A 112,630-nucleotide genomic window follows, 5' to 3' on the forward strand; every position below is an offset into this window, starting at 1 on the left:
CGCCTGACCCAAGGGGTGCCTCTCACCTGTCCGCCTGACCCAAGGGGTGCCTCTCACCTGTCCGCCTGACCCAAGGGGTGCCTCTCACCTGTCCGCCTGACCCAAGGGGTGCCTCTCACCTGTCCGCTTGATCCAAGGGGCATCATGCCTCTCACTTGGGCGGCTCCAAGGTCCCCGCGCCGGTCCGCTGGGCGGTCCCTCCCCGGGTTCGGTATCTCTGCCCCCAGGTGGATCCCTCCAGGCGCCGGGTCGGCGGGATGGTGTGCGGCAAGAGTCGGCGCCCTGTACGGCGAGCAGCCACGACCGTGGCAAACGCCCAACGAAGCGCCGTAACGGCGAGCAACCGTCACCGACTCGCCGGCAGCGCCGCCCACAGGCCCTCAACCCGCAACGGCGGCCGGCGGTCGCGGCGGCCCGCCGTACAGGAGCCAAGCCCCAAAGAGGCCGCACACGAGCCGAACCCCAAAGAGGACGTACAAGAGCCAAACCCCAAACAGGCCGCACACGATCCAAAGCTCGCAGCGGCCGCACAAAGAGCTGAATCCCAGGGAGGCGGGCGTAAGAGCTTCTAGCGGGCGAACTCGGTCGCGCGGGACTCGCGGACGACCGTGATCCGGATCTGGCCCGGGTAGGTGAGCTCCTCCTCGACCTGCTTGGCCACGTCGCGCGCGATCACCTGCGCCTGGATGTCGTCGACCGCGTCCGGCTTGACCATGACCCGGATCTCCCGCCCGGCCTGCATGGCGAAGACCTTCTCGACGCCGTCGTAAGACTGCGCGATCTCCTCCAGCCGCTCCAGCCGCTTCACGTACGCCTCGAGCGACTCCCGCCGCGCCCCCGGACGGCTGCCGCTGATCGCGTCGGCGGCCTGGGTGAGGACGGCTTCGACGGTACGGACCTCGACCTCGTTGTGGTGCGCCTCGATGGCGTGCACCACGTCCTCCTCCTCGCCGTAGCGCCGGGCGATCTCCGCCCCGATCAGCGCGTGGCTGCCCTCGACCTCGTGCGTGAGCGCCTTGCCGATGTCGTGCAACAGCGCGCAGCGCTTCATGAGCTGCTGGCTCATCTTGAGCTCGGCGGCCATGATCCCGGCGATGTGCGCCGACTCGATGAGGTGCTTGAGGACGTTCTGCCCGTACGAGGTGCGATAGCGCAGCTGGCCCAGCAACAGCGTGAGTTCGGGGTGCATGTCCGTGATGCCCAGCTCGACCAGCGCATCCTCGCCCGCGCGGGCGCACAGGTCGGCGACTTCGGCGCGGCTGCGGTCGTGGGCCTCCTCGATGCGCTGCGGGTGGATGCGCCCGTCGAGGACGAGCTTCTCCAGCGTCAGCCGCGCCGTCTCCCGGCGTACCGGGTCGAAACACGACAGCAGCACCGCTTCCGGGGTGTCGTCGATGATGAGGTTCACACCGGTCGTCGACTCGAACGCCCGGATATTTCGCCCCTCGCGGCCGATGATGCGGCCCTTCATCTCATCGCCGGGCAGATGCAGCACGCTGACGACCGACTCCGCCGTCTGCTCCGCCGCGACTCGCTGTACGGCGAGCGTCACGATCTTCGTGGCGCGCTTCTCGCCCTCCTTGCGCGCGTCCCCCTCGATCTCCCTGACGATCAGCGCGGCCTCGCGCTTGGCCTGGTTCTCGATCTCCTTGACCAGCTCGGTCTTGGCCTGATCGCCGGTGAGCCCGGCGACGCGTTCCAGGATGCGGCGGCGCTCCCCCTCGACCTGCAGCAGCTCCACTCGACGGTCGGCCAGCTCGACCTCGGTCTCGGCCAGCTTGCGGTCGCGCTCGGTCTGCCTACGGGCCTCCTCGTCCAGGCGCTGCTCGCGTTCGGCCAGGCGGCCCTCGCGGCGTTCGAGGTCGGCGCGGAGCTCCTTGAGCTCGGACTTCAGTATCCGGCTCTCTTCCTCCACCTCGCGGCGCATCTGCGCGGCGCTTTCGGCGAGGCCCTCCGACCTGCGCAGGATCTCCTCGGCGTCGGACTCGGCCTTGTCTCGGATCTGCCCCGCCTCCTGGCGGGCCTGCTCCAGCTCATGGTGGACGGCGGCTACCTGTTCGGGCGTGGGCTTGGCCGCGCGTGGAGCGTTACCGGAGGTGCGGCGTACGACGAGGACAAGCGTGGCGATCATCCCGATCGCGAGCAGGAGCACAGCCACCGACAGCACCACGACTAGCGGCCCCATGTGCGCCCCGCCCTCCTCGTATCGTCACGACTCGCGGCCTCGAAACGGGAGGGGTCACATGCGCGGCACGGAATGCGGCTGGACCGATTTCTGCCCAAGGCCGACCGGGCGTCGACTGCTGTAGCCGACACCTCGCCCGCCTCGGTCAATCGAGCTCGTACGTCCGTCGTTCACCGGTATGGCAATCCGCGCTGCGCGGAGTAACTCCTCACTGCCGTCGAGGTTATGCGTCGAACAAGTCACGAGCAAGCAAACGCGTCATCAAGCGTGTCTTACTAGCTGCCCCTTCGCGATTCGGGCAGATATCGCCCGAATCGCACCACTCCCCCGGCGCCCCAAGATCGCCCCCTTCGGCATCCCCGGCAAGGAGAACATCCACTTCGTCGACATACTCGACGATCCCCCTCATGCGCCCCGTACGCCGCGGTTGCGGTGGGCGGAGACTACGCCGCGGTTCCGGTGGGTGAGGACTACGCCGCGGTTCCGGTGGGTGAGGACTGCGCAAGCAACGCGGCCGCAACGGCGGTCGGCCACTCGGCTTTGACCGCGCCCTCTACAACGCGCCCTCTACAAGCGGCGCAACGTGGTCGAACGCTGCTTCAACCGACTCAAGCAGCTCCGCGGCCTGGCCACCGGCTACGACCAGACCGCAACCTCCTACACCGTCACCATCGCATCACTACTGCTCTGGCGATGATCATTTGAGGACACGCCCTACGCCGTGGTTCGGCTGAGTGGGGGCTAGAAGGGGTCTTCTTCGATTTCGATGCCTTCTTGTTCGAGGGCTTCGCGGACTACGCGGTAGGAGAGGCCGGGTGGGTAGCCCTTGCGGGCCAGCATGCCGGCCAGGCGGCGGGTGCGGGCCTGGGGGTCGAGGCCTCGGGTGGCGGAGAGCTTGCGGTCGACCAGGCGGCGGGCGGTTTCGAGCTCCTGGTCAGGGTCCAGGCGTTCGACGGCTTCGTTGACGGTTTCCGAGTCGACGCCGCGGTGGCGGAGCTCGGCGGCCAGGGCGCGCTTGGCCAGGCCGCGGCCGTGGTGGCGCGAGTCGACCCACGCCTCGGCGAACGCTTCGTCGTTGATCAGCCCCAGCTCGGAGAACCGGTCGAGCACCGTCTCGGCGGCCTCATCGGGGATGTCCCGCTTGCGCAGCGCCTCGGCCAGCTGTGCCCTCGTCTTCGGCGCCATGGTCAGCAACCGCAGCACCACCGCCCGCGCCACCGACTCCGGATCCGCCGGCGCCCCGGACGCGGCCACCGAACCCTCATCAGGCCCTTCAGGCAGCCACCCCCCACGCCCACCAGACCGACGCCCACGACGCCGTCCACCACGGGATCGTCCGCCAGCCCCCGTAACGCCACCAGACTCCGACCCACGCCCCGACGCAGCGGCACCGCCAGCCCCCGAGGCATCGTCACGTCCGCCCCACCCGCTAGCCCCCGAAGCGGCACCATCTCCTCCGCCCCACCGGCCAGCCCCCGAAGCGGCACCGTCTTCTCTGCTCCGTCGGCCGGCGGGAGAGGGGGCGTCGTTCTGTTCGTTCTGCAGGATCGCGGTTGCGGGGTTGGCCCAGCCGATGGACTCTCGGTCGGCGGAGTCCGTAGTGGCATGTGTCCAGCCACCGGGATCCGAGGTCGCGGGATCCGAGGTTCCGGGATCAGAGGTTCCGGGATCAGAGGTTCCGGGATCAGAGGTTCCGGGATCAGAGGTCGCGGAATCCAAGGTCGCGAGATCCGCGTTGGCGGGGTCCGGGCTGTTGGTGTGGTTGGGCGAGTCGGAGCGGGGCTTGCGGCGGCGGCGAGAGGGGCGGCGGGAGGGCTCGTCGGGGTCGGCCATCGGGGGCTGCCACCAGGCGGCTGGCGCTGGATCGTCGGGCGCGTTCTTGGTCGCCTCGCCTATCTCGCGAACGCCGAACGTGGGCGTGGCAGGCCCGGATGTACCTGTTGCGAACAGGCCGTTCCAGGGGTCGTCGTGGGTATCCGCTCCGGACGAGTCATCCGCGGGAATGGCATAACCCGGCCCCCACGCCTCACGCCCTGAACCCGAGCCCGCGGAACCCGCCCCTGGGGCTCCGCTCCCCCAGGCGCCAGAACCCGAATCCACGGCCCCACTAATCCAAGTGCCAGAACCCGATTCCTCGACGCCACGTCCCCAGGTGCCAGAGCCGGCTTCCTCGGCCGTATGACCCCAGTCGCGTGAACCGGAGCCGTCGCCACCCTCGGCACCGTGACTCGTCGCGTCACCACGCCAAGAACCCATGGAGCCCGGCGCGTCCTCATTCCACGACCCCTTGGAACCTGAACCGCCAGACCATCGACCCGGCGCACCCATATCCCACGGACCCGCGGAACCCGAGCCACCAGACCACCGACCCGGCGCACCCCCGTCCCCCAGACCCACGGAGCCGGGCGCGCCCGCATCCCGCGGAGCCGCGGTACGTGAGTCCGGCGGGTCCGTGGGGGGCGGGGTCGGGTTGGCGGGTTGTGGACCCGTGGTGTCCTGGGGCGTCCCGGACCCGCGGTGGGGGCGGGGTGGAAGGGAGGCTGGCCAGGCGCCCCGGTCGGGGGGTGGGTCCGCGTCGCGCATGGGGATCAGACGTCGCCAGGCTTGGGCGTGGCGGCGGCCTTGGCGGCTCGGCCTGTGGCGGCCGGGGCGGCGGCGGGCGCGGGAGCCTCGGCGGGCGCAGGAGCCTCGGCGGGCGCGTCGAGGCGGGGGCCGACGCCGAGCTTGTCCTTGATCTTCTTCTCGATCTCGTTGGCCATGTCGGGGTGGTTCTTCAGGAAGTTGCGCGCGTTCTCCTTGCCCTGGCCGAGCTGGTCGCCCTCGTAGGTGTACCAGGCGCCGGACTTGCGGACGAACCCATGCTCCACACCCATGTCGATGAGGCCACCCTCACGCGAGACGCCCACGCCGTACAGGATGTCGAAGTCGGCCACGCGGAAGGGCGGGGCCATCTTGTTCTTGACGACCTTGACGCGGGTGCGGTTGCCGACCGCCTCCGTGCCGTCCTTCAGCGTCTCGATGCGGCGGATGTCGAGGCGGACCGAGGCGTAGAACTTCAGCGCCTTACCACCGGTCGTGGTCTCCGGCGAGCCGAACATGACGCCGATCTTCTCGCGCAGCTGGTTGATGAAGATGGCGGTGGTGTTGGTGTTGTTCAGAGCACCCGCCACCTTGCGCAGGGCCTGGGACATCAGGCGGGCCTGGAGGCCGACGTGGCTGTCGCCCATCTCGCCCTCGATCTCGGCCTTGGGCACCAGAGCGGCCACCGAGTCGATGACGATGATGTCGACCGCGCCCGACCTGATCAGCATGTCGGCGATCTCCAGCGCCTGCTCACCGGTGTCGGGCTGGGAGACCAGGAGGGCGTCGGTGTCGACGCCGAGCTTCTTGGCGTATTCGGGGTCGAGGGCGTGTTCAGCGTCGATGAAGGCCGCGATGCCGCCGGCGCGCTGGGCGTTGGCCACGGCGTGCAGGGCGACCGTGGTCTTACCCGACGACTCGGGGCCGTAGACCTCGACGATCCTGCCGCGCGGCAGGCCGCCGATGCCGAGCGCCACGTCCAGGGCGATCGACCCGGTGGGGATCACCTCGATGGGAGCTCGGGCGTCATCGCCGAGGCGCATGACGGAGCCCTTGCCGAACTGCCGCTCGATCTGAGCGAGGGCAGTCTCAAGGGCCTTCTCGCGGTCGTTGATAGCCATGGGAACTCCCCTGGAGGGTGTCGTGGTCGGTCCAGTCGAGTGAAAGCTACGGGCTCCCACCGACATTTTCCGGAGAAGCCAAGTTTCATCGTAGCCGAACGACTGTTCGATCACATCTCTAACACGCCGTTACACCGCCTGCTGTACGGCAGGCCGCCGCCACCGCCGCCCGCCGTCGTGAGCTGGGGACCTGCGACCGAGCGCCACCGGCGAGTCGATGACGCTCGCCCGCCGTTACGGCGCTTCGCCGGGCGTGTGCCGCGGTCGCGGTGGCTCGCCGTACAAGACGCGCGGTGACATTAGAGTCATGCGCCGATTTGGGGCCCTCACATACGTGGGCAATACGACAGGCGTGTTGTCGCAGGCCAGCAGGTGGGGAAACCCTGAGGTGTGGCGAGCTCGTACACGAGTGAACGGCGCATCCATCTCGAGGCCCTGGCCGGACTCCTGCCCGATCACGGGCTGGTGAGCCGGCTGGTCGGTAACGACGATCCGGTGCTGTGGGTCTGGCACCCGCGCACGGGCAGACAGACGATCATCTTCGCCACGCCGACGCACGACGGCTGGCTCTACCTGTGGTCGGCGGGCGGTCAGGGCGCCGCCGACGACCTGGAGCGCACGGTGCTCACGCTGAAGGAGGCGCTAGCGCAGCCGGGATGAGACGTTCTCGACCTGGCAGACAGCGCGCCACACGGTCTTGGCGCTCTCGCCCTCGGCCAGCGCCTGCTGCACGGTGCGCCCGCCCAGCGGGGCCACGACGTAGTCCGCGGCCCACGACTCGGCGTAGCTGTCGCCGAAGTGGGCGCGCATCCGTCTCCAGAACTCGGTGAGGCGCATCTTCCAAGTATGGGGTGGGTAGGACAGTGCCATGCCAAAGACCCCCAAGGCTTCACCCCCGAAGACCGCCAAGATCAAGGCCAATCGCGCCAGGCGCCGCCGCCTGCAGTCTCTCCAGCGGCTGGCCGTACAGAAGGAGAGAGCCGACCGCTCCGAACGGCACGCGGGCATCAGGCAGGATCCGCGCGCGGGCACGCCGCGCACGCGCAGGGCGTCGCGGCGTTAGTCACATCACGCGCGAGCCGTACATCTCACCCAGATGGTCGGCGAGCAGCTCCAATCTGGCGCCGTCGGGGTCCCTGAAGTAGATGGAGGCGCCGCTCTCGATCTGGTGCGGCACGCCGGCCATCTCCAGCTTGCCCCGCAGCCGCTCCCAGGTGACGGGGTCGACGGAGATCGCGATGTGGTGCAGCCCGCCGAGGACCTCCTGGTAGGGCCCCAAGTCGAGTCCGGGGAAGTCGAAGAAGGCAAGGAGGTTTCCGTTGCCCACGTCGAAGAAGAAGTGGTTCGAACCCTTGAAGTCGCGGTTCTCGATGATCTCCGTGAGCGGGAACTCCAGCAGATCCTGGTAGAACCGGATCGTTCGCTCCACGTCCGAAGAAAGCAGCGCGAAGTGGTGCAGTCCCCGCGCACTGCTCGGAGGCCGGCGCACTAAGAGGTGGCGCGCCCTGATCTCCTCGCGCTTGGCCTCTATGGCTGCGTAATCAATGGTCACGGTCGCTCTATGTCCCCTCGAGGGCCCCCTCAACCACTCGCCGTGGGGACGCTTTCGTTTTCTGTCGGTACGGCGAGGCACTATGTGAACGTGAGCGAGCTTGTCGAGCGAACCAATCAAACACAGCACTTCGGCGATGTCGCGCGGGCGGAGCCCGCGTGACATCGCTGGACCACTTCAGCCCGCTGACCAGGCAATGGTTCGAGGGCGCCTTCGCCGCGCCCACGTCGGCCCAGGAGGGGGCGTGGGACTCGATCGCGCGGGGTGACAACACTCTGGTCGTCGCGCCCACCGGGTCCGGCAAGACTCTGGCAGCCTTCCTCTGGTCGCTGGACCGGCTTTCGCTGGAGGCTGACAGGAAGGGCACGAAGGTGCTCTACGTGTCGCCGCTGAAGGCGCTGGCCGTCGACGTGGAGCGCAACCTGCGGGCGCCGCTGGCCGGGATGAAGCAGACCGCGCGGCGGCTCGGGCTGCCGGTGCCCGAGATCTCGGTGTCCATCCGCTCGGGCGACACGCCCGCCGAGGACCGCAGGCGGTTCGCCGCCAAGCCGTCCGACATCCTCATCACCACCCCGGAGTCGCTGTTCCTGCTGCTCACCAGCCAGGCACGGGAGGCGCTGAGCGGCGTCGAGACCGTGATCGTGGACGAGGTGCACGCGGTGGCCGCCACCAAGCGCGGCGCCCACCTGGCGCTGAGCCTGGAGCGGCTGGACGCGCTGCTGGACAAGCCGGCGCAGCGGATCGGGCTCTCGGCGACCGTGCGGCCCGTGAGCGAGGTCGCCGCCTTCCTGGGCGGGGCGCGCCCGGCGTCCGTGGTGCAGCCCCCGTCGGACAAGCGGATCGAGGTCGAGGTCGTCGTCCCCGTCGAGGACATGGCCGAGATGGAGACCAGGCCCAATGAGGAGGAGCCGGTCAGCAGGTCGATCTGGCCGCACGTCGAGGAGCACCTGTTCGACCTGATCGGCGCGCACAGCTCGACGATCGTGTTCGCCAACTCCCGCCGCCTGGCCGAACGGCTGTGCTCACGGCTGAACGAGCTGGCCTACGAGCGCGAGTCTGGCCTCGACCTGTCGGCGTGGGACGTGCCCGCCGAGATGATGGCGCAGGCGGGCTCGAGCAAGGGCGCGGTGCCGGAGATCGTGCGGGCCCACCACGGCTCGGTGTCGAAGGAGGAGCGCGCCCAGATCGAGGAGGCGCTCAAGTCCGGCCGGCTGCCCGCCGTGGTCGCCACTTCCAGCCTGGAGCTGGGCATCGACATGGGCTCCGTCGACCTCGTGGCGTGCGTGGAGGCACCGCCGAGCGTGGCCAGCGGGCTGCAGCGCATCGGCAGGGCGGGCCACCAGGTGGGCGCGGTGTCCAAGGGCGTGATCTTCCCGAAGTACCGCGGCGACCTGGTGCAGACGGCCGTGGTGGCCGAGCGGATGAAGAGCGGCCAGATCGAGGAGCTGCGCTACCCGCGCAACCCGCTCGACGTGCTGGCCCAGCAGATCGTGGCGATGACCGCGATGGACGAGTGGACGGTCGACGAGCTGGAGAGCGTGGTCAAGCGGGCCGCGCCGTACACCACGCTGCCCAGGAGCGCGCTCGAGGCCACGCTCGACATGCTGGCCGGGCGCTATCCCAGCGAGGAGTTCGCCGAGCTGCGCCCGCGCATCGTGTGGGACAGGGTGAAGGGCACGCTCCAGGGCCGTCCTGGTGCGCAGCGGCTGGCGGTGACCAACGGCGGCACGATCCCCGACCGCGGGCTGTTCGGCGTGTTCCTCGTCGGCGAGAAGGCGTCCAGGGTGGGCGAGCTGGACGAGGAGATGGTCTACGAGTCGCGCGTCGGCGACGTGTTCGTGCTGGGCGCGACCTCGTGGCGGATAGAGGACATCACGCCCGACCGGGTGCTGGTCTCCCCCGCGCCGGGTCTGCCGGGCAAGCTGCCGTTCTGGCACGGCGACGCGCCCGGCAGGCCGGCCGAGCTGGGGCGGGCGATCGGCCAGTTCCTGCGTTCGCCCGAGGAGAAGCGGCTGCGGGAGGCGGGTCTGGACGCCTTCGCCTCGGAAAACCTGCTCGCCTACCTGAAGGAGCAGCGCGAGGCCACCGGCTACGTGCCCGACGACCGCACGCTGCTGGTCGAGCGCTTCCACGACGAGCTGGGCGACTGGCGGGTGGTCATCCACTCGCCGTACGGCGCGCGGGTGCACGCGCCGTGGGCGCTGGCGATCAACCGGCGCCTGCGCGAGCGGTACGGCATCGACGTGCAGGCCGTGCACTCCGACGACGGGATCGTGCTGCGCATCCCCGACACGCTGGCCGAGCCGCCCTCCGACGTGGCCGCCTTCGACGCCGAGGAGATCGAGCAGATCGTCACCGAGGAGCTGGGCGGGTCCGCGATGTTCGCCTCCCGCTTCCGTGAGTGTGCCGGGCGGGCTCTGCTGCTGCCCCGCCGTACTCCCGGCAAGCGCAGCCCGCTGTGGCAGCAGCGGCAGCGAGCCGCGCACCTGCTGGGGGTGGCCTCGCAGTACGCCTCGTTCCCGATCGTGCTCGAGACGATGCGCGAGTGCCTGCAGGACGTCTTCGACGTGCCCGGGCTCGTGCAGCTGATGCGCGACATCGCCGCGCGCAAGGTGCGCGTGGTGGAGGTGGAGACCTCGCAGGCCTCGCCGTTCGCCGCCTCGCTGCTGTTCCACTACGTGGGCGCGTTCATGTACGAGGGCGACGCGCCGCTGGCCGAGCGGCGGGCCCAGGCGCTGGCGCTGGACACCTCGCTGCTGGCCGAGCTGCTCGGCCAGGCCGACCTGCGCGAGCTGCTCGACCCCGACGTGATCGTGGAGGCCGAACGCGAGCTGGCGCGGCTCGACCGGCCGCTGCGCGACGCCGAAGACCTGGCCGACCTGCTGCGCACCCACGGGCCGCTGGTGGCCGACGACGTCAGCGTGCGGGGCGGCGACCCCGCCTGGCTCACCGACCTGGAGAACGCGCGGCGGGCGCTGCGGGTCCGCATCGCGGGCGAGGAGCGGTGGGCGGCCATCGAGGACGCCGCGCGGCTGCGCGACGCGCTGGGCGCGCCGCTGCCCGTCGGGGTGCCGCACGCGTTCCTCGAGCCCGTCGCCGATCCGCTCGCCGACCTGGTCGCGCGCCATGCCCGCACGCGCGGCCCCTTCCACGCCGGTACGGCTGCCGCCAGGTTCGGGCTCGGCGTGGCCGTGGTCACCGACACGCTGCGGCGCTTGGCCGCCACCGGGCGGGTGGTCAACGGCGAGTTCAGGCCCGGCGGGCGGGGCGAGGAGTGGTGCGACGCCGGGGTGCTGCGGATGCTGCGGCGGCGGTCGCTGGCCAGGCTCCGCAAGGAGGTCGAGCCGGTCGCGCCCGAGGCGCTGGCCCGGTTCCTGCCGGTCTGGCATGGGATCACCGGCTCGCGCGCTCCGGTCGCCATGGACTCTCTGGTCGGGGCGATCGAGCAGCTGCAGGGGGCGGCGGTGCCCGCCTCGGCGCTGGAGACGCTGGTGCTGCCGTCACGGGTGCCGGGCTACTCGCCCGCGCTGCTCGACGAGCTGACCTCGTCCGGCGAGGTGCTGTGGGCGGGCCAGGGTTCGCTGCCCGGGGGCGACGGCTGGGTGTCGCTGTATTTCGCCGACACGGCGCCGCTGCTGCTGCCCGCGCCCGCCGACATCACGCTCACTCCCCTGCACTCGCAGATCCTGGACCTGCTGGGCGGCGGGGGTGCGATGTTCTTCCGCGGGCTGTCGGACCGGCTCGGCTCGCTCGACGACCAGGCGCTCGCCTCGGCGCTGTGGGACCTGGTGTGGGCCGGGCGCGTCTCCGGCGACACGCTGGCGCCGCTGCGTGCCACGCTCGGGTCCGGACGGCCCGCCCATCGGCCGTCTACCTCGCGGCGGCGGCGTGCCGTACTGCCGAGCAGGAGCGGGCCGCCCACGGTCGGGGGGCGATGGTGGCTGTTGCCGCTGCCCGCCGAGGACGCCACGCTGCGGGCGCAGGCCCAGGCGGACGTCCTGCTCGAACGGCACGGCGTGGTGACCCGCGGCGCCGTCACCTCCGAGCGGCTGCCCGGCGGTTTCACGCCGATCTACCAGGTCCTGCGGGCCTACGAGGAGAGCGGCCGCTGCCGTCGCGGCTACTTCGTCGAGGGTCTGGGCGGCGCCCAGTTCGCCCTTCCGGGGGCCGTCGACCGCATGCGCGCGCTCGCCGCGACCACCCCGGCTTCCGACCCGACCGTCAATCCCAGCGACGGAGCCCGGCCCGTTGGCGCCCTCGCAGGCGAGCGGCGGGCGGTCGTGCTCGCGGCCGCCGACCCGGCCAACCCCTACGGGGCGGCGCTCCCGTGGCCCACGCATCCTGGGGAGGTCGGCCACAAGCCGGGGCGCAAGGCGGGATCGCTCGTCGTCATCGTCGACGGCCACCTCGTGCTGTACGTGGAGCGTGGCGGCAAGACCCTGCTGTCCTTCGCCGACGACGACCGCCTCCGCCCGGCGGTCGACGCCCTCGCCCTCGCGGTCCGCGACGGGGCCCTCGGCAAACTCACCGTCGAACGCGCCGACGGCACCGCGATCAACGACTCCCCACTCGCGGCGGCCCTCGAAGCCGCCGGCTTCCACCCCACCCCCCGAGGCCTCCGCCTCCGCGCCTAGCCCCGCCCTCCCCCACCACCGATCCCCACCGTCGGCCCTTCCGCCGAACGCTGCGCCATCCTCGCCGCACACGTTGCGCCGATCACCACCCGCACCACTTCTCACCGCACCGGCGCTCGGGAGTGCGCCGCTCACGTCGTCACGCGAGCCGTCCCTGCCCCCTGCCCGTAGGCCGCCACGCGAAGGCGGGCGGGGGCGGCGAGGCTGGTGGGTGGATGCTGGGGCAGGCGGGGGTGGTGAAGAGGGAGAAGGTCGTGACCGGCCTGTGCTGGGCGTTCGGCGCGATCCCGCTGGTGCCGCAGGGCGTCATCCCCGCCGTGTTCAAGCTCACCGGGGAGTCGGCCCGCTCCTGGTTCCTGGCGCTCTACCTGCCGCAATGGCTGCAGTGGCCGACGATCGTGTGCATGATCCTGCTCGGCCTGGCCATGTACGGCACCACCCTGTGGATCCCGATGCGCCACCGCGTTGTATACGATTAGCCGCTGATGACTGAGATGACGATTGGCGGGACGCACCGCACCCTGCGCGACGAGGTGACCGCGGAGCTGCGTCGGCGCATCATGTCGGGCGAGCTCAAGCAGGGCGAGCGGCTGGTCGAGGACCGGCTGGCCGCCCAGCTCGGCGTGTCCCGCAACCCGGTGCGCGAGTCCATCCGGATCCTGTCCGCGGAGGGCTTCGTCGAGGTCATCCCGCGGATCGGCGCGGCCGTGGCGCGGCTGTCGAGCGCCGAGGCCGAGGAGCTGTTCGACGTCCGGATGGCGATCGAGGGGCTGGCCGCGCGGCTGGCCGCCCGCAAGGCGACCCCGGCGTCCGCGGCCAGGTTGCGCCGGGTCCTCGAAGACGCCAAGCAGGCCGTCGAGAGCGGCAGCCTGGATGCCGTGGCGGACCTGAACACCGCCTTCCACCGGGCCGTGGGCGAGGTGGCGGGCAACTCCTATCTCAATCTGATGATGACGCCGATGCTGCAGCGGGCGCAGTGGGTCTTCAGCCAGACCGCGGCCATCCGCGGCCCGCACTCGTGGACCGAGCACGTGAGCCTGTGCGAGGCCATCGCCGCGGGCGACGAGGACGAGGCGCAGGCCCGCGCGATCGCCCACGTCGCCGCCGCCCGCCGCTCGTACCTGGCCGCCGTCAAGAACGACTCCGCCTAGTCAACGATCCCGACACCCCCGCGTATTTCAGAAATCAACCTCTTGTATACAGTCTCCTAAACCTGCTGGACCCCCTCGGAGGCAACCTCATGAGACCCAGGCTGATCGCGACGTTCGCCGCCCTCCCCCCAGCTCTGGCGACCCGCTCGACCGGGACCCAGGGCGCGTCGGGGCGAACCCGATGAAAGGAACCACCTTGTTCACCACGAGGCCAGAGCTCACCGGCGACTTCGGCATGGTGGCCAGCACGCACTGGCTGGCCTCCGCCACCGGTATGGGCGTGCTCGAGCGAGGCGGGAACGCCTTCGACGCGGCCGTGGCCGCCGGGTTCGTCCTGCAGGTGGCCGAGCCGCACCTGAACGGCCCCGGCGGTGAGGTGCCGATCCTGCTGTGGGACGAGGCCGAACAGCGCGTGTCCGTCGTGTGCGGGCAGGGCGTGGCCCCCGCCGGCGCCACGATCGACCACTACACCGGGCTCGGCCTGGACATCGTGCCGGGCACGGGGTTGCTGGCGGCCACGGTGCCGGGGGCGTTCGGCGGCTGGCTGCTGATGCTGGAGCGCTGGGGCACCTGGTCGCTGGCGGACGTGCTCGAGCCGGCCATCCACTACGCCGAGCACGGCATCCCGGTGCTTGAGCGGATCTCTGCCACGATCGGCAAGGTCGAGCAGCTGTTCCGTGAGGACTGGCCGACCTCGGCGGCCACCTGGCTGCCCGGAGGGCGCGTGCCCGCGCCGGGGTCCAGGCTGGCCAACCCGGTGCTGGCCGCCACCTATCGGCGGCTCGTCGAGGAGTCGCGGGGCGGCACCAGGGAGGCGGGGATCGAGGCGGCCCGCCGCGCCTGGTACAGCGGGTTCGTGGCGGAGGCGATCGCCGATTTCAGCGCGAAGACGGCCTGGCGCGACAGCTCGGGTGAGGTGCGCGGTGGCGTGCTCACCGGCGACGACCTGGCCGGATGGGCCGCCTCGGTCGAGGATCCCGTCACGTTCGACTACAAGGGCCACACGGTGTGCAAGACCGGCCCGTGGGGTCAGGGTCCCGTGTTCCTGCAGCAACTGGCGCTGCTCGACGGCCTCGACCTGGACGCGATGGGATTCCTTTCCGCCGACTACGTCCACACGGTCATCGAGAGCGCCAAGCTGGCCTTCGCCGACCGCGAGGCCTGGTACGGCGATGCCGACGTGCCCATGGCCGACCTGCTCAGCCCCGAGTACGCCGTGGCGCGGCGGGCGCTGATCGGCGGCGCCGCGAGCATGGAGCTCCGCCCGGGCGCCCCCGGCGGACGCACCCCCTGTATGCCGAAATTTCCGGATATAGCGGTGCAGGAGCGGCCCGCCGGCATCGGCGAGCCGACCGTCGGGCGCGACGGGTACACCCGGGGCGACACCTGCCACGTCGACGTCGTGGACCGGCACGGCAACATGGTCTCCGCCACGCCGAGCGGCGGCTGGCTGCAGAGCTCCCCGATCATCCCCGAGCTGGGCTTCTGCCTCGGCACCCGGGCACAGATGTTCTGGCTGCAGGAGGGGCTGCCCGCCTCCCTGCGTCCCGGGGCACGCCCGCGTACCACGCTGTCGCCCTCGTTCGCGCTGCGCGACGGCCGGCCGTACCTGGCGTTCGGCACGCCCGGCGGCGACCAGCAGGACCAGTGGAGCGTGAACTTCTTCCTGTCGGTGGTACACGGCGGGCTCAACCTGCAGGAGGCGATCGACGCCCCGATGTTCCACAGCGAGCACTTCCCCAGCTCGTTCTACCCGCGCGCGGCGCTGCCCGGCGTCATGCACGTCGAGCAGCGGCTGGACCCGGCGGTCGTGGCCGAGCTGCGGCGGCGCGGGCACGTGGTCGAGGTGGACGGCCCCTGGTCGATCGGCCGGCTCAGCGCGGTGGCCAGGGACGGCGGCTTCCTCAAGGCGGCGGCCAACCCGCGTGGCGCCCAGGGTTACGCGGTCGGACGATGATCAGGGATCTCCTCTTCCTGGCGGGGGCGGGCCTGCTGGCCGGGGCGATCAACGCGATCGCCGGCGGCGGGACGCTGGTGTCCTTCCCCGCGCTGCTCGCGCTCGGCTATCCCAGCATCCCCGCCTCGGTGACGAACGCGGTGTCGCTGTGGCCCGGCTACCTGGGCGGCATGATCGGCTACCGTGCCGAGCTGCGCGGCCAGCGGCGCAGGGCGACCGTGCTGTCGCTGACCACGGCGATCGGCGCGGTGGCGGGCAGCGCGTTGCTGTTGCTGACGCCGGGTCGGCTGTTCGACTCGCTGGTGCCCTGGCTGGTGGCCTTCGCCAGCCTGGCGCTGCTCGCGCAGCCGTGGCTGCGCAAGCGCTTCGGCGGAGAGCCGGAGGGCGAGCCGAGCAGGCTCATCTACCTGGGCGTGTTCCTGGGCGGCTGCTACGGCGCCTACTTCAACGGCGGCATGGGTGTGCTGTTGCTGGCCGTCCTCGGGCTGTTCCTGCACGACAACCTGCACAGGGTCAACGCCATCAGGGCGGCGCTGTCGCTGGTCATCAGCACGGTGTCGGTGGTGGCGTTCTCGCTGTTCGGTCCGGTGCGCTGGGAGGCGGTGGCGGTGATCGCCCCGGCCAGCCTGGTGGGCGGCCTCCTGGGCACGCGCCTGGCCAGGATGATGTCGCCGAGCGTGCTGCGCGGGGTGGTCGTGGTCTTCGGCCTGGGCGTGGCCGCGGTTCTGGCCCTGCGCTAGGCGACCGTGGCCTCGATGAGGTCGTCGACCACGTGGTGCAGGTTCTGGTCGCGGGCGTGGACGCGGCGTTGGCGGGTGGCTCCCGAGCCGCGGGCCAGCAGCCGGTCCAGGCCTTCCACGACGAAGTCGAGGTCGCCCGCCTCGTCCACGGCCTGCCGTACGTGGTCGAGCAGGCGGCGGGCCAGGAAAGGGGCGGGGACGAGCGTGCCGGCGCGGACGTCGAGGCTGTCGCCGTGCAAGCCGTCGCGGGCCGCGCGCCAGTAGGCGGCGCGCAGCACCTCCGACGGCACCGGCAGGCCGCGGTCGCCGCGGGCCACGTCCGCCAGGGCCGTCACCACCAGGGCGCGGATCAGCCCGATGATCGTGAGGCTGTCGCTGACGTCCAGCGGCACGTCCGCCACCCGCACCTCGACCGTGGGCAGCTTGGGCGAGGGCCGGGCGTCCCAGAAGACCGTCTTGGGATCCATCAGCGCCCCCGACTCCGCCAGCGCGCGCAGGGCCAGCTCGTAGTCGGCGAAGCTCGGGAAGTACGGCGGGGCCCCCGAGACCGGCCACCGCCCCCAGCTGATCACCCGCCAGGAGGCGTAGCCGGTGTCGCGGCCGACGAAGAACGGCGAGTTGGCGGCCAGCGCGATCAGGGTCGGCAACCAGGGGCGCAGGTGGTTGCCGACGTAGACCGCCGTCTCCTCGTCGGGCACGTCCACGTGCACGTGCAGGGCGCAGATGCTGATCTCGTCCTGCAACGCGCGGTAGAGCACCCGGCCCTGCTCGTAGCGCGCGTCGTCGCTGAGCGGCGCGGGCACCACGTTGCCCAGTACCGGGATGCCGCTGGCCACCACGGCCAGACCGCACGAGCGGGCCGCCGCGGCCACCTCCTTGCGCGCGGCGCGCAGCCGTACGCCCAGCTCGCCGAGGTCGGCGGAGGGCGGCGTACGCGCCTCGACCTGGAAGCGGGTGATCTCGTGGGCCACGTCCAGGACGTCGGTGGCCGCGGCCAGGACCTCGGCCGCTCGGGGAGTCACGTACCGGGTGCGGGGATCTACGACGAGGTACTCCTCTTCGATCCCGATCAGCGGAGCCATGAGCACACCTCGCAGGGGGAGCCTCAGTACGCTTTGTGCCCATTTCTCCGGGAGCTCACCCGAGGTCAAATGGAGATATGCACTGGCACGCCTACCTGTGGACGGGGAGCGGCGAGGAGCGCGGATACGAGGCGGAGCGGCGCACGGACTCCCCCGACTTCGCCGGCTCTCTGCTGCCTCCCATGCGCACAGGTGACTGGCTGGCCAAGCCGCGTTCCCGGATCGCAGCCTCCTTCACCGAGGTGGACCAGGCGCTGGAGTGGCTGACCGCCCAGCACGGGATCCACTTCCGCGATGATCCCGTCGGGCTCGAGGTGCGCCTGGAGGCCGCTACCCAGGCGCTCCCGCACGGGGTGGACGTGCAGTGGGGCGAGTGGCTGCCGGGCGGCCGCTTCGCCACCGTCGGCGTGATCTGCTGCCCCAACCGGCACGTCCGCCATCCGTGCCCGCGTCAGCCCTGAGGAAGTCATGTACGGCGCGCATCTCGCGCTCCGCCCAGGGACCCCGCGACTGCGCCAGACTCATCGCCTCCGGGTCAGAATGTCGCCGGGCCGTAGACGGCGGCCTGCGTGCCGGTCATCAGGGCCCAGTAGCGGTCGCCGTAGGACCAGTGCCACCACTCGGTGGGGTAGTTGACCAGGCCGGACGGTTCGAGCGCGGCGGCCAGCAGGTCCCGGTGGCGGCGCGCCTCGGGCGAGATGTTCGCCGCGCCCGTGTAGCAGGCGCCGTCGCTCTGCTCGGGGTTGTCGTTGACCTGGGTGCCCATGTCGTACTCGACGCCGTCGGGATCGCACAGCGTCAGGTCCACGGCGGCTCCCGCGGTGTGCGGGGCCACGTCCACCGGCGACACGTACCGGCTTGCCAGGACATACGCCTCTTCAGGCGACATTTCGGGGTTTGCGGCGACCAGCTCATCCCGATATTCCGTGAAATATCGGTGCTGGGTGGGGATCGGGCGGAATCCTTCGACGATCAGCAGGTGGTACCCGGAGGGCAGCAGGCTCTCGGCCTTCTCCAGGCGCACCAGCAGCCCGGCCCGCAGGTGGGCGTAGGACCCGTCGGCATCGGCCAGCCGCGAGTCGATCCGCAGCCGCCCGCGGACGTCGGCCAGCGCCTCACCGCTCTCCTGCACGGGGATGGCCGCCACCCGGGGATCGGAGATGAGCACGATGTCGCACATGACCAGAAATTCTCACACAGCGTCGGGATGCATCTGCTCACCGGCCCTCGGACGGAAGGGGTTGTGGCCCCCCGCCCCCTCACCTGGGATGACCACCGGGTCTTCGATCTGCAAAGACGCCCGTCAGTCACACGGTGTCGGAGAACACCTGCTCGCGCGCCTCCTCCAGGGCCGCCACCAGCGCGCCGCGCAGCACCGGGTTGCCCGCGACGCCGGTGGTCACCACGCGCGGCTGGCTCGGGCACAGCCGCGCCACGGCCTCCTCGACCTTGGCCGCGAGCCTGGCGCCGCCCGCGCGGCCCACGTCACCGCTCAGCACGATGAGGCCGGGATCCAGCACCACCGCCACGGCGGCGGCGCCCACGGCCAGCCGGCCCGCGACCTCGTCCAGGTAGCCGTCGCCGCCGTTGCGCACCTGGTCGGGCACGGTCATGCCCGGCACGCCGTACTGGAGTGCGAGCCCGCCGAGCGCTTCCTGGCCGACCAGGCGCTGGAAGGAGCCCGACTGCGGGTGCTGGACGTCGGTGGGCAGCGGCTCGCCGGGCACGGGCAGCCAGCCGATCTCGCCCGCGCCGCCGGTGATGCCGCGGTGCAGCTTGCCGCCGAGCATCACGCCGAGGCCCTGGCCGACCCCGGCCCAGATGACGGCGAAGTCGTCGTGGCCGGCGGCCGCGCCGTACCGGTGTTCCGCCAGCGCGACGAGGTTGACGTCGTTCTCGATCGTGACGGAGGCGCCGAGCGTGGCGCGCAGGCTGGCCAGCACGCCCACGTGCCAGCTGGGCAGGTCGTAGGAGAAGCGCACGTCCCCGGTGCCCGGGTCGACCACGCCGCGGGTGCCGATGACGAAGGAGCGCAACTGGGAGATGCCGATCCGGGCGGAGTCGCAGGCCCGCTGCACGGCCGAGTGCACGGCCTTGACCGGGTCCTTGCCGTCGGCCGGGTTGACCGTCACCTCGACGACGATTTTACCTGTGATGTCCGCCACACCGACGGTCAGACTGTCGGGCAGGACCTCCAGCCCCGCCACGTAGGCGGATGACGGAACCACGGTGTAGAGGGCCGCGTGCGGCCCCCGCCCGCCCGCGCGCTCCCCCGCGACCTCGACCAGCCCCCGCTCTTCCAGGCGGGCCAGCAGCTGACCTGCGGTTACCTTGGAGAGCCCGGTGAGTTCCCCCAGCTCGGCGCGGGTCAACGGCCCCTGCGTGAGGAGGAGTTCGAGTGCCGCGCGATCGTTCAGCCTCCGAAGCAGCCGCGGCGTTCCCGGGCTCCCGCTCATGGGCGCTCCCTCCTCGTCACGATCGGCTAACGACTGGTTTCTTTTAAGAAAGTTTCTTGTTAGTTTAGCACCAGTCAATCAGCCAGGTGCGGACGGAAGCCGTCACCGGATGAGCGCAACCCCCGACGCGTTTTAGCCGGGAAGGGAGAACCCTAGTGAGGATCGCGAAGATCACGGCCACTAGCGTCACCACGGCGGCCCTTGCACTGGGCCTGGCCGCCTGCGGTGGCAGCAACGAGCCCGCGAAGAACTCGGCCGCCCCCTCGGCCGGCACCGCCGCCAGTGGCCCCAAGTACGCAGGAAAGACACTCACCGTGTGGCGCCTGGGCGTGCCCAACGACGTACAGAACAAGTACATGGGCGATCTGGACACCAAGTTCAAGGAGACCACCGGCGCCGACGTCAAGGTCGAGTGGGTGCCGTGGCCCGACGCCCAGAAGAAGTGGACCGCGGCGCTGGCGGCCGGTGAGGGCCCCGACGTCACCGAGTTCGGCAACGACCAGGTGGCGGCCTGGGCGCAGCAGGACGCCCTGACCGACATCACCGACCTGACGAAGTCCAACCCCGACTTCCAGTCGATCCCGCAGAACCTGTGGGGCTACGAGACCGTCAACGGCAAGATCTACGCCGCGCCGTGGGGCGGCGGCACTCGCGCCGTCCTCTACCGCAAGGACTGGTTCGACAAGCTCGGCCTCCAGCCGCCCAAGAACTGGGACGATCTGGTCGCCGCGGCCAAGAAGATCGTCGACAAGGAGGGCAAGGACGTCGACGGCTTCGCCTGGAACGGCGGCTCCGACGCCAACATGTCGCTCTCGCCGTTCGTCTGGTCGGCCGGCGGCGACTTCGCCGTCAGCGAGGGCGGCAAGTGGGTCGGCAAGCTGAACGAGCCCGGCTTCAAGGAGGGCTTCCAGTTCTACACCGACCTGGTCGCCAAGGACGGCGTCTCCGGCAAGTCCCGCCTGACGCTGAACTCCATCGACATCGCCCAGCGCTTCGCCGCCGGCAAGGTCGGCATGTACGTCACCGGCGGCTGGGACATCCAGACCATCAAGGAACAGAGCAAGGGCAAGATCGACGAGAACAAGATGGCGTTCTTCGCCATCCCCGCCAAGGACGGCAGCGGCGCGGCCCCGGCCTTCCAGGGCGGCAACGACATCGCGATCTGGAAGGACGCCAAGAACCCCGAGCTCGCGGCCGAGTACCTCAAGCTGGCCGCCGGCAAGGAGTTCGGCTCCCGCTACGCCAAGGACAGCGGGCTGCTGCCGCTGTACCCGGACGCCCTGCAGGAGCTGGCCTCCGACCCGGTCCAGAAGCCGTTCACCGAGGCGTTCGCGGTGGCCAAGGGCTTCCCCGCGAGCCCCAACTGGGCCGAGGCCAACGACACCAAGGCGGTGCTGCAGAACGCGGCCCGCAAGGTGATCAAGGGTGAGTCCAGCGTCGACGACGCACTGAAGGCAGCCAACACCGAGCTCGAAGCCATTCTCAACAAGAGCCAGTGACAATGGCGCACACGTCAACCATCTCCCGGGGCGGTGGCGACACCACCGCCCCGGGGCGGCGACGCCGGTCTCCAGAGCGCCGGCGATCCAGCGGGATGCCCCCATGGGTGCTCCCCTACGCCCTGCTCCTGCCCGGCCTGCTGGTCATCGCGGCGCTCCTGCTCTACCCGCTGTACCAGATGGTCGACATGTCCTTCCACAAGGTCGGGCTGCGGCAGATCCGGCCGAGGAATCCGCTGCCCGCGGACTTCGTCGGCACCCACAACTACACCGAGGTCTTCAAGTCCGACCTGTTCGCGATGTCGCTGCGCAACACGCTGGTGTTCGCGCTGGCCGCGGTGGCCCTGACCCTGGTCGTGGGGACGCTGGTCGGGCTCCTGCTGCACAAGCTGGGCAGGAAGATGTCGATGCTGGTCATGGTCGGCAGCATGGCCGCCTGGGCGGTCCCGCCGGCCTCGGCGGCGGTGGTGTGGAAGTGGCTGTTCGACGCCGACTCCGGCGTGGTCAACTGGCTGTTCAGGCTGGACGGCAAGGCCTGGTTCAACGATCCTCTCGACATCTACGTCGTGCTGATCATCACGGTGGTGTGGGCGTCGTTCCCGTTCATCGCGGTGTCGGTCCTGGCGGGGCTCAAGAGCATCCCGAGCGAGCTGTACGAGGCGGCCAAGGTGGACGGGTCCACCGGGTTCCACACCTTCAGGAAGATCACCTTCCCGATGCTGCGGCCGGTCTTCTCGGTCCTGGTCGTCCTGTCGATCATCTGGGACGTCAAGGTCTTCACCCAGCTGTTCATTCAGGCGGGCGGCACGAACATGCCGCGCGAGGCCTACAACTTCTCGATGTGGAGCTACATCGAGGCCTTCAGCCCGCCGCCTGACATGGGCTTCGGCGCCGCCATCGCGGTCGTGCTGACCGTGATCCTGCTGCTGATCACGTTCGTCTACGTCCGCCAGATCGTGAAGACGGAGGACGTCAGGTGAAGGCACGAAGGATCGCCCTCAACGCCGCGGGGATCGCGGTCTTCCTGTTCGCGGTCTTCCCCGTGTACTGGATGGTCTCGGTCGCGTTCAAGCCGAACGACCAGATCTACACCACCGACTTCATCCCGTTCCCCTCGCCGCCGTCGCTCGAGCACATCGACCGGCTGTTCACCAAGGGCATCAACGGGCACTCGATCTGGAACTACCTGCTCAACAGCGCCATCGTCTCGCTGTCGACGATCGTGGTCGGCTCGCTGTTCGCGCTGCTGGCCGCCACCGCGGTGGCGCGCTTCCGGTTCCGCTTCCGCACATCGTTCCTGATCCTGCTGCTCATCGTGCAGATGGTGCCGTGCGAGGCGCTGGTGATCCCGCTGTTCCTCAACGTGCGGCGGATGGGTCTGTACGACAACCTGCTCGGCCTGATCATCATCAACATCGGCTTCACGCTGCCGTTCTCGGTGTGGATGCTGCGCACGTTCGTCGCCGCGGTGCCCAAGGAGCTGGAGGAGGCCTCCTGGATCGACGGCGCCAGCCGCTTCACCACGTTCTGGAAGGTGCTCTTCCCGCTGGTCGCGCCCGGGCTGGTGGCCACCAGCATCTTCTCCTTCATCACCGCGTGGAACGAGTTCGTCTTCGCGCTGACGCTGATCGAGGACTCGGCCAAGTTCACCATGCCCCGCGCGCTGCAGTTCTTCGTGGGGCAACGCTCGACGGACTGGGGCGGCATCATGGCGGCCTCGACCCTGATGACGGTCCCCGTCCTGATCTTCTTCCTGCTCGTCCAGCGCCGCATGGTCTCCGGCCTCGTCGCCGGCGCGGTCAAGGGCTGACAACCACTGATCCTCGTACGGCACGCGGCCGCGTTGGCCGCCTGCCGTACAAGGTCCTGCCTATCCAACGATGAGGAGCCATGAGTCAGAGTGATCGGGGGCTGCGCCGACTCGCGGCCGGCACGCTGCTCGTCGCCTTCCAGGGCACCACGGCGCCCGACTGGGTGCTGCGCGAGCTGGAGCTGGGGCTGGGCGGCGTGACGCTCTTCGGCTTCAACGTGGAGCGCCCCGACCAGGTCGGGCGCCTGACCGGGTCGCTGCGCGCGGCCGGCGAGCCGGTGATCTCGCTCGACGAGGAGGGCGGCGACGTCACGCGGCTGGCCTACCACGTGGGCAGCCCGTATCCGGGCAACGCGGCGCTCGGCGCGGTCGACGACGTGGAGCTGACCCGCCGTGTCTACCGCTCGATCGGCGCCGAGCTCGCCGGTTGCGGGATCAACCTCGACATGGCGCCCGACGCGGACGTCAACACCGAGGCCGACAACCCGGTGATCGGCACCCGGTCGTTCGGCGCGGACGCCGAACTGGTGGCCAGGCACACCGTCGCCGCGGTCCAGGGCCTGCAGTCGGTCAACGTGGCGGCCTGCGTCAAACACTTCCCCGGCCACGGCGCCACCCGCGTCGACTCCCACCTCGCGGTGCCGGTCGTGGACGTGACGCCGGAGGTGCTGCGCGCCAGGGAGCTGGTCCCGTTCACGGCCGCGGTCGAGGCGGGCACCAGGTCGATCATGACGGCGCACGTGGCGGTACCCGCGGTGACCGGGGACGTGCCCGCGACGCTGTCCGCGGCCGCGCTCACCGGGCTGCTGAGGGGCGAGCTCGGCTACGACGGCGTGGTGATCACCGACGCGCTGGACATGCACGCGATCACCGCGAGCGTGGGGCTGGCCGGCGGCGCCGTCCAGTCGCTGGCCGCCGGATCCGACCTGCTGTGCCTGGGGCCGCTGCCGACGCACGAGGACGTGCGGCAGATCATCGCCGCGATCGTGGCCGCGGTGTCGGACGGACGGCTGCCGCTCGCGCGGCTGGAGGAGGCGGCCGCGCGGCTGGCCTCGCTGCGCGCCTGGTTCGGCTCCGGCGGCCAGGTGGCCGCCGACGCGGAGGTCGTCGGGCTGGATGCCGCGCGGCGTGCCGTACGGCTGACGGGGGCGGCCAAGCCACTGGTGGACCCGCTGGTGGTGGAGGTCGACACGCCGCCGACGATCGCCGTCGGCGACGTGCCGTGGGGCGTGGCGCCGTGGCTGCCCGAGGCGGAGATCGTCCGGGTGAAGCCGGCCGACGCCGACGTCTCCGGGCTGCTGGCCACGGCCCTGGGCCGGTCGCTGGTCGTGGTGGTCAAGGACGCGCACCGCTACGAGGAGAGCAGGCGACTGGTGTCCGCGCTGGTCGAGGCCAGGCCGGACGCGGTCGTCATCGAGATGGGGCTGCCCGTGTGGCGGCCCTCCAGCGCCGCCTACATCGCCACCTACGGGGCGGCGCGGGCCAACACGCAGGCCGCGGTGGAACTGCTGACCGCCTAGATCAGCTCCTCGCGGGCCTGCCCCAGGGCGGCGAGCACGGCGCCGCGCAGCACCGGGTTGCCGGTGACGGTGCTGGTGTCGACCTGCGGGCGGACCGGGCAGATGCGCGCCACGGCCTCCTCGACCCGCTCATTGAGCGCGGCGCCGCCCGCGTGGCCCACCTCTCCGGCCAGCACCACCAGGCCGGGGTCGAGGATCACGCAGACCGCGGCCACGCCCAGGGCCAGCCGGTGGGCGATGTCGTCGAGCAGCGGCTCGCCCGCCTCGCCGGCCTCGATCGCGACCCTGACGCACTCGCCGGCGCTCTCGGCGGCGAAGCCGTACCCCCGCGCGAGCTCCGCCACCGCCTCGGCGCTGACCAGCGACTGCAGGCCGCCCGCCAGCGACGGCAGCCGCCCCGGCTCGGTGCGGATGTCCTCAGGCAGCGGCACGCCCGGCACGGGCAGGTAGCCGATCTCGCCCGCGCTGCCCGAACGGCCCCTGTGCAGCTTGCCGCCGAGCACCACGGCCAGGCCCAGGCCGCGGCCGGCCCACAGCAGCACGAAGTCGTCCAGCCCCTTGGCCGCGCCGTCGGCGCGCTCGGCGATCGCGGCCAGGTTCACGTCGTTCTCGATCGTGACCTCGCGCTTGAGGTCGCCTGCCAGCGCCTCGTGGATGCCCTCGTGCCAGCCGGGCAGGTCGAAGGAGAAGCGCACGTCGCCGCTGCGCGGGTCGACCACGCCTGGGGTGCCGATGACCACGCCGCGCAGCTTGCCCAGGCTCACCTTGGCGCTGCGGCACGCCTTCACGATCGCGTCGTGGACGACGGGCACCGGGTCGTCGTGGCCGTCGGGATCCACGGTCACCTCGGCGACCGTACGCCCGTGGATGTCGGCGACCGCCGTGGAGATCAGGTCGGGACCCACCTCGAGCCCGGCCACGTAGGCGCTCGAGGCGATCACCGAGTACAGCGCCGCGTTCGGGCCGCGCCCGCCCGCCTGCGCGCCGACGACCTCGACCAGGCCGCGCTCCTCCAGCCTGGCCAGCGTCTGCGAAGCGGTCACCTTGGACAGTCCGGTCAGATCGCCGATCTGCCCCCGCGTCATCGGACCGGTTGCCAGCAACAGCTCCAGGGCGGCCCGATCGTTGATCTCCCTGAGCAGTCTGGGCACACCAGGCCGTCGCTCCACGCTGTATCCCACCGTTATATCGTCAAGGTTGTTGGCAGTTTAGCGCTTGCGCCCTGAGCTCTGGGGACGTGAGGATGCCTCATGACCATCCCCCGGTGGCCGGCGCTGTGCCTCGCGCTCGGAGTGGCTCTGTTCTTCGACGTCTTACGCGTGTTCCTGCCGTCGCTGATCACACTGTTCGGGCGTGCCGGGGAGACGCCGCCGGAGCTCATGGGCCTGTACGCCGCCGCCTGGTTCGTCCTGCCGTTCCTGGGACTGCGGCTGCGCCCTCGCTGGGCCCTAGTCGGCGGCGCCGTGGCCCTTGTCGCGTGCCTGCTCGTCCTGCAGGCGAGCCAACTGCAGCTCTACGCCTCCTCCGTCGGTGTCAGCGCAGGCCTGCTGTTCCTGACCGGCTGCGCACGCGTCATCCCGGCCGCCGCGGTGCCGGTGGGCCTGATGGGCGGACTGTCGTTCTCGATCCTGGTCCACCTGTTCCTGGACGGCGTGGACCTGGTCTGGCGCCCCGGTGTCCTGCCCTGGCTCGCGGTCGTGGCCCTCTGCGCGGGTTTCCTCTTCCTGGTACGGCAGGCCCTGACGGAACCCGGCGATCCCGCCCCGTCTCGTACGTGGTTCCTCTTCGGTCCCGCGCTCCTCCTGGTGGGCATGGCGGCGACGTCGTGGTCGACGGCCCACGCGGGTCCTACAACGGACCTGGCGGCTGTGGCCCTCCCCGGCCTGCTGGTCCTCGCGCTGGTCGCGGCCACCGTGCGCGCCATGCAACCGCCCGAGATGCCCCCTTTCTCGCTGGTCTTCGGCGTCCTTCTGATCTTTCTCATTCCCCTGGCCCTCTCGTCGGGCGGCCCCATGGCCGCCGTGGCGATCACCTGGATGAGCGACCTCATCCAGACGCGTGGGGCCGCCCGGCGCCCGGGACTGGCCGTGCTCGGTGGCGGGCTGGTGTTCGTGGTCGGGGTGTTCGGCTACTACGCCTCCTACGACCTGGATCTCGGCTTCCCGAACGTGGCGTTCCCCGTGGCCGCGGTACTCCTGATGGTGGGCGTCGGAGTGGTGCCCGGGCTGATGCCCAAGCGCTTCCTGGTCGTGAAGGGCAGGTTTCTGTGGAAGCCCGCCCTCGCCGCCCTGCTGCTCGTCCCGCTGGTGATCGCCGTGACGTGGCGGTCCGAGATCCCCGTGCGGCCCAAGCAGGGCGACACGTTCACGCTCATCACCTACAACATCCGCATGGGGTTCGGCCTCGACGGCCGGTTGTCGCTCGATCGGATCGCCGCCTGGGCCGCCGCGCAGCACCCGGACGTGGTCCTGCTCAGCGAGGTGGACAGGGGCTGGCTGCTCAACGGCGGACATGACGACCTGGCCAGGATCGCCCGGGGCCTCGGCATGCGGTACTACTTCGCACCGGCCGCCGACGCCGTGTGGGGTGACGCGCTGCTGACCAACCTGCCGGTCAAGACATGGTCTTCCACGGAACTGGGCAAGCACGACTACCCGACCGGCGCTCAGGCGCAGCAGGCCGTCGTCGAGGTGGGCGGCAAGGAGGTCGGCATCGTCAACACCCACCTGCAGGCCCCCGTCGGCCAGGCCCCCGAGGTGGCCGAGCTGGTCAAGGAACTGGCGGCCGAGCGGCCGGTCGTGCTGGCCGGTGACCTGAACACCCGCCCCACCGATCCGCAGATGCGGGTCCTGCTCGGCGCCGGTCTGTCCGACCCGCTCCTCGCGCTGGGAAACCCCAACACGTCTCCGGCGGACGCCCCGGTCGAGCGGATCGATCACGTGCTGATCAGCAAGGGCCTCGAGGCCGTCGCCGCCCAGGCACCGCGGCTCACGTACTCGGACCATCTGCCCGTCATCGCGACCCTGCGCCTGACGCCTGCCCAGCGCTGAACCCCTACCCCCCGGCAACGGACTCGTCCGCGAAAGTGCTCGCCCAGCGCTATGCCCCCGATCGTGCGCCGACATAGCCCAAATCCATAGCGCTGAGCGAGCGTGCAATTGCAGATCGTAGTCGCGGGGTGGAGATTCTTTCTACCGAAGCGAAAGATTCCCTACCTGGTAGCCCAACTCTTGCTGGTCGCCGCCGCTCCCACATGTCCTCCGCCGGCGTTTCGCCTGCGCGCGACAATCTCCCCGGCATTCGTTGCACAGACACAGGTCGCGAAGACACAGCCCATTTCGACCAGGCAGCCGATGCCCTTTCCACATTCACCAGGAGGGATAATCGACAACATGCGCCTATCCGCTCGTGTCGACTACGCCCTCCGTGCCGCCGCCGAACTCGCCGCAGCCGGTGCCGGCCCGACAACCGTGGGCGAGCTCGCCAAGGAGCAGGACATGCCGCCCAAGTACCTGGAGAACATCCTGCTCCAGATGCGCCGCGCCGGTCTCGTGCGAGGCCAGCGTGGCCCCGAGGGCGGCTACGTGCTGGCCAGGCCCGCGGGCGAGATCTCGCTCGCCGACGTGATCCGCGCGGTCGACGGCCCGCTGGCCAACGTCCGGGGCGAACGTCCCGAGCACGTCGGATACCGGGGGCCGGCCGAGTCCCTGCAACAGGTGTGGATCGCCCTGCGCGCCACCGAGCGCGCCATCCTCGAGGAGGTCACGCTGGACCAGGTGGCCGCCGGCACCCTGCCCGAGCGCGTCCGCCAGCTCGCCGCCGACCCCGCCGCCTGGGACTGACGCTCAGCTTCCGAGGGTCTCGAGCACCTCGGGCGGGAGGGCGACCGCCTCGCGCCCTTGCGCCGTGCGAACCGTCCGCGCCGCCAGCAGCGCGTCGATCACCGCCTCCTCCACCGCGTCCAGGACCGCGGTGAAGACCCTGTCGAGCTCCACCTGGTCAAGCGTCCTCGGCGCGTCGGAATGCGCGGAGGAGAACGCCAGCCCGTAGTCGCCGCTGCCGTGGCTGTAGGAGGCTCCGACCCTGCCGAGCCCGAAGACCCCCCTGGCCGCGATCCGCGACAGCTGCAGCGCGGGGCAGGCCACGTCGAGCGCGATCACGACGACGCAGGAACCCCGGTCGGTTTCTGGGCCCGCCCGCAGGAACCCGAGGCTCTCCGGCGTGATCGTGCGACCGAGCAGGCGCAGGTCTCCGCCCATGTTCGCCTGCACCAGCACGCCGACCGTGGCCTCCCGGTCGCGCAGCCTCGTCCGCCGCGAAGCCGTACCGATGCCCGCCTTGAACCCCAGCGCGCACGCGCCGGTGCCCCCGCCGGCGTTGCCCAGCTCAGGCGCCTGCGACGAGGCGCCGTCGAGGGCGGCGTGGACGTGCTCGGCGGTGACAGGGCGCGCGTCGCCCGTCGTCAGCCACAGGTCGTTCACCTCGCCGACCACCGGGTTGACCGTGACGACGGGCCCGCTCCTGCGGTCGAGGATCCAGCTCAGCAGGGCGTCGGCCGCGCGGAACGTCGACAGCGTCGAGGTCAGCAGGATGGGCGTCTCCAGCTCGCCGAGCTCCACGAGCTGCGTGGTGCCCACGAACTTGCCGTAGCCGTTGCCGACGTGGAAACCGGCGGGCAGGGCACGCACCCCCGCCAGGGCCTGCGGCACGATCGCCGTGACGCCCGAGTAGATGCTCCGCCGCTCGTCCACGATCGTGCTCTGCCCCACCAGAACCCCCGCCACGTCGGTGATGGCGTTGAGCGGCCCGGGCTCCAGGCGGCCGATCGAATGCCCGAAGTCCCGCAGGCGTCGTCCTCGCATGCCGTCCATTCTGCACAGTTGAAATTAGAGAATTTCTCTAGAAAGATTCTCCACCATGACGTCGACAGTGGTCGTAACAGGGGGCAATCGCGGCATCGGCTACGCGATCTGCGAGCAACTGGCCGCCGCCGGCCACCGGGTCCTCCTGGCCGCGCGCAGCCCGCACCAGGCGGCCGAGTCCCTCCAGGGCGACGTGGAGCCCGTCACGGCCGACCTGTCCACGATCGCCTCCGTCCGGCGCCTGGCCGGGGAACTGCGCGACAGGACCGGCCGCATCGACGTGCTCATCCACAACGCCGGGCTGTGGCCGAGCCGCCGCACGCTGACCGAGGACGGCCTGGAGGAGTCCTTCGCCGTCAACCACCTGGCCCCGTTCCTGCTCAACCACCTGCTCGAGGACCACCTGTCCCGGGTGGTCCAGGTCACCGCGGGGCTCTACGTCAAGGGCAGGGCCGAGCCCGGCAGGACCTCCGTGGGGGCCGGCTTCCACCAGATCAGAACCTACGCCGACACCAAGCTGTGCAACCTGCTGACCGTCCCGCTGTTCGCCGAGCGCTGGCGCGAGCGCGGCATCACCGTCGACGCCGTGCACCCGGGTGTGATCCGCACCGGGCTCGGCGACCGGCGCGGCCCCGTCGGCTGGCTGCTCAAGCTGGCCAAGCGCGGCTGGGCCACCCCAGAGCAGGGCGCGGAACCCGTCGTACGGCTGGCCGCCGACCCGGGCACGGGCCGGTACTTCAACCTGACCGAGGAGATCCCCCTCCAGCCGCCCGCCACGGACCGCGAGCTGGCCCAGCGCATCTGGGAGGAGGCGGAGGCGCTAACGTCGGCCGGGTGACCAGGCACAAGCGCAGCGAGGAGACGATCGGCCGGCTGTTCGGCACCGCCCTGGAGGTGTACCCGGCCGACTTCACGCTGCGCGCCGTTACCACGCGCAGCGGCGTCAGCGTGGGCAGCCTCTACCACCACTTCGGCAGCCTGGAGGGCCTGGCCGCGGCGCTGTACAGCCGCTGCATGGCCGACCTGCTCGACGCGCTGCTGTCGGCCGTGGAGTCCGCCTCGAGCGCCCATGACGGTGTACGGCAGGCCGTGCTGGCCTACCTCGGCTTCACCGCCGACCACCCGGACGAGGCCAGGTTCGTGCACGCCGCGCCGTACGCGATCGACCTGGGACCCTACGCCGAGCAGATCGCGGCGGACAAGGCGCCGCGGCTGGCGCGGCTGGTGGCCTGGCTGCGCCCGCACGTGGCGGCGGGGACGGTCGCGGACCTGCCGATGGCGCAGGTCGAGATGCTGCTGATCGGCCCGGTCGCGGAAGTGACCAGGCGCTGGCTGGCGGGTGCCGCCGAGATCGACCTGGCCGAGGCGGCCCGCGTCCTGCCCGACAGGATCTGGCGGTCACTGAGCGTGCGGTGACCCCAGCCGGGCCACCGCACGCGGACCGTGGCTATAGTGCCCTGAGCTGGGTGTGCCAGACGTAGTAGTCGCGACCGTTGAAGCTGTGGCGGACGGGCGTCCAGTTCCAGGTCGGATTGTTGCCCCAGCAGTAGCCGTAGAACACCGTGCCCTTCCTGGCCCAGTGGTAGCGGGACTTGACGCTCTTCTTTGTGAAGACCAGCATCCGTTGAGGATGCGTCCAGTCTTCCTAGACTGGCCGCATGCCCGAGGGAGACGCCGTCTACCGCACGGCCGCCAGACTCCGCGACGCCCTGGACGGGCGGGTGCTCACGCGGTCGGACTTCCGCGTGCCCCGCTACGCCACCGCGGACCTCAGCGGCCGGACCGTGCTGACCACGCTGTCACGCGGCAAGCACCTGCTCACGCGCGTTGAGGGCGACCTCACCGTGCACACCCACCTGCGCATGGACGGCTCCTGGCGCATCGTGCCGCCAGGTCGGCGCCCGCCACCGGGCGACCAGGTGCGGCTGATCCTGGCCAACGCCGAATGGCAGGCCATGGGCGTCAAGCTCGGCATGGTGGACCTGGTGAAGACCGCCGAGGAGGACCGCGTGGTCGGCCATCTCGGGCCTGACCTGCTGGGCGCGGACTGGGATCCGGAGGAGGCGGTCAGGCGCCTGCGCGCCGATCCGGCGCGGACGATCGGCGACGCGCTGCTCGACCAGCGCAACCTCGCCGGGATCGGGACGATCTACCGGGCGGAGACCCTGTTTCTGCGCGGGGTCTGGCCGTGGCGGGAGGTGGGTGAGATCGAGGATCTGGACGGCCTGGTCTCGCTCGCGCAGCGGCTGCTGAGCGCGAACATCGAGCGAAGGAGCTCGGGAGGAGAGAGCGAGGGGACCAATGCCAACGAGTCCCGAAGCGGTCGCGACCATAAGCACGCTCACGCGGCCACAGTGACCACGGGTGATCGCCGTCCGGGGAACCAGACGTGGGTTTACGGCAGGGCGGGCCGACCCTGTCGCCGATGCGGCACTCGCATCAGCCGAGGGGAGATGGGGGCACAGCCACAGGAGCGGTTGATCCTGTGGTGTGATGGCTGCCAGCCTCGCTAGGCGGCCACCATCGCCTTGACCTCGGGGAAGTCGGGGATCGCCGAACCCGGGACGGTCTCGGCGAGGGGCAGGCGCTCGTGCTCCGGTACGTCGGACAGCACGGGGGTCGCCTGAAGCTCTGCCAGCGCGAACTGGTCGGAAACCTCACGCAGCACTTGGGACAGCGGAACCCCGAGCGCGCCGCAGATGGACGCGAGCAGCTCGGAAGACGCCTCCTTCTGGCCACGCTCGACCTCGGACAGGTAGCCAAGGGACACCCGCGCCAGCGTGGAAACCTCGCGCAGCGTGCGTCCCTGTCGCACTCGCAACCGCCTCAGCACGTCACCGAGCAGCTGACGCAGCAAGATCATCTGTCGCTCCCTCCCCGGCGTGGATGATTTCACCACGCCCCGCGCGATCGGGTCGTGCCGGTCATTCTTCTTCTTGGCCTCGTACATACTCCTCGCCGTCATCATCGGACGTCTCCGCCCATGGCCCGCCGCGCGTGGCTCGTTGCGTGACTCATTAGGCCCGCCTGCCGGGCGCTCGGTGCTTGCAGATGGCTCACGGACCTCACTCACAGCTCCACCGTACCCGTATCCACCGACACCGCGTCAGACCGTGGTTCGCATGTTCGCTCGGGACGTAACACGGTAATCACCCGGAATGTTCCCCTATGTTCGCCTTCAGCACACCTGCGAGGAGATCGACTGCCTCGTCCACCGTGCCTACCCGGATCTGCTCGCGCGACCCCTGGAGTGCCAGCTCCCTCCCCCAGACGCGCTCCCCGGGTCCGCTCACGGCCACGAACACCGTGCCCACGGCCCTGCCGTCCTGCGGGTCGGGACCCGCCACACCCGTCACGGCCAGCCCATAGCTCGCCCCGCACAGGCGCGCCACTCCCCTGGCCATCGCCGCCGCCACATCCGGGTGCACGGCCCCCTCCTTGCGCAGCAGCTCCTCGGGTACGGCCAGCAGCTCGTGCTTCAGATCCGTGGCGTAAGAGATCACCCCACCGCGGAACGCCTTCGACGACCCGGACACGGCGGTGATCGCCGCCCCGATCAACCCGCCGGTCAGCGACTCGGCCACCGCCACGGTCGCGCCCTCCCGCACCAGCAGCTCCAACACCTCAGCCGCCGCACTCACCCGCTGCTCCTCACCCACCCTCCCACCCAACCACGCCCCACCACCCCCCGCCCCCACTTTCCCGCCCACGAACCACCCACGCGCAAACCCCCGCCGCCGTTGCCCACCGCCGGGTCACCCCCGCCCCCGGGCACCCTCCCGACAGCAGGGCCCCCCAGGACCCGCATCCCGGGCGCCGGGGCGGTGAGGAGGTGTGCGGCGGAGGGCGGCGCCCTGTGCGGCGGCTGAGTCGTGACCGCGGGAAGTGTTCTACGAAGCGCCGTAGCGGCGAGCAAGTGTCCCCGACTCGCCGGCAGCGCCGCGCACAGGCCCCGAGCCCACGGCGGTGGGAGGCGGTGGCGGTGGCCCGCCGTACAAAGCCGAGCCGAACAAGAGCCCAGCCGAACAAGAGCCGAGCGGTACAAAGGCCCGGCCGCGCGGCGGAGGGGGCTGCTACTCGCCGCGGACCTGGCGAGCCACGCGGCGGAGCTGGATGGCTCGGATGACGTAGTCGGCTCCCGTGGCCACCGTCACCACCAGGGCGGCCCCCATGACCACCCACTTGAGGACGTCAGGCACCCCGGGCAGGAGGTACAGCACGATCGCGGCGATCTGCAGCACCGTCTTGACCTTGCCCCCGTAGGAGGCCGGGATGACCGCCCGCCGCAGCAGCATGAGGCGCAGCAGCGTGATGCCGACCTCCCGCCCCAGGATGACGATCGTCACCCACCACGGCAGCTCGTTCAGGATCGACAGGCACACCAGCGCCGCGCCGGTGAGCGCCTTGTCGGCGATCGGATCCGCGATCTTGCCGAAGTCGGTGATGAGGCCGTACCGCCTGGCCAGCTCGCCGTCGAGGTGGTCGGTGATGGAGGCCACCGCGAACACCCCGAGGGCGGCCAGGCGCCACCCGGTGCCCGGTATGAGCATGCACACGACGAAGAAGGGGACGAGCGCCAACCGGGCTACCGTGAGGCCGTTGGCGATGTTCCACGGGCTCACCACGCGGCGCTCGTCCTTGGTCATGGGTCGGCCTTGATTCGTGCGATGAGATCGACGCCCTCGGCGTCGACCACCACGGCGCGGACGATCTGGCCGGGCACCAGTCCGATGCCCTGCACGGTGACCGAGCCGTCGACCTCGGGTCCCTGGTGGGCGGCGCGGCCCTCATAGCCGCCGTCGCCCAGGTCCTCGTCGATGAGCACGTCGACCTCGGTGCCGATGCGCTCCTCCGCGCGCTGGGCGGTGAGCTCCTCGGCCAGCTCGGTCAGCACGCGGACGCGCTCGTCGATGACGTCCTGGTCGAGCTTGCCCGACAGGGTGGCGGCCTCGGTGCCGTCCTCGTCGGAGTAGCCGAACACGCCGATCACGTCGAGCCTGGCCCGCTCCAGAAACCCGACCAGGGCCTCGAACTCCTCCTCGGTCTCGCCGGGGAAGCCCACGATGAAGTTGGAGCGCACGCCCGCCTCGGGGGCGAGCGCCCTGACCTGGTCGAGCAGGCCGAGGAAGCGCTCGGGGTCGCCGAAGCGGCGCATCCTGCGCAGCACCGAGCCGCTGGCGTGCTGGAAGGACAGGTCGTAGTACGGTGCGACGCCCTCGGTGGCCCCGATGGTCTCGAGCAGCCCGGGACGCAGCTCGGCCGGCTGCAGGTAGCTGACGCGGACCCGGTCGATGCCCTCGATGCCCGCCAGGCGCGGCAGCAGCGTCTCCAGGGCCCGCAGGTCGCCCAGGTCCTTGCCGTAAGAGGTGGAGTTCTCGCTGACCAGGACGAGCTCGCGAACGCCGCGGTGGGCCAGCCAGTCGGCCTCGGCCATCAGCTCTTCGGGGTCACGCGAGACGTACGACCCGCGGAAGGCCGGGATCGCGCAGAACGTGCAGCGGCGGTCGCAGCCTGAGGCCAGCTTGAGCGAGGCCACCGGGCTCTCGTCCAGCCGCTTGCGCAGCACCCGGGGCCCGCTCGCGGGGGCGACGCCGTCGGGCAGATCCCCGCCGTGCCCGGGGATGTTCCGGCTTCCGGCACGTTCCACAGGCGAGATGGGCAGCAGGGCGCGGCGGTCGCGCGGCGTGTGCGGCTTGAGCGCTCGCCCGGCGAGCACGTCGTCCAGGCGCGCGCCGATGTCGCCGTAGTCGTCGAAGGAGATGACCGCGCTGGCCTCGGGCAGTGCCTCGGCCAGCTCGTTGCCGTAGCGCTCGGCCATGCAACCCGCGGCCACCACCTTGGCGCCGGTGTCGGCGGCGGCCAGCAGGGTGTCGATCGAGTCCTTCTTGGCCGAGTCGATGAAGCCGCACGTGTTGACGACGACGACGTCGGGACTGTCGTCGCCGAGGTCCCAACCGGCAGCGTCGAGCCGCGCGGCGAGCTCCTCGGAGTCGACCTCGTTGCGCGCGCAGCCCAGGGTGATCAGAGATACGGTTCGGCGGGATGACATGGTGACACTACGGTATCGGGAGTTGGCCACCGCTGATGCACGGCCTACCGCGGTCGCGGTGTGGAAGGCCCGAAAGTACGCTGAACCGTCTCGCCCCGGTTGCCGGGATGCCCCAAATTCTTGCCGTTGACCTGCAGCGATACCGCTCCGGCATCACCAATGATCATATTGACCGCGGAGTTGGACTTCCACGTGGAAGTCTTGCCTGCCTCGATCGTGCCGGAGAACAGCCGCCGCCCGGTGGCGTCGCGCACGTTCAGGTAGGAGGACCGCTTGGCCTTCACCTTGACCACGACCAGGTTCTTCGGCTTCTTCTTGCCCTTGGCGTCCGCGGGATGGCGGTGCGGCGGATCCGTGAACGGCGCGTTCGGGGGAACCTTGGATCCCCCCTGGACCGCGGCCATGTGCGCCTCCTCGGAGCCGCCCATGGCCCGCATGACGCCGAAGACCACCACGATCGCCAGCGCCACCCCCAGCGCGAGCGTCCAGTTGGGCCCGCGCCGCTCGCGCAGCTTGACCCGCTTGTCCGCCTGGAAGACGGCCGCCGCCCTGATCGGCTGCGGCGCGCCGCCGTGCTGCTCGTCATACAGGTTCACCATGGCCGCCGGATCCAGGCCGACGGCCTGGGAGACGGCCTTGAGGTGCCCCCTGGCGTAGAAGTCACCCCCGCACAGCGAGAAGTCGTCCCGCTCCATGGCGTAGATGAGCGCCTCGCGGATCCGCGTGATCGCGCTCAACTGCCCGACTGTCAGCCCGTTTGCTCTCCTGGCCGTGGCCAGCATGGTTCCGATGCTCTGCTCTTGCACAGCAAACGCCTCCCCGCCCCCCGGACGTTGCGTAGTGGTTCATATTCAATCAGTAATCGTCGGGCGAGGGCGCATTGGGGTCATTCGCCGCGCAGGTCGGCTAGCAAACCCGGCAAATCATCGGGCTTGACGAGCACCTCGCGGGCCTTGGAGCCCTCACTCGGGCCCACCACGTTCCTGGACTCGAGCAGGTCCATCAGCCGCCCCGCCTTGGCGAAGCCGACGCGGAGCTTGCGCTGCAGCATCGAGGTGGAGCCGAACTGGGTCGTCACGATCAGCTCGGCGGCCTGGATGAGCAGGTCGAGGTCGTCGCCGATGTCCTCGTCGATCTCGCGCTTGACCGGCGCGGCGGCCACGTCCTCGCGGTATTCAGCCTGCATCTGCCCCTTGCAGTGCGTGACGATGTCGGCGATCTCTTTCTCCGACACGAACGCGTTCTGGATGCGGATGGGCTTGCTCGCGCCCATCGGCAGGAACAGCGCGTCGCCCTGGCCGACCAGCTTGTCGGCGCCGGGCTGGTCGAGGATGACCCGGGAGTCGGTCAGCGACGACACCGCGAACGCCAGCCTGGAGGGCACGTTGGCCTTGATCAGACCGGTCACGACGTCGACCGAGGGTCGCTGGGTGGCGATCACCAGGTGGATGCCGGCCGCGCGGGCCAGCTGGGTGATGCGGACGATGGAGTCCTCCACGTCGCGCGGCGCGACCATCATCAGGTCGGCCAGCTCGTCCACGATCACCAGCAGGTAGGGGTAGGGCTTGTAGACGCGCTCGCTGCCGGGCGGCGGCTGCAGCTTGCCCGCCCGCACGGCCTTGTTGAACTCGTCGACGTGCCGGAAGCCTGAGGCGGCCAGGTCGTCGTAGCGGCGGTCCATCTCCCCCACGACCCATTCGAGGGCCTCCGCGGCCTTCTTCGGGCTGGTGATGATCGGGGTGATCAGGTGGGGGATGCCCTCGTAGACGCTGAGCTCGACCCGTTTGGGGTCGACGAGCACCATGCGCACCTCGTCCGGCGTCGACCGCATCAGGATCGAGGTGATCAGGCCGTTGACGCAGACCGACTTACCGGCGCCGGTGGCGCCCGCGATCAGCAGGTGCGGCATCTTGGCGAGGTTGGCCACGATCGTGCGGCCCTCGACGTCCTTGCCCAGCCCGACGATCATCGGGTGGTGGTCGGCCTGCGCCACCTGGGAGCGGAGCACGTCGCCGAGCGAGACCAGGTCCTTGTCGGCGTTGGGGATCTCCACCCCGATCGCGGACTTGCCCGGGATGGGCGACAGGATCCGCACGTCGGCGGACTTGACGGCGTAGGCGATGTTCTTGGTGAGCGCGGTGACCTTCTCGACCTTGACCGCAGGCCCGAGCTCGATCTCGTAGCGCGTCACCGTCGGGCCGCGGGTGAACCCGATCACCTGGGCGTCGATGGTGAACTGCTCGAGCACGCTGGTCAGCGCATTGACCACCACGGTGTTGGCCTTGGTCTGCGGCTTGGGCGCGCTGCCCTGCTTGAGGTTCAGCAGGTCCGGCAGGACGTACGGCCCGGCCTGCGAGGACAGCACGAGCTGCTCGACCTTGCGCGGAGCCGGGGTCGGCTCAGGCGGCTCGGTCTTGCGGGGCGCGGGGACAGGAGTCTCGTCTTCCTCGTCGGTCAGCCCCGGCACGATCTCCGGCGAGTGCTTCTTGGAGTCCTCGGCGAGCACGGGTGTGTCGTACGGCTTGATCGAGTCGCCCGACTCGGGCTTGTCGCTCTTCCGCACCCGCTTCTTGGCCGGCTGCCCGGACTCCGCGGGCGCGTGCCTTTCGAACAGCAGGTGCTTGAGCTCCCCGAGCCGCTCGGGGATCCGGTGCACAGGGGTCGCCGTGATCACCAGGATCCCGAATCCCGACAGGATCAGCAGCAGCGGGATCGTGATGAACGCCGGCAGGATGCTCATCGGCGGCGCGGACACGATGAACCCGACCAGGCCGCCCGCCTGGGCGATCTTGTCCATCCCGTCGGCCTGGGTACCCGCCGGGTACGGCGTGCCGTTGGCCACGTGGATCACGCCGAGCACGCCGATCAGCAGCGCGCTCCACCCGATCACCATGCGCCCGGTGTCGGCGTTCTGGTCGGGATGGCGCATGTAGCGCCAGGACAGCAGCCCGAGCAGGATCGGCACCGCCCAGGCCAGCGAGCCGAACACGGCGTGCACGGACGTGTTGACCACGTGCGAGACCGAGCCCTGCGCGTCGCGCCAGGTCATCGCGGCCAGCACGATGGCGCCCGCCAGCCACGCCAGCCCCACCCCGTCGCGCCGGTGCGCGGGGTCCAGCTCGCGCGCGTTCTTGCCCAGTGCCCTGGCCGCGCTGCCCAGGCCGTTGGCGAACAGCATCCAGAGCCCGACGATCAGCTTGCCGATCACCGTGAAGACCCAGCTGATCGGGTCCTGGTGGGTCATCGGCGGCTTGCGGGCCGGTGCGCGTCGCGACGCCGTGGACCCCCGCTTGGCGGAGGTCGAGCGTGACGAGGCCGACCGCTTCGCCGGACCCTTCGATGCGCTTTTCGGCGTACGGGTGGCCATGATGCCAAAGGTACGTCGGAGACCCCGTCCGGATCACCGTGCCACGCCGGTTGCCCGAAATGTCCGTCCTGTTGTACGGCCTGGCCACCCGTACGGCAGGCCGCCCCGAACCCGCGCCCCCGGGAACCGCGGCGGCCCGCCGTACAGGCGGGTCTTACAGCACGACCGAGTCGAAGGCGGCCTGCATGGCCGCCACCCGGTCGGCGAGCTCCTTGACCGCCTCGGTGAGCCCCTTGTCGCCGGGGCAGTCCTGCACCAGGGCGGCCAGCTTCTCCTCGACGGCCCGCAGCCGCTCGGAGAAGCCGGAAAGGATCCGGGGGTTGCCTGGCTGCTCGGTGTCACCGCGCACGAGCTCGCACAGCAGGGCCGTCTGCTCCTGCAGCTCCACGTTCTTGCGGAACAGGTCGATGAAGACGGCGACCTTGGAGCGCAGCACCCACGGGTCGAAGGGCTTGGTGATGTAGTCGACGGCGCCCACGGCGTAGCCGCGGAAGGCGGCGCCCGCGCCGATGTCGGTGCCGGTCAGGAAGATGATCGGCACGTCACGCGTCTGGTCGAGGCGCTTGACGTGGGCGGCCGTCTCGAAGCCGTCCATGCCCGGCATCAGCACGTCGAGCAGCACGACCGCGAAGTCGTTGCGCAGCATCAGCTTCATCGCCTCCTGGCCGGACCTGGCCTTGAACAGTTGCTGCTGCAGAGGGCGCAGGACCGCCTCGAGGGCGACCAGGCTGTCCTCGCTGTCGTCGACCAGCAGGATCTTGACCGTGCGGTTCGTAGCGGCGCGGTTCATCGCGGCCCCTCCCGCTCGCCGGCGAGCCATCCCCGCATCACCTCCAGCAGGTGATCGAGGTCGACCGGTTTGGGCACGTAGTCGGAGGCGCCGCAGGAGATCGTCTTCTCCCTGTCGCCCGGCATCGCCTTGGCCGTCAGCGCGATGATCGGCAGGTCGGCGAACCTGGGCATCTGACGGACCGCGGCGAGGGTCTCGTAGCCATCCATCTCGGGCATCATCACGTCCATCAGCACCAGCGAGATCTTGTCATCGCGCTCCAGCGCCTCGATGCCCTCCCTGCCGTTCTCGGCGTAGACCACCTCCATGCCCAGGCGGCCGAGGACGTGGGTGAGCGCGTAGACGTTGCGGATGTCGTCGTCCACGATGAGCACCCGCCTGCCGGTGAGCGTCTCGCCGACCGGGCCCTCGCTCAGCTCGCCGATGCGGGCCGCGGAGTGCCAGTCGTCGCCGCCGTCGACCGACGGCCACTCGGCCTGCGGCTGGGCGGCGGTACGGACCTCCACGGGTTTGCGCAGCGGCTCGACCGGGTGCCATTCGGGCTCGCCCTCGGACGTGTCGGGCTCGGTGACGGCGCCCGAGGCCACGCATCTGGCCGGCACGTACAGGGTGAACGTGCTGCCGGCGGCGGGCTGGCTGCTGGCGTGGATCTCGCCGCCAAGCAGCCTGGCGATCTCGCTGCTGATCGATAGGCCCAGCCCGGTGCCGCCGTACTTGCGGCTGGTCGTGCCGTCGGCCTGCTGGAAGGCGCCGAAGATGACGGGCAGCTTGTCGGCGGCGATGCCGATTCCGGTGTCGCTGACGGCGAAGGCGATCACGTCCGCGGCGTCCCTGAGCAGCGGGCTGTCGAGCTCGCCGGCCACCGAGACCTCCAGCCTGACCTCGCCCGCGGCGGTGAACTTGACCGCGTTGGACAGCAGGTTGCGCAGGATCTGCTGCAGGCGGCGCTCATCGTTGTACAGCTCGCGCGGCACACCCGGGCCCACGTTGATCTCGAAGGTGAGACCGCGGTCGATCGTGAGCGGCCTGAAGGTGGCATCGACGTAGTCGAGCAGCTTGTTCAGCGGCAGGTTCTCCGGGCGGACGTCCATCCTGCCCGCCTCGATCTTGGACAGGTCGAGGATGTCGTTGATGAGCTGCAGCAGGTCGCTGCCCGCGTTGTGGATCGTGGTGGCGAACTCGACCTCCTGCTCGGAGAGGTTGTCGCCGGGGTTGTCGGCCAGCAGCCTGGCCAGGATGAGCAGGCTGTTGAGCGGGGTGCGCAGCTCGTGCGACATGTTGGCCAGGAACTCGGACTTGTAGCGCGAGGAAGTGGCCAGCAGGTGCGCCTTCTCCTCCAGCGCCGCGTTGGACCTGCGCAGCTCGGCCTGCTGGCGCTGCAGCTCGTCGGAGCGGCCCTGCAGCTGCTGTGCCAGGCGCTGCGACTCCGACAGCAGCGACTCGGTGCGGGCGTTGGCGATGATCGTGTTGATCGCCACGCCGATCGTGACCACGAACTGGTCGAAGAAGGCCAGGTGGACCTCGCTGAAACGGCTGAAGGAGGCCAGCTCGACCACGCCGAGCACGTTGTCCTCGAACACGATCGGCAGTACCACCACGCTGGCGGGAGCCGCCTCGCCCAGCGCGGTGTGCACCTTGATGTAGTCGGGCGGCACGTCGTCGAGCAGGATGCGCTTCTTCTCCAGCGCGGCCTGCCTGATCAGGCCGGGACCCGGGGTTCCGGGATCCTGCAGGACGTCACGGTCGTGGGCCGCGCCGTACCCGGCGATGAAGGCCAACTCGCCGCCGCGCGAGTCGAGGTCGGCCAGGAAGAAAGCGCCGTACTGGGCGCTGACCAGCGGGGTGAGCTCGCGCAGGATGAGGTCCGCGACCTCGACCAGGTCGCGGTGGCCCTGCATCAGGCCGGCGATGCGGGCCAGGTTGGACTCCAGCCAGTCCTTGGCCCTGGTCGTCTCGCGCAGGTTGGCCACCATGAGGTTGACGTTGTTCTTCAGCTCGGCCACCTCGCCCTTGGCCTCGACGCTGATGGAGCGGCTCAGGTCGCCCTGGGCGACGGCGCTGGCCACCTCGGCGATGGCGCGCACCTGGGTGGTGAGGTTGCCGGCGAGCTCGTTGACGTTCTTGGTCAGCCGCTCCCAGGTGCCGTAGACGCCCTCGACCTCGGCCTGGCCGCCCAGCCTGCCCTCCGAGCCGACCTCGCGGGCCACCCGGGTGACCTCGGAGGAGAAGGACGACAGTGTGTCGACCATCGTGTTGATCGTGGTCTTGAGTTCGAGGATCTCGCCGCGGGCGTCCACGTCGATCTTCTTGGACAGGTCGCCGTTGGCCACGGCGGTGGCGACCTGCGCGATGTTGCGGACCTGGCTGGTGAGGTTGGAGGCCATGAAGTTGACGTTGTCGGTGAGCTCCTTCCAGACGCCCGACACGCCCCGGACCTGCGCCTGGCCGCCGAGACTGCCCTCGGTGCCCACCTCGCGGGCCACCCGGGTGACCTCGTCGGCGAAGGCCGACAGCTGGTCGACGGTGGTGTTGATGGTGTCCTTGAGCTGCAGGATCTCGCCGCGGGCGTCGACCCTGATCATCTTGGACAGGTCGCCGTTGGCGATGGCCGTGGTGACCACGGCGATGCTGCGGACCTGCGAGGTCAGGTTGGAGGCCATGAAGTTGACGCTCTCAGTGAGGTCCTTCCACACCCCGCTCACGCCGCGGACCTGCGCCTGGCCGCCCAGTCGGCCTTCCGTGCCGACCTCGCGCACCACCCGGGTGACCTCGTCGGCGAAGGCCGAGAGCTGGTCCACCATCGTGTTGATGGTGTCCTTCAACTGCAGGATCTCACCCCGCGCGTCCACCGTGATCTTCTTCGACAGGTCACCGTCGGCCACGGCGGTCGCCACCTGGGCGATGTCGCGCACCTGGCTGGTGAGGTTGTCGGCCATGAAGTTCACGTTGTCGGTGAGGTCCTTCCAGGTGCCCGACACCCCGCGGACCTCGGCCCGGCCGCCCAGCTGCCCCTCGGTGCCGACCTCACGCGCCACTCTGGTCACCTGGGCGGCGAAGGCCGACAGCTGGTCGACCATCGTGTTGATGGTGTTGGTGAGCTCGAGGATCTCGCCCTTCACCTCAACGGTGATCTTGCGTGACAGGTCGCCCTGCGCCACGGCCGTGGCCACCTGCGCGATCGAGCGCACCTGCGTGGTCAGGTTGTCGGCCATGAAGTTCACGTTGTCGGTGAGGTCCTTCCACACCCCGCTGACGCCACGGACCTGGGCCTGACCGCCCAGGCGGCCCTCGCTGCCGACCTCGCGCGCCACCCGGGTCACCTCGGCGGCGAACGCGGACAGCTGGTCCACCATCGTGTTGACGGTGTCCTTGAGCTGGAGGATCTCGCCCTTCACGTCTACGGTGATTTTTCGCGACAAATCGCCTTGAGCCACTGCGGTGGCGACCTGCGCGATGTCGCGTACCTGGGTCGTGAGGTTCGAGGCCATGAAGTTGACGTTGTCGGTGAGGTCCTTCCAGACGCCCGACACGCCCCGGACCTGCGCCTGGCCGCCCAGGCGGCCTTCCGTGCCGACCTCGCGGGCCACCCTGGTCACCTCGTCGGCGAAGGCCGACAGCTGGTCCACCATCGTGTTGATGGTGTCCTTCAACTGAAGGATCTCGCCCCGGGCATCGACCGTGATCTTCTTGGACAGGTCGCCGTTGGCCACCGCCGTGGTGATCTGCGCGATCGAGCGCACCTGGCTGGTGAGGTTGTCGGCCATGAAGTTGACGTTGTCGGTGAGGTCCTTCCAGGTGCCCGACACCCCGCGCACATCCGCCCGGCCGCCGAGCTGGCCTTCGGTGCCGACCTCGCGGGCCACCCTGGTCACCTCGCTGGCGAAGGCCGACAGCTGGTCCACCATCGTGTTGATGGTGTCCTTCAGCTGCAGGATCTCGCCCCGCGCATCAACGGTGATTTTTCGCGACAAATCGCCTTGTGCTACGGCGGTGGTGACCTGCGCGATGGCACGTACCTGAGTGGTCAGGTTGGAGGCCATGAAGTTGACGTTGTCGGTGAGGTCCTTCCAGGTGCCGGAGACGCCCTTCACCTCGGCCCGGCCGCCGAGCTGCCCCTCGGTGCCCACCTCGCGGGCCACCCTGGTCACCTCATCGGCGAAGGCCGACAGCTGGTCCACCATCGTGTTGATGGTGTCCTTCAGCTGCAGGATCTCACCCCGCGCGTCCACCGTGATCTTCTTCGACAGGTCGCCGTTGGCCACCGCCGTGGTCACCTGGGCGATCGAGCGCACCTGGGTGGTCAGGTTCGAGGCCATGAAGTTGACGTTGTCGGTGAGGTCCTTCCAGACCCCGCTCATCCCCCGCACCTGCGCCTGGCCGCCCAGCCTGCCCTCGGTGCCCACCTCGCGGGCCACCCTGGTCACCTCATCGGCGAAGGCCGACAGCTGGTCCACCATCGTGTTCACGGTCAGCTTCAGCTCGAGCAACTCGCCGGTGGCCTCGACCGTCACCTGGCGGGTCAGGTCTCCCCTGGCCACCGCCGTGGTCACCACCGCGATGTCGCGCACCTGCGCGGTCAGCCGTCCCGCCATGGCGTTGACCGCCTCGGTCACGTCGCGCCAGCTGCCCGACATGCCCTGGACCTTGGCCCGGCCGCCGAGCCGCCCCTCGGTGCCGACCTCGCGCGCCACCCGCGTGACCTCGCCGGAGAACAGCGCGAGCTGGTCGACCATGCGGTTGACCGCCTTGCCCATCAGCCGCAGCCCGCCGCGCAGCGGCCGGTTGTCCTCCTGCAGGTCGACCCGCTGCGACAGGTCGCCGTCGGCCACCGCGTTGAGCACCCTGGTCGCCTTGGCCGCCGGGATCACCAGCGCGTCGATGAGGCTGTTGACCGCCGTCACGTTCACCGCCCACGTGCCGGAGCCGGGGCTGGTCGTGATCCGCTCGTCGAGGTGCCCCTGCCGGGCGACCTCGGCGCGCACCCTGGTCAGCTCGCCCGCCAGGTGGTCGTTGCGGTCGACGACCTGGTTGAAGGCCATCGCCAGCTGGGCCAGGAACGGGTCGCCTGGCAGCTCGAGCCGGGTGCGGAAGTTGCCGTCGCGCAGGCCCTTCAGGGCCACGAGCAGCGGTCGGAGATCGGCTTCCTGGAGCGTTCCAGGAGCGAGTGGGGGTACCAACTGCGCGACCATGGGCGGCCTTCTTCACAACTGGCGGTATAACGGGTCCTCAGTCTGCCACTCTGAGAGTGACGAAGCTGCCACATCGAGTGATGTTCTAGGACGACTTAGTGGATACCATCCAGGCCTCGAAAGCCGCCTTCGAGGGCACCCCCCAGGCGCCGGCGGCCGCGCGCGAATTCGTGCGCGACACGCTCGGCCACTGGCGCCTGAACCACGTGGCCGAGGACGCGGTGCTGCTGACCAGCGAGCTCGTCACCAACGCGGTGGTGCACGCGGGCACGGGGATCGAGGTGACCTGCCGGCTGGACGTGGGCGCGACGCCGCCGAAGCTGGAGATCGAGGTGGACGACCGTCACCCCACGCGCACGATCCTGGCGGCCGAGTGGGCCCCTGTCGACACGCTGCCGACCTCCGGCAGGGGGCTGGCGCTCGCGGCCATGCTGGCCGACGCATGGGGGGTGACCTACACCAGGTCGGCCAAGCGGGTGTGGGTGCGGATCGAGCTGGCCGACGGCAACGGCGAGCTGTCGGCGCCCACGGTGTCGGCCCCGGCCGCCGTGGTCGCTCCCGTCGGAACGCTGCACGTGGCCACCGTCGTCTCCGACGACCACGGTCAGGTCGTGTCCTGGAACCAGGAGGCCGCCGCGCTGCTCGGCTGGCGGGCGGACGAGGCCGCGGGCATGTCGCTGGCGGAACTGGTGGCCTGGCGGGCGCACGGCCCCTACGCGCTGTCGCTGGCCGACACCCTGCGCCTGCGCCGGTGGCGGGGCGAGTCGCGGATGCGGCACGTCGGCGGCCACCTGATCCCTGTTTACATCTCCCACCTGCGCCACGACGGCCACGCGATCTGGCTGGTGGTCTCGGCCGACCACCGTTACGTGCTGACGCCGCCGCCCGCGCCGCTACGGCGGGAGGCGGGCCGCCGGATCAAGGACCTGCTGGCCAGCCACCGGCCGCTGCCCGAGCTGTTCGAGACGATCGCGCAGATCATCCACGGCTCCAGCGGCGCCGACGCGGCCTACGTGCTGACGCGCGCCGAAGAGGGTCCCGGCTTCGGCGTGACGGCCGGCGCGGGCCGCACGGCGGGGCTGGTGGGCGTGCTGGCGGCCGGGGTGTTCGACGCGGCGCGCAAGGCGCCCGCACTGGTGGACGACCTGCTGGCCGGCGACGTGGAGCTGGCCGAGCAGCTGGGCGCCCGCTCGCTGGCGTGCGCGCCGCTGCGGGTCTCCGACGAGGTCGTGGGCTACCTGGTGATCACCGCCACCACGCCTGGCCGCTTCGACGAGCAGCTGACCGCCAACCTGCAGCACGTGGCCGACCAGGTGGCCGACGGGGTGCGCAGGGAGGGGCTGGCCGAGCAGGAGCGCGCCCACCGGGGCAGGCTGGCGTTCCTGGCCGAGGCGGGCGAGCTGCTCGCGGGGGTGCATGACCCCGACCTGATCGCGGCGCTGACCGCCCAGCTCGTGGTGCCGAAGCTGGCCGCGTGGGCCGCCGTCTACCTGACCGATCTGACGGGGCTGACCAGGCTCGCGCACGTCTGGCACGCCGAGGAGCGGTGCATCGCCGATCTGCGCAGGCAGCTGCCCTCGCTGCCGAACCAGCCCACCACCCTGCCCTCCTTGGCGCTGCTGGCCGAGAACGTGCTGTCGTTCCCGCTGCTCACCGAGGGCAGGTCGTACGGCGCGCTGGTGATCGGGCGCCGCGAGCCGATCCTGCCGCTCGAGCTGAGCACGCTGCTGACCGACCTGTGCCGGCTGGTCGCGCTCAACCTGCACACCGCGATGCTGTACGACCGGCAGGTCACCACGTCCCGGGTGCTGGCGCGCAGCCTGCTGCCGATGCGGGCGGCGGCCATGCCGGGGCTGGAGTCGGCGGTGGTCTACCTGCCGGCCGAGGAGGGCGCCGACGTGGGCGGCGACTTCTACGACCTGTTCACCGTGGCCGACCACTGGTGCTTCGCGCTGGGCGACGTGTGCGGCAGCGGGCCGGAGGCGGCGGCGGTGACCGGGTTGGCCCGGCATGCCGTACGGCTGCTGGCCAAGGAGAACTACGCGGTGGACGACATCCTGGACCGGCTGAACAGGACGATCCTCGACGAGGGGGAGGATCTGCGCTTCCTCAGCCTGCTGTGCGGTGAGATGAGGCCGCTGCCGCAGGGCGGCGCGCGGTGCACGGTCGCCTCGGCCGGGCATCCGCCGCCGCTGGTGCTGCGCAAGGGCGGCCTGGTCGAGGTCGTGGCCACGCCGCAGCTGCTGCTGGGCATCGAGAGCGAGACGCGGTTCTTCGCCGAGACGTTCGAGCTGGCGCCGGAGGAGGTGCTGCTGTGCGTGACCGACGGCGTGACCGAGCGGCGCAACGGCAACCGGCTGCTGGACGACGACGACGGGCTGGCGCTCGTCCTGGCCGGCTGCGGCGGGCTGAGCGCGCACGCCGTCGCCGAGCGGGTACGGCAGGCCGTCGACTCCTTCGCCGCCGAGCCATCGCGCGACGACGTGGCGCTGCTGGTGCTGAAAGCTATGCCGTGAAGCGGTAGGTGGTCGAGGAGGTGCGGCGCTCGCCCGGCCGCAGGACCGTGGTGGGGAAGGCCGGCTGGTTGGGCGAGTCGGGGAAGTGCTGCGTCTCCAGGCACAGCCCGGCGTGCGGCCCGTACGGCGTGGCCGGCCTGTCGAGCATGCCACCGGCGTAGACCTGCACGCCCGGCTCCGTGGTCGTCATCAGCATCGCCAGCCCGGGCACGCGCACCTCGACGGGCCCGTCGAGCACGAAGCAGTGGTCGTAGCCACCGTCCATCCGAGCGCCGATCGGGTGCGGGGTGGTGAAGTCGAAGTCGGTGCCCTTGACGGGCGCCAGCTCGCCGGTGGGGATCTTGTGCTCGTCGACGGGCAGGTAGCGCGCCGCGTCCATGCGCAGCACGTGGCCCAGCACGTCGCCGCTCCCTGCCAGGTTGAAGTAGGTGTGGTTGGTGAGGTTGACCACGGTCGGGGCGTCGGTCTCTGCGGTGTAGTCCAGGCGCAGCCCGTCGCCGTCGAGGGTGTAGGTGACCGAGGCGGTCAGCGTGCCGGGGTAGCCCTGGTCGCCGTCGGGGCTGACCAGCGTGAGCGTGACCGACCTGGAGGTGCGGTCGGCGATGGTCCACACCTTCTTGTCGAAGCCCTCGATACCGCCGTGCAGGCTGTTGGGCCCGTTGTTGACCGGCAGGCGGTGTTCGACGCCGTCCAGGGTGAAGCGGGCGCCGGCGATGCGGTTGCCGTAGCGGCCGACGACGGCGCCGAAGTAGCGGCTGCGCGTCAGGTAGTCCTGCAGCGTGCCGAGGCCGAGCACCACGTTGACGCCCGCCACCTCCAAGCGCTGCAGGATGGCGCCGTAGCTGAGCACGGCGGCGCGCAGCTCGCCCGCCCGCAGCTCAACGCGCTCGACGGACTGTCCCGAAGGAAGGATGCCGAAAGTCATCGAGGTGCCTCTCCCGTCGATTCGCGCACGATCAGGGTGGTGTCCAGAGTCACCAGCGCGCCTTCGCCGCCCGACTGCAGCAGCAGGTCGACGGCCATGCGGCCGGCCGCGGCCGTGGGCATGGCCACGGTGGTCAACTTGGGGCGGTTCAGCCGCCCCGGCAGGATGTCGTCAACACCTATCACACTCACGTCCGCGGGCACGCTGATCCCGGCCGCGGCGAGTCCCTCGATCAGGCCCAGCGCGACGAGGTCGTTGTAGGCGAGCACCCCGGTCACCCCGGAGTCGGCCACCGCCGCCGCCACGGCCAGCCCGCCCTCCTCCGTCGGCTGGTTGGGCCCGAGGTACACCAGGTCGAGGCCGGGCACGCCGGCGGCAACCGTTCGCATCTCGGTGCTGGTCCACGACCCGCTGGGCCCGGAGACGACGGCCACCCGCCGATGGCCGAGCCCCTTGAGGTGCTCCAGTGCGAGCCTCGCGCCGCGGGGCACGTCCATGAGCACCGCGGGAAGCCCCTTGATCCGCCGGTTGACCAGGACGAACGGCACGTCGAGCGCCAGCCGTTCGATCGCCCTGTTGGACAGGCGGGGACTGCACAGCAGCACCCCGTCCACCTGCTTGGCGAGGGTCTTGACCAGCTCCTCCTCGACCTGCGGGTCCTCGTCGGTGTCGGCGACGAAGACGTGGTAGTCGCGGGTCCTCGCCTGTGCCTGCGCCGCCTTGATCAGCGGCGGGAAGAAGGGGTTGGCGATGTCCGCCACGATGAGACCGAGGTTGTGGGTGCGGCCGGTGGTCAGCGCCCTGGCCGCGCGGTTGGGGCGGTAGCCGAGTTCCTCGGCGACGGCGAGCACGCGGTTGCGGGTCTCGGGGTTGACCAGATGGGGTGCGGAGAACGCCCGGGAGACCGTGGAGACGTGGACGCCCGAGGCCCTGGCCACGTCCCGAATCGTCACCGCCACAAGGCTCAGCCTAGTGCAATCGGTTGTATTCCTGTCATTGACGGCCAATCGTCAGGGCCTTGATACTTCCTGCAACCGGTTGTAAGGAGCACGCATGCGGATCCTGGTGACGGGCAGCGTCGGGCGGCTCGGCCGCAGCGTCGTGGCCGAGCTCGAACGCGAGGGCAACGAGGTCGTCGGCGTCGACCTCACGGCGGGCACGTTGCCGGCCGACCTCACCGACCTGGGCGAGGCGTACGGCGTGCTGACGCGTTTCCGTCCCGAGGCCGTCGTCCACCTGGCAGCGATCGCGACGCCCTTCAGCAGGACCGATGCGCAGACCTTCCGCGTCAACACCCAGCTCGCCTACAACGTGTGCGAGGCGGCGGTGAACACCGGCGTGGAGCGGATCGTGGTCGCCAGCAGTCCCACGGTGATCGGCTACGGCGCGCCGGCCGGCTGGTCTCCCCGCTGCCTGCCGATCGACGAGGAGCATCCGACGGCCCCGTGGAATGCCTACAGCGCCTCGAAGCTGGTCGCCGAGGAGGTCATGCGCACCTTCGCCCGCAGGGGCACGTCCCACCTGGCCGCGATCAGGCCGTGCTACGTGGTGACGCCGGAGGAATGGCAGGGCGCGCCCACCCAGCAGGGACACACGATCACCGAGCGGCTCGACCGGCCCGAGCTCGCCGGGGTGTCGCTGTTCAACTACGTGGACGCCCGCGACGCGGCGGAGATGATCGGGCTCCTGGTCGCCAAGCTGCCGGAGCTGCCCAACGGTGAGGTGTTCTTCGTCGGAGCGGCCGACGCGCTGGCTCGCGAGCCGCTGGCGGACCTGCTCCCCGCGGTGGTCCCGGCGACCGCGGGCCTGGCGGCCGGGTTGACGGGCACCTCGCCCGCCTTCTCGACCGCCAAGGCCGAGCGCCTGCTGGGCTGGACGGCCAAGCGCGGCTGGCGTACCGAGCTGGAGGGCTGATGAGCACGATCACCGGGCTGAAGGTGACCCCGCGTAGGGCCGGGCTTCCCCGCCCGTGGGGCCCTGACGTGACGGCCAACCACGTGATCAGCACCGAGGTCACGCTGGATGACGGCCGCGTGGGCACCGGTTTCTCCTGGACGCCGCAGATCGGCGCCGCGGCCGTCGAGGCGCTGCTCGCCCACGACATTCGCCAGGCGCTGATCGGGCAGCCCGATCATCCGGCGGTGGTGTGGGACCGTCTGTGGCGCCACCTGCGCGAGGCGGGACCCGGAGGGATCACCACGATCGCGCTGGCAGGGGTGGACCTGGCGCTGTGGGACCTGAGGTGCGGCGAGCACGGGCTGGCCGACGCGCTCGGGCGGCGGCGTGAGTCGGTCCCGGCGTACGGCAGCGGCGTGAACCTGCACTACCCGCTGGACGACCTGGTGGCGCAGGCCGAGAGGTGGAAGGCGGCGGGCCATCCGGCGGTCAAGATGAAGGTCGGCAAGGACGACCTGCGCGAGGACGTCGAGCGCGTGGCGGCCGTGCGCGAGGTGATCGGACCGGAGACGCTGCTGATGATCGACGCCAACCAGCGCTGGGACCTGCACAGGGCCCGCCGGGCCGTGGACGCGCTGGCGGCCTACGACCTGCACTGGCTGGAAGAGCCGCTTCCGGCCGACGACCTCGGCGCGCACGTCGAGCTGCGCCGCTCGGTCGACGTCCCGATCGCGGTGGGCGAGAACGTCTACACGGTGTACGGCTTCCGCGACCTGCTGACCGCGGGCGCGTGTGACGTCGTCCAGCCCAACGTGGTGCGCGTGGGCGGGATCACGCCGTTCCTGCGGATCGCCGAGCTGGCCAGGACGTTCGACGTACCGGTTCATCCGCACCTCCTGCCGGACGTCTCCGGGCAGATCGCCTTGGCGTTGCCACTGCCGTGCATGGTGGAGGACGTCGAGGACGCCTCGCTGGCCGCGCTCGGGCTGCTGAAGCGGCCCTACCCCGTGACGGTCGAGGCCGGGCGGGTGCGGGTCGGCGAGCATCGGGGGTTGGGGCTGGCGTGGGCGTGAAGGTGGTGCCTACCAGGCCTCGCCTACCGGCCTGAGGGTGAACATGCCGCCCGCTCTGTCGTGCTCGGGGTCGGACAGGTCCGGCTCGCCCTGCTCGGCCAGGACTCGGGCGGCGCCGGTCTCGGAGTCGTCCCGCGAGACGTAGCCGATGGCCCGCGCCTCCTGCAGCGACCACCAGCGGCGCGTGTTGTCCGACACGCCCCACACCACGTGGTACCCGGGCGCCGTCAGCGCGGCCTCGATCAGCCCTGCCAGGTCGCCGGGCGAGATCCAGGTGGCCAGCCCGCGGGTGTCCGCCGAGCCGTCGTTGCAGGTGCCGAGCCGGATCACGGTCACGTTCATGCCATACCGGTCGTGGTAGAGGCTGCCCATCGCCTCCATCACGACCTTGCTGACGCCGTAAAAGGTGTCGGGCCGGGGGAAGGCGTAGTCGGGCAGGTCCTCGCCGGAGGCGGGCCTGGTGTGGAATCCGGCTGCGTGGTGGCTGCCCATCAGCACCAGGTGCTCGACGCCCTCCTCGCGGGCGGCCTCCATGAGCACGTGCAGGCCGTCGATGTTGGCCCGCACGATGTCGGCCCAGGGATGCTCGCGGCTCTGCCCGCCGAGGTGGATCACGGCGTCCACACCCTTCACGGCCTCGGCCATGGCGGCCTCGTCGCACAGGTCGGCGGTGACCCACTCCTCGTCCGGGCCGGGATCCAGGGGGCGCAGGTCGGAGAGTCGGAGTACGCGGCCGTCGCGGGCCAGGCGGGGGCGGAGGAGCGTGCCGAGCTTTCCGGCGGCGCCGGTCATCAGGATGCGCATGGGTTCCGTTGTACAAGACTCTGTTCCAAATTCACATCCTTGAATATTGACCGTGACCTACGCCACTCGTTACGTTCACATGAATTAGTTCCACGTCCGCGATAGTTGTCCACGTATGTGAACGGGAGGCGGTCTGATGTCACGCCAACTGCTCGGGGTCGCAGTCGCCACGGCCCTGGCCGTCACGCTGACAGGCTGCGGTTCCGGGGGATCAAGCTCAGACGACGCACTTCAGATCTGGATCAGGCAGGCACCTGACTCCGACTCGGCCAAGACGGCCAAGAAGCTGGCCGACGCCTTCACCAAGGCCAGCGGCGTGAAGACGAAGGTCGTCGCGCTGTTCGACGACTTCGAGACCAAGCTGCAGCAGCAGGCGGCGCAGAAGAAGCTCCCCGACATCGTCATCAACGACACCGCCCAGCTCGGCAACATGCACACCCAGGGCTGGCTGCGCGAGGTCGACATGAACGCGATGGCGGGCCACGACAAGCTTTCCGAGACGGCGTTGAAGGCGGCGCAGGGCAGCGACGGCAAGTACTACGGCCTGCCGTTCTCCGCCCAGTCGTTCGCGCTGATCATCCGCAAGGACTGGCGCGAGAAGGTCGGCATGCAACCGCCCAAGAGCTGGGACGACCTGGCCAAACTGGCCAAGGCCTTCACCGAGAAGGACCCCGACGGCAACGGCCAGGCCGACACCTACGGTTTCGTCGCTCCCGCGGGCACCAAGCGCGGCTACGCGTCCTGGTACGCCTCCTCGCTGATCTACGCCAACGGCGGCGACTTCATCAAGGCGGCGGGCGGCGGCAAGTTCACCTCCACGGTGACCGACCCCAAGACCGTGGAGGCCGTGCAGTTCCTGCAGGACCAGTTCTGCAAGGCCAAGACCGTCAACCCGGGCGCGGTCAGCAACGACACCACCGTCACCCACGAGGTGTTCGAGAAGGGCCAGGGCGGCATCTACCTGGTCGGCCCGTACGTGCTCGCCCGCTTCGTCAAGAGCGTCGGCACCGACAAGCTCGAGGTCGACCCGGTGCCCAACGGCCCGTCCGGCGGCCCCGGCACCCTCGGCGAGGGCGAGAACGTCTACCTGATGGCCGGCTCGAAGAACGAGGACGGGCAGAAGAAGTTCGCCGAGTACGCCGTCTCCGCCGACGGCCAGAAGATCGGCATGAACAAGGACGCCAACGGCGCCATCGTCCGCCTGCCCGTCAACACCGCGGTCGACCTGGCGGGCGAGCGCTCCGACCCGCGCTGGAAGGTCTTCCAGGACTCCTACGCGCACGCGGTCTACGCCCCGCCGGTGCCGAACTGGGCGCCGATCAGGCAGGACTCGGCCGACGCGTTCAACGCCGTGTGGGCCGACTGCTCGGCCGACGTCAAGACCAAGATGGGCGAGCTCAACACCAAGCTCACCCAGGAACTGCAGTCGCAGAAAGCTTCCTGAGCGGAGCGAGGGAAGAAATGAAACACAGCATGATCATCATGAGGCCGAAGGCCTCATGATCCCGACCGCTACGCGCGCGCCGAGCCGGGCAGCGTCCCCTCACCGTCGCGCCAAGAAGGCGCGGCGGCGGGGGACGCTGATCGCCTGGCTCTTCCTCGCGCCCGCCCTGCTGCTGTTCCTGTACTTCAAGTTCATCCCCATGATCGAGGGTCTGCGGATGAGCTTCTTCGAGGTCAGGCCGTTCCTCGGCGACCGCTTCGTGGGCCTGGGCAACTACCGGACGATCGTCAGCGACGACGAGTTCGTCGGCGCGATCTGGCACAGCGTGCTGCTGGCCGTGGGCACCACGGTCGGGTCGCTGCTGCTCGGGTTCGTGCTTGCGCTGCTCATCGAGGGCACTGCCCGGTATCTGTGGTTCGTCAGGACCGCGGTGTTCCTGCCGGTGGTGACCACGATGGCGGCCGTGGCCGAGGTGTGGCGCATCATGTACCACCCGGCGCCGACCGGCACGATCAACCATCTCCTCGGCTGGATCGGGCTGGGGCCCGAGCCGTTCCTGGCCAGCGAGCACTCCTCGCTGCTTTCGATTCTGGGTCTGTCGATCTGGCGCGGCGCGCCGTACGACATGATGATCCTGCTGGCGGGGCTGGTCGGCATCGACCGCACGCTGTACGAGGCGGCCGCCGTGGACGGCGCGACCACCTGGGAGCGGCTGCGGCACATCACGCTGCCGGCGCTGCGGCCGGTGTTCTGGATTCTGGCCACGCTCGCCGCGATCCGCGGGCTGCGCGTCTTCGTCGAGGTCTACGCGCTCACCAACGGCGGGCCGAACGGCTCCACCGAGGTGCTGATGACGCTGATGTACAAGCTCGGCTTCCAGAAGGGCGAGCTGGGCGTGGGCGCGGGGGTGGGCATCGTGCTCTTCCTGGCCACGCTGGTGCTCACGGTCGTCGTCCAGGTCATCCGCAGGAGGCAACCGGCATGATGCGTTTCGACAGTGCGCTCGGGCTCTCCTCGCGGCGCGGGCCGCTCGCCACGTCGCTGAAGGTCCTGCTCTACACGGCGATGGTGCTCGTCTTTACAGGACCGCTGGTCGGGCTGCTGGCCAGCGCGTTCAACCGGACGCTCGACCCGACCAAGTTCACGCTCTGGCCCGACCAGCCCACCCTGGAGAACTTCGTCCAGGCCGGCAACATGAACGTCTACCACTACCTGTTCAACTCCTTCGTGGTGGTGGGGTTCGGCCTGCTGCTGCAGATGCTGGTCAGCGTCTTCGCGGCGTACGCGCTGGCGCGCAAGAAGTTCCGCGGCATGGGCGTCGTGATGCTGATCATGCTGGCCACGATGATGATGCCCGAGGAGATCATCGCGATCCCGCTGTCCCTCGTGCTCTCGGACATGCCGGTCCTGCATGTCGACCTCATCGGCACCTACGCGGGCATGATCCTGCCGCTGGGCGCCTGGGGCTTCTCGATCCTGGTGATGACCGAGTTCATGAAGGAGGTGCCGATCGAGCTGGAGGAGGCCGCGCGCATCGACGGAGCGGGCGAGCTGCGCATCTTCGCCACGATCATCCTGCCGCTGTGCAGGCCGGCGCTCGGCGTGATCGGGGTCTTCGGCTTCACCATGATCTGGGACCAGTACATGCTGCCGCTCATCGTGGCACCCGAGCCCGACATGTTCACGCTGCCCATCGCGCTGCGCTCGCTGCGCTCCAACGAGGAGGTCGGAATCGGCGTGCTGCTCGCGGCCTCGCTGCTGGCGCTGCTGCCGTCGATCATCGCGTTCCTGGCTTTCCAGCGGCAGTTCATGCGCGGTCTCACCAGCGGCGCGATCAAGGGTTAGGTGTCCATGTATCTGGATGGCATCCACTATTCTGGAATCCATGGAGCCCTTGATGGTCAAGTCCGCCGAGCGGACCGTCCGCATCCTGGAGGCTCTGGCGGCCTCCCCGGACAAGCTCACGCTCTCCGAGCTGCAGCAGCGCACGGAGTTCCCGCGGAGCAGCCTGCACGCGCTCATGCGCACGCTGGTGGAGCTGAACTGGGTGGAGACGGACGGTTCGGCCTTCGGGATCGGACCGCACGCGCTGCTGACCGGCACGGCCTACCTGGACAAGGACCCCGCGTTGCCGCTGGCGCAGGAGACGCTGGAGGACCTGCGGGCCGAGACCGGTCACACCGCGCACTTCGCCCGCCGCGACGAGGCCCACGTGCTGTACCTGGCGACCAGGGAGTCGCGCGAGGCGCACCACGTCATCCCCAGGGTGGGCCGCCGGCTGCCCGCGCACGTCACGGCGCTCGGCCAGGTGCTGCTCGCCCAGCTCACCGACGACGAGGTCAAGGCGCTGCTGCCCGACCCGCTGCCGGGGCTGACCGAGCACAGCCTCACCGACCTGGCCAAGCTCAGCGGCGCGCTGGACCAGGTGCGCACCAGAGGCTGGGCCTACGAGCGCGAGCAGGGCACCGTCGGTGTGGCCTGCGTGGCCGTGGCGGTCGACTACCGGATCCCGGCCACCGACGCGATCAGCTGCTCGATGCCGGCGGGGCTGCCACCCGCCGAGGTCGAAAAGATCACCGACGCGGTGATCAGGCATACCCGCAAGCTGGCTGCCACCCTGCGCAGGGAGGGCATCCGCTAGAAAGGATCATTGTTGATGCGGCTAGATGGTGTTCTCTTCTTCCCCGTGACTCCCTTCGACAAGGCGGGCGCCGTAGCGGAAGCGGCATTGGCCGAGCACGTCGCCCAGGGGGTCGCGGCCGGGGCGGGAGGAGTGTTCACCGCCTGCGGCACCGGCGAGTTCAACGCTCTCGACCTCGATGACTACACCCGGGTCGTGGCCGGCTCGGTGGCGGCCACGGGCGGGCGCGTCCCCGTCTTGGCCGGGGCGGGCGGGCCGGCGCCGGCCGCCAGGGCCTTCGCCGCCGCCGCTGCCGCGCAGGGCGCCGACGGGCTCCTGCTCATGCCGCCCTATCTGGTCAGCTCCCCCGCCGAGGGCCTGGTGCGCTACGTGCGCGAGGTCGTGTCGGCCACCGAGCTACCTGTCATCGTCTACCACCGCGGCAACGCCCGCTTCACCCCCGCCGCGGCGGCGGAGGTGGCGGCGATCCCGCAGGTGATCGGCCTGAAGGACGGGCTGGGCGACTTCGACCTGCTCCAGCGGATCATCCTGACGGTACGGCGAGCGGTGGATCGCGACTTCACCTTCTTCAACGGCTTGCCGACCGCCGAGTTCACCGTGCCGGCCTACCGGGGGCTGGGGGTCAACCTGTACTCCAGCGCGGTCTTCGCCTTCGCCCCCGAGATCGCCCTGGCCTTCTACAAGGGTGTCACGGCCGGCGACGACGACCTGGTGCAGCGCCTGCTGACCGACTTCTACCTACCGCTGGTGACGCTGCGCGACCAGGTGCCCGGGTACGCGGTCGCGCTGATCAAGGCGGGCGTACGGCTGCGCGGCCTGGACGTGGGCGGCGTGCGCGCTCCGCTGATCGACCCGACACCGGAGCACGTCGCGCGGCTGGAACGCATCATGCACACCGGCCTGGAGATCGCCGGAGCCTGAGGCGTGCCGGGGGCGGGTCGGCCGCCCCCGGCGCTCTGTCAGTGAACGCCGTCGACCCGCCGCGGGATGCCCAGCGGGTTGTCCTCCTTGAGCTCGTCGGGCAGCAGCTCCTCGGGCCAGTCCTGGTAGGCGGTGGGCGCCAGCCAGCGGTCGATCGCGGTGGCGCCGACCGAGGTGTGGGCGGCGTTCGTGGTGGCGGGCCACGGGCCGCCGTGGTGCATGGACCAGGCCACGGCCACCCCGGTGGGCCAGCCGTTCCAGATCACCCGTCCCGCTCTGCGCTGCAGCACGTCCACCAGGTGCTCGGCCTCGGCGGGGTCGGCGGCGTGCACGGTGGCCGTCAGCGAGCCCTCCAGCCGTTCAAGGACGGCGGGCAGGTCGGAGGCGTCCTTGTAGGTCACGACGATCGCGGCCGGGCCGAAGCACTCCTCGGCGATCCCCGGCAGCTTCGCCGCGAACGTGTCCAGATCGGCGGTGAAGACCTTCGGCGTGACCGCCAGCGCGCCCTCGCCCGGCCGGCCCTCGGCCAGCAGGCTCAGCTCGCCGAGCCGCCCTACGCCGCCCAGGTACCCGTCGCGGATCCGCTCGGCCAGCATGGGCCCGCCCGCGCTGCCCTCGACGGCGTCCACGATGGCCTTGCGCAGCTCGTCGTCATCGGGCGCGAACACCAGCCCGGGGTTGGTGCAGAACTGCCCGACGCCCATCGTCAGCGACGCCGCGAACCCGCTCGCGACCTGTGCCGTGGCCGCCGACGGCAGCACCACCACCGGGTTCACGCTGCCGAGTTCGCCGAAGAACGGGATCGGTGTCTCCCGCTCGTCGATGAGCGCCTGGATCGCCTTGCCGCCTGCCACCGAGCCGGTGAAGCCCGCGGCCACCACGGACGGGTGCCGCACCAGGTCCGCGCCCGCCTGCAGGCCGTGCACCAGCCCCAGCAGATCGGGGTACGGCAGCGCCGCCCGCACCACCCTGGCCACCGCCTCCGAGGTGTTCGGATGCCCGGGATGCGCCTTGACCACCACCGGGCACCCGGCCGCCAGCGCCGAGGCCGTGTCGCCGCCCGCCACCGAGAACGCGAAGGGGAAGTTGCTGGCCGCGAACACCGCCACCACGCCCGGCAGCGGGTGCTTGACCCGGCGCACGTCCGGCCGGGGCGGCGTGGCGGCGGGATCGGCATGGTCGACGATCGCGTCGAGGTATCCGCCGTCCCTGATCACCTGGGCGAAGAGCCGGAACTGCCCGGCGGTCCTGGCCACCTCGCCGCGCAGCCGTACCTCGCCGAGCGCGGTCTCCTGGTCGGCGAGCCGCCACAGCTCGTCCACGTGCGCGGCCAGCGCGTCCGCGACGGCCTCCAGGGCCTCCGCCCGCTCCTCGGCCGGGGTCGCCCGCCAGGCCGCGCCCGCGGCGGCCGCCGCGGAGACCACCATGTCGACCCGGGTGCTGTCAGCCTCGGCCAGGCCGTCGCCGACCGGCTGTCCTGTCCTCGGGTCGTGTCCGTAGATCATCGCTTGGCCTCCCAGTGCAATATCACACTTCACAATCTACCGCTTGACACCCCCACAGGGCGATTCTTACAGTTGCCGCAATCGTTCACAAACCTGGCACTTGTTCACATACATGGACGGTCATGATCATTCGCGAAGTCCGCGTCACCCCTGTAGCCTTCCGCGATCCGCCCCTGCTCAATGCCGCGGGAGTCCACGAACCATGGGCGTTGCGCACTGTCGTCGAGGTCGTCACCGACGAGGGGCTGAACGGGCTCGGGGAGACCTACGGCGACCTGGGCCATCTGACCAAGGTCCGCGAGTGCGCGGGCGCGCTGGTCGGGCTGGACGTGCACGCCACGCACGAGATGTACGCCAGGATCAGCGCGATCGTCGGCGGCGTGGTGAGCGACCTGCACGGCCTGACCGGGGCGGCCACCAAGGAGAAGAGCATCGACCGGGTCTTCTCGCCGTTCGAGGTGGCCTGCCTGGACATCCGCGGCAAGGCCGCGAGAGTCCCGGTGTCGGACCTGCTGGGCGGGCGGGTGCGTGAGGCCGTGCCGTACAGCGCCTATCTGTTCTACAAGTGGGCAGGACATCCGGAACACGAACCGGACCGGTTCGGCGAGGCTCTCGATCCCGCCGGGCTGGTGGCGCAGGCGGCGATGCTGATCAAGGAGCACGGATTCGGCTCGATCAAGCTCAAGGGCGGGGTGTTCCCGCCCGAGCAGGAGATCGAGGCGATACTCGCGCTGCACGAGGCCTTCCCCGGCGTGCCGCTGCGGCTGGACCCGAACGCCGCGTGGAGTGTGGAGACCTCCATCCGGGTCGGCCGGGCGCTCGACGGGGTGCTGCAGTACCTGGAGGACCCCACGCCGGAGATCTCCGGAATGGCGGCCGTCGCCGGGCAGGTCCCGATGAAGCTGGCCACGAACATGTGCGTGGTGACCCAGGAGCATCTGCCCCCCGCCATCGAGCAGCAGGCCATCGGGGTGCTGCTGCTCGACCACCACTACTGGGGCGGGCTGGTTCGCTCGGCCCAGGTGGCGGCGCTGTGCGACACGTTCGGGCTGGAGCTGTCCATGCACTCCAACTCCCACCTCGGCATCAGCCTGGCCGCGATGACCCACCTGGCCGCCTCCACCCCGAACCTCACCTACGCCTGCGACACGCACACCCCCTGGCAGGACGGCCAGGACGTGGTCGCGCCTGGCGTGCTGCGCTTCGCCGACGGTGCCGTGCCGGTGCCCACCGGTCCCGGGCTCGGCGTGGAGCTCGACAGGGACGCGCTGGCCGCGATGCACGAGCAGTACCTGACCTGCGGCATCACCGCCAGGGACGACACCACCTACATGCGGCGCTTCGAGCCCGCCTTCTCGGCTGGGAGGCCGCGCTGGTGAACGTGGCCTACGTCTATCCATGGGACGTCGCCGGCGACCCGGCCGCCCCCGACAGGATCGCCTCGCTCGGCGTCGAGGCGGTCGCCCTGGCCGCCTCCTACCACTCCACCAGGGCCGCCACGCCGTACCACCCCGACCATCGGGTGCTGGACGTGCCGTATCCGGCCTTCTACCTGCCGGTCAGGCCCGCCGCCTGGGGGCGGCTGGTGCCCGCCTCGCCGACCTGGACCCCCGAGGACGCCTTCCTGCGCGCCCGCGACGAGTTGCGCGCGGCCGGGCTCCAGGTACACGCCTGGACCGTGCTCACCCACAACTCTCACGTCGGCGCGGCCCATCCGGACCTGGTCGTGCGCAACGCCTTCGGCGACGCCTATCCCTACGCGCTCTGCCCCGCCCACGACGACGTGCAGGAGTACTGCGAGCGGCTGGTGCGCGAGATCCTCACCGCGGGCGAGCCGGACGGGCTGATCCTGGAGGCGTGCGGTCCGATGGGCTTCGCGCACCAGAGCGTGCACGAGAAGACGGCCGGCGCCGACTGGGGTCCCGTCCACGGCGACCTGCTGTCCCTGTGCTTCTGTACGGCGTGCGCCCCCCGCTACCCAGCGGGGGTGCGCGACATGGTCGTGGATGCGATCGACCGCCCCGCCGCCTCGGCACCGCCGGCCTCGATCGAGGAGGCCCTCGGTGATACGGCGGAGGCCGTGCGCGAGGTGCGCGTGGCGCTGTCGGCCTCCCTGCGTACCCGTCTGCTGGCCGCGGCCCGCGAGATCGCGCCCGACCTGCCCGTCTCCCTGCACGCCAACCCCGACCCCTGGGCGGCGGGCGCGTTCGCGGCGCTCCCTGAGGGCGACCCCGGGCTCGACGTCCTGGTGGGCAACTGCTGGGGCGATCCGGCCTCGGACGCCGCCCGACTGTCCCGGCTGGGCGAACTCGCCTCGCCGGGGCAGCGCGTGGGCGCCTATGTCCTGGGCCTGCCGCCCCGCCCAGCCGACGCCTCGCTGCTGGCCGAGCAGCTGCGCGCCTACGCCAAGGCGGGCGCGGCGGAGTTCCACCTCTACCACGCGGGGCTGGCCTCCCCCGCCCGCCTGGGCGCCATGCGGGAAGCGCTACGACACCTGGGCTAGCCACGGCTCGTGGGCACCCCCGAAGGGCCCTGTGCGCTCGCCCACGGCGGCCATCAGCCACGCCGCCGCCTGCTCCGCCTGCCCGACCAGCTCGGGCGGGTATCCGAGCAGCACCTGGTGCTCGGCGAACTCGTCCTCGTCGTCCAGGATCAGCCGCCCGTCGCGCATCCTGATCACGTCCAGGTCGAGATCCAGCATGGTCACCTCCTCGCCGCGCCACTCGGGCACGGTGGTGATGTCGCAGTAGACCTCCACCTTGTGCGGCGCGGCGTTGAACGAGGCCGTCCACCACGCCTCCCGCGGGAAGAGCATCACCGAGGCCACCTGGAAGACGACCGGTTCCTCCTCGCCCCTGCGCATCGTGGTGCCCTCCCTGAGCCCCACCCAGACGCCGTGTTTGTCCTCCCCCAGCCGGATGGCATCGTGATGCCAGTGCAGCTTGCCACCATATTTACGGAAAACGACCTGCATGCGGATCACGCTATCGCGCGGCGGTGACCAACCCGCTCTCGTAGGCGGCGATCACCAGCTGGGCGCGGTCACGGGCCTCCAGCTTGGTCAGCAGCCGCCCGATGTGGGTCTTGACCGTGGCCATGCTCAGGTACAGGTGGCCGGCCAGCTCGGCGTTGGACAGCCCGCGCGCGATCAGCGTCAGCACCTCGCGCTCCCGCTCCGTGAGCGTCTCCAGCCCCGTGACCTGCGGGGAGGCGGGCCGCCTCGCGAACTCCTCGATCAGGCGGCGCGTCACCACCGGCGCGAGCAGCGCCTCACCCGCGGCCACCACCCGGATCCCGGCCAGCAGGTCGCCGGGCGGCGTGTCCTTCAGCAGGAAACCGCTCGCCCCCGCGCGCAGCGCCGCGTACACATAGGCGTCCAGGTCGAACATCGTCACGATCAGCACCCGTGCCAGGTCGCCGATGTGCCGGGTGGCCTCGATGCCGTCCATCTCCGGCATCCGCACGTCCATCAGCACCACGTCGGGACGCTCCGCCCGGGCCAGCTCGACCGCCTCCGCGCCGGTGGACGCCTCGCCCACCACGGTCAGGTCGGGCTCGGACTCGACCAGCACCCGGAAGCTGCCGCGCAGCAGCGCCTGGTCGTCGGCTATCAACACTCGGATCACGAAATTTCCTGGTACGGCAGGCGGGCGAACACCCGGAATCCCCTTCCCGGCAGGGGCCCGGCCTCGAAGGCCCCGCCGTACATCATGACCCGTTCGCGCATGCCGATCAGACCGTGGCCCGACCCGGCGGCCGGCAGCGTGCGGTGGCCCGGGCCGTCGTCGGTCGCCTCGATGCGGACCTCGCGCCCGTCGGCGCGCACGGACACGCGGCAGCGCGCGGGCGCGGCGTGCTTGACCACGTTCGTCAGCGCCTCCTGGACGATCCGGTACACCGACAGCCCCACCCCCTCGGGCACCGCGCCACCGCCCAGGTCGAGGACCAGGTCAACGTCCACGCCCGCCAGCCGGGCCTGCTCGGCCAGCGCGGTGAGCCCGTCGAGCCCCGGTGCGGGGCGCAGGCCGGGGCCGTCACCGGAGCGCAGCACGCCGAGGAGCTGCCTCATCTCGGTCAGCGCGCCCCGGCTGGCCGTCTCGATCACCCGCAGCGCCTCGTACGCCTCCTCGGGACGGGTGTGCAGCACGTGGTTGGCCACGCCCGCCTTGACCGCGATGACGCCGACGCTGTGCGCGACGACGTCGTGCAGCTCGCGGGCGATGCGCAGCCGCTCCTCGGTGACGGCCCGCTCGGCCAGCCGTTCCGCCTCCCGGGCGGCGTAGCCGCGGCGCTCGCGCACCGCCCGGCCGACCGTCCACGCCGCGCCCAGGGCGGCGACGCCGGTGATCAGGTAGCCGACGCTCCGTGTCCAGCCGGTGGGCGAGCCGGCCAGCACCAGCAGCATGGCCGCCAGGACGGTGGCCAGCGCCGCGGCCACGGTCGGCACCCGGCCGCCGCGCCGCTCGACCAGCGCGACCAGGTAGAGGGCGTAGGCGGGAGACAGGTAGGCCGCCTCGACCACGCCGAGCACGGTCCCCACCACCGCCACCGCGAGCACGAGGGCGAAGACCGGCACCGGCCACAGCCGCCGCAGCGCGAGCGGGATCCCCAGCGCGAGCGGGATCGACAGCCTGGCCCACCCGGGGCCTCCCGAGGCCGACGCCATGAACCCGAGCGCGAACACCCAGGCCGCCAGGCAGTCCAGGGCGACCAGCTGGCCCCGGGTCAGCCGCCTGGCGAAGAGGTCCACGTCACGACGGTATCGGCAGTTCCGGATGAGGCGCGTCATACCCGGGTCTGACGGAACCGGGTCCGATGCGCGGGCGGCCCGCCGTACCGGATGGTGTGGGGTGTGATCGAACTCAGACGACTGACGAAACGCTACGGCCGCACGCCGGCCGTGGACGAGCTGTCCCTACGGGTGGAGCCCGGGCACGTGACCGGGTTCCTCGGGCCGAACGGCGCGGGCAAGTCGACCACCATGCGGCTGATCCTCGGGCTCGACCATCCGGCCTCCGGCGAGGCGCTGGTCAACGGGCGCCGCTACGCCACGCTGCCGCGGCCGATGCGGGAGGTGGGCGCGCTGCTTGACGCGGGCGCGGTGCACGGCGGGCGCAGCGCGTACAACCACCTGCTCTGGATGGCGCGCACGAACGGCATCGGCGAGCGGCGGGTGGTCGAGGTGCTGGAGGAGGTGGGGCTGGCGGGCGTGGCGCGCAAGCGGGTGGGCGGGTTCTCGCTCGGCATGAAGCAGCGCCTGGGCATCGCCTCGGCGCTGCTGGGCGATCCCGGGATCCTGATGTTCGACGAGCCGGTGAACGGGCTCGACCCCGACGGGGTGCGGTGGATCAGGGAGCTGATGCGCGCGCTGGCCGCCGAGGGGCGCACCATCCTGCTGTCGAGCCACCTGATGAGCGAGATGGCGCTCACGGCCGAGCGCATCGTCATCATCGGGCGCGGCAAGCTGATCGCCGAGTCGAGCGTGGCGGAGCTGACGTCGCGGTACCCCTCGCTGGAAGAGGCGTACATGTCGCTGACGGCTGGAAGCGTGGTGTACCGGTGAAGGGCGCGATCTCCGCGGAGTGGCTGAAACTGCGCTCGGTGCGCTCGTCCCTGGTGACCGTGGCCCTCGCGCTCTGCGGGCTGCTGATCGGCGTCGGGCTAGCGCTGATGGCCGTCGCCATGTACGACAGCGCGCCCGCCGCCGCGCGCCCCACCGCCAGGATCGCCGACCTGGAGGACGTGGTGGTCATCGTGCCACAGCTGTGCCTGGGGATCCTGGGCGTGCTGTCGTACACCTCCGAGCACGCCACCGGGCTGATCAGGACGACGCTCGCGGTCGTGCCGCGCCGCTGGCCGGTGGTGATGGCCAAGGCGCTCGTCGTGGGCGCGGTGGCGCTGGTCATCGGGCCGGTCGTGGTCTTCGGGACGTTCTTCCTGACCCACTGGCTGCTCGGCGGGCGCTACCCGGTCCCGGCGTTCCACGACCAGTGGCCGACGCTGGTCACCACGTCCCTGTCGGTCCCGGTCTTCGCGCTGCTCGGCCTGGGGCTCGGCGTGCTGCTGCGGCACACCGCGGCCTGTATCGCCGCGCTCGTCGGGCTGGTCTACGTGGTGCCCATGATCTGCGGGAACCTGCCCGCGCCGTGGCGCGGGCGGCTCGGCTCCCTGATGATCGGCGCGCTTCCCCGCGAGATCACCGGCGCGGACCTGACGCACTCGGTCTACGGCTCGCTGCTCTCGCCGCTCGCCGCCGCTCTCGTGCTCGCCGCCTACGCGGTCGTGCCGCTGCTCGCGGGTATGTGGGTGCTGCGCTCGGCGGACGCCTAAGGGGGTACGGCACGGCCGGCCGTACCCCTCGTCAGACCTCCACTATCACCGGGATGATCATCGGGCGGCGGCGGTAGGTGTCGCTCACCCAGCGGCCCACCGTGCGGCGGACCACGCGGCGGATCTCCTGGATGTCGACCACGCCGTCGGCGGCCTTCTCCTCCAGGGCCCGCTCGATCTGCGGGATGAACTCCTCGAACTGCGCCGGGTCGATGCCCGAGCCGCGCGCGTGGATCTCCGGGCCCGCGGTGAGCTTGCCGGTGTTGGAGTCGACCACCACGACCACCGAGATGAAGCCCTCGTCGCCGAGGATGCGGCGGTCCTTGAGCGAGGTGTCGGTGATCTCGCCCACCGAGCTGCCGTCGACGTAGACGTAGCCGGCGTGCACCGCGCCCACGATCTTGGCCAGGCCGTCGACCAGGTCCACCACGACGCCGTCCTCGGCGATCACGATGTGGTCGCGCGGCACGCCCGTCAGCTCGGCGAGCTTGGCGTGCGCCCGCAGGTGCCGCCACTCGCCGTGGACGGGCATGAAGTTGGACGGGCGGGTCAGGTTGAGCACGTACAGCAGCTCGCCGGCGGCCGCATGGCCGGAGACGTGCACCTTGGCGTTGCCCTTGTGCACCACCCTGGCGCCCCACCGGGTCAGGCCGTTGATCACCTTGTTGACGGCGGACTCGTTGCCCGGGACGAGCGACGAGGCCAGCAGCACGGTGTCGCCCTGCGCGATGCGGATCGGGTGGTCGCGGTTGGCCATCCGCGACAGCGCCGCCATCGGCTCTCCCTGGGACCCGGTGCAGATGAGCACCAGATCCTCCGCCGGTATCTCCTCGATGTCGCGCGAGTCGACGATCAGCCCCGGCGGGACCTTGAGGTAGCCCAGGTCACGGGCCACACCCATGTTGCGGATCATGGACCGGCCGACGAGCGCGACCTTGCGGCCGTGCTTGAAGGCGCCGTCCATCACCTGTTGGATGCGGTGCACGTGCGAGGCGAAGCTGGCCACGATCACGCGCTGCTCGGAGGTGCGGATCACCTCGTCGATGACCGGGCCGATCTCCCGCTCGCTGGTGACGAACCCGGGCACCTCGGCATTGGTCGAGTCGGACATCAGCAGATCGACGCCCTCGCTGCCGAGCCTGGCGAAACCGCCCAGGTCGGTCAGGCGGCCGTCGCTCGGCAGCTGGTCCATGCGGAAGTCACCGGTGTGCAGCACGATCCCGGCGGGCGTGCGGATCGCCACGGCCAGCGCGTCGGGGATCGAGTGGTTGACCGCGAGGAACTCGCAGTCGAACGGCCCGAACGCATGCCGCTCGCCCTCCACGACCTCCAGCTTCGTCGGCTGGATGCGGTGTTCGGTGAGCTTGGCCTCGATCAGGGCGAGTGTCAGTCTGGAACCGACGAGCGGGATGTTGCGCCGCTCTCGCAGCAGGTAGGGGACGGCTCCGATGTGGTCCTCGTGTGCGTGGGTGAGCACCACGGCCTCGATGTCGTCGAGGCGGTCTCTGATGTACTCGAAGTCGGGCAGGATCAGGTCCACACCCGGCTGCTCGGGCTCGGGGAACAGCACCCCACAGTCGACGATCAGCAGGCGGCCCTCGTACTCGAAGACGGCCATGTTCCTGCCGATCTCGCCGAGCCCGCCCAGTGCGACGATGCGCAGTCCCCCGTCCGGCAACGGCGGTGGCGGCGCCAGGTCAGGATGCGGGTGGCTCATTCGGGGCCCTCGCTATTGCATCTTGTTCTCAAAACTCCCAGTTCCTCCCCGTTCTCAGTTGTCTGTCAGTTTCACCCCGCCGGCTACCAGGCACGTACGCAGCTCGGCGATCTGCTTGTCGTCGGCGTCCACGAGCGGTGGACGGGTCACGCCCCCAGGCTGGCCCACCATGCCGAGCGCGGCCTTCACCATGATCGCGCCGCCGGCCTTCATCATGATCCCGTCGACCACGGGGATCAACTGGCGGTGTACGGCCAGCGCCTCCCCGACGCGACCCTCGCGGTAGAGGTCGATCATCCGGTGCAGCTCGGCCCCCACGACGTGGCCGACGACGCTGACGAAGCCGGCGGCGCCGTGGGCCAGCCAGGCCAGGTTCAGCGCGTCATCTCCAGAGTAGAAGACCAGGTCGGTTGCGTTCATCACCTGGGAGCCCGCGAACAGGTCGCCCTTGGCGTCCTTCACGGCCACGATCCGCTCGTGCTGAGCGAGCCTGATCAGGGTTTCGGTCTTGATGGGCACGCCGCTTCTGCCCGGGATGTCATAGAGCATCACCGGCAGGTCGGTGGCGTCGGCTGCCTGCACAAAGTGACGATATATGCCCTCTTGGGGTGGCTTGTTGTAGTACGGCGTGACAAGCAGGAGCCCGTGGGCCCCCGCGCGCTGTGCCGCTTTCGCCAGCTTCACCGTGTGATGGGTGTCGTTGGTGCCCGCACCGGCGACGACCCTCGCCCGGTCCCCCACCGTCTCGAGCACCTGCTCCAGGAGGCGCTGCTTCTCCTCGTCGGAGGTGGTGGGCGACTCGCCCGTGGTGCCGCTGACGACGAGGCCGTCGTTGCGCTGCTCGTCGACGAGGTACGCCGCCAGGCGCCGCGCGGCCGCGTAGTCGACGGCGCCGTCGCGGGTGAACGGCGTGACCATCGCGGTCAGCATGCGGCCGAAGGGGGCTTCGGTGCTTACAGCCATAGAGCGAACGGTACCCGGATTCGCAAATCCGGTGGACGCCGCCACCCCGCCTGGGCATTGGAAGAGGTCGCCGATATGTGCTCGGGGGTACACACATCGACGACCTCTATCGGAGAATCGGTCACGCTTACATCCGCGTTACAGGGTTTCTCGATAATTTTCCACGGTCGCAAAGTTGGGGCTCCAACAGTCACCGATGACGGTCGGTTACCTGCCGAATACGGCAACATGGGGCAACGCCTCACACGAACCCCCAGGGATGGACTAGTGGCCACCTCAGATCCGGTCTACCTGCGCGTCGTCGAAGACATTCGGCGGCAGATCAACGACGGCACCCTTCCACCCGGCGCGCCCATCCCCTCACGGGCGCAGCTGACCCGTAAGTACCAGGTCGGCGAGACCGCCGCCCGCCACGCGCTGCGCGTGCTCGCGGGCGAGGGCCTCATCATCGGCCGCGTCGGCTCGGGCCATTACGTGCGGGAACGCCCCGACCTCGCGCCCCTGCACCGCTGGCGCTTCCTCGACCACCCGGCGCCCTTCGCCGCCGACCTGCAGTCGCAGGGACGGCGCGTGACATGGGACTGGCACAGCGAACCCGCCGAAGCCGGGCCCGAGATCGCCCGCCGCCTGCGCCTCGACGAGACCACGCGGATCACCCGGACCCGCTACGTCTTTCGCGGCGACGGCAAACCGCTCCAGCTCGCCATCTCCTACGAGCCACTGGAATTCGCCGCCCACTCGGAGGAGGAACGGCGCAGTCTCGTGGCTCGGATGTACTCGCACGGCATCAAGATCACCGAGATCGTGGAGAGCGTGCACACCCGGGTGCCGCGACCCTCGGAGATCGACGCCCTCGACCTGGCGGCCGGCGTGCACGTGCTGCACATCGAACGCACCCACTGGGCGGGCGACCGGCCCGTGGAGACCAGCGACATCGTCCTGCCGGGCGACCGCTTCCAGGCCACGTACAGCATGCCCGTCTGACCCCACCCGGGGGTCGGCCCCGCCCCGCCGACCCCCTCTCGCCTCCCCCACCCGCACGCCTCGACCCCCCCGCCGCAGCCTCCCGCCCCGCTGCCCCCGGCTTCCACGCGCACCTGCAACGTTCCTCGCGCGACCTTCTGCGCCCGCGATTCCACGCGATCCCGCCACCTTCTTCGCCCTCGTGGCTCCGTCGCGCATGTCGCCCTCTCCTCCGGCGCCGCCCCTCCACTCGATCCACCCGAGCCCACTACCTTCCGCGCCCGCTCTGCACACGACTCCACGCGAGCCCGTCACTTTCCTCGCCCTCGCGGCTCCGCACCCATGTCGCCCTCCCTCCGGCGCCCTCCGCCCCGCCACCCACGGCCCCGCCCTCACTCTCCCGGCCCGGCGGCGCGGTGCCCTGCGAGGGCGCCTCCTCCTCGCGCTCCCCCGGTGCCTGCGTCTCGCCCTTCGTGGCGGGCCAGGGTGCTGGTGGCTGGGCCGTATCGCCGGAGCGTGGGGGCTCGCCGTACACCGGTGATTGTCGGGGGTCGTTGATACAACCGTGGGGTGCGAGTCAAGGATCTGCCCGCCCGGGAGCGGCCCCGTGAGCGGCTGATGTCGACCGGCGCCGCCGCGCTGGCCGACCGCGAGTTGCTGGCGCTGCTGCTCGGCTCGGGCCACCGCGGCTCGAGCGCGATGGACCTGGCCGCCGAGCTCATCGACCACTGCGGCGACCTGCAGGAGCTGGCCCGCTCCGACCCGCACCGGCTGCTCACCGTCCCCGGCATCGGCCTCGCCAAGGCTGCCCGGGTGGCTGCCGCCTTCCATCTGGTACGGCGCGCAGAGGCGGGCCCCGAGCGCACCCGCATCACCAGCACGTCGGACCTGGCGGACGTCACGTCCCCGCTGCTACGCGGCCACTCCCGCGAACGCCTCGCCGTGGCCGTCTGCGACACCCGGGGCGCGGTGCTGCGCCGCACGGTCCTCACCGAGGGCGGCGCCGACCACACGGCGTTCCCGATCCGCGACATCATCACCGCGGTGCTCGCGGCGGGCGGCGCCTCCTTCGGCGTTGCACACAACCACCCGGGCGGTTCCCTCACTCCCAGTGACTGCGACCTGGCGGCCACCACCCGCCTGGCCCAAGCCGCCGAAACCGTGGGCCTCCGCTTCCTCGACCACCTCGTCATCACCGACACCGCCTGGCGCCGAATCCCACCCGACGCAGACGGCGAAGGCCATGCAGACTTACGGGCCCCCAAACCGACCCTCTCCCGAACGTCCAAGGCGTAGGAACTCGGCCCTGCAGGCGCTCGCAACGCCACCCATGCCCTCCGCCAGCACCGAGAAGGGACCGTTCGGGCGTGCGCGACTCGGAGGGAGCGTTCCGAAAGCAGCGGAGCCAGCCTCCTGCCCGCTCCAGCAAGCCGCATGACCTGCGGGAACCTCGAGGGACCGTTCGGGCGTGCGCGACTCGGAGGGAGCGTTCCGGAAACGGCGGAGCCAGCCTCCTGCCCGCTCCAGCAAGCCGCATGGCCTGCGGGAACCCTAGGGGCGGGCCCCCGGTCGACCAGAGATCGGACAAGGACGCCCGTGGCCGCTTGAGGCCGCTGGCTGCGTAGGTGAGTCGGCTCGCCGTACAGGAGCCGGTCGCGGTGGCCGGAGGGCGAAAGGGGCATCGGCGGGCGGCCGGGGGCTCGTGAGGGTGGGTGTCGGCGTGGGGTGATATCCGGTCCTGTATCGGTGGGGGCTCCATACCGGTCTTGGACACGAATGTCGAGCTTGTGCTGTTATATCGCCCATGCCTGGGGCCTATGAGCTCCGTGGGCTTCGCGTGACCAATTCGGAAATTTGGGGGTATTTCCGCGTGCCTAGTCGGATCCGAAGCGTTACCCGATTGTTCGGTGCGGCGGCCGCCGCGGGGGTGGTGGTGGCCGCGATCGGCCTGCCCGTGGTGGGCGGTGGAGGTGCGACGGTCGTCTCGGCGACGGAGGCGCTGAACCTGCGCCAGCTGGAGCTGGTCGAGCCGCCCCTGGCGCAGACGTCGGTCATCTACGACGCCGAGGGCAACAAGATCGCGCAGTTCTACGCCCAGGATCGCAAGGTCGTCACGCTCGACCAGATCTCCGAGGTGATGAAGACCGCGATCATCTCGATCGAGGACTACCGGTTCTACCAGCACGGACCGATCGACCTGGAGGGCACCGCCCGTGCCCTGGCGAAGAACCTCGTCACGGGCCGGACGAGCCAGGGCGGATCGAGCATCACGCAGCAGTACGTCAAGCAGGTGTTCCTCAACGCGGCCGCCACGGAGAAGGAGAAGAACAAGGCTCTGGAGTCCAGCTACGCCCGCAAGCTCAACGAGCTGCGTTATGCGATGGGCGTGGAGAAGAAGTACTCCAAGGACGAGATCCTGGCGAAGTATCTGAACATCGCCTACTTCGGCGCGGGGGCCAACGGGATCGAGTCGGCGGCCAGGCGGTTCTTCGGCGTGCCCGCGTCCCGGCTCAACCTGGCCCAGGCGGCTACGCTGGCGGGAGCCGTACAGGATCCCAACAGGACCGACCCGAACCGGGGCAAGGCGGCGCGCAAGCTGCTGGTTGACCGGCGGAACGTCGTGCTCGACCGGATGGCGGAGCTCGCGAAGATCACACCGCAGCAGGCCGCGGAGGCGAAGGCCACCAAGCTCGGCTACAAGGGCGTCAAGCAGCCCAACGGGTGCCAGGCCAGCAAGTATCCGTACTTCTGTGAGTACGTCCGCTACGAACTGCTCACGAACCCTGCCTTCGGCCAGACGCAGCGGATCCGGACGCAACGCTTCAACCAGGGCGGCATGAAGATCCACACGACGCTGGATCCGACGATGCAGGCCGCCGCGGAGAAGGCGATCGAGAAGCACGTCAACGCTTCCGACAACGCGCTGGCCGCCGAGGCGCTCATCCAGCCGGGAACCGGGATGATCCGGGCCATGGCGGCCAGCCGTACCTTCGGATACGCCGCGAAGAAGAACGAGGTCTCCTACAACCCGGTCGCGGACAAGAAGCACGGCGGGCTGCTCGGCTTCCAGGCTGGCTCGACGTTCAAGACGTTCACCCTGATCACGGCGCTCAAGCAGGGCATGAAGGTGGGCGAGGGGCTGCAGGTGGGCGGGTCGTATCGCGCTCCCGCACTCTCCACGTTCAAGAACTGCGCCGGTCAGGGCATCGGCGATATCACCCATTCCGTGACGAACGACGAAGGCTCCGGCGGCTTCAAGACGCTGCAGACGGGCACGTGGGGGTCGGTGAACACGTTCTTCATGGCGCTCGAGCAGCGGGTCGGGCTGTGCAACACGATCGAGACGGCCAAGTCGCTGGGGATCAAGCGCGCGGATGGCACGCCGCTCAAGGAGTTCGAGACGTTCACCCTCGGCACGAACGAGATGGACCCGGTGACCGTGGCCAACGCCTACGCCGGGATCGCCGCGCGCGGCAAGTACTGCGCGCCGCAGGCGATCACGAAGATCACTGACGGCTCGGGCAAGTCCACGGACTACCGCCCCTCGTGCAAGCAGGCGCTCGATCCGGAGGTCGCGGACGCCGCGGCCAACGTGCTGTCTGGTGTGTTCACCAAGGGCACGATGCGTGGGGTCGGCGGCATCGGCCGCCCGGCGGCGGGCAAGACCGGCACGACGGACCAGTACGCCTCGGCGTGGTTCGCCGGCTTCACCCCGGACCTCGCGGGCGCGGTCAGCATCGGCGACCCGCGCGGCTCGCAGCGCTACCGCCTCAGCGGCGTCACGATCGGCGGCAGCTACTACGGCTCGGTCCTCGGTGCCTCGGTCCCCGGCCCGATCTGGAAGGACACCATGCTCGCGGCCCTCAAGAACACCCCGTCCACGGACTTCACCCCGATCAACACCTCCCGCTTCGGCGGCACCTCCACCCGCCAAACCCCTCAGGACGACACCCCCGAAGACCTCCAGGACATCCAAGACCAATGAGCTGCCGCCTCTCGGCAAGGCATGGGACCACCGACCGTGCATGGGCGTACCCGGCAGGCGGCTGGTAAGCCGAGGATGACCTGCCGGGACGCTCCCTGGCTCCGGTAGGCCGCTGTGACTGGGACGACCTACCGGAGCACCCCGCACCTGGCGGGGGCCGCAGGCCTGCCCGGGCGAGGAGCAGACATACGGAGCTTCAGCCCCGGCAGGACTCGCGACGGCAAGCCCTACCGGGGCCATGCGGACAGGCACGCCACCTTCCCATCCGCATATCGGGCGACGCAGACCTCAACACGTCACCCGGTGAAGCGGCATCACGGTCTCCCGGCACGCGACGCCGCACGCATCGTTCTACTGCGCCCTCCCCGCAAGCAGGCGTTCCCACAAGGGGACCATGAAGGAGCGCACCTCATGCGCGGACTCGTGCACCCGAACCACGCCGCTGCCGTCCGTCTCGAACCTCCGTATGAAGAACTTCCCACCCTCCTGACAGAGCTCGTAGTAGACGGGCTTGCAAGGGCACGTGTACTCGATCATGCGAGTCGGTCGTCTCCACCCTGCGTCCGGATACCAGTCGATCACCTCATGCCCCTTTGAAGGAGGGGGTAGGTGTGGCGCCACACATTCCACAGCGACCATACGTCTAGTTGTATCTCACTGTCTAGGTTTACAGAAAGTCTCGTCTAATGAGGCAGAGCGATTTATGGCACCTCGTACCCCTTCGCCTATCTTTCGTCTGTGCTCGACTACAACGGAGACACCCACATCTACCTGCAGATCGCGGAGATACTCCGGCAGCGGGTCTCGGGGCTTACCTCGGGCCATCCTGTGCCCAGTGAGGCTGACATTCAGAGCGAGTTCGGAGTCGCGCGGACCACCGCACGGCGGGCAATCCATGTCCTGCGCGAAGAAGGCCTCATCTACACGGTGCAGGGAGAGGGCACCTTCGTCGGGTCCCCCGGCGACGCCCCGCGCGAGCCTCGCAAGGTCCCCATGTACCGCCAGATCGCTGATGACATCGAGCGGCAGATCAGGTCGGGCAAGCTCCAGCCGCGCCGCCCGATCCCCGGCGAGACGTCGCTCACGCAGCAGTACGACGTAGCACGGGAAACCGTTCGCAGGGCCATGGCTCTCCTACGCGAACACGGGTGGATCTACACGGTCGCCGCACGCGGCAGTTTCGTCTCGCCGCCCGAGTCCTGGCCGCAGGACTGACCCACTCGACTGCTTGTATCTATACGTCTAGACTTGGAGCATGCTCGACCGACTAGGGCCCGTACCCATCTACAAGCAGGTCGCCGATCAGATCCGCCGACAGATCGAGAGTGGAGAGCTCAAGCCCGGCGAGCCGGTCCCGAGCGAGGCCAAGCTCGAGGCGGAGTACAACATCGCGCGCACGACTGCACGGCGGGTCGCCCGGGAGTTGCGCGAGCAAGGCGTGGCCTACACGATCCAGGGCGAGGGCACGTTCGTCGGCCCGCCCGATCACCCTCGACTGCGGCAGTACACGCCCGTGTACGAGCGGATCGCCAAGGAGCTCATCGAGCGCATCAAGTCCGGCCAGTTGCCGTCTAACCGCCCCATCCCCAGCGAGAAGACTCTCATGAAGCAGTACGGCGTGGCCAAGGTCACCGTTCGCCAGTCCGCGGCCTTCCTCCGGGACAAGGGCTGGGTCTTCACCGTCCCCTACCGAGGCACCTACGTGCTCAAGCCAGAGGACCGGCCAGAAGCGTAAGAGCTAGAAGACCGGGATGATTTCTTCGGGGTCTATGAAGTCGACTGTTACGCCTTCCAGGTCCAGTTCGGGGATGGCGGGGAAGGCGATTCCCCAGCGTTCGACGATGGCGCGGATTCGGGCCATCGCTACTCGCCAGTTTTCTGCCTGTTCTTCGTAGGTGAGGACGCCGAGGCCGGCCTCGCGGGCGTGGTTCATGAGGACGCGGTGGTTGGGGAGGAAGTAGGGCGGCAGTTCCCAGAAGCCCTCCGGCGGTTCCCAGAGGATCATCGACAGGAAGACGAAGCCGGCGCGGAGCTGGCGGGTGATGAGGGTCTTGACGTCGTCCGTCAGGCCCGGCCATTCGTTTTCCAGGATGGTCATGCAGATCTGCAGGTGCCGGGATTCGTCGCGGCCGATGCGCTGGAACATCTCGGAGAAGACCGGGTGCTGCGTCCCCGTGGCCATGCCGCGGAAGAGCGTCGAGGCGGCCATCTCGCCCATCATGAAGCTGGTGAACAGCACCGGGAGGCTGTACTTGCCGACCGCCGAGGTGTAGCCGTTCCAGTAGCGGCCGCCGTTGTGGTAGAGCCAGCCGATGTTGTTGTGCGCGGCCCTCTCCAGGTCGTCGGAGGGAGTCCAGTTCAGGGGCCCGCCGGGCCACAGCCGGGCGATGGTGCGCTGGCAGCATTCCTCGTGGTTCATCTCGTCACGGGTGATGGAGAAGAAGCATTTCCTGACCGGGTCCTCCTCGTGCTTCTCGAAGGCCTGGATGGTGGCCCGCGCGAAGACGGCGGGTCCCGAGGCGTCGAAGTTGGCGAGCACGGCGAACCAGTACATGATCCCCAGGCGCTGCTCGCGGGTGAAGTCCTCGGCGCGGAGCCCGTCCCAGGGCAGGTCGGCCGGGTTCCAGACCATCCGCTTGGACTTCTCGTAGATGGCCGCCAGCTTCTCGGTCTCGACCCGCCACTCCATCGGGTAGATGTTCGGCTGCGGCACCTCCGGCGCGGGCCAGAAGCCGCCCTCCGGGATCGTGAGGTCTGACATCGTTGTGACACCTCCGCTCCCCATCCTCCGGGCCGCCGTCACGCCTTTCAAGTACGGGAGCGCTGAGTGATGGCCACGCAGGCCAGTACGGCGAGCGCCGCGGCCACCGTGATCCACCCGAATCGCTCCCCCATCAGCACCCACGCCCACACCAGCGTGAGCAGTGGCTGGGTGAGCTGCACCTGCCCGGCCCTGGCGATCCCGCCCATGGCCAGACCCGCGTACCAGGGAACGAACCCGAGGAACATCGAGATCAACCCGACGTAGGCGAAACCACCAAGAGACTCAGCAGACACGGAAATAGGCGTAGAAAAGGCCAAAAACCCGGACACGAGGGCGGTCACCGGCAGCGACACGACCAGCGCGTACGAGATCACCTGCCACCCGGGCACCGACCGGGCCAGCCGCCCGCCCTCGGTGTACCCCACGGCCGCCGACAGCAGCGCCCCCACCAGGAGCAGGTCGGCCCAGGCGGCACCCCCGGTCCCCCGGGTGAACGTGAACAGCGAGATCGCGGCGGCGCCGGCCGTACAGGCGACCCAGAACAGCGGCCGGGGCCGCTCCCCCGCGCGCACGACCGCGCAGGCGGCGGTGGCGGCGGGCAGCAGGCCGATCACCACCGCGGAGTGCGCGGTGGTGGCCCCCATGGACAGGGCGAGCCCGCTGAAGACAGGGAACCCGAAGACGACACCTGCCGAAATGAGCGCATAAGACGGCCAGTGGTGGCGCGGGGGGATCAGCGGCAGCCGGGCCACCCACAGGCACACCAGCGCCACGACCCCGGCGATCACCGCGCGCCCGATGGCCACCAGCCAGGGATCGAAGCCGCGCATCGCGAAGACGGTGGCCGGAAACGACCCGGAAAAGGCGAGAACCCCGAGGAAGGCCAGGCCGGAACCGAGGCGGGCAGGTCCGACCGCTACTCGACGGGAGACGATAGCGCTATTCTGTGTACTCATGAACAACGATAGCAGTATCGCCGTTCTCGCCACAGCTCTGCGTGACGAGGTGGCGAAGCTGCGCCCCGGCGACCGGCTGCCGTCGAGCCGGGAGATCATGCGCCGCCACGGCGTGAGCCCGGTGACCGTGTCGCGGGCGATCGGCAGGCTGGCGGCCGAGGGCAGCGTCGTCTCGCGCCCGGGCAGCGGGGTCTTCGTGGTGAAACCCGCCAAAACGGTCAACGAGGCCGGCGATCTGGAGTGGCAGACCGTGGCGCTGGGCGACCGGGTCGTGGACGACGGCCCGGTGACCACGCTGCTGACCCCGCCGCCGGAGGGCGTCATCCCGTTCACCGGCGGCTATCTCCCGCCGGGCCTCAGGCCGGACAGGCAGCTGGGGGTCGCGGCGGCCAGGGCGGTCAGGAGGCCGGACGCCTGGGCGCTCCCCCCGCTCAACGGGCTGCGCGAGCTGCGCAGGTGGTTCGCGGCCCAGGCGGGCGGCGACGTGACGGCGACCGACGCACTGATCGTCAGCGGCGGCCAGGCCGCGCTCACCCACGCCTTCAGGGCGCTGGCGGCCCCCGGCACCCAGGTCCTGGTGGAGACGCCGACGTACCCGGGAGCGCTGTCGGCCGCCAAGGCCGCGGGGCTGCGGGCGACAGCCGTACCCATGGACCGCGACGGCGTGCGGCCCGAGCTGCTGGCCGAGGCCTTCGCCGTCACCGGCGCGCGGGTCTTCTACTGCCAGCCGACGCTGCACAACCCGACGGGCGCCACGCTGACGCCCGAGCGGCGCGAGCAGGTGCTCCAGGTGGCCAGGGCGGCAGGCGCTTTCGTGATCGAGGACGACTTCGCCCGCTACCTGACCGACCAGGCGCCCGCGACGATGGTCTCGGCGGACGCGGACGGCACGGTCGTCCACATCGCCTCGCTCACCAAGATCCTCTCGCCGAGCATGCGGGTGGCCGCGGTGATCGCGCGCGGCCCGGCCGCCCGCAGGCTGCGGGCGAGCCAGCTCGTGGAGTCGTTCTTCGTGGCCAGGCCGCTGCAGGAGACGGCGCTGGAGTTCGTCACCTCCCCCGTCTGGCCGCGCCACCTCAAGGCGGTGCACGAGGAGATCAAGATCCGCAGGGACGCCCTGGCCACCGCTCTCACCCGCCTGCCGGGCGTGGAGCTGCACCTGGTCCCGCGCGGCGGCATGCACCTGTGGGTACGGCTGCCGCCGGAGGTGGACGAGGCCGCCCTGGTCGAGGCTGCCAAACGCGCCGGCGTCCTGGTCAGCCCCGGCCGGATCTACTACCCCTCGGAACCCCCCGGACCGCGCGTCCGCGTGACCCACCTCCAGGCCGCCAACCTCGCCGAGCTGGCCGAGGGCACGCGACGCCTGGGTCAGGCGCTGGCGAACACCTCGTAGTGGTCGACGGTGTGCTCCTTCTCCAGCAGGTACTCATCGTCTTCCGGGTAGTAGACGGCCACCTCGGGCTCGTCGCCGGCGAAGGCCTTGACGGCCTCCCAGGACTCCCACATCGAGATCACGAAGAACTCGGTCCTGTCGCCGTGCTCGCGCCGGGTGAAATACGCGCCCTTGTTCCCCGGAGTACCGATGTAGTCGGCCAAACCGGTGCGCCGCAGCACTTCTTCGTACTCGTCGGCCTTGGCGGCGAGCGTGAAGCCTCTCCATGTACGCACGATCATGGCAGCAACCTACTTGGAGCTCGTGCGCGACTTCCTCAACACGCCGGGCGTGGAGGCCGAGACCGACGAGCTGACGATCTGGCTGCGCGACCACGGTCTGGGCGGCGCCGACGACCGGGCCTCCGACGACGACCTGGCCACCGCGCTCGCCCCGCGCGAGGGCCTGCGCGCGGCGACGGCCCGGCCGTACTGCCCGACCTGCCGCTCAGGGTCACGATCGAGAGAAAGCCCAGCCTGGAGCCGGTGGAGGGCGGTGTCAGAGGCGCGCCGGCGCGGATCGCGGCGCACGCCGCGCAGCCGGGGTGGGAGCGGCTGAAGGTGTGCGCGGAGAGCTCCTGCCAGTGGGCATTCATCGACGTGTCGCGCAACCGTTCGCGCTCCTGGTGCTCCATGCGCCTGTGCGGCAACCGCACGAAGACACGCGCCTACCGGGCCAGGAAGCAGGGTTCGCGTCATCCCCAAGCCCCAAACACCGATACGGTGTAACACGTGCCTCCGCACACACCAACACGGGGGCGCGACGGCAGGCGAAGGAGCGGGCCGAGATGGCAGACGTGGGCGTCCGGGCGGCCCGGCGCGAGGATGTTCTCCAGGTTGCGAACACACAGATCCGCGCCTGGCGTTACGGCTATCGGGACTTCCTGCCCGAGGGTCCCCTCGAGCAGATGACCGGAGCGGCGGCCGAGAAGATGTGGCTGCGCCAGTGGGACGAGGCGATCGTCGCGCCGCCCACCTCCCGTCACCGGGTGCTGGTCGCGGTCGAGACCATCCTCGACACCGAGGGCTTCCCCGCGCTCGGCGCGGGCGGTCGCGACGCGCTGTCGACCCCGCGCGGCGGCGAGCGCGTGGTGGGGCTGGCCTCGCACGCCCCGGCCGAGGATCCCGACCTCGACCCGACGGTCGTCGCCGAGATGCTGACGCTGCTCGTCGATCCCGACTTCGTACGGCGGGGCCACGGAAGCCGCCTGCTCAACGCCACGGTCGACTATCTGCGCGAGGACGGTTTCCGCCAGATCGTCACCTGGGTGTTCGCCGACAATCACGCCGTTCTAGGCTTTCTGGAGTCCGCAGGATGGGGCGAGGACATGGCCGAGCGCGTGCTCGACATGGGCCGCCCGATCCGCATGGTGCGACTGACAACGGATATCAGCTGAATGGCAACTCCCTCCCAATGGGTCGCCGGAGCGCGGCCCCGTACCCTCCCCAACGCCGTCGTCCCGGTCATGGTCGGCACCGGCGTGGCCATCGGCCTCGGTGGCTTCGTCTGGTGGCGGGCCATCCTGGCCCTGCTCGTCGCCCTGTCCATGCAGATCGGCGTGAACTACGCCAACGACTACAGTGACGGCATCCGCGGCACCGACGACGTACGCGTCGGCCCGATGCGGCTGGTCGGCTCCAAGGTCGCCCCGCCGCGGCAGGTGCTGGTCGCCGCGCTCGGCTCCTTCGCCGTCGCGGCCGTGCTCGGCCTGATCCTGGTGATCGTCACCGGCGCCTGGTGGGTGCTGCTGGTGGGCGCCGCCGCGATCGCCGCCGGCTGGTTCTACACCGGCGGCAGCAGCCCGTACGGCTACCGCGCCCTCGGCGAGGCGGCGGTCTTCGTCTTCTTCGGCGTCGTGCCCGTGGTCGGCACGGCGTACGTGCAGACCGAGAGCCTGTCGTGGGCCGCGTTCGTGGCCTCCGTCCCGGTCGGGCTGCTGTCGTGTTCCATGCTCGTGGTCAACAACCTGCGCGACGTGGTCAACGACGGGCAGGCGGGCAAGAAGACGCTGGCCGTGGTGCTGGGCGCCGAGCGGACCCGGCAGCTGTACGCCGGGTGCGTCGTGGTGGCGCTGGCGATCGCGCTGGGCATGTCGGCCATGGCGTGGCTGAGCGTGCTCACGCTGCTCGCGGTGCCGCTGGCGATCGCGCCGGTCCGCACCGTGCTGAGCGGGGCCGTGGGGCCCGCGCTGATCGGCGTTCTCCAGCAGACCGGCAAGCTGCAGATGGCCTTCGGCCTGCTGTTCTCGATCGGGCTCGCGATCACCTTGTAGGCGGATACAAACGCCCGCCGTACGCTCGTATGTCCGAATAAATGCCCTGGTCAGGCCCCTTTGGTTCACTGAGTGCGAACTTCGTGAGCTAGGAGGGGCCGTGGAGCAACGCGGGATCGAGCTGGTCTCAGCGGGAGAGCGGTATGGGCGCCCACGCGACCTGCTGTTCCTCTGGACCGGCACGACGATGGGCATCTTCACCCTCGTGTACGGGACCACCATCGTGGCCGGGCTCGGGCTGAGCTTCCCGCAGGCGCTGGCCGCTATCGTGCTCGGGAACGTGCTGTCCTTCCCGCTGGTGGGGCTGACGAGCCTGCAGGGCCCGGCCACGGGCACCTCCACGATGGCCGTCTCCAGGGCCGCCTACGGGCCCAAGGGCGCCCGGGTGCTGAGCTTGTTCGGCTGGCTGAACATGGTCGGCTTCGAGGCGGGCGGCATGGTGCTGATCACCTTCGCCGCGCTGGCGCTGCTGGGGCAGGCCGGAGTCACCGATCAGAGCCTGGGGCTGAAGATCGGCGTCATCCTGGTGGCGGCGCTGATCCAGCTGGTGCTGCCGCTGATCGGGCACGCGGCGGTGATGAGGGCGCAGAAGTACTTCACCTGGGTCTTCGTCGTCCTGTTCGGCCTGATGGCCATCCTGGTCGGCCCCAAGGTCAACCTGTCGGGCGGCGCGGGTGCGGACTTCCCCATGTTCACGGTGGCCGTGGCGCTGGTGATGTCGGCGGGCGGCCTGTCGTGGGGCCCGCTGGGCGGCGACTACTCCCGCTACCTGCCCGCTTCGGCGTCCAAGAAGGCGATCTTCGGCTATGCCACCCTGGGCGGCTTCATCCCCTCCGTCCTGCTGATGACGCTGGGCGCCGCGGTCGCGACCGCCGTGAAGGGCGCCGGGGATCCCATCTCCGGGCTGCCCGGCGCGCTGCCCTCCTGGTTCGTCGTGCCGTACCTGCTGCTGGCGATCGTGTCGCTCTTCGCGGTGAACACCACCGACCTGTACTCCTCGGGCCTGAACCTGCAGGCCGCGGGAATCAAGGTCAAGCGCTGGGTGGCGGTCGTGGCCGACCTGTTCTTCTGCGTGATCATCACCTATGTCGCGGTCACCTCGGACTCCTTCAACAGCATGCTCAACAACTTCCTGAGCCTGCTGATCATCTGGCTGGCGCCGTGGGCGGGCGTCTACATCACGGACTGGCTGCGCAGGAAGGGCCGCTACGACGCCGAGGCCCTCTTCGACACCGAGGCGCCGGGCCAGATCCGCTGGCCGGCGATCATCGCCCAGGTCGCGGGCATGGGGGCAGCGGCGCTCTGGATCAACTCCACGGTCTTCGTCGGCTGGCTCTCGAAGGCGACCGGGGGCACCGACTTCTCCATCTTCGCGGGCTTCCTGGTCGCGGGGGCGGTCTACGCCGCGCTCGACCGCCGGCCCGCGTCCGTACCTGTTCTCGAGGGGGCTTCATGACACTGCTTGACGTCGCGTACGGCAGGCAGCCGGCGGACACGATCATCATCAACGGCACCCTGGTCAACGTGCTGACCGGTGAGCTCTACCCCGCCGAGATCGGGATATTTGACGACAAGATCGCGGCGGTCGGCACCGAGCTGCGGAGCGGCCCCGAGACCACGATCATCGATGCCAAGGGCGGCTACCTCGTGCCCGGCCTGATCGACGGGCATCTGCACATCGAGTGCAGCAAGCTGTCGGTCACCAGCTTCGCCGACCTGGTCGTCCCCTGCGGCACCACGAGCGTCGTGTCGGGCCTGGACCAGGTGCTCGTCGTGGAGGGCCTGCCCGGAGTCCGGAGATTCCTGGACGAGTCCAAGAAGACCGGAATGCGGATCTGGTGGGGCGCCCCGGCGAAGGCCCCCTACACGGTCCCCCAGTCCACGGTGGGGTTCACCTTCGGTCCCGACGAGCACCGCGAGGCCCACACCTGGCCCGAGTGCGTGGGGATCTGGGAGACCGTCCAGGAGATGGTCGAGCACGGCGACCCGGCCGTCATGGAGGCCCTGGAGCTCGCCCGCGAGCACCGCCTGCCGGTCTTCGGCTGCGCGCCGCTGTCGGACGCGCGGCGCATCGGCGGTCTGGCCGCGGCCGGGGTCCGGCTGGACCACGAGTCGTACTCCCACGAGGAGATGCTGGAGAAGCTGCGCCAGGGTATGTACGGCATCGTGCGCGAGTCGTCGGTGGCCCACTTCCTTGAGGAGAACATCCAGGTCGTGGCCAGGGCCGGCGCGCGCAGGGTGGCGTTCTGCACCGACGACGTGCACGCCGCCGACGTGCTGGCCGGCGGGCACGTGGACAGGATGGTGCGCATGGCGGTGAAGGCCGGCGTCGACCCGGTGACCGCGATCCAGATGGCCACGGTCAACTGCGCGGAGATGTACCGCATCGACCACCTGGTCGGCAGCATCTCCCCCGGCCGTTTCGCCGACGTGCTCATCGTGGACTCGCTCGAGGACTTCCGGGTCCGCGAGGTCGTCGCCGCGGGCCGGCTCGTCGCCCGCGACGGCCGGATGATCATCCCCACGGCACCGCCCGCCCGCGGCGCGGTCAGCCCGTTCCCCGTCCGAGAGGTGACCGCGGACGACTTCGCGCTGCGTTCCCAGGCGGCCGAGGTGGACGTGCTCGCCATCGAGTTCACCGAGCAGGTGTTCGTCCGCAGGCGCCGCGACGTCACGCTCCCCGTGATCGACGGCGTCGTGGAGCCCTCCGTCGAGCAGGACGCGCTGCTGGTCACGGTCGTCGAGAGGTACGGCAAGACGGGCAACATGCCCGTCGCGGTGGTCAGCGGCATGGGGATCCGGCGCGGCGCGATCGCCACCAGCGCGGCGCCCGACGACAACAACGTGATCTGCGTGGGGGCCTCCCGCGCGGACATGGCGGTGGCGGTCAACGAGGTCGTGCGCATGGGCGGCGGCCAGGTGATCGTGGTGGACGGCGAGGTGCGTGAGTCGCTGCCGCTGCCGGTGGCGGGCATCGTCTCCGACCTGCCGGCCGCGGAGATGGCCGCCGCCGAGACCCGCCTGGACGAGCTGGCCAGGGAGCTCGGCTGCACGCTGCCGTCGCCGCTGATGTACCTGTTCTTCCTGTCCATCACCGCCATCCCGGACTACGCCGTCACGGACCTCGGCCTGGTGGACTGCGTCAATCTCGAGGTCGTGGAGGTCATTCAGTGAGCGAGTTCATCGCGGGTCTGCCCAAGGCGGAGCTGCATCTGCACATCGAGGGGACCCTCGAGCCGGAGCTCAAGTTCGAGCTGGCCCGGCGGAACGGCATCGGCCTGCCGTACGAGAGCGTCGAGGAGATGCGGGCGGCCTACGCCTTCGACGACCTGCCGTCGTTCCTGAAGGTGTACTACGAGGGCATGGAGGTGCTGCGCACCGAGCCCGACTTCTACGACCTGGCGATGGCCTACCTGCGCAGGGCGGCCTCGCAGAACGTCCGGTACGCGGAGATCTTCTTCGACCCGCAGGCGCACACCTCGCGCGGCGTGCCGTTCGACGTGGTGATCCGCGGGCTGCGGCGGGCGCTGCTGGACGCCGAGAAGCAGCTGGGCGTGCGGGCGCAGCTGATCATGTGCTTCCTGCGCGACTTCCAGGCCGAGTACGCGATGGCGACACTGCTGGAGTCGCTGCCGTACAAGGAGTGGATCGTCGGTGTCGGCCTCGACTCCGACGAGAAGGGCAACCCGCCGGCCAAGTTCGCCGCCGTCTACGAGCGGGCCAGGCAGGAGGGCTACCTGCTGACCATGCACTGCGACGTGGACCAGGACAACTCCGTCGAGCACATCCGCCAGGCGATCCAGGACATCGGCGTGGACAGGATCGACCACGGCGTGAACATCCTGGAGAGCCCCGAGCTGGTCCAGCAGGTGCTGGCCAAGGGGATCGGCCTGACCTGCTGCCCGATCTCCAACGGCTACGTCACCGACTCGATGAAGGTCGAGGGCATCAGGAAGCTGCTCGAGCAGGGCGTGCGGGTCACGATCAACTCCGACGACCCCGCCTACTTCACCGGCTACGTGCAGGAGAACCTCCAGGCCCTGGACTTCACCCGCGAGGAGATCGTCCAGGTGCTGCGCAACGCCTTCGAGATCACCTGGCTGCCGCGCCACCTCAAGGACGCCTACCTGGCCGAGCTGGACAGCGCCGCCCAGGCGTAGCGGGTCCGGCGACATCGTGCCGCCGGACCCGAGGGTCACACCGCCGTCAGGCTGAAGCGCTGCTTGTCGTGGTCGATCTGGGCGATGCGCACCGAGACCGTGGCGCCTTCCGCGGGCTGGTCGTGCTCGACGAGCAGCCCGTGGACGCCCTCGATCTCGACGAACGCGCCGAAGGGCACGATCTTGACCACGTGCCCGCTCACGACGTCGCCCACGCTGTGCCGCGCGGCGAAGTCCTCCCACTGGGACATCTGCTGATTCACCTCCTCTCCCCTGCGGTCGCCATTCGGACACGGCAGGGGCGGCGGGCCACGGGCCCGCGAGGTGATCAAGGAATGGCCGGGTAACCCATCTCGTCACGGCACTCGGCCGACCCGGCAGTCACGCTCATACCCTACGCGCTAGCGCATGCGCAGGGCCAGCATGAAGTCGACGCGCTCGTCCCAGGAGGTGAGGGAACGGCCGGTCAGCTCCTCGATCCGCCTGAGCCGGTAGCGCAGGGTGTTGACGTGCACGTGCAGCCGCTCGGCCGTGGACGACCAGGAGCCCGACTCCTCCAGGTAGGCCTGCAGCGTGTCCACCAGGTCCGTCTGGTTGGCCGCGTCGTAGGCTTCGAGCGGCCCGAGCAGCCGGGCGCGGAAGGAGCGGCGCAGCTCGGCCGGGATCGCGGTGAGCAGCGTGCGGTGAGAGCTGACGTCGTCGCCGGTGATCACGCTGACCCGCTCGCCGCTGAGCGCCGCCAGCGTGCGGGCGTGCCGCGCCTCCTCGATCACGCCGCTCAGCGCCGCGGGACCGGTGGTCACGCTGCTCACGCCGAGCGTGATGCGGTGCTCCCCCAGCCCGGCCTCCAGTGCCCTGGCGCCACGCAGGACGTGCCCGGTCAGCTCGTCCGCGGTGTTGCCGGCCAGCGGCACCAGCGCGATCGCCTCGCCGCCGGCCGCGCTGGTGACGACTCCCGGCGCCAGTGGCCGCAGCAGCTCGTCCAGTACGGCGCAGCCGACGTCCCCGTCGACCGCGTGCAGCGCCACGGCCAGCAGCCCGTGCTCGGTCTCCACGTGCAGCGTGTGCAGGCGCGAGATCACGCCGGGCAGCGCGGCGTCGCCGGATTCCAGCAGTTCCAGCAGCTGGTCGAGCACGCGCCGCTCGATGCGCTGGGCGGCCTCCAGCCGCGAGCGCTCCAGCGCGACCAGCGCCGCCAGCTCCACGACCAGGTCCTCGTTGTCGCCCTGCGCCTGCTCGCCGGCGTAGGCCAGGAACCAGTTGGCGATCCGGTGCGGCGCGCCCCTGCTGATCGGGAAGACCGACAGCCCCGACACCATGGCCGGCAGGTGCCGGGCGGTGAGGAAGGTGCGGGCCAGGCGCCGCCGTTCGGGTTCGGCCAGCGGCTGCGAGCCCACGATCACCCGGCCGGTGGGCGACAGGACCCAGCACGGCACGTCCAGCTCGCCGGCCACTGCCGTGACGAGCTTGGTCAGGCTGCCGCCCTCGACCAGCGTGCTGGCCAGGCGGCGGCGCGAGCCGTACCTCTGCCGGGGCGGGGAGCCGAGCTCGACGATCAGCGCGCGCAGGACGTACTCGGTGACCTGGCTGAACGGGACGCTCACCGGCAGCGTGAGCAGCGGCAGCCCGGCGTCGGTGCAGACGTCGATGAGATCGGCGGGCGGGACGCCGAGCGCGGTGCCGCAGACCAGCGCGGCCACGTCGCCCAGGTTCTTCACGAAGTCTCGCGAGGATCCGGCCTCGGTGTGCCAGGTGAGCTCGGTCAGGACCAGCTCGCCCGGCTTGACGAAGCGTGCGGGGTCGGGCAGGTCGGTGGTGGCCACGCCGGTCACCCGCCGGTCGAGCAGGTCGTGCCCGGTCAGCACCTTCAGCGCGAGCTGGTCGGCCTGGACCAGGTCCCTCAGCCGCACGGCCAGCTCTCCTGGCGCCAGGCCGAGTCCCAGAACAGCCACTCGTAGCGGACCGTGGTCAGCGCCCATTCGAGCAGCCGCGCCCGCTCGTCGGCGCCCAGGGCGAGCCCGTCGAGCAGGTTCAGCACCGCGGCGACGGTCTCCTGGTAGCCCTGGCTGCCGTAGGTCTCGATCCACCAGGCGTACAGCGGGTCGGGCGAGGAGCTGGCCAGCAGCCGCTCGCCGACCCTGGCGTAGATCCAGTAGCACGGCACGATCGCGCCGAGCGCCTCGGGGAACGTGCCGAGCGAGCAGGTGCGGACCAGGTAGGAGGTGTAGCCGACCGTGGTGGGGCTCGCGGGGAGCTTGCGCGCGTCGGTCTCCTCCAGCCCGAAGGCGGCCAGCAGCTCCACGACCAGGCTGTGCTCGACCTCGAGGGTCGTGGCCGCGTCGGCGGCGAAGCGCTGCACGGCGGCAGGCTCGGGCGCGCGGGCGGCGCAGGCGGCCTGCGCCCTGGCGTAGTCGGGCAGGAAGTGCGCCTCCTGGACCACGTAGTGCCGGAACGCCTCCCTGGGCAGCGACCCGTCGGTCAGCCCCACCAGGAAGGGGTGGGCCAGGATCTGCTCGTAGACACCGGCCACGACCTGCCACAACTCATCACGGAACCGGCTCACCCCACCGATGCTATCGACCGGTACGGCTGCCGCATGCCGGCAGCGCAGGTGCGCGACACGGCCTCATGTTTTCGGGTCGGCTGGGTCACCCGCGTTAGTGTGATGATCGAGGCTCGGCTGTGCGGAGCCGAGGCCCCTTCCTCACGCCGTGCCCGTGGCCCGGGCTGCCTTGGCCTGCCCTGGCCACGGGCCGTCGTGCGCCTGCCGTACGGGGGCGTGCTAGGCGTGGTCGTCGGCCCAGACCCGGCCCATCGCCCCGAGCAGTTGCGGCCTGCGGCGTTCGATGACGGACAGGTAGACCGCGCCGGCCGCCATCCAGGCCACGATCAGCAGCAGCGCCACCCGGTTCGGCCCCTCCGGCAGCGGGACGAGCTGGCCGTAGATGGGCAGCAGGAGCAGCACCGCCGCCACCAGCGGCACCACACCGTGCTTGACGGGTGAGAACTCGGCCCGGTACTCGCGCAGGTAGAACCGGACGAGCGCGATGCTGATCAGGATGTAGATGATCACCATGGCCACGCCGACGATCGTCCCGGCGAAGCCGTACACCCCGAGCGGCGAGATCCAGAGCCCGGCCACCAGCGAGAACAGGATCGCGAAGACCATGTACGCGGCGATGGCCGCCTGCGGCACGTGGCGCGCGTCGACGGTGCCCAGCCTGCGCGGGAAGAAGCCCTCGCGGCCCATCGAGAACACCACCCGGACCATCGCGGTGACGCCGGAGATCAGGTTGGCGAACTGGCTGTTCAGCACGGTGAGCGCGAGCAGCCAGCCGGCGCCCCAGAACTTGTCCATCAGCGTCTTCCACGGCTCGGCGTCGGCGGCCAGGGCGGCCGCCCCGGCCTTGCCGTACCCGATCGCGGCCGAGTAGCCGGACAGCACGTAGAAGCAGCCGATGGCCAGCACCGCGGTGAACAGCGCGATGGGGATCGCGCGGCGCGCCGACCTGGCCTCCTCGCCCAGCGTGCCGGCCGACTCGAAGCCGATGAACATGAGGATCCCCCACAGCATGCCCTTGCCGAGGCCGCCCAGCCCACCGGTGGACTCGGCCGGGTTGAACGGCGCCAGGGTCAGGCCCTGGGCACCGCCCTTGCCGAGGATCATCATGAACAGCGCGAGCAGCACGCCCAGCTCGAGCACCAGGAAGACCAGCGCGGTCTTGGCCGACTGCGACACGCCCAGCGCGCTGATCCCCCAGATGATCGCCCCGTAGGCGATCGTGAGCAGCCACCACGGCACGCCCAGCGACAGGTATTCGCGCAGGAAGTCGGAGGTGAAGGAGCCGATGGCCGATAGCAGCATCGGTCCGACCATGCCGTAGGCGAGCAGCAGCAGCCATCCGGACACGAAGCCGCCGCGCTGGCCGAAGCCGTGGGTGTTGAAGGTGTAGGCGAACCCGGCCGTCGGCAGCTTGCGCGCGAACGAGGCGATGACCGACGCCACGAGCAGGCACACGATCATGGCCAGCAGGATCGCCAGCGGCAGCGCGTAGCCCGCCGCCGCGGCGGCCAGCGGCGTGTTAAAGAACACGCTGGTGGCAGGGCCCATGAAGGCCATCGAGATGACTGCCGCGCCGACGGCGCTCAGTGCGCCGGAGCGCAGGCCCCTGGGAGCCTCGGAGTCCATAGTGACCTCCTGTTAGTCGAGGTGGCTAGGCCACGCCCGTGACGAGACGCCCTTCGGCGTCGTGAGTCCCCCGAAGATCCAGATCCCCCGACCTGATGCCCGAGACCGCCCTCGTCCGTCCCCTGGTGACGAAGATCTGCGGCCTGAAGCAGAAGACGACCGGGTCTCCCGGGCTTACGCCCTCGGCGTTCCTGATCGCGCAGTAGTAGTGGATGGCCCCGTCGGGCGCGGTGTCGACCTCGTACTCCCGCAGGTCGGGCCCGACGAGCGCGGTGAGCTGGTACTCCCCGAGCACCTTGTCGACGTAGTAGCCGGCGGCGAAGGCGTAGGCGTCGCCGCCGTCGAGGTGGGACACCTCGGTGACGTAGACGATCGCGGGCACCTCCGGCTGCGAGTCGTCGAAGACGTGCAGCGGCGTGGTGCCGTGCAGGCCGTTGCCCGGCTCGACGTGCGTCGCGCCGAGACCGGCCTGCGTCTGGAACGTGCCAGCCGAGGTGGTGCCGGGCGCGTTCACCTGGCTGATGGCGAACCCGGCGGCCCGCAGCCGGCCGGCCGCCTCCGTGAGGGTGGCGAAGTTGCGCGTCGGCACGACAGTCCTGCTCGCGGCGTCGGCCAGCATGCAGGGGAAGTTCGTGACGCCCGTGACGGTGACGCCGTCGAGGGCCTGGATCTGCTTGGCCGCCGCCTCGATCTCCTCCAGGGGGAAGCCGCCGGCGTGGCCGAAGTAGTACTGGTCCTCGGGCCCGCGCACCCGCAGCAGGACGCTCTGCTCCAGCCCTGCCCGCCGGGCGGCGGCGCCGATCCTGGCGGCCGTCTCGAGGTTGAAGACGGTCACCACCTCGGGCCCCGCCGCGATCACCGCGTCCTCGCTGCCCAGGTGGGGCTGGACGAGATGGCCGACGTGGCCCACCTTCGCGCCTGCCGCGAGCACGGCCTCCATGTCCTGCAGGTCGACGCAGACGGCCCGGTCGATCCCGGCCTCGGCGATGGCCCGCAGCGCGTCAGGGTTACGCCCGAACTGCTTGGACATCACGTACGGCGTCAGCCCGTGCCGGGCTGCCGCCTCGGCGGTGACCCGCGCGTTGGCCCGCAGCGCGTCCAGGTCGATCAGGTAGGTGTTGGCGAGCAACTCGCCCTCCCGGTGCAGCCGTACGGCTGCCGCGGGGAGGCCGGGGTTGGTGCGCATGAGCCGCTTAAGAAACACCGGATTCCTCCGTCGTGAGCAGGTTCGCGATCGGCGGCTGGACGGCGCCGGCACCGATCACCTCGTAGGCCTTCTGCAGCGCCGCGACCAGCGCGCCGATCGCGCCCGCCGGGTCGCCGAGCGCCGAGGTGACCACCTCGGGCGGCTCGGGCGTGACCTCGGCCAGCCCGGCGCGCAGGCCGGCGCACCACGGCTCCAGTGACGGGCTGATGCCGCCGCCGAGCACGATCACCTCGGGCTCGTAGGCGATGGTGACCGCCTGCAGCGCCACGGCCAGCGCCCGCCTGGCCGACTCCCTGACCGGACTGAGGGCCTCGGTCACGAAGACGTCCTCGATCGTCAGGCCGAGCTCGGCCGCCGCGCGGCTCAGGCCGACGCCGGCGATGGCGTCCTCCAGCGTGCCCTGGCCGTAGGGCAGGGTGCCGAACTCGCCGACCGCTCCCGTACGGCCCGGCAGCGGCGCGCCGTTCAGGAAGACCGAGGCGCCCAGGCCGGTGCCGATGGTCAGCATGACGGCGGTGCGCCTGCCCGCGGCGGCGCCCGCGTGCACCTCGCCGAGCAGCGCGCAGTTGGCGTCGTTGTCGAAGGTGACGGGCCCGTCGACGGCCTGGGTGAAGGCGGTGCCGGCGATCTGGGGCAGGTTCGGCGCGGTCCGCACCGCGCCCGTGCCGGGGTGCACCGCGCCCGGCAGGCCGACCACGGCGCTGAGCAGCCGCTCCCCGGTGAACTCCGTGAGCCGGCCGGTCAGCCACGCGGCCAGCTCGGCCGCGCCGGCCTGAGTGGGCGTCGGCTCGCGGTGCCTGCGCACGACGCGCCCCGCCAGGTCGGTGACCAAGAACCTGGTGCTGGTACCGCCGATGTCAACCCCGGCCGCGAGGCCCGCGCCCGCGGTCACCTCCAGGCTGTACGGCTGGCGGCCCGGCCCGCCGGCCGCCACCGGGCCCGCCTCCCTGATGAGGCCCTCGGCGAGCAGCGCGTCCGTCACCCGGGACACCGTCGCCTTGCTGAGGCTGGTCAGCTGGGCCAGCCGGACCCGGGACGCGGGTCCGTGGCCCAGCAGCGTGCCCAGCACGGCTGCGCGGTTGGCGCGGCGGGCGTCGCTGTTCTCCATGCACCCTCTTTCGTTTCACACTGAGACTAATTCGAGGTGCATGCTTTCTACCCGGGCCGGTGGCCCGGTGTCAAGGACGCGCATGGATCAACATCGCTGGGCGGACGGGCGGGGCGGGGTTACGCTCGCGCCATGCCCTTGATCGCCCTCCTGGCTGCTCTGTTCGTGGCCGCGTTCGTGGCTGTGTTCGCCGCCAGGCGCATGCTGGCCGTCGTCACGGTGCGCGGCGAGAGCATGCGCCCCACGCTCGAGCCAGGCGACCGTCTCCTGCTGCTGCGCACCCCGGTCACGAGGATCCGCCGCCGCCAGGTGGTGCTCCTGCAGCCACCCGACCACCTCGGGACCTGGCGCCGGGATGCCCTGCCCAGCCCGGCCGCCGGCGAGTGGGTGGTCAAGCGGGTGGCCGCACTCCCCGGCGATCCCATGCCCGCCGAGATGGAGCGCGACCCGGACGCCGTCGTCCCGCCGGGCACGCTGGTGGTGCTGGGCGACGGGGAGTACAGCGCGGACTCCCGGCTGTGGGGACCCGTCCCGGCCGACCGGGTGATCGGGGTGGTCGCGCGCACTCTTGCCAGCCCCAAGTAACCGTCTCATAATCCGACATGTCCGAACATGCTCGGACATCGGGGGTTTGGGGTTATGCGTCTGGTTTTCACTGCCACGGGGCTCGCCGCAACGACATTCGCCATCTCAGCGCTCCACCACACCTTCTTCGCCGCGCTGTGCCTGCGCCACCCCGGCTTCGCCGTACCCGGCTCGCCCTGGCGCGACCTGGCCCGGCGCACGCCGGCCAAGGCGTTGCCGTTCATCAGGCGCGTCCACCGCGTCCAGCTCAGCAAGTCCGGCTTCCTCTGGGTCGACCTGCCGCTGCCTACCGGGACCGTCACCGACGAGTTGGACATGCTGACCTCCTGCGGCCACAGCGACATCGCCGACGCGCTGCGCGCCTTCTACATCTGCTGCGTGGCTCCCGAGTGGAACACGATCCGCCACCGGCTCGGCCTCCACCTGAACAGGTGCGCGGAGCTGATCTCCACGCGCGGCCTCGGGGTGGCCCTTTCCCACCTCACACCCCGCCTCAGCTGGTGCGGCTGCGCCCTGGACATCGACACCTCCGGCGTCATGCCCCCACCCGTCGACCTGGGAGACAGGGGCGTGACCTTCTCCCCGCTGCTGTCGGCCACCCGCCACTTCATGGGGTTCGCCTTCAGCTGTGACGACACGCGGCCCGTCCTGGCCTATCCGGTGGCCGACGCCCCGCCGACGCCGGCGGCCACCGTGGACGCGCTGGCCCAGGTCGTCGGCCAGGCCAGGGCGCGGGTGCTGCGCTCGATCGGCTCGGGAACGGCGACCGGCGAGCTCGCCAGGTCGCTGGCGGTCAGCGCGTCCACGGCCTCCGAGCACCTGACCGCGCTCCGGCAGGCCGGGCTGGTGGACACCCGTCGCGAGGGTCGCGCCGTACGGCACGTGCTGACCGCACTGGGGCACGGGCTGCTCGCATCCACTGCCTGATTTGTCGTATTTCGGCGGGTGACCGAAATGATTGCCCGCAATTTTCCTCCTGGTGATGATCGAACCGACACCCCCTACACCCCAGGAGGTTCCATGACCCGCACGCTGAGAAGGCTCGGCGACCGGATGCTCGGCACGCTGCTGCCCTCCGCCACCGCGGAGGCCAGGGGCTGCGCGCCCGACTGCTGGTGCCACCACTGGCTCGACCACACCGCGCTTTACTGCATCCACCCCAACTGCACCTCGTACGTCGCCTGCTACGAGTGCTGCTAGCGCACCAGCCCGCCCGCGGCTGCCCGTGGGCGGGTCCAGCCGTGAGGGAGAGCCATGCAGTACGTGGAGCTGGCCTGCCGGGGCACGCTGGGCCTGGTCTTCCTGGTGGCCCTGGGCGGCAAGGTGACAGGTTGGCGCGCGTTCGTGGCCTCGGTGCCAGGCCTGGCTCCCGGACTTCCCGCCGTTCCTGTCGCCGCGGGCGTGGCGGGGGCCGAGGGGTGCGCGATCGTGCTGTTCGCGCTCCGGCCGGCCGCCGGCTACCTGCTGGCCGGGGCACTCCTGGCCGCCTTCGCCGCGGCGGTCGCACTGGCAGTGCGGCGCGGGGACCGGGCTTCCTGCCGGTGCTTCGGCCGGGCCTCGGTACCGCTCGGCCTCACTCAGATCGTGCGGAACCTCCTGCTCACCGCGCTGGCCTGCGCGGGCCTGATGGCGCCCGCCGCCGCGTGGGAGCCCGCGGGCGCGGCGCTGGCGCTCGTGGTCGCCGCCCTGCTGGCGGCGGTGTTCGTGTTCTTCGACGACCTCGCCGACCTTCTCATCGAGAGGAACATCTGATGCCGTTCGTCATTGCCGCCGTGGTCATCGTGGGCCTGGTGAGCGCGCTCAACCTGGTGCTGACGCTGGCGGTGATCCGCCGATTGCGGCACATCGAGGAGCACGGCGGCGCCACCACGCCGTCGCTGCTGCCGGTGGGCGCGACGATCCCCGAGCTCGGCCAGGTGGGCCGCCCGGCCGTGATCGGCTTCTTCGACACCGAGTGCGACGCCTGCACCGCCCAGCTCCAGCCCTTCCTCGACCTGGCACGCGCCTACGCTCCCGAACGGGTACTCGCCGTGGTGTCGGGACCGGGCGGCGAGAAGTACACCGAAAGGCTGCGCGGCGGCGCCCGCGTCATCGCCGAACCCGCGGGCGGCCCGGTCTGCCTGGCCTTCCCCAACTCCGCATTCCCGGCGTTCTACCTGCTCGACGAGGCGGGCACGGTCAGGTCGTGTGCCGTGACCGTGGCCAAGCTCGGCACTCCGGTCACCGCATGACCGACCAGGCACCGCCCGGCCCCGGCGAGCCGACCACCGACGGGTCGCCGCCCGGGCCGGGTGAGCCGATCACCGACGGGTCGGCGCCCGGGCCGGGTGAGCTGGCACGCCGGGCGGCCGTTGTCTGGGGGCTGGCCTGGCTGGCGGCGCCGGTGGCCGCCTTGGCCGCCGCGTTCGCGGTCGTCGTCGGCGGCGCTCTGCCCGCGGTGGCCGCCTGGCTCACTAAGCTGATCTTCGACGGCCTGGCGGGCGGCCGGAACGTCCTGCTCCCCGCCCTCCTGCTGGCCGCGAGCGGAGTGGTCACCGCCCTGCTGCCGCACCTGACCGACTACGCCGACGGCCGCCTGCACCGCGGCTTGGATTTGCTGACCAAGGAGCGCCTGCTCGACGCGGTCAACCGCTTCGTCGGCCTGGGCCCCTTCGAGAACCCCGACTTCCGCGACCGGCTCAGGCTGGCCGAGCAGTCGGGCAGCGGCGCCTCGACCCAGATCCTGGCCCCGTGCCTGGCGCTGGCGCGCGGGCTGGTGACGCTGGCCGGGTTCGTGACCGCGCTGGTCGTGCTGAGCCCGGTCATGACCGCCGTCGTGCTGCTGTCCGCGCTGCCGTCCCTGGGCGTCCAGCTCTCTCTCAGCAGGCGGCGGGTGGGCTTCAACTGGCGGGTCAGCCCCGCGATGCGCCGCCAGGCTTTCTACGCCGAGCTGCTCACCGAGGTCGAGCCCGCCAAGGAGGTACGCCTTTTCGGCCTGGGCGGCTACCTGCGCGACCGCCTGCTGGGCGAGATCCGCGCGGTCAACGAGCAGGAACAGGCGCTCGACCGCAGGACGCTGACCGGGCACGGGCTGCTGGCGCTCCTGGGAGGGGTGATCGGCGGGACCGGGCTGGTCTGGGCGGTCACCGGCGGCCGGATGGGCGTGGGCGACGTGGCGGTCTTCGTCGCCGCCGTGGCCGGAGTGCAGGCCGCCCTTTCGAGCGGGGTCGCCCAGCTCTCGAGGCTGCACCAGGCGCTGCTCATTTTCGGCCACTTCCGCGCCGTCGTGGGCGCCGCCCCCGACCTGCCCATACGGCTGCCGCCCCGCCCCCTGACGTCCCCGCTCGCCGGGATCGAGCTGCGCGATGTCTGGTTCCGTTACAGCGACGACCATCCGTGGGTGCTGCGCGGGTTGAATCTCACGATCCCGTTCGGCCGCGCCGTCGCGCTGGTCGGCCTGAACGGCGCCGGCAAGTCGACGCTGGTCAAGCTGCTGTGCCGGTTCTACGACCCGCAGCGCGGCATGGTGCTGTGGAACGGCGTCGACCTGCGCGATGCCGACTCCGCCGACCTGCGCGCCCGGATCGCCGCCGTCTTCCAGGACTACGTCGACTACGACTTCACCGCCGCGGAGAACATCGAGCTCGGCAACCTCGGCGCGGAACACGAACAGTTACGGGCAGCCGCCCGCCTGGCCGGGATCGACGAGGCGCTCTCCAAGCTCCCCCACGGATATGACACGCTGCTGAGCAGGCGCTTCCACGACCGGGAACAGGCAGGAGTGACACTGTCCGGCGGACAGTGGCAGCGCCTCGCCCTGGCCAGGGCGCTCGTCCGGGGCGAGCGCGACCTGCTGATCCTCGACGAGCCGAGCGCCGGGCTGGACGCGGAAGCCGAGCACGCCGTTCACCGCCGCCTGCGCCGCCACCGGGCCGGGCATACCAGCCTGCTCATCTCCCACCGGCTCAGCGCCGTGCGCGATGCCGACGTCATCGCCGTGCTCGCCGACGGCCGCATCGCCGAGCAGGGCACCCACGCCGCGCTCATGGCGGCCGACGGCGGATACGCCCGCCTGTTCACCCTGCAGGCCAGCGGATACACCCATCAGGAGATGGCGGAGGAGGGTTCCTTGTCGCCGTAGGGGCCGGCGGCTGATGTCAGAGGTCGAGCAGGCGCTCCAGCCCCACGGTCAGACCGGGCAGCTCGCCCACCCGGCGCACGCCCAGCAGCACGCCCGGCGCGAACGCCGCCCGGTTCATCGTGTCGTGCCTGATCGTCAGGATCTCGCCGTCGCCACCGAGCAGCACCTCCTGGTGCGCGATCAGCCCCGCCAGCCGTACCGCGTGCACGTGCACCCCGCCGACGTCCGCGCCGCGCGCGCCGTCGAGCTGGGTGCTGGTCGCGTCGGGCATCCCCGGCAGCCCCGCCTTGGCCCGCGCCTGCGCCACCAGCTCGGCGGTACGGCGGGCGGTGCCGGAAGGCGCGTCCGCCTTGTTCGGGTGGTGCAGCTCCACGATCTCGACGGACTCGAAGTACCGGGCAGCCTGCTGGGCGAAGTGCATCATGAGCACCGCCGCGATGCCGAAGTTGGGGGCGATCAGGCAGTTGGTGCCGGGGAAGCGCGCCAGCCAGCCGCGCACCGTCTCCAGCCGCTCCTCGTCGAAGCCCGTGGTGCCGACCACCGGGTGGATACCGTGGGAGATCGCCCACTCCAGGTTGCCCATGACCACGTCGGGATGGGTGAAGTCGACCACCACCTCGGCCCCTCGCAGGTCCTCGATGGCATCGTCCTTGTCGATCGCGGCGACCAGCTCCAGGTCGGAGGCCGCCTCGACCGCCTTGCACACCTCGACGCCCACCCGCCCGCGGGCGCCGAGCACACCTACCTTGATCACAGGTCAACCCTCTCCATGGTTGTGCAGGTGACCCTAGTGTCCCGCATGCCACCCGTCGCGGGCGCGGCGGAACCACCCCAGCGGCCCTGCCAGGTCCTGGGGCGGCGGCCAGCCGTTGACCAGCGCGAGCAGGCGCTGGTAGCGATCCCAGCGCGGATCTGCCGCCCGCTCAAGGAGTTCCTCGCTGATCGGGATCCGGGCGGCGATCGCCGCGGCCTCCGGTGAGGCAGGATCGACACCGGCTTCCAGAGCCGCGGACGCGACATCCCGTGCCCTGGCGACGATGTCGGGGCGCGGGACGTCGCCTCCCTGCGCGCTGTGGTGTTCGGCCAGTGCGCGCACCAGGGCACGGAAGCCCGGGTCGCGCGACAGTTCCGCCAGTTCGAGCCAGGCCTCGACCTGCGCGGGCTCGGGGTCGTCAGGGAGTTCGGGGGTCAGCGAGCGCCTGGCGCCGGCGAACTCGGCGTCCAGCCCGCCGAAGGCCGTGTCGAGGAAGTCGTCGACCAGCCGTCGACGTTCGTGCTCGGAGAGCTTGGCCAGCTTGTGCATGAGATCCATCTCCTCAGGGGTGGACCCGCGCCTGGCCACCGCCGTCAGCACCGCCCGCCGCAGCCGCTGCGTGCGGATCTGTACGGCGAGCGCCTCGGCGTGCGCCTGCGCGACCTCGGCGAGCGAGGACTCCCGCTCGATCACCTTGCGGATCTCGGGCAGCCCGAGACCCAGCTCGCGCAGGGTCCGCACCAGGTCGAGGCGTGCCACGGCCTCGATGCCGTACAGGCGGTAGCCGGCCGGGTTGCGGCCGTCCGGCGGCACGATCCCGCTGTCGGAGTAGAACCTGATCGCCTTGACCGTCAGTCCGGTCCGCCGCGCCAGTTCCCCGATCGTGTAGAGCGTGTCGCCGTCCATGCCGTCCACCCTGCCGTCTCCCCCAACTGGAGACTCAAGCCTCTAGCTGATGGCAGGAGTGAAGTCCTTGTCGCCGTAGGGGCCGATGACGGCCAGCGTGCGGGGGCGCTTGAGCACGTCGGTCGCGACCGCGGCGAGGTCGTCGGAGGTGACGGCCTCGATGCGCGCCAGCACCTCGTCCACCGACAGCAGCTCGTCGTAGACCAGCTCGTTCTTGCCGATGCGCGACATGCGCGACCCGGTGTCCTCCAGGCCGAGCACGAGACCGCCGCGCATCTGGCCCTTGCCGCGCACGATCTCCTCCTCCGTGAGCCCCTCGTCGACCACGCGCCCCACCTCGTCCCGGCAGATCTTCAGCACCTCGTCGATTTTGGACGGCAGGCAGCCCACGTAGATGCCGAACTGGCCGGTGTCGGCGTAGGCGGAGGTGTAGCTGTAGGCCGAGTACGCCAGCCCGCGCTTCTCCCTGATCTCCTGGAACAGCCGTGACGACATGCCGCCGCCGAGCGCCGCGTTCAGCACGCCCAGGGCGAAGCGGCGCTCGTCGGTGCGGGACATGCCGGTCGTACCGAGCACCAGGTTGGCCTGCTCGGTGGGCCGGTCGAGCACGGACACGCCGGAGTGGGTCTCCGCGCCAGGACCCGAGGTGCGCGGCGGGTCGCACTCCAGGGGCCCGCCGAGCGCGCCGGCACGCTCGTAGGCGCGCGCGACGAGCTCGACGACCTGCTCGTGGTTGATGTTGCCGGCGACCGACACCACCGTGCGGCGCGGCTGGTAGTAGCGCTGGTAATACTCGGCGATCCGCTCACGGCCGAGCTCGTTGATCGACTCGACCGTGCCGAGGATGGGCCGCCCGATCGGCGAGTCGCCGTACAGCGCGGCCGCGAACTGCTCGTGCACGACGTCCGACGGGTCGTCGTCGTGCATGGCGATCTCCTCGAGGATCACGCTCCGCTCGGACTCCACGTCGTCGGCGGCGATCAGCGAGCTCGTCACCACGTCGGCGAGTACGTCGACGGCGACCGGCAGGTCATCGTCGAGCACGCGCGCGTAGTAGCAGGTGTACTCCTTGGCGGTGAAGGCGTTGATCTCGCCGCCGATGCCCTCGATGGAGGCAGAGATCTCCATGGCATCGCGCGTCGCCGTGCCCTTGAACAGCAGGTGTTCCAGGAAGTGGGTGGCGCCCATGTGCTCGGGGGCCTCGTCACGCGAGCCGATGCCGACCCACATGCCGACCGCGACGCTACGCACGGTCGGCATGGTCTCGGTCACCACACGCAGCCCACCGGGAAGGACGGTGCGCCTGACAACCCCGGCTCCATCCTTACCGGGGTGCAGCGTGGTGGTTTTCACGAGTTGCGGTCTTCTCCCTCACCGCTGTCGCGGGTGGTGCGAACCCGGGTGCGGGTACGGCGGGGCTTCTTGTCCTCGGCGGACTTGTCCTCCGCCTCGGGAGCCGCCTCCTCATCCGCGCCGGCGGGCGCGGACTCCTTCTCGGCGGCCTCCTTCTCGATGACCTCGACGGGCACCAGCGAGAGCTTGCCGCGGCCGTCGATCTCGGCGATCTCGACCTGGATCTTCTCGCCGACGGCCATGACGTCCTCGACGTTCTCGATGCGCTTGCCGCCGTGCAGCTTGCGGATCTGGGAGACGTGCAGCAGGCCGTCCTTGCCCGGCATGAGCGAGATGAACGCGCCGAAGGCGGCGATCTTGACGACCGTGCCCAGGTAGCGCTCGCCCACCTCGGGCATGTGCGGGTTGGCGATGGCGTTGATCGCGGACCGGGCGGCCTCGGCGGAGGGCCCGTCGGTGGCGCCGATGTAGATCGTGCCGTCGTCCTCGATGGTGATCTCGGCGCCCGTGTCGTCCTGGATCTGGTTGATCATCTTGCCCTTCGGGCCGATGACCTCGCCGATCTTGTCGACCGGGACCTTGATCGTGATGATGCGCGGCGCGGTCGGGTTCATCTCCGCCGGAGAGTCGATCGCCTCCTGCATCACGTCGAGGATGGCCAGGCGGGCGCCCTTGGCCTGCTTCAGCGCGGCGGCAAGCACGGAGGCGGGAATGCCGTCGAGCTTGGTGTCGAGCTGGAGCGCGGTGATGACGTCCTTGGTGCCGGCGACCTTGAAGTCCATGTCGCCCATGGCGTCCTCGGCGCCGAGGATGTCGGTCAGCGTGACGTAGGCGTCACCCTCGCCGATGAGGCCCATCGCGATGCCCGCGACCATCTCCCTGAGCGGCACACCGGCGTCGAGCAGCGCCATCGTCGAGGCGCAGACCGAGCCCATCGAGGTCGAGCCGTTGGAGCCCAGCGCCTCGGAGACCTGCCGGATCGCGTAGGGGAACTCCTCACGCGTGGGCAGCACCGGGATCAGCGCCCGCTCGGCCAGCGCGCCGTGACCGATCTCGCGGCGCTTGGGCGAGCCCACCCGGCCGGTCTCGCCGGTGGAGTAGGGCGGGAAGTTGTAGTTGTGCATGTAGCGCTTGGTCCGGTCCGGGTTGAGCGTGTCGATGACCTGCTCCATGCGCAGCATGTTCAGCGTGGTGATGCCCATGATCTGGGTCTCGCCGCGCTCGAACAGGGCCGAGCCGTGCACCCGCGGGACCACGTGGACCTCGGCGCTCAGCGCGCGGATGTCCTTGGTGCCACGGCCGTCGATGCGGATGCCGTCCTTGACGACGCGCTCACGCATGAGCTTCTTCATCACCGAGCGGAAGGCGGCCGACAGCTCCTTCTCCCGCCCCTCGAAGGCGGGCAGCACCTTCTCGACCATGATGCCCTTGACCCGCTCGAGCTCGGTCTCGCGCTCCTGCTTGCCGGCGATGGTCAGCGCGGCGGCCAGCTCGGCCTTGATCGCGCCCTCGACCGCCTCGTAGACGTCCTCCTGGTACTCGGGGAAGACGGGGAACTCGGCGGTCTCCTTCGCGGCCACCTTGGCGACCTTGTTCTGCGCCTCGCACAGGACCTTGATGAAGGGCTTGGCGGCCTCCAGGCCCTGGGCCACGGTCTCCTCGTTGGGAGCGACCGCGCCCTCGGCGATCAGCTTCAGCGTGTCCTTGGTGGACTCGGCCTCGACCATCATGATCGCGACGTCGCCGTCCTCGAGCACGCGGCCCGCCACGACCATGTCGAACGTGGCGCGCTCCAGCTCGTGGTGCGTCGGGAAGCCCACCCACTGGCCGTCGATCAGCGCGACGCGGACGCCGCCGATCGGGCCGGAGAAGGGCAGCCCGGCGAGCTGGGTGGACAGGGACGCGGCGTTGATGGCCACCACGTCGTACAGGTGCTCGGGGTTGAGCGCCATCACGGTGGCGACGACCTGGACCTCGTTGCGCAGGCCCTTGACGAACGAGGGGCGCAGCGGCCGGTCGATGAGGCGGCAGGTGAGGATCGCGTCCTCGGACGGACGGCCCTCACGGCGGAAGAACGAGCCGGGGATGCGGCCCGCGGCGTACATGCGCTCCTCGACGTCGACCGTGAGCGGGAAGAAGTCGAAGCTCTCCTTCGGCGACTTCGACGCGGTCGTCGCCGACAGCACCATCGTGTCGTTGTCGAGATAGGCGACGGCGGAACCCGCCGCCTGTCGCGCGAGGCGACCGCTCTCGAATCGGATCGTGCGCGTGCCGAATGAGCCGTTGTCTATGACGGCTTCGGCGGTGTGGACACCCTCCACGGGGGACCTCCTTGGTCGGTCGGTCTCCCGCGCCCTCTTCTCACCGGCACCCTCGTTAGGTGCAGCGCCGGTCTTCGATCGAAGCGCCCGGGTTCTGAGCCCGGAAGCCACTACCGAGGACCGGCCCGCAGGCGTCGCGGGTCGCATGGTGCTTGACGGACGCGGGGGCTTTAGTGTCTCGGATCTTCAGTTGTCGGTACGCCACGGCGCGCCGTACTCCCTCATACCGTCCTTCCCAAAACCGCTCAAACCGACCAATCGCCTCGGCGGCGACCCTCCGGGATTTCCCGGTTCCTTCAGCCTTCCGCGAGGCTTGGAGTTGGTCTGGCTGTTGAGTTGTCGTGAGTGGGCGATATGAGAAAGGGAGCGACGCGGGCGCCGCTCCCTTTCCATGCTATCGGCGCAGGCCGAGCCGCTCGATGAGCGAACGGTAGCGCGCGATGTCGACCTTCTGCAGGTACTTCAGCAGGCGGCGCCGGCGCCCGACGAGCAGCAGCAGACCACGACGGCTGTGGTGGTCGTGCTTGTGCGTCTTCAGGTGCTCGGTGAGCTCGCTGATGCGCTTGCTGAGCAGCGCGATCTGCACCTCGGGCGACCCGGTGTCGCCGTCGGCCGTCGCGTATTCAGTGATGATGGTCTTCTTGGCAGCGGTGTCGAGGGACACGGCTCTCCTTCGAGCTACGGACACGCGCGAATGATTCAGAGAAGCGAGCGACCGTGCGTGCCTACAGTCGCCGCGGCGAAGGCCTCAGGGCAGCGTACAGCGCCGCCGTTACAGAGCCGACATGCAAGGTTACCATCGCGCGTCAGGTGACGGCGCCATCGACGATGACGGTCTCGGCACGGACCTCGGGAATCCGCTCGGCGGGGATCTCGAACAGATTATCCGAAAGGATCACCAGATCGGCAAACTTGCCCGGCGTGATCGAGCCCCGATCGTGGTCGCGGAAGTTGGCGTAGGCGGATCCGAGCGTGTACGCCCTGATCGCGGTCTCCAGCGACACCGCCTCGGCCGGCATCCAGGCGGGCCCGCCGGCCAGCCCGCGCCGGGTGACCGCGGTGTAGATGCCGATCATCGGGTCCATCTCGGCCACGTTCCAGTCGCTGGAGAAGGCCAGCACGGCGCCCGCTTCCTCCAGGGAACGCATCGGCCAGGCCTTGGGCCATCGGCTGGAGCCGACCGCGGCGGCCCAGTCGTGCCCGGGTCCCGCGATGTCGGGCGAGCTGTGGCGGGGCTGCATGCAGGCGACCACACCCAGCTCGGCGAAGCGCGGCACGTCGGCGGGGTCCAGGCATTCGACGTGCACGATCTGGTGGCGGGCGTCGCGCGGGCCGTTGACCTCGCGGGCGTGCTCGACCGCGTCAAGCACGGTCCTGATGCCGCGGTCGCCGGTGGCGTGCACGAACGCCTGGAATCCCGCGGCGTCGAGCTTGGCCAGCAGGCCGGCGAACTCCTGCGGCGGGTAGAAGGTCTCGCCGCGGTGCGCATGGCCGGCGTACGGCTCGAGCAGGGCGGCGGTGTGCGGCTCGACCACGTCGTCGATGTAGAGCTTGAGCGGACCCACACTGAACCACGGGTCGGTCCTGGCCGCCGCGGCGAAGTCCTGGAGGTCGGCGTCGCTGGTGCCGCGCGGATGGAACAGCGCGGCGATGACGCGGCTGCGCATCCGCCCCTCGGCCCTGGCCCGCTCGAACAGGGCCAGGTCGTCCAGCGAGTTCTGCGGCTCGACGACCGTGGTGATGCCGTAGCGGGTGGCCATCTCCAGCGAGGCGAGCAGCCGCCGGTAGCGCCGTTCTTCCCCCGCCCACGGCAGTCCCCGCTCGGCCAGCGCCCGCTGCCCGTCACGGGCCAGCCCGCGCACGGCGAACTCGGTGACGAACCCTGTCGGCCTGCCCGAGGCGTCGGTCCGCGCCACCCCGAAGGGCAGCTCTCCCCCGGCGACGCCCAGCTTCACCAGCCCTGCGCTGTTGAGCCACATGGTGTGCACGTCGTAGCTGAAGACGAACGCCGGCACATCGCCGGTCACGCGGTCCAGGTCGGCGGCCGTCGGCAGCCCCGGCAGCGCCGAGTAGTCGAACCCCTCGCACTCGATCCACTCCGCCGACGGATGCCGCGCCCGCCAGTCCGCGATCCGCCGGCCGACCTCCTCCAGCGACGAGGCCCCTGCGAGCTGCACGCAGTCGTCGTCCGAGCCGAGCCGCACGTGGTTGTGCGCGTCCACGAAGCCGGGCAGCACCAGCCGCCCGCCCGCGTCGATCTCCTCGGCCGCGCGCGGGCGGTCCTCGTCCGCGCCGACCCACGCGATCCTGCCGTCCTGTACGGCCAGCGCCTGCACCCAGGGGCGGGCCGGGTCCACGGTGTGAATGCGGGCATGCCGTACGACCAGGTCGAACATCTCACTCCTCAGGTGTGGTGACGACCCATCGGGACTCCGCCCTGGGCCGCAGGTAGAGCAGGTAGTACAGGGCGCAAGCGAGCACGATGCCGCCCGCGACCAGCAGGTCGCCGGTCGACTGCTCGGCCAGCGCGTAGGCCAGCGCGGCGATCACCAGCACCGGTACGGCGGGCCAGAACGGCATCCGCCACGCCGGAGCCGAGGCGTGCGCCCCCGACCTGGCGCGGAGCGCGGCGACGGCGAGCAGGATCGAGACGACGCAGACGATCACCGAGGTGACGCCGAGCAGGTCCTCGATCGCCAGCAGCGCCGCCATGGCCACCCCGGGCAGGCCGACGACCAGCGTGGCCACCCAGGGCGAGCCCCAGCGCGGATGCAGCCGGGTGAGCGCGCGGTTGACCGGCTCGGGCCAGGCCCTGTCGCGGCCGGAGGAGAACAGCACGCGGGCGTTCTGCAGGGCCATGACCAGGACCGCGTTCATGATGGCGACCACGATCCCCAGGCTCACCGCGGCGGCCACGCCGTCGCCCGCCCAGCTCCTGACGAAGTGGGGGAAGGTGCCGTTGGCCAGGTCGTCGAGCGAGCCGACGCCGAGCACGGCGGCGGTGGCGGGCACCACGATGACCACGGCGGCCAGTCCCAGCGACCAGAAGACGCCGCGGGCCACGTTCCGCCGCGGGTGTTTGATCTCCTCGGCCAGGTAGACCACGGTGCCGAACCCGTTGAAGGCGAACATCGTCACCGTCAGCCCGGCCATGAGCACGCCGACGGTGAACGTCCCGCCGGGGACGACGGGGGCGACGAGCGCGCCCACGCCGCGCTGCGCGTGCCCGAACCCGAGCACGGCCACGACGGTCGCGGCCACCACCTCCACGGCCAGGAAGATGCCGGTGATCAGCGCGTTGGAGCGCACGTCGAGCACGGCCAGCAGGGTCGCGAGCAGCATGACCACCGCCCCTGCCAGCGGCCGCGGCACGTCGACCAGGGCGGCCAGGTAGTCGGCGGTGCCCAGCGCGATGATCGGCGGGATGACCACGAGCAGCGCCACCGCCAGTCCGAAGGTGATCCACCCGGCGAAGCGGCCGAGCAGCGTGTGCACCATCGCGTACTCCCCGCCGGAGCTGGGCGTGAGCGTGCCCAGCTCGGCGTAGCAGCAGCCGATGCCGGCCGAGACGACCAGCCCGGCGACCAGCGTCAGCGTCGCTCCGCTGCCCTGACCTGCGAGGACTTCGGGAATGATGATGAACAGCGACGAGGCGGGGGTGATGCACGACAGGGTCAGCATGACGGCGCCGAACAGGCCGAGCACTCTGGACAGCTTGGGTGATTGCTGGGGGGATGGCGTCTGCTTGAGCACGGCGGCTCCCAGGTGTTTGAATGCCGTTCAAATAATTTGAATGACATTCAAGATGCCTCTCTCGTAGAGTTCGCGTCAAGACCTGTTACCGGAACGAGGCGCACCATGGCACGACAGCGGCTTGAGCGGCCGCGCGAGCAGATGCTCGAGGCCGCGATGTCCGCGATCACCGAGCACGGCCTGGCCGAGCTCACCATGGCGGCCCTGGCCAGGCGCCTCGGCACCAGCGGCGGCCACCTGCTGTACTACTTCGGCAGTAAGGACCAGCTACTGCTGGAGACGCTGGTGTGGAGCGAGACGCGGCTGGCTCCCCGCCGCGCCGGGCTCCTGTCAGTCGAGGGGTCGGCGCAGGATCGTCTGCGTGCCTACGTCGAGCTCTATCTCCCCACGAGCCAGGGGGATCCGCGCTGGCTGCTGTGGGTGGACGTCTGGAGCAGGACGCTCGCGGTTCCGGAGCTGCGTGAGACGCAGGCCGAGCTGGACCTGGCCTGGCACGAGACGCTGGTCGCGCTCCTGCCCGAGGCGGGCGACGACTTCTCGGTACGGCTACGCGCCATGCTCGACGGCTTCAGCACCCAGCTGGTGATAGGAGTGCCCGGGCTGACCAGGGACCAGGTCATCGAGCACGCGCTGGCCCTGTTCAGGCCGTGAGGCGGCGGGCCTCGTCGACGTCGGCGTGGATCTGGGCGATCAGCTCCTCGATGGAGTCGAACCTGGTGTTGCCGCGCAGCCGGGCGGCGAAGTCGACGGCCACGTGGACGCCGTACAGCTCCAGGTCGTCGCGGTCCAGGGCGTAGGCCTCCACGGTGCGGGGGACGCCTTCGAAGGTGGGGTTGGTGCCGACCGAGATGGCGGCGGGCCAGCGCTGGCCGGGGTAGGCGGCGGGCAGGTTGGCCACGGGCACGCATTCCAGCCACCCGGCGTACACGCCATCCTCGGGGATGGCGGTGTGCGGGGGCGTCTCGACGTTGGCCGTGGGGAAGCCGAGCTGGCGGCCCCGCTGGTAGCCACGGACCACAACGCCCTCCACCCGGTGCGGGCGGCCCAGCAGCGCGGCGGTGCCGACGACGTCACCCGAGGTCACGAGCTCGCGGATCCGCGTGGAGGAGATGCCGTCGACGAGCGGCACGGCCTCCACCTCGAAGTCGTACTTCACGCCCAGCGTCCGCAGCGTCTCGATGTCGCCGGCGGCCTTGTGGCCGAACCTGAAGTTCTCCCCGACCACGACCGCGGCCGCCCGCAGCCGATCGGCGAGCACCGTCTGAGCGAAGTCGGCCGGGCTGGTGATGGACAGCTCCAGCGTGAACTCCAGCACGCACACCTCGTCCACGCCGAGCCCCTTGAGCAGCTCGGCCTTGTGACGCGGCGTGGTGAGCCTGGGCGGGTGCGACCCGGGACGCACCACCTCGGCGGGATGCGGCTCGAAGGTGACGACCACACTGCGGAGCCCGCGCTCGCGCGCCACGGCGACGGCCCGCTCGACCACCCGCTGGTGCCCGCGGTGCACGCCGTCGAACATGCCAACGGTCACGACGGATCTTTCCGACTCCCGCACGCCCGGCCCCATTCGCTAGTGGCGGATCAACCCCCATAAGCCTGCCACGGGCCTCTCAGTTCCCTGCAATCGAGGGGTGGTGACAGGCGACCGTCCTGCCAGCGACCTCGCGCAGCGCCGGTCGTTCCGTACGGCAGCGCTCCCGCGCCACCGGGCACCGGGGATGGAAGGAGCACCCCGAGGGGCGGTCGATGGGGCTGGGCACGTCCCCGGTCAGGACGATGCGCTCCCGGCGGGGCGCGTCCGACCCGTCGTCGATCTCGGGCACGGCCGACAGCAGCGCCTGGGTGTAGGGATGGGCGGGCGCCTGGTACAACGACTCGGCCTCGGCGACCTCCACGACCTCGCCCAGGTACATCACCGCGATCCGGTCCGAGACCTCGCCCTCGTCCACGCGGAACGACAGGCCGTCCACGGCCGTGAAGGAGCCGAAGCGCACGCGCAGGTCCTGGACGTCAAGCAGCATGGCGCACCCTCGGGTCGAGCCGGGCGTACAGCACGTCCACCACGGCGTTGGCGAGCACGACGAAGAAGGCGGCGTACAGGACGGTGCCCATGATCACGGGCAGGTCCAGGTTCTGCAGCGCCTGGTAGGTGAGCTTGCCGACCCCGGGCAGCCCGAAGACCACCTCGGTCAGCAGCGCCGCCCCGCCCACCAGCGCACCGAAGTCCAGCCCGAACAGCGAGACGATCGGGATCAGCGAGCACCGCAGCGCGTGCCTGATCAGGATCCGCCGCTCCGACAACCCCTTGGCGCGGGCCGTGCGCACGTAGTCCTCGTTCAACGCGTTGATCAGCTCGCCGCGCAGCTGCCGGGCGTAGATGCCGGCGTACAGCAGGGCAAGCGTGAGCCAGGGGAAGAGCAGGTGCAGCGCCCACTGTCCCGGGCTCTGGGAGAAGGGCACGTAGCCGAGCGGCGGCACCCAGGAGAAGACCGAGCCGTGCAGCTGCTTCTGCGTGATCAGGTTGACGACCTCGCCGAGCCAGTACACCGGCAGCGATACGCCGAACACGCCGACCAGCATGATCAGCGGGTCGATCAGCTTGCCCTTGAACGCGCCCGCGAGCGGTAACATCGGGCACACCATGCCTGCATACGCGCTGCTGATCCTGCCTGCCTTCAACCGGGTCTACGGGGAGAGTTCCGTCCGGTTGACCCGGTCCGAGCTGGCCGTCTTCGGTGCCCGGGCACTGGAGAGTCCGGTCTCCGAAGTGGTGGAGACGGTGATCGGCGGCCTGCCGTACATCACCTTCGAGACCTCGGCGCCGCTGGGCGAGAAGGACGTGGCGACGCTGTCGAACCTGTCGTCGGTCTACGCGCTGTTCGGGATCGAGGACGAGCTGCTCAGGCCGCTGCCGATGCGGCCGCTCGACCGGCTGAGCAGCGACCTGATCACGATCCAGAAGTACGCCGGCAAGACCAACGAGCACTTCACCAAGCTGCTGCTCAACGTGACCGTGCTGGCCTCGGACTCCCCGCTGGACGGGCGGCTGTCGGTGTTCGACCCGCTGTGCGGGCGCGGCACGACGCTCAACCAGGCGCTCATGTACGGCTACGACGCCTTCGGGCTGGACGTCGACGGCAAGGACTTCGACGCCTACACGGGCTTCATCAAGACCTGGCTGAAGAACAAGCGCTTCAAGCACACCGCCGAGACCGTGCCGGTGCGGCGCGAGCGGGCGGTGATCGGGCGGCGCTTCAACGTCGACTTCGCCGCTTCCAAGCAGGCGCAGAAGTCGGGCGACACCCAGCACCTGTCGGTGGTCAGCGCCGACACGCTGCGCAGCCGCGATTTCTTCAAGCCCGCCTCGTTCGACGTGATCGCCGCCGACGCCCCGTACGGCGTGCAGCACGGCAGCCGCGGCTCCTCGGGCCTGTCCCGGAGCCCGCTCGAGCTGCTGGCCAAGGCGATCCCCGGATGGGCGGCGCTGCTGCGACCCGGCGGCGCGATGGGGATCTCCTGGAACACCTACGGCGGATCCCGCGACGACCTGGCCGCGATCCTCACCGAGTCCGGGCTCGAAGTCCAGACATTTCCGGACTTCGAGCACTGGGTGGACCAGGCGATCGTGCGCGACATCATGGTGGCGCGCAAGCCCGTCTAGCTCGCGAAGACCGCCAAAGGCTTGCTGGTCCTGCCCTGCTCTTCCATGAGCGCGAGCAGCTCCCCTTCGGGCCCGAAGACGCCGATCGGCCCCTGGCCCAGGCCCGCGGACGGCAGCCGCCCGCCGTGGGAGATCACCTTGGCCTCCTCGGCCGTCACGTCCCTGCGCGGAAACGCCGCCGACACCGCCTCGCCGATCGGCAGGATCACGCACTCCTCGGCGAGCTGGTCGATGGTCCTGGCCATGCCCAGGTCGTAGGGGCCCACCCTGGTCCGCCGCAGGTACGTCAGGTGGCCGCCGACGCCCAGCGCCGTGCCGAGGTCGCGAGCCAGCGCCCGGATGTAGGTGCCCGACGAGCAGCGGATGACGGCACGGATTTCGGGCCCGTCGATCGAGGTCACGTCGAAGGCGTGCACGGTGATCGGGCGGGCGGCCAGCTCCACGTCCTCGCCCGCCCTGGCCCGCTTGTAGGCCCGCTCGCCGTTCACCTTGATGGCGCTGACCTGCGGCGGAACCTGCATGATCGTGCCGGTGAGCGCTGGTATGGCGGCCGTGATCCGCTCCGGCGTCACGTCGTCCGTCGCGGCGGTGGCGGTGACCTCGCCCTCGGCGTCGTCGGTGTTGGTGGACACCCCGAGCCGGATCGTGGCCTCGTAGACCTTCTCGGTCAGCGCCAGGTGCCCCAGCAGGCGGGTCGCCTTCTCCACGCCGATGACCAGGACGCCGGTGGCCATCGGGTCCAGCGTGCCCGCGTGGCCCACCCGTCGCGTGCCCGCGATCCGCCTGAGCTTGGCGACCACGTCGTGCGAGGTCCACTCGGCGGGCTTGTCCACGATGATCAACCCGCTCTGCGCCATCAGGCCTGCTCTCTCATGGTCGCGCCCGCTTCGCTCGTCGTTGGCTCGTTCCTCGCTCTCTCCTCACGAGCTCCTGCGCTCGGGAGCAGTTCACGGAACTCCGCCATCGTCTCCTCGACCCCGATCCTCGAGGTGTAGCCCGCCGCGTTGTGGTGACCGCCGCCGCCCAGCGCCGAGCAGATCGCCGCCACGTCGACCGCGCCCTTGGACCGCGTCGAGACCTGCCAGTCGCCGTGGTCGTCCTCCTTGAGCACGACGGCCACCTCCGCCTCGTCGGTGCGGCGCACCACGTCGATGATGCCCTCCACCTCGTCGTACGGCAGGCCGTACGTGGCCCTGTCGACGTGCGTGACGTACGTCCAGACCAGGTCGTCCTCCAGCATGGCCCGGTCGAGGGCGGCGGCGAGCACCTTGAGGTAGCCGAACGGCGAGCGGTCCCACAGCTCCCTGGCGATCTCGTCGGTGCGCAGCCCCGTGGCGACCAGCCGCGCCGCCATCTGATGGACGGCAGGCGTGGTCGAGGCGTGCCGGAACGAGCCGGTGTCGGTCACCAGCCCCGCGTACAGGCAGGTGGCGATGTCACGGTCCAGAGTGCCGCCGAGCCGGTAGATGAGCTGCTCGGCCAGCACCGCCGTGGCGGCCACGGTCGGGTCGATGACGCTGATCGTGCCGAAGCCGTGGTTGGAGGGGTGATGGTCGATCACCACGACCTCGCGGGCCTTGCGCGCGTTCTCCGCCAGCAGCCCGAGCCGGTCCAGCGTCGAGGAGTCGAAGGTGAGCATGAGTCCGGGCTCGGCCGGATACGCCTCAGGCGGCTCGAGCAGGTCCAGGCCCGGCAGGAAGCGCAGCAGCCGTGGCACGGCGAACGTGCGGTCGCCGAAGGAGGCGTGCACCCGCTTGCCCTGGGCGCGCAGCACCTGCGCGACCGCCAGCATCGAGCCGAGCGCGTCGCCGTCCGGCGAGACATGGCAGGCCAGCGCCACCTCGCCGGCCTGCCCGATCAGGTCGACCACGCGGCCCCAGGTGGCCTCGGAAACCCGGCCCTCCTGGGCCGGGACCCGCGCGGTGGTCCGGACGATCCTGTCGCGCACGTCGGGCGTCACGACGCCGAGTCCGCCTCTTCTTCGTCGTCCTTCTTGTAGGGATCCGCCTCACCCGCGTACGCGGCACCCTCCGCCCGGCGGGCCACTTCGGCGTCGCGGTTACGGGCCGCGAGGATGAGGTCGTCGAGCTGGCGCGCGCTGTCGGGCAGCGGGTCGTGCTTGAACGTCAACGTGGGAGTGAACCGGACCCCGGTCTGCTTGCCCACCTCCGAGCGGATGATGCCGGTGGCGCTCTCCAGGGCGGCGGCCGTGTCGGCCCGCTCGGCCTCGGAACCGAACACCGTGTAGAACACCGTGGCCTCACGCAGATCGGCGGTGATGCGCGTGTCGGTCACGGTGACGAAGCCCAGGCGCGGATCCTTGATCCGGCGCTCCAGCATCTCGGCGACGATCTGCTGGATGCGGTCGGCGAGCTTACGCGCTCGTGCTGCGTCCACCATGTTCGCTCCCCCTTACTGATCTTCAATCTTCGTCGTTGTAGAGCTGCTGCCGCGCAGATAGCAACTCTATGTCGGGACGGAAGGCGACAATCCGCTCACAGGCATCCAGGACCTCCTTGCAGTTGCCTGCGGAGGCCGAGACGACCGCGACGCCGATCTCCGCCCGGCGGTGCAGGTCGAGGTGGCCGGTCTCGGCCACGGCGATGCTCGGATAGCGCCGCTGGATCTCGGCGACCAGGGGACGCACGACGGAGCGCTTCTGCTTCAGCGAGTGCACGTCGCCGAGCAGGATGTCCAGGGTCAGGGCACCCACATACATCGTTGGTAACCACCGCTTGGTTCGTTGTCCGATGACGCGCGTCCGGCTCCAGCTGCGGTGGAGAGCTCACCGTACACGCGCCGCACCTGTCCCGGTACGGCGGGGCCGTACCGGGACCATGTGCGTGCGAAGGGCGCCCGGCGGATGGACCGCCGGGCGCCCGGCCGCGTGGTTACACGCGCGGCTTCTCCCGCATCTCGAACGTCTCGATGACGTCGTCGATGCGCAGGTCGCTGTAGCCGACCCCGATACCGCACTCGAAGCCCTCGCGGACCTCGGTCGCGTCGTCCTTGAAGCGGCGCAGCGACGAGACGGTGAGGTTGTCGGCCACGACCACGCCATCGCGGATGATCCTGGCCTTGCTGTTGCGCACGATGAGACCAGAACGGACCAGGCAACCACCGATGTTGCCGATCTTCGGCACCTTGAAGATCTCGCGGACCTCCGCGGTGCCCATCTGGACCTCTTCGAACTCGGGCTTGAGCATGCCCTTGAGCGCGGCCTCGATCTCCTCGATCGCCTGGTAGATGACCGAGTAGTAGCGGATGTCGACGCCCTCGCGCTCGGCCAGGTCGCGCGCCCGAGGCTCGGGGCGGACGTTGAAGCCGATGATGACGGCGTTCTCGTCGGCCATGGCCAGGTTGACGTCGTACTCGGTGATGGCGCCGACCGCGCGGTGCAGGACACGGAGCCTGACCTCGTCGCCGACGTCGATCTTGAGCAGAGCGTCTTCCAGGGCCTCGACCGAACCGGACACGTCACCCTTGATGATGAGCTTGAGCTCGTCGACGCGGCCCTTCTCGAGGTCGCTGAACAGCTCCTCGAGGGTGCGGCGACGGCTCGACTTCGCCATGTCGGCACTGCGCTTGCGCGCCGCGCGCTGCTGGGCGATCTGCCGGGCCATCCGGTCGTCGGTGACCACGATGAAGTTGTCACCGGCGCTCGGCACGGCCGTCAGACCCATCACCAGGACGGGGCAGGACGGCGGGGCCTCCTCGACCGGGTCGCCGTTGTCGTCGAGCATCGCCCGGACGCGGCCGAAGGCCTCGCCACAGACGATGGAGTCGCCGACGCGCAGCGTGCCGCGCTGGACCAGGACGGTCGCGACCGGACCGCGGCCCTTGTCGAGCCTGGCCTCGATCGTGATGCCCTGCGCGTCCATCGTCGGGTTGGCCCGCAGGTCGAGCTCGGCGTCCGCGGTGAGCAGGATGGCCTCGAGCAGGTTCTCGATGCCGGTCCCCTCGCGGGCGGAGATGTCGACGAACAGCGTCGAGCCGCCGAACTCCTCGGCCACCAGACCGTACTCGGTGAGCTGGGCACGGACCTTGTTCGGGTCTGCGCCCTCCTTGTCGATCTTGTTGACCGCGACCACGATCGGCACGTCGGCCGCCTGGGCGTGGTTCAGCGCCTCGATCGTCTGCGGCTTCACACCGTCGTCGGCCGCGACCACCAGCACCGCGATGTCGGTGGACTTGGCGCCTCGGGCACGCATGGCGGTGAACGCCTCGTGACCCGGGGTGTCGATGAAGGTGACCTTCCGGTCCTGGCCCTCGTGCTCCGTGGAGACCTGGTAGGCACCGATGTGCTGGGTGATGCCACCCGCCTCGCGCGCCGCCACGTTGGTCTTGCGGATGGCGTCGAGCAGCTTGGTCTTACCGTGGTCGACGTGACCCATGACGGTCACGACCGGCGGACGCGCGGCGAGGTCTTCCTCGTCGCCCTCGTCCTCGCCGAACTCGATGTCGAAGGACTCGAGCAGCTCGCGGTCTTCCTCCTCCGGGCTGACCACCTGGATGTTGTAGTCGAGCTCGGCACCCAGCAGCTGCAGCGTCTCCTCGTTGACCGACTGCGTGGCGGTCACCATCTCGCCGAGGTGCAGCATGATCTGCACCAGCGAGGCAGGGTTCGCACCGATGCGGTCGGCGAAGTCCGACAGCGAAGCCCCGCGCGGGAGCTTGATCGTCGCGCCGTTGCCGCGCGAGACCTGCACGCCGCCGATCGCCGGCGCCGACATGTTGTCGAACTCTTGACGCCTCTGCCGCTTGGACTTGCGGCCACGGGCAGGACGACCACCGGGACGGCCGAAGGCACCCGCGGTGCCGCCACCGCGGCCACGACCGCCGCCACCGGGACGGCCGGCGAA

Annotated in this window: 101 protein-coding genes and 2 pseudogenes (1 of these 103 only partly in view); 51 read left to right on the forward strand and 52 right to left on the reverse strand. The window is 70.5% G+C overall.

The window, feature by feature from the left end; genetic code table 11:
• Positions 1-568: 568 nt before the first annotated feature.
• The gene (gene rny, locus ACIBHX_RS33225; protein WP_397071328.1) at positions 569-2,185 is read right to left on the reverse strand and encodes a ribonuclease Y; all 1,617 of its coding nucleotides are present in this window, start codon (positions 2,183-2,185) and stop codon (positions 569-571) included.
• 553 nt (positions 2,186-2,738) lie between these two features.
• On the opposite strand from rny, the pseudogene ACIBHX_RS33230 reads away from it, so the two are divergent.
• Positions 2,739-2,882: pseudogene (locus ACIBHX_RS33230) on the forward strand (IS5/IS1182 family transposase); the annotation flags it as partial.
• 44 nt (positions 2,883-2,926) lie between these two features.
• Here ACIBHX_RS33230 and recX read toward each other — a convergent pair.
• Positions 2,927-4,768 (reverse strand): recombination regulator RecX, encoded by a 1,842-nt coding sequence (gene recX / locus ACIBHX_RS33235; protein ID WP_397071329.1) that lies wholly within the window; start codon positions 4,766-4,768, stop codon positions 2,927-2,929.
• A 5-nt stretch (positions 4,769-4,773) separates the two neighbouring features.
• On the reverse strand, positions 4,774-5,886 hold the full coding sequence (gene recA, locus ACIBHX_RS33240; protein ID WP_397071330.1) for a recombinase RecA: 1,113 nt from the start codon (positions 5,884-5,886) through the stop codon (positions 4,774-4,776).
• A 390-nt stretch (positions 5,887-6,276) separates the two neighbouring features.
• Here recA and ACIBHX_RS33245 point away from each other — a divergent pair, with 390 nt between their 5' ends.
• On the forward strand, positions 6,277-6,546 hold the full coding sequence (locus tag ACIBHX_RS33245; protein ID WP_397071331.1) for a hypothetical protein: 270 nt from the start codon (positions 6,277-6,279) through the stop codon (positions 6,544-6,546).
• Here ACIBHX_RS33245 and ACIBHX_RS33250 read toward each other — a convergent pair.
• Positions 6,529-6,723, reverse strand: coding sequence for a DUF3046 domain-containing protein (locus tag ACIBHX_RS33250; RefSeq protein WP_397071332.1), 195 nt, complete (start codon positions 6,721-6,723; stop codon positions 6,529-6,531). The genes ACIBHX_RS33245 and ACIBHX_RS33250 overlap by 18 nt on opposite strands.
• A gap of 31 nt (positions 6,724-6,754) precedes the next feature.
• On the opposite strand from ACIBHX_RS33250, the gene ACIBHX_RS33255 reads away from it, so the two are divergent.
• A complete protein-coding gene (locus ACIBHX_RS33255) occupies positions 6,755-6,949 on the forward strand; it encodes a hypothetical protein (RefSeq protein WP_397071333.1) in 195 nt (64 codons plus the stop codon).
• Here the strand turns inward: ACIBHX_RS33255 and ACIBHX_RS33260 are convergent, their stop codons facing one another.
• Positions 6,950-7,438, reverse strand: coding sequence for a VOC family protein (locus ACIBHX_RS33260; protein WP_397071334.1), 489 nt, complete (start codon positions 7,436-7,438; stop codon positions 6,950-6,952).
• Between the two features lie 158 nt (positions 7,439-7,596).
• On the opposite strand from ACIBHX_RS33260, the gene ACIBHX_RS33265 reads away from it, so the two are divergent.
• From ACIBHX_RS33265 to ACIBHX_RS33285, 5 genes are all read left to right on the forward strand, one after another.
• A complete protein-coding gene (locus ACIBHX_RS33265; protein ID WP_397071335.1) occupies positions 7,597-12,072 on the forward strand; it encodes an ATP-dependent helicase in 4,476 nt (1,491 codons plus the stop codon).
• A 215-nt stretch (positions 12,073-12,287) separates the two neighbouring features.
• The gene (locus ACIBHX_RS33270) at positions 12,288-12,551 is read left to right on the forward strand and encodes a hypothetical protein (protein ID WP_397071336.1); all 264 of its coding nucleotides are present in this window, start codon (positions 12,288-12,290) and stop codon (positions 12,549-12,551) included.
• A gap of 6 nt (positions 12,552-12,557) precedes the next feature.
• The gene (locus ACIBHX_RS33275; RefSeq protein ID WP_397071337.1) at positions 12,558-13,223 is read left to right on the forward strand and encodes a GntR family transcriptional regulator; all 666 of its coding nucleotides are present in this window, start codon (positions 12,558-12,560) and stop codon (positions 13,221-13,223) included.
• Positions 13,224-13,404: 181 nt separating this feature from the next.
• Positions 13,405-15,180 (forward strand): gamma-glutamyltransferase family protein, encoded by a 1,776-nt coding sequence (locus ACIBHX_RS33280; RefSeq protein ID WP_397071338.1) that lies wholly within the window; start codon positions 13,405-13,407, stop codon positions 15,178-15,180.
• Positions 15,177-15,920, forward strand: a complete 744-nt coding sequence (locus ACIBHX_RS33285; RefSeq protein WP_397071340.1) for a sulfite exporter TauE/SafE family protein — start codon at positions 15,177-15,179, stop codon at positions 15,918-15,920. Before ACIBHX_RS33280 ends, ACIBHX_RS33285 begins: the two co-directional genes overlap by 4 nt.
• On the opposite strand, the gene ACIBHX_RS33290 is transcribed toward ACIBHX_RS33285, so the two are convergent.
• Positions 15,917-17,002, reverse strand: coding sequence for a glutamate--cysteine ligase (locus tag ACIBHX_RS33290; RefSeq protein ID WP_397071341.1), 1,086 nt, complete (start codon positions 17,000-17,002; stop codon positions 15,917-15,919). The genes ACIBHX_RS33285 and ACIBHX_RS33290 overlap by 4 nt on opposite strands.
• Before the next feature lie 77 nt (positions 17,003-17,079).
• On the opposite strand from ACIBHX_RS33290, the gene ACIBHX_RS33295 reads away from it, so the two are divergent.
• The gene (locus tag ACIBHX_RS33295; RefSeq protein WP_397071342.1) at positions 17,080-17,463 is read left to right on the forward strand and encodes a hypothetical protein; all 384 of its coding nucleotides are present in this window, start codon (positions 17,080-17,082) and stop codon (positions 17,461-17,463) included.
• Positions 17,464-17,537: 74 nt separating this feature from the next.
• On the opposite strand, the gene ACIBHX_RS33300 is transcribed toward ACIBHX_RS33295, so the two are convergent.
• Together ACIBHX_RS33300 and ACIBHX_RS33305 are read right to left on the reverse strand one after the other, a co-directional pair.
• Positions 17,538-18,182, reverse strand: coding sequence for a M15 family metallopeptidase (locus ACIBHX_RS33300; RefSeq protein ID WP_397071343.1), 645 nt, complete (start codon positions 18,180-18,182; stop codon positions 17,538-17,540).
• A 127-nt stretch (positions 18,183-18,309) separates the two neighbouring features.
• A complete protein-coding gene (locus tag ACIBHX_RS33305; protein WP_397071344.1) occupies positions 18,310-19,458 on the reverse strand; it encodes an ROK family protein in 1,149 nt (382 codons plus the stop codon).
• Between the two features lie 155 nt (positions 19,459-19,613).
• On the opposite strand from ACIBHX_RS33305, the gene ACIBHX_RS33310 reads away from it, so the two are divergent.
• The 4 genes from ACIBHX_RS33310 to ACIBHX_RS33325 all read left to right on the forward strand — a co-directional run bounded on the left by ACIBHX_RS33310 (position 19,614) and on the right by ACIBHX_RS33325 (position 24,287).
• On the forward strand, positions 19,614-20,957 hold the full coding sequence (locus ACIBHX_RS33310) for a sugar ABC transporter substrate-binding protein (protein ID WP_397071345.1): 1,344 nt from the start codon (positions 19,614-19,616) through the stop codon (positions 20,955-20,957).
• 107 nt (positions 20,958-21,064) lie between these two features.
• Positions 21,065-21,937, forward strand: coding sequence for a carbohydrate ABC transporter permease (locus tag ACIBHX_RS33315; protein WP_397071346.1), 873 nt, complete (start codon positions 21,065-21,067; stop codon positions 21,935-21,937).
• On the forward strand, positions 21,934-22,767 hold the full coding sequence (locus ACIBHX_RS33320) for a carbohydrate ABC transporter permease (RefSeq protein WP_397071348.1): 834 nt from the start codon (positions 21,934-21,936) through the stop codon (positions 22,765-22,767). Before ACIBHX_RS33315 ends, ACIBHX_RS33320 begins: the two co-directional genes overlap by 4 nt.
• Positions 22,768-22,847: 80 nt before the next feature.
• Positions 22,848-24,287, forward strand: a complete 1,440-nt coding sequence (locus ACIBHX_RS33325) for a glycoside hydrolase family 3 protein (protein ID WP_397071349.1) — start codon at positions 22,848-22,850, stop codon at positions 24,285-24,287.
• Here ACIBHX_RS33325 and ACIBHX_RS33330 read toward each other — a convergent pair.
• The gene (locus ACIBHX_RS33330; protein WP_397071350.1) at positions 24,284-25,456 is read right to left on the reverse strand and encodes an ROK family protein; all 1,173 of its coding nucleotides are present in this window, start codon (positions 25,454-25,456) and stop codon (positions 24,284-24,286) included. The genes ACIBHX_RS33325 and ACIBHX_RS33330 overlap by 4 nt on opposite strands.
• 81 nt (positions 25,457-25,537) lie before the next feature.
• On the opposite strand from ACIBHX_RS33330, the gene ACIBHX_RS33335 reads away from it, so the two are divergent.
• Positions 25,538-27,337, forward strand: a complete 1,800-nt coding sequence (locus ACIBHX_RS33335) for an endonuclease/exonuclease/phosphatase family protein (protein WP_397071351.1) — start codon at positions 25,538-25,540, stop codon at positions 27,335-27,337.
• Between the two features lie 342 nt (positions 27,338-27,679).
• Positions 27,680-28,129 carry an RrF2 family transcriptional regulator gene (locus ACIBHX_RS33340; RefSeq protein ID WP_397071352.1) on the forward strand — a complete coding sequence of 150 codons (450 nt, stop codon included), beginning with the start codon at positions 27,680-27,682 and terminating at the stop codon, positions 28,127-28,129.
• A gap of 3 nt (positions 28,130-28,132) precedes the next feature.
• Here the strand turns inward: ACIBHX_RS33340 and ACIBHX_RS33345 are convergent, their stop codons facing one another.
• Complete coding sequence (locus ACIBHX_RS33345; RefSeq protein WP_397071353.1) at positions 28,133-29,149, reverse strand: P1 family peptidase; 1,017 nt, start codon at positions 29,147-29,149, stop codon at positions 28,133-28,135.
• A gap of 55 nt (positions 29,150-29,204) precedes the next feature.
• On the opposite strand from ACIBHX_RS33345, the gene ACIBHX_RS33350 reads away from it, so the two are divergent.
• Positions 29,205-29,987, forward strand: a complete 783-nt coding sequence (locus ACIBHX_RS33350; protein ID WP_397071354.1) for an SDR family NAD(P)-dependent oxidoreductase — start codon at positions 29,205-29,207, stop codon at positions 29,985-29,987.
• Entirely contained in the window at positions 29,984-30,565 is a 582-nt protein-coding gene (locus tag ACIBHX_RS33355; protein WP_397071355.1) for a TetR/AcrR family transcriptional regulator, read from the forward strand. Before ACIBHX_RS33350 ends, ACIBHX_RS33355 begins: the two co-directional genes overlap by 4 nt.
• A 31-nt stretch (positions 30,566-30,596) precedes the next feature.
• Here the strand turns inward: ACIBHX_RS33355 and ACIBHX_RS33360 are convergent, their stop codons facing one another.
• The gene (locus ACIBHX_RS33360) at positions 30,597-30,770 is read right to left on the reverse strand and encodes a hypothetical protein (RefSeq protein ID WP_397071356.1); all 174 of its coding nucleotides are present in this window, start codon (positions 30,768-30,770) and stop codon (positions 30,597-30,599) included.
• A 37-nt stretch (positions 30,771-30,807) separates the two neighbouring features.
• On the opposite strand from ACIBHX_RS33360, the gene ACIBHX_RS33365 reads away from it, so the two are divergent.
• Positions 30,808-31,662: a DNA-formamidopyrimidine glycosylase family protein gene (locus tag ACIBHX_RS33365; RefSeq protein ID WP_397071357.1), complete on the forward strand. Its 855-nt coding sequence runs from the start codon at positions 30,808-30,810 to the stop codon at positions 31,660-31,662.
• On the opposite strand, the gene ACIBHX_RS33370 is transcribed toward ACIBHX_RS33365, so the two are convergent.
• From ACIBHX_RS33370 to ACIBHX_RS33405, 8 genes are all read right to left on the reverse strand, one after another.
• Entirely contained in the window at positions 31,659-32,012 is a 354-nt protein-coding gene (locus ACIBHX_RS33370) for a helix-turn-helix domain-containing protein (RefSeq protein ID WP_397071358.1), read from the reverse strand. The two genes, ACIBHX_RS33365 and ACIBHX_RS33370, sit on opposite strands and share 4 nt — an antisense overlap.
• Before the next feature lie 286 nt (positions 32,013-32,298).
• Entirely contained in the window at positions 32,299-32,790 is a 492-nt protein-coding gene (locus ACIBHX_RS33375) for a CinA family protein (RefSeq protein ID WP_397071359.1), read from the reverse strand.
• 432 nt (positions 32,791-33,222) lie between these two features.
• On the reverse strand, positions 33,223-33,795 hold the full coding sequence (gene pgsA, locus ACIBHX_RS33380; RefSeq protein WP_397071360.1) for a CDP-diacylglycerol--glycerol-3-phosphate 3-phosphatidyltransferase: 573 nt from the start codon (positions 33,793-33,795) through the stop codon (positions 33,223-33,225).
• On the reverse strand, positions 33,792-35,198 hold the full coding sequence (gene rimO / locus ACIBHX_RS33385; RefSeq protein WP_397071361.1) for a 30S ribosomal protein S12 methylthiotransferase RimO: 1,407 nt from the start codon (positions 35,196-35,198) through the stop codon (positions 33,792-33,794). The genes pgsA and rimO overlap by 4 nt, the downstream gene beginning before the upstream one ends.
• A 44-nt stretch (positions 35,199-35,242) precedes the next feature.
• Positions 35,243-35,980, reverse strand: a complete 738-nt coding sequence (locus ACIBHX_RS33390) for a helix-turn-helix domain-containing protein (protein WP_397071597.1) — start codon at positions 35,978-35,980, stop codon at positions 35,243-35,245.
• A 104-nt stretch (positions 35,981-36,084) separates the two neighbouring features.
• Positions 36,085-38,565 carry a DNA translocase FtsK 4TM domain-containing protein gene (locus ACIBHX_RS33395; protein ID WP_397071362.1) on the reverse strand — a complete coding sequence of 827 codons (2,481 nt, stop codon included), beginning with the start codon at positions 38,563-38,565 and terminating at the stop codon, positions 36,085-36,087.
• Between the two features lie 154 nt (positions 38,566-38,719).
• Positions 38,720-39,355: a two-component system response regulator gene (locus tag ACIBHX_RS33400; protein WP_397071363.1), complete on the reverse strand. Its 636-nt coding sequence runs from the start codon at positions 39,353-39,355 to the stop codon at positions 38,720-38,722.
• Positions 39,352-44,544, reverse strand: a complete 5,193-nt coding sequence (locus ACIBHX_RS33405; protein ID WP_397071364.1) for a HAMP domain-containing protein — start codon at positions 44,542-44,544, stop codon at positions 39,352-39,354. Before ACIBHX_RS33405 ends, ACIBHX_RS33400 begins: the two co-directional genes overlap by 4 nt.
• A 98-nt stretch (positions 44,545-44,642) precedes the next feature.
• On the opposite strand from ACIBHX_RS33405, the gene ACIBHX_RS33410 reads away from it, so the two are divergent.
• Complete coding sequence (locus tag ACIBHX_RS33410) at positions 44,643-47,060, forward strand: SpoIIE family protein phosphatase (protein WP_397071365.1); 2,418 nt, start codon at positions 44,643-44,645, stop codon at positions 47,058-47,060.
• On the opposite strand, the gene ACIBHX_RS33415 is transcribed toward ACIBHX_RS33410, so the two are convergent.
• Positions 47,050-47,985 carry an aldose epimerase family protein gene (locus ACIBHX_RS33415; protein ID WP_397071366.1) on the reverse strand — a complete coding sequence of 312 codons (936 nt, stop codon included), beginning with the start codon at positions 47,983-47,985 and terminating at the stop codon, positions 47,050-47,052. The genes ACIBHX_RS33410 and ACIBHX_RS33415 overlap by 11 nt on opposite strands.
• The gene (locus ACIBHX_RS33420; RefSeq protein ID WP_397071368.1) at positions 47,982-48,944 is read right to left on the reverse strand and encodes a LacI family DNA-binding transcriptional regulator; all 963 of its coding nucleotides are present in this window, start codon (positions 48,942-48,944) and stop codon (positions 47,982-47,984) included. The genes ACIBHX_RS33415 and ACIBHX_RS33420 overlap by 4 nt, the downstream gene beginning before the upstream one ends.
• Positions 48,945-49,038: 94 nt before the next feature.
• Between ACIBHX_RS33420 and ACIBHX_RS33425 the strand changes: the two genes are divergently transcribed.
• Both ACIBHX_RS33425 and ACIBHX_RS33430 read left to right on the forward strand, forming a co-directional pair.
• Complete coding sequence (locus ACIBHX_RS33425) at positions 49,039-49,899, forward strand: NAD-dependent epimerase/dehydratase family protein (protein ID WP_397071369.1); 861 nt, start codon at positions 49,039-49,041, stop codon at positions 49,897-49,899.
• A complete protein-coding gene (locus ACIBHX_RS33430) occupies positions 49,899-50,954 on the forward strand; it encodes a mandelate racemase/muconate lactonizing enzyme family protein (RefSeq protein ID WP_397071370.1) in 1,056 nt (351 codons plus the stop codon). The genes ACIBHX_RS33425 and ACIBHX_RS33430 overlap by 1 nt, the downstream gene beginning before the upstream one ends.
• 9 nt (positions 50,955-50,963) lie before the next feature.
• Here ACIBHX_RS33430 and ACIBHX_RS33435 read toward each other — a convergent pair whose 3' ends face one another.
• The gene (locus ACIBHX_RS33435; RefSeq protein ID WP_397071371.1) at positions 50,964-51,758 is read right to left on the reverse strand and encodes an NAD-dependent epimerase/dehydratase family protein; all 795 of its coding nucleotides are present in this window, start codon (positions 51,756-51,758) and stop codon (positions 50,964-50,966) included.
• 136 nt (positions 51,759-51,894) lie between these two features.
• Between ACIBHX_RS33435 and ACIBHX_RS33440 the strand changes: the two genes are divergently transcribed.
• From ACIBHX_RS33440 to ACIBHX_RS33460, 5 genes are read left to right on the forward strand one after another with little or no spacing between them, the layout of a single operon-like run.
• Entirely contained in the window at positions 51,895-53,202 is a 1,308-nt protein-coding gene (locus ACIBHX_RS33440; RefSeq protein ID WP_397071373.1) for an extracellular solute-binding protein, read from the forward strand.
• Positions 53,203-53,257: 55 nt separating this feature from the next.
• Entirely contained in the window at positions 53,258-54,187 is a 930-nt protein-coding gene (locus ACIBHX_RS33445) for a carbohydrate ABC transporter permease (protein ID WP_397071374.1), read from the forward strand.
• Positions 54,184-55,047 (forward strand): carbohydrate ABC transporter permease, encoded by an 864-nt coding sequence (locus ACIBHX_RS33450; RefSeq protein ID WP_397071375.1) that lies wholly within the window; start codon positions 54,184-54,186, stop codon positions 55,045-55,047. Before ACIBHX_RS33445 ends, ACIBHX_RS33450 begins: the two co-directional genes overlap by 4 nt.
• A gap of 40 nt (positions 55,048-55,087) precedes the next feature.
• Positions 55,088-55,843 carry an IclR family transcriptional regulator gene (locus ACIBHX_RS33455; protein WP_397071376.1) on the forward strand — a complete coding sequence of 252 codons (756 nt, stop codon included), beginning with the start codon at positions 55,088-55,090 and terminating at the stop codon, positions 55,841-55,843.
• 15 nt (positions 55,844-55,858) lie between these two features.
• A complete protein-coding gene (locus ACIBHX_RS33460) occupies positions 55,859-56,764 on the forward strand; it encodes a 5-dehydro-4-deoxyglucarate dehydratase (RefSeq protein WP_397071377.1) in 906 nt (301 codons plus the stop codon).
• A gap of 38 nt (positions 56,765-56,802) precedes the next feature.
• Here ACIBHX_RS33460 and ACIBHX_RS33465 read toward each other — a convergent pair whose 3' ends face one another.
• Positions 56,803-58,269, reverse strand: coding sequence for an aldehyde dehydrogenase (NADP(+)) (locus ACIBHX_RS33465; protein WP_397071378.1), 1,467 nt, complete (start codon positions 58,267-58,269; stop codon positions 56,803-56,805).
• Between the two features lie 122 nt (positions 58,270-58,391).
• Here ACIBHX_RS33465 and ACIBHX_RS33470 point away from each other — a divergent pair, with 122 nt between their 5' ends.
• Positions 58,392-59,648, forward strand: a complete 1,257-nt coding sequence (locus ACIBHX_RS33470; RefSeq protein WP_397071379.1) for a glucarate dehydratase family protein — start codon at positions 58,392-58,394, stop codon at positions 59,646-59,648.
• Entirely contained in the window at positions 59,645-60,772 is a 1,128-nt protein-coding gene (locus ACIBHX_RS33475; protein ID WP_397071380.1) for a hypothetical protein, read from the forward strand. The genes ACIBHX_RS33470 and ACIBHX_RS33475 overlap by 4 nt, the downstream gene beginning before the upstream one ends.
• On the opposite strand, the gene ACIBHX_RS33480 is transcribed toward ACIBHX_RS33475, so the two are convergent.
• Genes ACIBHX_RS33480 through ACIBHX_RS33490 form a run of 3 tightly spaced genes read right to left on the reverse strand, consistent with a single transcriptional unit; the run spans position 60,755 to position 63,019 of the window.
• The gene (locus tag ACIBHX_RS33480; RefSeq protein WP_397071382.1) at positions 60,755-61,243 is read right to left on the reverse strand and encodes a DUF402 domain-containing protein; all 489 of its coding nucleotides are present in this window, start codon (positions 61,241-61,243) and stop codon (positions 60,755-60,757) included. The two genes, ACIBHX_RS33475 and ACIBHX_RS33480, sit on opposite strands and share 18 nt — an antisense overlap.
• 10 nt (positions 61,244-61,253) lie before the next feature.
• A complete protein-coding gene (locus ACIBHX_RS33485; protein ID WP_397071383.1) occupies positions 61,254-61,895 on the reverse strand; it encodes a response regulator in 642 nt (213 codons plus the stop codon).
• Positions 61,892-63,019: a sensor histidine kinase gene (locus tag ACIBHX_RS33490; RefSeq protein WP_397071384.1), complete on the reverse strand. Its 1,128-nt coding sequence runs from the start codon at positions 63,017-63,019 to the stop codon at positions 61,892-61,894. Before ACIBHX_RS33490 ends, ACIBHX_RS33485 begins: the two co-directional genes overlap by 4 nt.
• A gap of 102 nt (positions 63,020-63,121) precedes the next feature.
• Between ACIBHX_RS33490 and ACIBHX_RS33495 the strand changes: the two are divergent.
• Positions 63,122-63,763, forward strand: a pseudogene (locus ACIBHX_RS33495) (ABC transporter ATP-binding protein); the annotation flags it as partial.
• A gap of 65 nt (positions 63,764-63,828) precedes the next feature.
• Positions 63,829-64,599, forward strand: coding sequence for a hypothetical protein (locus tag ACIBHX_RS33500; protein ID WP_397071385.1), 771 nt, complete (start codon positions 63,829-63,831; stop codon positions 64,597-64,599).
• Between the two features lie 31 nt (positions 64,600-64,630).
• On the opposite strand, the gene ACIBHX_RS33505 is transcribed toward ACIBHX_RS33500, so the two are convergent.
• Both ACIBHX_RS33505 and dapA read right to left on the reverse strand, forming a co-directional pair.
• Positions 64,631-66,316, reverse strand: a complete 1,686-nt coding sequence (locus tag ACIBHX_RS33505) for a ribonuclease J (RefSeq protein WP_397071386.1) — start codon at positions 66,314-66,316, stop codon at positions 64,631-64,633.
• A gap of 54 nt (positions 66,317-66,370) precedes the next feature.
• On the reverse strand, positions 66,371-67,279 hold the full coding sequence (gene dapA, locus ACIBHX_RS33510; protein WP_397071387.1) for a 4-hydroxy-tetrahydrodipicolinate synthase: 909 nt from the start codon (positions 67,277-67,279) through the stop codon (positions 66,371-66,373).
• Positions 67,280-67,546: 267 nt separating this feature from the next.
• Here dapA and ACIBHX_RS33515 point away from each other — a divergent pair, with 267 nt between their 5' ends.
• From ACIBHX_RS33515 to ACIBHX_RS33535, 5 genes are all read left to right on the forward strand, one after another.
• Positions 67,547-68,263 (forward strand): GntR family transcriptional regulator, encoded by a 717-nt coding sequence (locus ACIBHX_RS33515; RefSeq protein WP_397071388.1) that lies wholly within the window; start codon positions 67,547-67,549, stop codon positions 68,261-68,263.
• Between the two features lie 549 nt (positions 68,264-68,812).
• The gene (locus ACIBHX_RS33520) at positions 68,813-69,538 is read left to right on the forward strand and encodes a RadC family protein (RefSeq protein ID WP_397071389.1); all 726 of its coding nucleotides are present in this window, start codon (positions 68,813-68,815) and stop codon (positions 69,536-69,538) included.
• Between the two features lie 604 nt (positions 69,539-70,142).
• Complete coding sequence (locus ACIBHX_RS33525) at positions 70,143-72,227, forward strand: transglycosylase domain-containing protein (protein WP_397071390.1); 2,085 nt, start codon at positions 70,143-70,145, stop codon at positions 72,225-72,227.
• A 738-nt stretch (positions 72,228-72,965) separates the two neighbouring features.
• Complete coding sequence (locus ACIBHX_RS33530) at positions 72,966-73,442, forward strand: GntR family transcriptional regulator (protein ID WP_397071391.1); 477 nt, start codon at positions 72,966-72,968, stop codon at positions 73,440-73,442.
• Between the two features lie 40 nt (positions 73,443-73,482).
• The gene (locus ACIBHX_RS33535) at positions 73,483-73,962 is read left to right on the forward strand and encodes a GntR family transcriptional regulator (protein ID WP_397071392.1); all 480 of its coding nucleotides are present in this window, start codon (positions 73,483-73,485) and stop codon (positions 73,960-73,962) included.
• A 3-nt stretch (positions 73,963-73,965) separates the two neighbouring features.
• On the opposite strand, the gene ACIBHX_RS33540 is transcribed toward ACIBHX_RS33535, so the two are convergent.
• A complete protein-coding gene (locus ACIBHX_RS33540) occupies positions 73,966-74,988 on the reverse strand; it encodes a hypothetical protein (protein ID WP_397071393.1) in 1,023 nt (340 codons plus the stop codon).
• A gap of 47 nt (positions 74,989-75,035) precedes the next feature.
• Entirely contained in the window at positions 75,036-75,947 is a 912-nt protein-coding gene (locus ACIBHX_RS33545) for a DMT family transporter (protein ID WP_397071394.1), read from the reverse strand.
• Between ACIBHX_RS33545 and ACIBHX_RS33550 the strand changes: the two genes are divergently transcribed.
• Positions 75,946-77,340 (forward strand): PLP-dependent aminotransferase family protein, encoded by a 1,395-nt coding sequence (locus ACIBHX_RS33550; RefSeq protein ID WP_397071395.1) that lies wholly within the window; start codon positions 75,946-75,948, stop codon positions 77,338-77,340. The two genes, ACIBHX_RS33545 and ACIBHX_RS33550, sit on opposite strands and share 2 nt — an antisense overlap.
• Here ACIBHX_RS33550 and ACIBHX_RS33555 read toward each other — a convergent pair.
• A complete protein-coding gene (locus tag ACIBHX_RS33555; RefSeq protein ID WP_397071396.1) occupies positions 77,316-77,621 on the reverse strand; it encodes a hypothetical protein in 306 nt (101 codons plus the stop codon). The genes ACIBHX_RS33550 and ACIBHX_RS33555 overlap by 25 nt on opposite strands.
• On the opposite strand from ACIBHX_RS33555, the gene ACIBHX_RS33560 reads away from it, so the two are divergent.
• The 7 genes from ACIBHX_RS33560 to ACIBHX_RS33590 all read left to right on the forward strand — a co-directional run bounded on the left by ACIBHX_RS33560 (position 77,620) and on the right by ACIBHX_RS33590 (position 83,811).
• Positions 77,620-77,937 carry a hypothetical protein gene (locus ACIBHX_RS33560; protein ID WP_397071397.1) on the forward strand — a complete coding sequence of 106 codons (318 nt, stop codon included), beginning with the start codon at positions 77,620-77,622 and terminating at the stop codon, positions 77,935-77,937. The two genes, ACIBHX_RS33555 and ACIBHX_RS33560, sit on opposite strands and share 2 nt — an antisense overlap.
• A gap of 41 nt (positions 77,938-77,978) precedes the next feature.
• A complete protein-coding gene (locus tag ACIBHX_RS33565) occupies positions 77,979-78,107 on the forward strand; it encodes a CGNR zinc finger domain-containing protein (RefSeq protein WP_397071598.1) in 129 nt (42 codons plus the stop codon).
• A 59-nt stretch (positions 78,108-78,166) separates the two neighbouring features.
• Positions 78,167-78,775: a GNAT family N-acetyltransferase gene (locus ACIBHX_RS33570; protein ID WP_397071398.1), complete on the forward strand. Its 609-nt coding sequence runs from the start codon at positions 78,167-78,169 to the stop codon at positions 78,773-78,775.
• Entirely contained in the window at positions 78,776-79,651 is an 876-nt protein-coding gene (locus ACIBHX_RS33575) for a 1,4-dihydroxy-2-naphthoate polyprenyltransferase (RefSeq protein ID WP_397071399.1), read from the forward strand.
• 100 nt (positions 79,652-79,751) lie between these two features.
• Positions 79,752-81,107 carry a purine-cytosine permease family protein gene (locus ACIBHX_RS33580; protein ID WP_397071400.1) on the forward strand — a complete coding sequence of 452 codons (1,356 nt, stop codon included), beginning with the start codon at positions 79,752-79,754 and terminating at the stop codon, positions 81,105-81,107.
• Positions 81,104-82,825 carry an adenine deaminase gene (locus tag ACIBHX_RS33585; RefSeq protein WP_397071401.1) on the forward strand — a complete coding sequence of 574 codons (1,722 nt, stop codon included), beginning with the start codon at positions 81,104-81,106 and terminating at the stop codon, positions 82,823-82,825. The genes ACIBHX_RS33580 and ACIBHX_RS33585 overlap by 4 nt, the downstream gene beginning before the upstream one ends.
• Positions 82,822-83,811, forward strand: coding sequence for an adenosine deaminase (locus ACIBHX_RS33590; protein WP_397071402.1), 990 nt, complete (start codon positions 82,822-82,824; stop codon positions 83,809-83,811). Before ACIBHX_RS33585 ends, ACIBHX_RS33590 begins: the two co-directional genes overlap by 4 nt.
• A 35-nt stretch (positions 83,812-83,846) precedes the next feature.
• On the opposite strand, the gene ACIBHX_RS33595 is transcribed toward ACIBHX_RS33590, so the two are convergent.
• The 6 genes from ACIBHX_RS33595 to ACIBHX_RS33620 form a co-directional block, all read right to left on the reverse strand.
• Positions 83,847-84,074, reverse strand: a complete 228-nt coding sequence (locus tag ACIBHX_RS33595; protein ID WP_397071403.1) for a S1 RNA-binding domain-containing protein — start codon at positions 84,072-84,074, stop codon at positions 83,847-83,849.
• A gap of 138 nt (positions 84,075-84,212) precedes the next feature.
• Positions 84,213-85,763, reverse strand: a complete 1,551-nt coding sequence (locus ACIBHX_RS33600) for a PucR family transcriptional regulator (RefSeq protein ID WP_397071404.1) — start codon at positions 85,761-85,763, stop codon at positions 84,213-84,215.
• On the reverse strand, positions 85,712-86,374 hold the full coding sequence (gene tenA, locus ACIBHX_RS33605; protein WP_397071406.1) for a thiaminase II: 663 nt from the start codon (positions 86,372-86,374) through the stop codon (positions 85,712-85,714). The genes ACIBHX_RS33600 and tenA overlap by 52 nt, the downstream gene beginning before the upstream one ends.
• Positions 86,375-86,593: 219 nt before the next feature.
• On the reverse strand, positions 86,594-88,000 hold the full coding sequence (locus ACIBHX_RS33610; RefSeq protein ID WP_397071407.1) for an APC family permease: 1,407 nt from the start codon (positions 87,998-88,000) through the stop codon (positions 86,594-86,596).
• Between the two features lie 25 nt (positions 88,001-88,025).
• Positions 88,026-89,204: an alanine racemase gene (locus ACIBHX_RS33615; RefSeq protein ID WP_397071408.1), complete on the reverse strand. Its 1,179-nt coding sequence runs from the start codon at positions 89,202-89,204 to the stop codon at positions 88,026-88,028.
• Positions 89,194-90,315, reverse strand: a complete 1,122-nt coding sequence (locus ACIBHX_RS33620) for an ROK family protein (protein WP_397071410.1) — start codon at positions 90,313-90,315, stop codon at positions 89,194-89,196. Before ACIBHX_RS33620 ends, ACIBHX_RS33615 begins: the two co-directional genes overlap by 11 nt.
• A gap of 132 nt (positions 90,316-90,447) precedes the next feature.
• Here ACIBHX_RS33620 and ACIBHX_RS33625 point away from each other — a divergent pair, with 132 nt between their 5' ends.
• From ACIBHX_RS33625 to ACIBHX_RS33650, 6 genes are all read left to right on the forward strand, one after another.
• A complete protein-coding gene (locus ACIBHX_RS33625; RefSeq protein WP_397071411.1) occupies positions 90,448-90,900 on the forward strand; it encodes a S26 family signal peptidase in 453 nt (150 codons plus the stop codon).
• A gap of 54 nt (positions 90,901-90,954) precedes the next feature.
• On the forward strand, positions 90,955-91,827 hold the full coding sequence (locus ACIBHX_RS33630) for a helix-turn-helix domain-containing protein (RefSeq protein WP_397071412.1): 873 nt from the start codon (positions 90,955-90,957) through the stop codon (positions 91,825-91,827).
• A gap of 93 nt (positions 91,828-91,920) precedes the next feature.
• Positions 91,921-92,100 carry a hypothetical protein gene (locus ACIBHX_RS33635; RefSeq protein ID WP_397071414.1) on the forward strand — a complete coding sequence of 60 codons (180 nt, stop codon included), beginning with the start codon at positions 91,921-91,923 and terminating at the stop codon, positions 92,098-92,100.
• Positions 92,101-92,154: 54 nt separating this feature from the next.
• Positions 92,155-92,652: a MauE/DoxX family redox-associated membrane protein gene (locus ACIBHX_RS33640; protein WP_397071416.1), complete on the forward strand. Its 498-nt coding sequence runs from the start codon at positions 92,155-92,157 to the stop codon at positions 92,650-92,652.
• Positions 92,652-93,131, forward strand: a complete 480-nt coding sequence (locus tag ACIBHX_RS33645; RefSeq protein ID WP_397071417.1) for a peroxiredoxin family protein — start codon at positions 92,652-92,654, stop codon at positions 93,129-93,131. Before ACIBHX_RS33640 ends, ACIBHX_RS33645 begins: the two co-directional genes overlap by 1 nt.
• Positions 93,128-95,020: an ABC transporter ATP-binding protein gene (locus ACIBHX_RS33650; protein ID WP_397071418.1), complete on the forward strand. Its 1,893-nt coding sequence runs from the start codon at positions 93,128-93,130 to the stop codon at positions 95,018-95,020. The genes ACIBHX_RS33645 and ACIBHX_RS33650 overlap by 4 nt, the downstream gene beginning before the upstream one ends.
• A 16-nt stretch (positions 95,021-95,036) precedes the next feature.
• On the opposite strand, the gene dapB is transcribed toward ACIBHX_RS33650, so the two are convergent.
• The 7 genes from dapB to ACIBHX_RS33685 form a co-directional block, all read right to left on the reverse strand.
• Positions 95,037-95,774, reverse strand: a complete 738-nt coding sequence (dapB, locus tag ACIBHX_RS33655) for a 4-hydroxy-tetrahydrodipicolinate reductase (RefSeq protein ID WP_397071419.1) — start codon at positions 95,772-95,774, stop codon at positions 95,037-95,039.
• Positions 95,775-95,807: 33 nt separating this feature from the next.
• Entirely contained in the window at positions 95,808-96,680 is an 873-nt protein-coding gene (locus ACIBHX_RS33660) for a MerR family transcriptional regulator (RefSeq protein WP_397071420.1), read from the reverse strand.
• A gap of 42 nt (positions 96,681-96,722) precedes the next feature.
• Positions 96,723-98,033: a M16 family metallopeptidase gene (locus ACIBHX_RS33665; RefSeq protein ID WP_397071421.1), complete on the reverse strand. Its 1,311-nt coding sequence runs from the start codon at positions 98,031-98,033 to the stop codon at positions 96,723-96,725.
• Positions 98,030-100,354 (reverse strand): polyribonucleotide nucleotidyltransferase, encoded by a 2,325-nt coding sequence (locus tag ACIBHX_RS33670; protein ID WP_397071422.1) that lies wholly within the window; start codon positions 100,352-100,354, stop codon positions 98,030-98,032. Before ACIBHX_RS33670 ends, ACIBHX_RS33665 begins: the two co-directional genes overlap by 4 nt.
• Positions 100,355-100,748: 394 nt before the next feature.
• Positions 100,749-101,018, reverse strand: a complete 270-nt coding sequence (gene rpsO / locus ACIBHX_RS33675; protein ID WP_397071424.1) for a 30S ribosomal protein S15 — start codon at positions 101,016-101,018, stop codon at positions 100,749-100,751.
• Positions 101,019-101,160: 142 nt separating this feature from the next.
• Positions 101,161-102,750 (reverse strand): amidohydrolase, encoded by a 1,590-nt coding sequence (locus ACIBHX_RS33680; protein ID WP_397071425.1) that lies wholly within the window; start codon positions 102,748-102,750, stop codon positions 101,161-101,163.
• 1 nt (position 102,751) lies between these two features.
• Positions 102,752-104,107: an APC family permease gene (locus ACIBHX_RS33685; RefSeq protein ID WP_397071426.1), complete on the reverse strand. Its 1,356-nt coding sequence runs from the start codon at positions 104,105-104,107 to the stop codon at positions 102,752-102,754.
• 105 nt (positions 104,108-104,212) lie between these two features.
• On the opposite strand from ACIBHX_RS33685, the gene ACIBHX_RS33690 reads away from it, so the two are divergent.
• A complete protein-coding gene (locus ACIBHX_RS33690) occupies positions 104,213-104,758 on the forward strand; it encodes a TetR/AcrR family transcriptional regulator (RefSeq protein ID WP_397071427.1) in 546 nt (181 codons plus the stop codon).
• On the opposite strand, the gene ACIBHX_RS33695 is transcribed toward ACIBHX_RS33690, so the two are convergent.
• Genes ACIBHX_RS33695 through ACIBHX_RS33705 form a run of 3 tightly spaced genes read right to left on the reverse strand, consistent with a single transcriptional unit; the run spans position 104,748 to position 106,738 of the window.
• The gene (locus ACIBHX_RS33695) at positions 104,748-105,674 is read right to left on the reverse strand and encodes a bifunctional riboflavin kinase/FAD synthetase (RefSeq protein WP_397071428.1); all 927 of its coding nucleotides are present in this window, start codon (positions 105,672-105,674) and stop codon (positions 104,748-104,750) included. The genes ACIBHX_RS33690 and ACIBHX_RS33695 overlap by 11 nt on opposite strands.
• A gap of 43 nt (positions 105,675-105,717) precedes the next feature.
• Positions 105,718-106,128, reverse strand: coding sequence for an oligopeptide/dipeptide ABC transporter ATP-binding protein (locus ACIBHX_RS33700; protein WP_397071429.1), 411 nt, complete (start codon positions 106,126-106,128; stop codon positions 105,718-105,720).
• Complete coding sequence (locus ACIBHX_RS33705; protein ID WP_397071430.1) at positions 106,118-106,738, reverse strand: ABC transporter permease; 621 nt, start codon at positions 106,736-106,738, stop codon at positions 106,118-106,120. The genes ACIBHX_RS33700 and ACIBHX_RS33705 overlap by 11 nt, the downstream gene beginning before the upstream one ends.
• A 10-nt stretch (positions 106,739-106,748) precedes the next feature.
• Here ACIBHX_RS33705 and ACIBHX_RS33710 point away from each other — a divergent pair, with 10 nt between their 5' ends.
• Positions 106,749-107,768: a TRM11 family SAM-dependent methyltransferase gene (locus tag ACIBHX_RS33710; protein WP_397071431.1), complete on the forward strand. Its 1,020-nt coding sequence runs from the start codon at positions 106,749-106,751 to the stop codon at positions 107,766-107,768.
• Here the strand turns inward: ACIBHX_RS33710 and truB are convergent.
• The 5 genes from truB to infB form a co-directional block, all read right to left on the reverse strand.
• Entirely contained in the window at positions 107,765-108,625 is an 861-nt protein-coding gene (gene truB / locus ACIBHX_RS33715; RefSeq protein WP_397071432.1) for a tRNA pseudouridine(55) synthase TruB, read from the reverse strand. The genes ACIBHX_RS33710 and truB overlap by 4 nt on opposite strands.
• Positions 108,625-109,728, reverse strand: coding sequence for a bifunctional oligoribonuclease/PAP phosphatase NrnA (locus ACIBHX_RS33720; protein WP_397071433.1), 1,104 nt, complete (start codon positions 109,726-109,728; stop codon positions 108,625-108,627). The genes truB and ACIBHX_RS33720 overlap by 1 nt, the downstream gene beginning before the upstream one ends.
• Positions 109,725-110,168 carry a 30S ribosome-binding factor RbfA gene (gene rbfA, locus ACIBHX_RS33725; protein WP_397071434.1) on the reverse strand — a complete coding sequence of 148 codons (444 nt, stop codon included), beginning with the start codon at positions 110,166-110,168 and terminating at the stop codon, positions 109,725-109,727. Before rbfA ends, ACIBHX_RS33720 begins: the two co-directional genes overlap by 4 nt.
• Before the next feature lie 22 nt (positions 110,169-110,190).
• A complete protein-coding gene (locus ACIBHX_RS33730; protein ID WP_214322292.1) occupies positions 110,191-110,487 on the reverse strand; it encodes a DUF503 domain-containing protein in 297 nt (98 codons plus the stop codon).
• A gap of 172 nt (positions 110,488-110,659) precedes the next feature.
• Positions 110,660-112,630 carry the 3' portion of a translation initiation factor IF-2 gene (infB, locus tag ACIBHX_RS33735; protein ID WP_397071435.1) on the reverse strand. 1,119 nt of this gene lie beyond the right edge of the window, so only the last 1,971 of its 3,090 coding nucleotides appear in the window; its start codon lies beyond the right edge, outside the window; it ends in the stop codon at positions 110,660-110,662.

Origin of the sequence: Nonomuraea sp. NPDC050536, from assembly GCF_044457685.1 — a bacterium.
Classification (GTDB): Bacteria; Actinomycetota; Actinomycetes; order Streptosporangiales; family Streptosporangiaceae; genus Nonomuraea.

What these genes read in the sequence shown, in the direction of transcription:
- ACIBHX_RS33400 (WP_397071363.1), bottom strand. Translation starts at nt 39,355, where the DNA reads ATGAACCGCGCCGCTACGAACCGCACGGTCAAGATCCTGCTGGTCGAC.
- ACIBHX_RS33250 (WP_397071332.1), bottom strand. Translation starts at nt 6,723, where the DNA reads ATGCGCCTCACCGAGTTCTGGAGACGGATGCGCGCCCACTTCGGCGAC.
- ACIBHX_RS33405 (WP_397071364.1), bottom strand. Translation starts at nt 44,544, where the DNA reads ATGGTCGCGCAGTTGGTACCCCCACTCGCTCCTGGAACGCTCCAGGAA.
- ACIBHX_RS33340 (WP_397071352.1), top strand. Translation starts at nt 27,680, where the DNA reads ATGCGCCTATCCGCTCGTGTCGACTACGCCCTCCGTGCCGCCGCCGAA.
- ACIBHX_RS33630 (WP_397071412.1), top strand. Translation starts at nt 90,955, where the DNA reads ATGCGTCTGGTTTTCACTGCCACGGGGCTCGCCGCAACGACATTCGCC.
- ACIBHX_RS33295 (WP_397071342.1), top strand. Translation starts at nt 17,080, where the DNA reads ATGCACTGGCACGCCTACCTGTGGACGGGGAGCGGCGAGGAGCGCGGA.
- ACIBHX_RS33465 (WP_397071378.1), bottom strand. Translation starts at nt 58,269, where the DNA reads ATGATCTACGGACACGACCCGAGGACAGGACAGCCGGTCGGCGACGGC.
- pgsA (WP_397071360.1), bottom strand. Translation starts at nt 33,795, where the DNA reads ATGACCAAGGACGAGCGCCGCGTGGTGAGCCCGTGGAACATCGCCAAC.
- ACIBHX_RS33395 (WP_397071362.1), bottom strand. Translation starts at nt 38,565, where the DNA reads ATGGCCACCCGTACGCCGAAAAGCGCATCGAAGGGTCCGGCGAAGCGG.
- ACIBHX_RS33660 (WP_397071420.1), bottom strand. Translation starts at nt 96,680, where the DNA reads ATGGACGGCGACACGCTCTACACGATCGGGGAACTGGCGCGGCGGACC.
- ACIBHX_RS33255 (WP_397071333.1), top strand. Translation starts at nt 6,755, where the DNA reads ATGCCAAAGACCCCCAAGGCTTCACCCCCGAAGACCGCCAAGATCAAG.
- ACIBHX_RS33425 (WP_397071369.1), top strand. Translation starts at nt 49,039, where the DNA reads ATGCGGATCCTGGTGACGGGCAGCGTCGGGCGGCTCGGCCGCAGCGTC.
- recA (WP_397071330.1), bottom strand. Translation starts at nt 5,886, where the DNA reads ATGGCTATCAACGACCGCGAGAAGGCCCTTGAGACTGCCCTCGCTCAG.
- dapA (WP_397071387.1), bottom strand. Translation starts at nt 67,279, where the DNA reads ATGGCTGTAAGCACCGAAGCCCCCTTCGGCCGCATGCTGACCGCGATG.
- ACIBHX_RS33560 (WP_397071397.1), top strand. Translation starts at nt 77,620, where the DNA reads ATGGCAGCAACCTACTTGGAGCTCGTGCGCGACTTCCTCAACACGCCG.
- ACIBHX_RS33390 (WP_397071597.1), bottom strand. Translation starts at nt 35,980, where the DNA reads ATGCTGGCCACGGCCAGGAGAGCAAACGGGCTGACAGTCGGGCAGTTG.
- ACIBHX_RS33700 (WP_397071429.1), bottom strand. Translation starts at nt 106,128, where the DNA reads ATGCTGCTTGACGTCCAGGACCTGCGCGTGCGCTTCGGCTCCTTCACG.
- ACIBHX_RS33690 (WP_397071427.1), top strand. Translation starts at nt 104,213, where the DNA reads ATGGCACGACAGCGGCTTGAGCGGCCGCGCGAGCAGATGCTCGAGGCC.
- ACIBHX_RS33280 (WP_397071338.1), top strand. Translation starts at nt 13,405, where the DNA reads ATGAAAGGAACCACCTTGTTCACCACGAGGCCAGAGCTCACCGGCGAC.
- ACIBHX_RS33695 (WP_397071428.1), bottom strand. Translation starts at nt 105,674, where the DNA reads ATGGGGCCGGGCGTGCGGGAGTCGGAAAGATCCGTCGTGACCGTTGGC.
- ACIBHX_RS33370 (WP_397071358.1), bottom strand. Translation starts at nt 32,012, where the DNA reads ATGATCTTGCTGCGTCAGCTGCTCGGTGACGTGCTGAGGCGGTTGCGA.
- ACIBHX_RS33535 (WP_397071392.1), top strand. Translation starts at nt 73,483, where the DNA reads ATGCTCGACCGACTAGGGCCCGTACCCATCTACAAGCAGGTCGCCGAT.
- ACIBHX_RS33300 (WP_397071343.1), bottom strand. Translation starts at nt 18,182, where the DNA reads ATGTGCGACATCGTGCTCATCTCCGATCCCCGGGTGGCGGCCATCCCC.
- ACIBHX_RS33575 (WP_397071399.1), top strand. Translation starts at nt 78,776, where the DNA reads ATGGCAACTCCCTCCCAATGGGTCGCCGGAGCGCGGCCCCGTACCCTC.
- ACIBHX_RS33705 (WP_397071430.1), bottom strand. Translation starts at nt 106,738, where the DNA reads ATGTTACCGCTCGCGGGCGCGTTCAAGGGCAAGCTGATCGACCCGCTG.
- ACIBHX_RS33305 (WP_397071344.1), bottom strand. Translation starts at nt 19,458, where the DNA reads ATGAGCGGGAGCCCGGGAACGCCGCGGCTGCTTCGGAGGCTGAACGAT.
- ACIBHX_RS33335 (WP_397071351.1), top strand. Translation starts at nt 25,538, where the DNA reads ATGACCATCCCCCGGTGGCCGGCGCTGTGCCTCGCGCTCGGAGTGGCT.
- ACIBHX_RS33625 (WP_397071411.1), top strand. Translation starts at nt 90,448, where the DNA reads ATGCCCTTGATCGCCCTCCTGGCTGCTCTGTTCGTGGCCGCGTTCGTG.
- ACIBHX_RS33450 (WP_397071375.1), top strand. Translation starts at nt 54,184, where the DNA reads ATGATGCGTTTCGACAGTGCGCTCGGGCTCTCCTCGCGGCGCGGGCCG.
- rny (WP_397071328.1), bottom strand. Translation starts at nt 2,185, where the DNA reads ATGGGGCCGCTAGTCGTGGTGCTGTCGGTGGCTGTGCTCCTGCTCGCG.
- ACIBHX_RS33550 (WP_397071395.1), top strand. Translation starts at nt 75,946, where the DNA reads ATGAACAACGATAGCAGTATCGCCGTTCTCGCCACAGCTCTGCGTGAC.
- ACIBHX_RS33610 (WP_397071407.1), bottom strand. Translation starts at nt 88,000, where the DNA reads ATGGACTCCGAGGCTCCCAGGGGCCTGCGCTCCGGCGCACTGAGCGCC.
- ACIBHX_RS33445 (WP_397071374.1), top strand. Translation starts at nt 53,258, where the DNA reads ATGATCCCGACCGCTACGCGCGCGCCGAGCCGGGCAGCGTCCCCTCAC.
- ACIBHX_RS33545 (WP_397071394.1), bottom strand. Translation starts at nt 75,947, where the DNA reads ATGAGTACACAGAATAGCGCTATCGTCTCCCGTCGAGTAGCGGTCGGA.
- ACIBHX_RS33435 (WP_397071371.1), bottom strand. Translation starts at nt 51,758, where the DNA reads ATGCGCATCCTGATGACCGGCGCCGCCGGAAAGCTCGGCACGCTCCTC.
- ACIBHX_RS33730 (WP_214322292.1), bottom strand. Translation starts at nt 110,487, where the DNA reads ATGTATGTGGGTGCCCTGACCCTGGACATCCTGCTCGGCGACGTGCAC.
- rimO (WP_397071361.1), bottom strand. Translation starts at nt 35,198, where the DNA reads ATGTCATCCCGCCGAACCGTATCTCTGATCACCCTGGGCTGCGCGCGC.
- ACIBHX_RS33415 (WP_397071366.1), bottom strand. Translation starts at nt 47,985, where the DNA reads ATGACTTTCGGCATCCTTCCTTCGGGACAGTCCGTCGAGCGCGTTGAG.
- ACIBHX_RS33365 (WP_397071357.1), top strand. Translation starts at nt 30,808, where the DNA reads ATGCCCGAGGGAGACGCCGTCTACCGCACGGCCGCCAGACTCCGCGAC.
- ACIBHX_RS33710 (WP_397071431.1), top strand. Translation starts at nt 106,749, where the DNA reads ATGCCTGCATACGCGCTGCTGATCCTGCCTGCCTTCAACCGGGTCTAC.
- ACIBHX_RS33635 (WP_397071414.1), top strand. Translation starts at nt 91,921, where the DNA reads ATGACCCGCACGCTGAGAAGGCTCGGCGACCGGATGCTCGGCACGCTG.
- ACIBHX_RS33430 (WP_397071370.1), top strand. Translation starts at nt 49,899, where the DNA reads ATGAGCACGATCACCGGGCTGAAGGTGACCCCGCGTAGGGCCGGGCTT.
- ACIBHX_RS33645 (WP_397071417.1), top strand. Translation starts at nt 92,652, where the DNA reads ATGCCGTTCGTCATTGCCGCCGTGGTCATCGTGGGCCTGGTGAGCGCG.
- ACIBHX_RS33325 (WP_397071349.1), top strand. Translation starts at nt 22,848, where the DNA reads ATGAGTCAGAGTGATCGGGGGCTGCGCCGACTCGCGGCCGGCACGCTG.
- ACIBHX_RS33540 (WP_397071393.1), bottom strand. Translation starts at nt 74,988, where the DNA reads ATGTCAGACCTCACGATCCCGGAGGGCGGCTTCTGGCCCGCGCCGGAG.
- recX (WP_397071329.1), bottom strand. Translation starts at nt 4,768, where the DNA reads ATGCGCGACGCGGACCCACCCCCCGACCGGGGCGCCTGGCCAGCCTCC.
- ACIBHX_RS33555 (WP_397071396.1), bottom strand. Translation starts at nt 77,621, where the DNA reads ATGATCGTGCGTACATGGAGAGGCTTCACGCTCGCCGCCAAGGCCGAC.
- ACIBHX_RS33290 (WP_397071341.1), bottom strand. Translation starts at nt 17,002, where the DNA reads ATGGCTCCGCTGATCGGGATCGAAGAGGAGTACCTCGTCGTAGATCCC.
- ACIBHX_RS33360 (WP_397071356.1), bottom strand. Translation starts at nt 30,770, where the DNA reads ATGCTGGTCTTCACAAAGAAGAGCGTCAAGTCCCGCTACCACTGGGCC.
- ACIBHX_RS33455 (WP_397071376.1), top strand. Translation starts at nt 55,088, where the DNA reads ATGGAGCCCTTGATGGTCAAGTCCGCCGAGCGGACCGTCCGCATCCTG.
- ACIBHX_RS33650 (WP_397071418.1), top strand. Translation starts at nt 93,128, where the DNA reads ATGACCGACCAGGCACCGCCCGGCCCCGGCGAGCCGACCACCGACGGG.
- ACIBHX_RS33640 (WP_397071416.1), top strand. Translation starts at nt 92,155, where the DNA reads ATGCAGTACGTGGAGCTGGCCTGCCGGGGCACGCTGGGCCTGGTCTTC.
- ACIBHX_RS33620 (WP_397071410.1), bottom strand. Translation starts at nt 90,315, where the DNA reads ATGGAGAACAGCGACGCCCGCCGCGCCAACCGCGCAGCCGTGCTGGGC.
- ACIBHX_RS33350 (WP_397071354.1), top strand. Translation starts at nt 29,205, where the DNA reads ATGACGTCGACAGTGGTCGTAACAGGGGGCAATCGCGGCATCGGCTAC.
- ACIBHX_RS33460 (WP_397071377.1), top strand. Translation starts at nt 55,859, where the DNA reads ATGCGGCTAGATGGTGTTCTCTTCTTCCCCGTGACTCCCTTCGACAAG.
- ACIBHX_RS33480 (WP_397071382.1), bottom strand. Translation starts at nt 61,243, where the DNA reads ATGCAGGTCGTTTTCCGTAAATATGGTGGCAAGCTGCACTGGCATCAC.
- ACIBHX_RS33275 (WP_397071337.1), top strand. Translation starts at nt 12,558, where the DNA reads ATGACTGAGATGACGATTGGCGGGACGCACCGCACCCTGCGCGACGAG.
- ACIBHX_RS33505 (WP_397071386.1), bottom strand. Translation starts at nt 66,316, where the DNA reads ATGAGCCACCCGCATCCTGACCTGGCGCCGCCACCGCCGTTGCCGGAC.
- ACIBHX_RS33440 (WP_397071373.1), top strand. Translation starts at nt 51,895, where the DNA reads ATGTCACGCCAACTGCTCGGGGTCGCAGTCGCCACGGCCCTGGCCGTC.
- ACIBHX_RS33470 (WP_397071379.1), top strand. Translation starts at nt 58,392, where the DNA reads ATGATCATTCGCGAAGTCCGCGTCACCCCTGTAGCCTTCCGCGATCCG.
- ACIBHX_RS33585 (WP_397071401.1), top strand. Translation starts at nt 81,104, where the DNA reads ATGACACTGCTTGACGTCGCGTACGGCAGGCAGCCGGCGGACACGATC.
- truB (WP_397071432.1), bottom strand. Translation starts at nt 108,625, where the DNA reads ATGGCGCAGAGCGGGTTGATCATCGTGGACAAGCCCGCCGAGTGGACC.
- ACIBHX_RS33680 (WP_397071425.1), bottom strand. Translation starts at nt 102,750, where the DNA reads ATGTTCGACCTGGTCGTACGGCATGCCCGCATTCACACCGTGGACCCG.
- rbfA (WP_397071434.1), bottom strand. Translation starts at nt 110,168, where the DNA reads ATGGTGGACGCAGCACGAGCGCGTAAGCTCGCCGACCGCATCCAGCAG.
- ACIBHX_RS33285 (WP_397071340.1), top strand. Translation starts at nt 15,177, where the DNA reads ATGATCAGGGATCTCCTCTTCCTGGCGGGGGCGGGCCTGCTGGCCGGG.
- ACIBHX_RS33345 (WP_397071353.1), bottom strand. Translation starts at nt 29,149, where the DNA reads ATGCGAGGACGACGCCTGCGGGACTTCGGGCATTCGATCGGCCGCCTG.
- ACIBHX_RS33270 (WP_397071336.1), top strand. Translation starts at nt 12,288, where the DNA reads ATGCTGGGGCAGGCGGGGGTGGTGAAGAGGGAGAAGGTCGTGACCGGC.
- ACIBHX_RS33570 (WP_397071398.1), top strand. Translation starts at nt 78,167, where the DNA reads ATGGCAGACGTGGGCGTCCGGGCGGCCCGGCGCGAGGATGTTCTCCAG.